Origin of the sequence: Pseudomonas sp. B21-059 (assembly GCF_026016285.1) — a bacterium.
GTDB classification, from domain to species: domain Bacteria; phylum Pseudomonadota; class Gammaproteobacteria; order Pseudomonadales; family Pseudomonadaceae; genus Aquipseudomonas; species Aquipseudomonas danubii.
On the sequence record NZ_CP087201.1, the window covers coordinates 3,840,337 to 3,949,216 of the forward strand.

General features: G+C 60.6%; 124 protein-coding genes, 1 tRNA gene and 6 pseudogenes (2 of these 131 running past the window's edge). 72 read left to right on the forward strand and 59 right to left on the reverse strand.

Annotated elements, in window-relative coordinates; translation table 11 throughout:
* The 3 genes from LOY69_RS16840 to LOY69_RS16850 form a co-directional block, all read left to right on the forward strand.
* Positions 1-727: the 3' portion of a sugar kinase gene (locus tag LOY69_RS16840; protein ID WP_253085807.1), read on the forward strand. It extends 236 nt beyond the left edge of the window; only the last 727 of its 963 coding nucleotides appear in the window; its start codon lies off the left edge, out of view; its stop codon occupies positions 725-727.
* A gap of 71 nt (positions 728-798) precedes the next feature.
* Positions 799-2,094, forward strand: a complete 1,296-nt coding sequence (locus LOY69_RS16845) for an MFS transporter (RefSeq protein WP_102863305.1) — start codon at positions 799-801, stop codon at positions 2,092-2,094.
* A gap of 19 nt (positions 2,095-2,113) precedes the next feature.
* Positions 2,114-3,109 carry a 2-hydroxyacid dehydrogenase gene (locus LOY69_RS16850; RefSeq protein ID WP_102882647.1) on the forward strand — a complete coding sequence of 332 codons (996 nt, stop codon included), beginning with the start codon at positions 2,114-2,116 and terminating at the stop codon, positions 3,107-3,109.
* A gap of 90 nt (positions 3,110-3,199) precedes the next feature.
* On the opposite strand, the gene LOY69_RS16855 is transcribed toward LOY69_RS16850, so the two are convergent.
* The 3 genes and pseudogenes from LOY69_RS16855 to LOY69_RS30595 all read right to left on the reverse strand — a co-directional run.
* Positions 3,200-4,399 (reverse strand): pyridoxal phosphate-dependent aminotransferase, encoded by a 1,200-nt coding sequence (locus LOY69_RS16855; RefSeq protein WP_213665293.1) that lies wholly within the window; start codon positions 4,397-4,399, stop codon positions 3,200-3,202.
* 85 nt (positions 4,400-4,484) lie between these two features.
* Complete coding sequence (locus LOY69_RS30590; RefSeq protein WP_372820920.1) at positions 4,485-5,348, reverse strand: methyl-accepting chemotaxis protein; 864 nt, start codon at positions 5,346-5,348, stop codon at positions 4,485-4,487.
* A 42-nt stretch (positions 5,349-5,390) separates the two neighbouring features.
* Positions 5,391-6,146 (reverse strand): annotated as a pseudogene (locus LOY69_RS30595) (MCP four helix bundle domain-containing protein); the annotation flags it as partial.
* A 343-nt stretch (positions 6,147-6,489) separates the two neighbouring features.
* On the opposite strand from LOY69_RS30595, the gene hpaB reads away from it, so the two are divergent.
* The 7 genes from hpaB (at position 6,490) to LOY69_RS16895 (ending at position 13,959) form a co-directional block, all read left to right on the forward strand.
* The gene (gene hpaB, locus LOY69_RS16865) at positions 6,490-8,052 is read left to right on the forward strand and encodes a 4-hydroxyphenylacetate 3-monooxygenase, oxygenase component (RefSeq protein ID WP_102882644.1); all 1,563 of its coding nucleotides are present in this window, start codon (positions 6,490-6,492) and stop codon (positions 8,050-8,052) included.
* A 154-nt stretch (positions 8,053-8,206) separates the two neighbouring features.
* Positions 8,207-8,719, forward strand: coding sequence for a 4-hydroxyphenylacetate 3-monooxygenase, reductase component (gene hpaC / locus LOY69_RS16870; RefSeq protein ID WP_102882643.1), 513 nt, complete (start codon positions 8,207-8,209; stop codon positions 8,717-8,719).
* A gap of 202 nt (positions 8,720-8,921) precedes the next feature.
* On the forward strand, positions 8,922-9,899 hold the full coding sequence (locus LOY69_RS16875) for a helix-turn-helix transcriptional regulator (protein ID WP_213665295.1): 978 nt from the start codon (positions 8,922-8,924) through the stop codon (positions 9,897-9,899).
* 136 nt (positions 9,900-10,035) lie between these two features.
* Positions 10,036-10,908, forward strand: a complete 873-nt coding sequence (locus LOY69_RS16880; RefSeq protein ID WP_265073261.1) for a transporter — start codon at positions 10,036-10,038, stop codon at positions 10,906-10,908.
* Positions 10,909-10,932: 24 nt separating this feature from the next.
* Positions 10,933-12,123: an MFS transporter gene (locus LOY69_RS16885; protein ID WP_102882640.1), complete on the forward strand. Its 1,191-nt coding sequence runs from the start codon at positions 10,933-10,935 to the stop codon at positions 12,121-12,123.
* 62 nt (positions 12,124-12,185) lie between these two features.
* Positions 12,186-13,307, forward strand: a complete 1,122-nt coding sequence (locus LOY69_RS16890; RefSeq protein WP_181430885.1) for a class II histone deacetylase — start codon at positions 12,186-12,188, stop codon at positions 13,305-13,307.
* Between the two features lie 391 nt (positions 13,308-13,698).
* On the forward strand, positions 13,699-13,959 hold the full coding sequence (locus tag LOY69_RS16895) for a hypothetical protein (protein WP_110652631.1): 261 nt from the start codon (positions 13,699-13,701) through the stop codon (positions 13,957-13,959).
* Between the two features lie 22 nt (positions 13,960-13,981).
* Here LOY69_RS16895 and LOY69_RS16900 read toward each other — a convergent pair whose 3' ends face one another.
* A complete protein-coding gene (locus tag LOY69_RS16900; RefSeq protein ID WP_123394264.1) occupies positions 13,982-14,950 on the reverse strand; it encodes a helix-turn-helix domain-containing protein in 969 nt (322 codons plus the stop codon).
* A 307-nt stretch (positions 14,951-15,257) separates the two neighbouring features.
* Between LOY69_RS16900 and LOY69_RS16905 the strand changes: the two genes are divergently transcribed.
* From LOY69_RS16905 to LOY69_RS16925, 5 genes are read left to right on the forward strand one after another with little or no spacing between them, the layout of a single operon-like run.
* Positions 15,258-15,791, forward strand: coding sequence for a 2,4'-dihydroxyacetophenone dioxygenase family protein (locus tag LOY69_RS16905; protein WP_110596623.1), 534 nt, complete (start codon positions 15,258-15,260; stop codon positions 15,789-15,791).
* A gap of 33 nt (positions 15,792-15,824) precedes the next feature.
* Positions 15,825-17,090: an MFS transporter gene (locus LOY69_RS16910; RefSeq protein ID WP_265073262.1), complete on the forward strand. Its 1,266-nt coding sequence runs from the start codon at positions 15,825-15,827 to the stop codon at positions 17,088-17,090.
* Positions 17,087-18,151, forward strand: a complete 1,065-nt coding sequence (locus LOY69_RS16915; protein ID WP_265073263.1) for a 2,3-butanediol dehydrogenase — start codon at positions 17,087-17,089, stop codon at positions 18,149-18,151. Before LOY69_RS16910 ends, LOY69_RS16915 begins: the two co-directional genes overlap by 4 nt.
* 51 nt (positions 18,152-18,202) lie before the next feature.
* The gene (locus LOY69_RS16920; protein WP_265073264.1) at positions 18,203-19,504 is read left to right on the forward strand and encodes a carbohydrate porin; all 1,302 of its coding nucleotides are present in this window, start codon (positions 18,203-18,205) and stop codon (positions 19,502-19,504) included.
* 35 nt (positions 19,505-19,539) lie between these two features.
* Entirely contained in the window at positions 19,540-21,201 is a 1,662-nt protein-coding gene (locus LOY69_RS16925) for a GMC family oxidoreductase (protein WP_265073265.1), read from the forward strand.
* A gap of 8 nt (positions 21,202-21,209) precedes the next feature.
* Here LOY69_RS16925 and hpaA read toward each other — a convergent pair whose 3' ends face one another.
* On the reverse strand, positions 21,210-22,142 hold the full coding sequence (gene hpaA / locus LOY69_RS16930; protein WP_170004698.1) for a 4-hydroxyphenylacetate catabolism regulatory protein HpaA: 933 nt from the start codon (positions 22,140-22,142) through the stop codon (positions 21,210-21,212).
* Positions 22,143-22,350: 208 nt separating this feature from the next.
* Here hpaA and LOY69_RS16935 point away from each other — a divergent pair, with 208 nt between their 5' ends.
* The 8 genes from LOY69_RS16935 to hpaI all read left to right on the forward strand — a co-directional run bounded on the left by LOY69_RS16935 (position 22,351) and on the right by hpaI (position 29,799).
* On the forward strand, positions 22,351-23,010 hold the full coding sequence (locus LOY69_RS16935) for a fumarylacetoacetate hydrolase family protein (protein WP_265073266.1): 660 nt from the start codon (positions 22,351-22,353) through the stop codon (positions 23,008-23,010).
* A 9-nt stretch (positions 23,011-23,019) separates the two neighbouring features.
* Positions 23,020-23,820, forward strand: coding sequence for a fumarylacetoacetate hydrolase family protein (locus tag LOY69_RS16940; RefSeq protein ID WP_265073267.1), 801 nt, complete (start codon positions 23,020-23,022; stop codon positions 23,818-23,820).
* Positions 23,821-25,281 carry a 5-carboxymethyl-2-hydroxymuconate semialdehyde dehydrogenase gene (gene hpaE / locus LOY69_RS16945; protein ID WP_102882628.1) on the forward strand — a complete coding sequence of 487 codons (1,461 nt, stop codon included), beginning with the start codon at positions 23,821-23,823 and terminating at the stop codon, positions 25,279-25,281.
* A gap of 54 nt (positions 25,282-25,335) precedes the next feature.
* Positions 25,336-26,187, forward strand: coding sequence for a 3,4-dihydroxyphenylacetate 2,3-dioxygenase (gene hpaD / locus LOY69_RS16950; protein WP_265073268.1), 852 nt, complete (start codon positions 25,336-25,338; stop codon positions 26,185-26,187).
* A 135-nt stretch (positions 26,188-26,322) separates the two neighbouring features.
* Entirely contained in the window at positions 26,323-26,712 is a 390-nt protein-coding gene (locus LOY69_RS16955; protein ID WP_265073269.1) for a 5-carboxymethyl-2-hydroxymuconate Delta-isomerase, read from the forward strand.
* 162 nt (positions 26,713-26,874) lie between these two features.
* Positions 26,875-28,182 (forward strand): MFS transporter, encoded by a 1,308-nt coding sequence (locus LOY69_RS16960; protein ID WP_265073270.1) that lies wholly within the window; start codon positions 26,875-26,877, stop codon positions 28,180-28,182.
* 2 nt (positions 28,183-28,184) lie between these two features.
* Positions 28,185-28,988, forward strand: coding sequence for a 2-oxo-hept-4-ene-1,7-dioate hydratase (gene hpaH, locus LOY69_RS16965; RefSeq protein WP_102863279.1), 804 nt, complete (start codon positions 28,185-28,187; stop codon positions 28,986-28,988).
* A gap of 10 nt (positions 28,989-28,998) precedes the next feature.
* Entirely contained in the window at positions 28,999-29,799 is an 801-nt protein-coding gene (gene hpaI, locus LOY69_RS16970; protein WP_265073271.1) for a 4-hydroxy-2-oxoheptanedioate aldolase, read from the forward strand.
* A gap of 488 nt (positions 29,800-30,287) precedes the next feature.
* On the opposite strand, the gene LOY69_RS16975 is transcribed toward hpaI, so the two are convergent.
* Together LOY69_RS16975 and LOY69_RS16980 are read right to left on the reverse strand one after the other, a co-directional pair.
* Complete coding sequence (locus tag LOY69_RS16975; RefSeq protein WP_123394276.1) at positions 30,288-31,430, reverse strand: glycerate kinase; 1,143 nt, start codon at positions 31,428-31,430, stop codon at positions 30,288-30,290.
* Between the two features lie 417 nt (positions 31,431-31,847).
* Positions 31,848-32,978: a sugar diacid recognition domain-containing protein gene (locus LOY69_RS16980; protein WP_110596611.1), complete on the reverse strand. Its 1,131-nt coding sequence runs from the start codon at positions 32,976-32,978 to the stop codon at positions 31,848-31,850.
* Between the two features lie 155 nt (positions 32,979-33,133).
* On the opposite strand from LOY69_RS16980, the gene LOY69_RS16985 reads away from it, so the two are divergent.
* Positions 33,134-34,444 carry an MFS transporter gene (locus LOY69_RS16985; protein ID WP_170003966.1) on the forward strand — a complete coding sequence of 437 codons (1,311 nt, stop codon included), beginning with the start codon at positions 33,134-33,136 and terminating at the stop codon, positions 34,442-34,444.
* 77 nt (positions 34,445-34,521) lie between these two features.
* Here the strand turns inward: LOY69_RS16985 and LOY69_RS16990 are convergent, their stop codons facing one another.
* Positions 34,522-34,932: a hypothetical protein gene (locus tag LOY69_RS16990; protein ID WP_265073272.1), complete on the reverse strand. Its 411-nt coding sequence runs from the start codon at positions 34,930-34,932 to the stop codon at positions 34,522-34,524.
* Positions 34,929-35,666 (reverse strand): SDR family oxidoreductase, encoded by a 738-nt coding sequence (locus LOY69_RS16995; RefSeq protein WP_265073273.1) that lies wholly within the window; start codon positions 35,664-35,666, stop codon positions 34,929-34,931. The genes LOY69_RS16990 and LOY69_RS16995 overlap by 4 nt, the downstream gene beginning before the upstream one ends.
* A 100-nt stretch (positions 35,667-35,766) precedes the next feature.
* On the opposite strand from LOY69_RS16995, the gene LOY69_RS17000 reads away from it, so the two are divergent.
* The 3 genes from LOY69_RS17000 to rarD all read left to right on the forward strand — a co-directional run bounded on the left by LOY69_RS17000 (position 35,767) and on the right by rarD (position 38,984).
* Positions 35,767-36,666 (forward strand): LysR family transcriptional regulator, encoded by a 900-nt coding sequence (locus LOY69_RS17000; RefSeq protein WP_102882619.1) that lies wholly within the window; start codon positions 35,767-35,769, stop codon positions 36,664-36,666.
* A 221-nt stretch (positions 36,667-36,887) separates the two neighbouring features.
* The gene (locus LOY69_RS17005) at positions 36,888-37,901 is read left to right on the forward strand and encodes an aldo/keto reductase (protein WP_110596607.1); all 1,014 of its coding nucleotides are present in this window, start codon (positions 36,888-36,890) and stop codon (positions 37,899-37,901) included.
* Positions 37,902-38,102: 201 nt separating this feature from the next.
* Positions 38,103-38,984, forward strand: a complete 882-nt coding sequence (gene rarD, locus LOY69_RS17010) for an EamA family transporter RarD (protein ID WP_102882617.1) — start codon at positions 38,103-38,105, stop codon at positions 38,982-38,984.
* Between the two features lie 51 nt (positions 38,985-39,035).
* On the opposite strand, the gene hpaR is transcribed toward rarD, so the two are convergent.
* The 3 genes from hpaR to LOY69_RS17025 form a co-directional block, all read right to left on the reverse strand.
* Positions 39,036-39,458: a homoprotocatechuate degradation operon regulator HpaR gene (gene hpaR, locus LOY69_RS17015; RefSeq protein WP_102863268.1), complete on the reverse strand. Its 423-nt coding sequence runs from the start codon at positions 39,456-39,458 to the stop codon at positions 39,036-39,038.
* Positions 39,459-39,587: 129 nt separating this feature from the next.
* The gene (hppD, locus tag LOY69_RS17020; RefSeq protein ID WP_102882616.1) at positions 39,588-40,664 is read right to left on the reverse strand and encodes a 4-hydroxyphenylpyruvate dioxygenase; all 1,077 of its coding nucleotides are present in this window, start codon (positions 40,662-40,664) and stop codon (positions 39,588-39,590) included.
* A gap of 251 nt (positions 40,665-40,915) precedes the next feature.
* Positions 40,916-41,872: a DMT family transporter gene (locus LOY69_RS17025; RefSeq protein ID WP_265074906.1), complete on the reverse strand. Its 957-nt coding sequence runs from the start codon at positions 41,870-41,872 to the stop codon at positions 40,916-40,918.
* A gap of 85 nt (positions 41,873-41,957) precedes the next feature.
* Here LOY69_RS17025 and LOY69_RS17030 point away from each other — a divergent pair, with 85 nt between their 5' ends.
* The 3 genes from LOY69_RS17030 to LOY69_RS17040 all read left to right on the forward strand — a co-directional run bounded on the left by LOY69_RS17030 (position 41,958) and on the right by LOY69_RS17040 (position 45,082).
* Positions 41,958-42,851, forward strand: coding sequence for a LysR family transcriptional regulator (locus LOY69_RS17030; protein WP_265073274.1), 894 nt, complete (start codon positions 41,958-41,960; stop codon positions 42,849-42,851).
* An 81-nt stretch (positions 42,852-42,932) separates the two neighbouring features.
* Positions 42,933-44,471 (forward strand): EAL domain-containing protein, encoded by a 1,539-nt coding sequence (locus tag LOY69_RS17035; RefSeq protein WP_265073275.1) that lies wholly within the window; start codon positions 42,933-42,935, stop codon positions 44,469-44,471.
* 245 nt (positions 44,472-44,716) lie between these two features.
* Positions 44,717-45,082 (forward strand): histone-like nucleoid-structuring protein, MvaT/MvaU family, encoded by a 366-nt coding sequence (locus LOY69_RS17040; protein ID WP_102863264.1) that lies wholly within the window; start codon positions 44,717-44,719, stop codon positions 45,080-45,082.
* Between the two features lie 232 nt (positions 45,083-45,314).
* Here LOY69_RS17040 and LOY69_RS17045 read toward each other — a convergent pair whose 3' ends face one another.
* Entirely contained in the window at positions 45,315-45,842 is a 528-nt protein-coding gene (locus LOY69_RS17045) for a DUF4946 domain-containing protein (RefSeq protein ID WP_102882614.1), read from the reverse strand.
* 199 nt (positions 45,843-46,041) lie between these two features.
* Here LOY69_RS17045 and gloA point away from each other — a divergent pair, with 199 nt between their 5' ends.
* The gene (gene gloA, locus LOY69_RS17050; protein WP_265073276.1) at positions 46,042-46,563 is read left to right on the forward strand and encodes a lactoylglutathione lyase; all 522 of its coding nucleotides are present in this window, start codon (positions 46,042-46,044) and stop codon (positions 46,561-46,563) included.
* A 172-nt stretch (positions 46,564-46,735) separates the two neighbouring features.
* Here gloA and ahpF read toward each other — a convergent pair whose 3' ends face one another.
* The 3 genes from ahpF to LOY69_RS17065 form a co-directional block, all read right to left on the reverse strand.
* Positions 46,736-48,301, reverse strand: a complete 1,566-nt coding sequence (ahpF, locus tag LOY69_RS17055; protein ID WP_265073277.1) for an alkyl hydroperoxide reductase subunit F — start codon at positions 48,299-48,301, stop codon at positions 46,736-46,738.
* A 133-nt stretch (positions 48,302-48,434) separates the two neighbouring features.
* Complete coding sequence (gene ahpC / locus LOY69_RS17060; RefSeq protein WP_011061677.1) at positions 48,435-48,998, reverse strand: alkyl hydroperoxide reductase subunit C; 564 nt, start codon at positions 48,996-48,998, stop codon at positions 48,435-48,437.
* Positions 48,999-49,149: 151 nt separating this feature from the next.
* A complete protein-coding gene (locus LOY69_RS17065; protein WP_102882611.1) occupies positions 49,150-50,088 on the reverse strand; it encodes a site-specific integrase in 939 nt (312 codons plus the stop codon).
* Positions 50,089-50,268: 180 nt separating this feature from the next.
* Here LOY69_RS17065 and LOY69_RS17070 point away from each other — a divergent pair, with 180 nt between their 5' ends.
* Positions 50,269-51,276: a DNA-binding protein gene (locus tag LOY69_RS17070; RefSeq protein ID WP_265073278.1), complete on the forward strand. Its 1,008-nt coding sequence runs from the start codon at positions 50,269-50,271 to the stop codon at positions 51,274-51,276.
* Here the strand turns inward: LOY69_RS17070 and gorA are convergent, their stop codons facing one another.
* Positions 51,277-52,635, reverse strand: a complete 1,359-nt coding sequence (gene gorA / locus LOY69_RS17075; protein WP_102882609.1) for a glutathione-disulfide reductase — start codon at positions 52,633-52,635, stop codon at positions 51,277-51,279.
* Between the two features lie 130 nt (positions 52,636-52,765).
* Complete coding sequence (galU, locus tag LOY69_RS17080; protein WP_007935647.1) at positions 52,766-53,605, reverse strand: UTP--glucose-1-phosphate uridylyltransferase GalU; 840 nt, start codon at positions 53,603-53,605, stop codon at positions 52,766-52,768.
* A gap of 463 nt (positions 53,606-54,068) precedes the next feature.
* On the opposite strand from galU, the gene LOY69_RS17085 reads away from it, so the two are divergent.
* Positions 54,069-54,350 (forward strand): hypothetical protein, encoded by a 282-nt coding sequence (locus LOY69_RS17085; protein ID WP_102882608.1) that lies wholly within the window; start codon positions 54,069-54,071, stop codon positions 54,348-54,350.
* Between the two features lie 15 nt (positions 54,351-54,365).
* On the opposite strand, the gene LOY69_RS17090 is transcribed toward LOY69_RS17085, so the two are convergent.
* The 4 genes from LOY69_RS17090 to LOY69_RS17105 form a co-directional block, all read right to left on the reverse strand.
* Complete coding sequence (locus LOY69_RS17090; RefSeq protein ID WP_102863256.1) at positions 54,366-54,596, reverse strand: hypothetical protein; 231 nt, start codon at positions 54,594-54,596, stop codon at positions 54,366-54,368.
* Between the two features lie 69 nt (positions 54,597-54,665).
* Entirely contained in the window at positions 54,666-55,517 is an 852-nt protein-coding gene (locus LOY69_RS17095) for a c-type cytochrome (protein WP_413787147.1), read from the reverse strand.
* Positions 55,518-55,582: 65 nt separating this feature from the next.
* Complete coding sequence (locus LOY69_RS17100) at positions 55,583-56,233, reverse strand: c-type cytochrome (protein ID WP_265073280.1); 651 nt, start codon at positions 56,231-56,233, stop codon at positions 55,583-55,585.
* Between the two features lie 157 nt (positions 56,234-56,390).
* Positions 56,391-56,741 (reverse strand): hypothetical protein, encoded by a 351-nt coding sequence (locus LOY69_RS17105; protein WP_102863253.1) that lies wholly within the window; start codon positions 56,739-56,741, stop codon positions 56,391-56,393.
* Positions 56,742-56,950: 209 nt separating this feature from the next.
* Between LOY69_RS17105 and LOY69_RS17110 the strand changes: the two genes are divergently transcribed.
* The 9 genes from LOY69_RS17110 (at position 56,951) to modC (ending at position 64,084) form a co-directional block, all read left to right on the forward strand.
* A complete protein-coding gene (locus LOY69_RS17110) occupies positions 56,951-57,253 on the forward strand; it encodes a DUF1883 domain-containing protein (protein WP_011061687.1) in 303 nt (100 codons plus the stop codon).
* A 32-nt stretch (positions 57,254-57,285) separates the two neighbouring features.
* Complete coding sequence (locus LOY69_RS17115; protein WP_162884057.1) at positions 57,286-57,456, forward strand: hypothetical protein; 171 nt, start codon at positions 57,286-57,288, stop codon at positions 57,454-57,456.
* Positions 57,457-57,559: 103 nt separating this feature from the next.
* Entirely contained in the window at positions 57,560-58,276 is a 717-nt protein-coding gene (locus LOY69_RS17120) for a 2OG-Fe(II) oxygenase (protein ID WP_110596602.1), read from the forward strand.
* The gene (alkB, locus tag LOY69_RS17125) at positions 58,266-58,946 is read left to right on the forward strand and encodes a DNA oxidative demethylase AlkB (RefSeq protein ID WP_265073281.1); all 681 of its coding nucleotides are present in this window, start codon (positions 58,266-58,268) and stop codon (positions 58,944-58,946) included. Before LOY69_RS17120 ends, alkB begins: the two co-directional genes overlap by 11 nt.
* 85 nt (positions 58,947-59,031) lie before the next feature.
* On the forward strand, positions 59,032-60,105 hold the full coding sequence (gene ada, locus LOY69_RS17130) for a bifunctional DNA-binding transcriptional regulator/O6-methylguanine-DNA methyltransferase Ada (protein WP_110596600.1): 1,074 nt from the start codon (positions 59,032-59,034) through the stop codon (positions 60,103-60,105).
* A 167-nt stretch (positions 60,106-60,272) separates the two neighbouring features.
* Positions 60,273-61,337: an NAD(P)H-dependent flavin oxidoreductase gene (locus LOY69_RS17135; RefSeq protein ID WP_265073282.1), complete on the forward strand. Its 1,065-nt coding sequence runs from the start codon at positions 60,273-60,275 to the stop codon at positions 61,335-61,337.
* Positions 61,338-61,548: 211 nt separating this feature from the next.
* The gene (gene modA, locus LOY69_RS17140; RefSeq protein WP_123394285.1) at positions 61,549-62,316 is read left to right on the forward strand and encodes a molybdate ABC transporter substrate-binding protein; all 768 of its coding nucleotides are present in this window, start codon (positions 61,549-61,551) and stop codon (positions 62,314-62,316) included.
* On the forward strand, positions 62,317-62,997 hold the full coding sequence (gene modB, locus LOY69_RS17145) for a molybdate ABC transporter permease subunit (protein WP_102863247.1): 681 nt from the start codon (positions 62,317-62,319) through the stop codon (positions 62,995-62,997). It begins immediately after the preceding gene.
* 4 nt (positions 62,998-63,001) lie between these two features.
* Entirely contained in the window at positions 63,002-64,084 is a 1,083-nt protein-coding gene (modC, locus tag LOY69_RS17150; RefSeq protein WP_102882598.1) for a molybdenum ABC transporter ATP-binding protein, read from the forward strand.
* Between the two features lie 195 nt (positions 64,085-64,279).
* Here the strand turns inward: modC and LOY69_RS17155 are convergent, their stop codons facing one another.
* Entirely contained in the window at positions 64,280-65,035 is a 756-nt protein-coding gene (locus LOY69_RS17155) for a carbonic anhydrase (RefSeq protein WP_102882654.1), read from the reverse strand.
* Between the two features lie 404 nt (positions 65,036-65,439).
* On the opposite strand from LOY69_RS17155, the gene LOY69_RS17160 reads away from it, so the two are divergent.
* A complete protein-coding gene (locus LOY69_RS17160) occupies positions 65,440-67,080 on the forward strand; it encodes an ABC-F family ATP-binding cassette domain-containing protein (RefSeq protein WP_265073283.1) in 1,641 nt (546 codons plus the stop codon).
* A gap of 88 nt (positions 67,081-67,168) precedes the next feature.
* Complete coding sequence (locus LOY69_RS17165) at positions 67,169-67,471, forward strand: VOC family protein (RefSeq protein WP_213665319.1); 303 nt, start codon at positions 67,169-67,171, stop codon at positions 67,469-67,471.
* Positions 67,472-67,520: 49 nt separating this feature from the next.
* Here LOY69_RS17165 and LOY69_RS17170 read toward each other — a convergent pair whose 3' ends face one another.
* The 4 genes from LOY69_RS17170 to LOY69_RS17185 form a co-directional block, all read right to left on the reverse strand.
* Positions 67,521-67,841, reverse strand: a complete 321-nt coding sequence (locus tag LOY69_RS17170; protein ID WP_102863244.1) for a YbjQ family protein — start codon at positions 67,839-67,841, stop codon at positions 67,521-67,523.
* Positions 67,842-67,985: 144 nt separating this feature from the next.
* Positions 67,986-68,144: a hypothetical protein gene (locus LOY69_RS17175; RefSeq protein WP_162884058.1), complete on the reverse strand. Its 159-nt coding sequence runs from the start codon at positions 68,142-68,144 to the stop codon at positions 67,986-67,988.
* 227 nt (positions 68,145-68,371) lie between these two features.
* A complete protein-coding gene (locus tag LOY69_RS17180) occupies positions 68,372-68,764 on the reverse strand; it encodes an MliC family protein (protein ID WP_102882596.1) in 393 nt (130 codons plus the stop codon).
* On the reverse strand, positions 68,761-69,393 hold the full coding sequence (locus tag LOY69_RS17185; RefSeq protein WP_213665320.1) for a GNAT family N-acetyltransferase: 633 nt from the start codon (positions 69,391-69,393) through the stop codon (positions 68,761-68,763). The genes LOY69_RS17180 and LOY69_RS17185 overlap by 4 nt, the downstream gene beginning before the upstream one ends.
* A 203-nt stretch (positions 69,394-69,596) precedes the next feature.
* Between LOY69_RS17185 and LOY69_RS17190 the strand changes: the two genes are divergently transcribed.
* Both LOY69_RS17190 and mddA read left to right on the forward strand, forming a co-directional pair.
* A complete protein-coding gene (locus tag LOY69_RS17190) occupies positions 69,597-70,169 on the forward strand; it encodes a hypothetical protein (RefSeq protein ID WP_265073284.1) in 573 nt (190 codons plus the stop codon).
* Between the two features lie 59 nt (positions 70,170-70,228).
* Complete coding sequence (mddA, locus tag LOY69_RS17195) at positions 70,229-71,002, forward strand: methanethiol S-methyltransferase (RefSeq protein ID WP_265073285.1); 774 nt, start codon at positions 70,229-70,231, stop codon at positions 71,000-71,002.
* A 132-nt stretch (positions 71,003-71,134) separates the two neighbouring features.
* Here the strand turns inward: mddA and LOY69_RS17200 are convergent, their stop codons facing one another.
* From LOY69_RS17200 to LOY69_RS17210, 3 genes are all read right to left on the reverse strand, one after another.
* On the reverse strand, positions 71,135-71,866 hold the full coding sequence (locus LOY69_RS17200) for a transporter substrate-binding domain-containing protein (RefSeq protein WP_265073286.1): 732 nt from the start codon (positions 71,864-71,866) through the stop codon (positions 71,135-71,137).
* A 493-nt stretch (positions 71,867-72,359) separates the two neighbouring features.
* Positions 72,360-72,497: a PA0050 family protein gene (locus LOY69_RS17205; protein WP_240322014.1), complete on the reverse strand. Its 138-nt coding sequence runs from the start codon at positions 72,495-72,497 to the stop codon at positions 72,360-72,362.
* A 63-nt stretch (positions 72,498-72,560) separates the two neighbouring features.
* Positions 72,561-72,701, reverse strand: a complete 141-nt coding sequence (locus LOY69_RS17210) for a PA0050 family protein (protein WP_003083582.1) — start codon at positions 72,699-72,701, stop codon at positions 72,561-72,563.
* Between the two features lie 174 nt (positions 72,702-72,875).
* Here LOY69_RS17210 and LOY69_RS17215 point away from each other — a divergent pair, with 174 nt between their 5' ends.
* Positions 72,876-73,346 carry a GNAT family N-acetyltransferase gene (locus LOY69_RS17215; RefSeq protein WP_170004001.1) on the forward strand — a complete coding sequence of 157 codons (471 nt, stop codon included), beginning with the start codon at positions 72,876-72,878 and terminating at the stop codon, positions 73,344-73,346.
* Between the two features lie 280 nt (positions 73,347-73,626).
* Here LOY69_RS17215 and LOY69_RS17220 read toward each other — a convergent pair whose 3' ends face one another.
* The 7 genes and pseudogenes from LOY69_RS17220 to LOY69_RS17250 all read right to left on the reverse strand — a co-directional run bounded on the left by LOY69_RS17220 (position 73,627) and on the right by LOY69_RS17250 (position 78,049).
* Positions 73,627-74,010, reverse strand: a complete 384-nt coding sequence (locus tag LOY69_RS17220) for a cytochrome c (RefSeq protein WP_265073287.1) — start codon at positions 74,008-74,010, stop codon at positions 73,627-73,629.
* Positions 74,011-74,449: 439 nt separating this feature from the next.
* Positions 74,450-74,857, reverse strand: coding sequence for an acyl-CoA thioesterase (locus LOY69_RS17225; protein WP_102882589.1), 408 nt, complete (start codon positions 74,855-74,857; stop codon positions 74,450-74,452).
* A 316-nt stretch (positions 74,858-75,173) separates the two neighbouring features.
* Entirely contained in the window at positions 75,174-75,368 is a 195-nt protein-coding gene (locus LOY69_RS17230) for a hypothetical protein (protein ID WP_110596589.1), read from the reverse strand.
* Positions 75,365-75,925 carry a glycoside hydrolase family 19 protein gene (locus tag LOY69_RS17235; protein WP_265073288.1) on the reverse strand — a complete coding sequence of 187 codons (561 nt, stop codon included), beginning with the start codon at positions 75,923-75,925 and terminating at the stop codon, positions 75,365-75,367. The genes LOY69_RS17230 and LOY69_RS17235 overlap by 4 nt, the downstream gene beginning before the upstream one ends.
* Before the next feature lie 275 nt (positions 75,926-76,200).
* Positions 76,201-76,620, reverse strand: a pseudogene (locus tag LOY69_RS17240) (DUF4055 domain-containing protein); the annotation flags it as partial.
* 621 nt (positions 76,621-77,241) lie between these two features.
* Positions 77,242-77,502 (reverse strand): annotated as a pseudogene (locus LOY69_RS17245) (putative metallopeptidase); the annotation flags it as partial.
* Between the two features lie 4 nt (positions 77,503-77,506).
* Positions 77,507-78,049: an NADPH-dependent FMN reductase gene (locus LOY69_RS17250; protein ID WP_110596587.1), complete on the reverse strand. Its 543-nt coding sequence runs from the start codon at positions 78,047-78,049 to the stop codon at positions 77,507-77,509.
* A 454-nt stretch (positions 78,050-78,503) separates the two neighbouring features.
* Between LOY69_RS17250 and LOY69_RS17255 the strand changes: the two genes are divergently transcribed.
* Entirely contained in the window at positions 78,504-78,710 is a 207-nt protein-coding gene (locus LOY69_RS17255) for a DUF6434 domain-containing protein (RefSeq protein ID WP_110596586.1), read from the forward strand.
* Positions 78,711-78,742: 32 nt separating this feature from the next.
* On the opposite strand, the gene LOY69_RS17260 is transcribed toward LOY69_RS17255, so the two are convergent.
* The 7 genes and pseudogenes from LOY69_RS17260 to LOY69_RS17290 all read right to left on the reverse strand — a co-directional run bounded on the left by LOY69_RS17260 (position 78,743) and on the right by LOY69_RS17290 (position 82,548).
* Positions 78,743-79,093: a hypothetical protein gene (locus LOY69_RS17260; RefSeq protein ID WP_262379748.1), complete on the reverse strand. Its 351-nt coding sequence runs from the start codon at positions 79,091-79,093 to the stop codon at positions 78,743-78,745.
* The gene (locus LOY69_RS17265; protein ID WP_110596584.1) at positions 79,090-79,419 is read right to left on the reverse strand and encodes an MFS transporter; all 330 of its coding nucleotides are present in this window, start codon (positions 79,417-79,419) and stop codon (positions 79,090-79,092) included. Before LOY69_RS17265 ends, LOY69_RS17260 begins: the two co-directional genes overlap by 4 nt.
* Before the next feature lie 127 nt (positions 79,420-79,546).
* Positions 79,547-79,867 (reverse strand): hypothetical protein, encoded by a 321-nt coding sequence (locus LOY69_RS17270; protein WP_041117060.1) that lies wholly within the window; start codon positions 79,865-79,867, stop codon positions 79,547-79,549.
* 131 nt (positions 79,868-79,998) lie between these two features.
* Positions 79,999-80,640, reverse strand: a complete 642-nt coding sequence (locus LOY69_RS17275) for a hypothetical protein (protein WP_110596583.1) — start codon at positions 80,638-80,640, stop codon at positions 79,999-80,001.
* A gap of 632 nt (positions 80,641-81,272) precedes the next feature.
* Positions 81,273-81,413: pseudogene (locus tag LOY69_RS17280) on the reverse strand (phage replication protein); the annotation flags it as partial.
* Between the two features lie 320 nt (positions 81,414-81,733).
* Complete coding sequence (locus LOY69_RS17285) at positions 81,734-82,273, reverse strand: hypothetical protein (RefSeq protein ID WP_265073289.1); 540 nt, start codon at positions 82,271-82,273, stop codon at positions 81,734-81,736.
* A 53-nt stretch (positions 82,274-82,326) separates the two neighbouring features.
* A complete protein-coding gene (locus LOY69_RS17290) occupies positions 82,327-82,548 on the reverse strand; it encodes a transcriptional regulator (RefSeq protein WP_265073290.1) in 222 nt (73 codons plus the stop codon).
* Between the two features lie 93 nt (positions 82,549-82,641).
* On the opposite strand from LOY69_RS17290, the gene LOY69_RS17295 reads away from it, so the two are divergent.
* From LOY69_RS17295 to LOY69_RS17320, 6 genes are all read left to right on the forward strand, one after another.
* Positions 82,642-83,403 (forward strand): helix-turn-helix transcriptional regulator, encoded by a 762-nt coding sequence (locus LOY69_RS17295; RefSeq protein ID WP_213665326.1) that lies wholly within the window; start codon positions 82,642-82,644, stop codon positions 83,401-83,403.
* A gap of 25 nt (positions 83,404-83,428) precedes the next feature.
* A complete protein-coding gene (locus LOY69_RS17300; RefSeq protein WP_110596581.1) occupies positions 83,429-83,638 on the forward strand; it encodes a hypothetical protein in 210 nt (69 codons plus the stop codon).
* A gap of 119 nt (positions 83,639-83,757) precedes the next feature.
* Positions 83,758-84,402 carry an NAD-dependent DNA ligase gene (locus LOY69_RS17305; protein WP_110596580.1) on the forward strand — a complete coding sequence of 215 codons (645 nt, stop codon included), beginning with the start codon at positions 83,758-83,760 and terminating at the stop codon, positions 84,400-84,402.
* A gap of 213 nt (positions 84,403-84,615) precedes the next feature.
* Positions 84,616-84,771 (forward strand): hypothetical protein, encoded by a 156-nt coding sequence (locus LOY69_RS17310; RefSeq protein ID WP_181433946.1) that lies wholly within the window; start codon positions 84,616-84,618, stop codon positions 84,769-84,771.
* Between the two features lie 3 nt (positions 84,772-84,774).
* Positions 84,775-85,158 (forward strand): hypothetical protein, encoded by a 384-nt coding sequence (locus LOY69_RS17315; protein WP_110652666.1) that lies wholly within the window; start codon positions 84,775-84,777, stop codon positions 85,156-85,158.
* Positions 85,159-85,515: 357 nt separating this feature from the next.
* Positions 85,516-85,779, forward strand: coding sequence for a hypothetical protein (locus tag LOY69_RS17320; RefSeq protein WP_265073291.1), 264 nt, complete (start codon positions 85,516-85,518; stop codon positions 85,777-85,779).
* Positions 85,780-85,827: 48 nt separating this feature from the next.
* Here LOY69_RS17320 and LOY69_RS17325 read toward each other — a convergent pair whose 3' ends face one another.
* The gene (locus LOY69_RS17325; protein WP_265073292.1) at positions 85,828-86,076 is read right to left on the reverse strand and encodes a hypothetical protein; all 249 of its coding nucleotides are present in this window, start codon (positions 86,074-86,076) and stop codon (positions 85,828-85,830) included.
* A gap of 173 nt (positions 86,077-86,249) precedes the next feature.
* Between LOY69_RS17325 and LOY69_RS17330 the strand changes: the two genes are divergently transcribed.
* Positions 86,250-86,483: a hypothetical protein gene (locus LOY69_RS17330; RefSeq protein WP_265073293.1), complete on the forward strand. Its 234-nt coding sequence runs from the start codon at positions 86,250-86,252 to the stop codon at positions 86,481-86,483.
* A gap of 126 nt (positions 86,484-86,609) precedes the next feature.
* Here the strand turns inward: LOY69_RS17330 and LOY69_RS17335 are convergent, their stop codons facing one another.
* Positions 86,610-86,927, reverse strand: coding sequence for a hypothetical protein (locus LOY69_RS17335; protein ID WP_265073294.1), 318 nt, complete (start codon positions 86,925-86,927; stop codon positions 86,610-86,612).
* A 70-nt stretch (positions 86,928-86,997) separates the two neighbouring features.
* Here LOY69_RS17335 and LOY69_RS17340 point away from each other — a divergent pair, with 70 nt between their 5' ends.
* A complete protein-coding gene (locus tag LOY69_RS17340; protein WP_265074907.1) occupies positions 86,998-87,993 on the forward strand; it encodes a tyrosine-type recombinase/integrase in 996 nt (331 codons plus the stop codon).
* A gap of 80 nt (positions 87,994-88,073) precedes the next feature.
* On the opposite strand, the gene LOY69_RS17345 is transcribed toward LOY69_RS17340, so the two are convergent.
* The 3 genes from LOY69_RS17345 to LOY69_RS17355 all read right to left on the reverse strand — a co-directional run bounded on the left by LOY69_RS17345 (position 88,074) and on the right by LOY69_RS17355 (position 89,278).
* Positions 88,074-88,160: transfer RNA gene (locus LOY69_RS17345), tRNA-Leu, on the reverse strand.
* A gap of 367 nt (positions 88,161-88,527) precedes the next feature.
* Positions 88,528-88,734 (reverse strand): hypothetical protein, encoded by a 207-nt coding sequence (locus LOY69_RS17350; RefSeq protein WP_102882582.1) that lies wholly within the window; start codon positions 88,732-88,734, stop codon positions 88,528-88,530.
* A gap of 280 nt (positions 88,735-89,014) precedes the next feature.
* Complete coding sequence (locus LOY69_RS17355) at positions 89,015-89,278, reverse strand: DUF1652 domain-containing protein (RefSeq protein ID WP_102863157.1); 264 nt, start codon at positions 89,276-89,278, stop codon at positions 89,015-89,017.
* 368 nt (positions 89,279-89,646) lie between these two features.
* Between LOY69_RS17355 and LOY69_RS17360 the strand changes: the two genes are divergently transcribed.
* The gene (locus tag LOY69_RS17360; protein ID WP_110652714.1) at positions 89,647-90,135 is read left to right on the forward strand and encodes an AAA family ATPase; all 489 of its coding nucleotides are present in this window, start codon (positions 89,647-89,649) and stop codon (positions 90,133-90,135) included.
* A gap of 588 nt (positions 90,136-90,723) precedes the next feature.
* On the opposite strand, the gene LOY69_RS17365 is transcribed toward LOY69_RS17360, so the two are convergent.
* Positions 90,724-91,332, reverse strand: coding sequence for an NAD(P)H-dependent oxidoreductase (locus LOY69_RS17365; RefSeq protein ID WP_213665387.1), 609 nt, complete (start codon positions 91,330-91,332; stop codon positions 90,724-90,726).
* A gap of 93 nt (positions 91,333-91,425) precedes the next feature.
* Between LOY69_RS17365 and LOY69_RS17370 the strand changes: the two genes are divergently transcribed.
* The 4 genes from LOY69_RS17370 (at position 91,426) to LOY69_RS17385 (ending at position 94,562) form a co-directional block, all read left to right on the forward strand.
* Positions 91,426-92,058, forward strand: a complete 633-nt coding sequence (locus tag LOY69_RS17370) for a TetR/AcrR family transcriptional regulator (RefSeq protein ID WP_102882579.1) — start codon at positions 91,426-91,428, stop codon at positions 92,056-92,058.
* A 56-nt stretch (positions 92,059-92,114) separates the two neighbouring features.
* Positions 92,115-92,648, forward strand: a complete 534-nt coding sequence (locus LOY69_RS17375; protein ID WP_265073295.1) for a hypothetical protein — start codon at positions 92,115-92,117, stop codon at positions 92,646-92,648.
* A 105-nt stretch (positions 92,649-92,753) separates the two neighbouring features.
* Positions 92,754-93,467, forward strand: a complete 714-nt coding sequence (locus LOY69_RS17380) for an HAD family hydrolase (RefSeq protein ID WP_265073296.1) — start codon at positions 92,754-92,756, stop codon at positions 93,465-93,467.
* 306 nt (positions 93,468-93,773) lie between these two features.
* Complete coding sequence (locus tag LOY69_RS17385; RefSeq protein WP_134929254.1) at positions 93,774-94,562, forward strand: hypothetical protein; 789 nt, start codon at positions 93,774-93,776, stop codon at positions 94,560-94,562.
* Here LOY69_RS17385 and LOY69_RS17390 read toward each other — a convergent pair.
* Positions 94,549-95,034 (reverse strand): winged helix-turn-helix transcriptional regulator, encoded by a 486-nt coding sequence (locus LOY69_RS17390; protein ID WP_102882575.1) that lies wholly within the window; start codon positions 95,032-95,034, stop codon positions 94,549-94,551. The two genes, LOY69_RS17385 and LOY69_RS17390, sit on opposite strands and share 14 nt — an antisense overlap.
* Positions 95,035-95,149: 115 nt before the next feature.
* Between LOY69_RS17390 and fabF the strand changes: the two genes are divergently transcribed.
* Entirely contained in the window at positions 95,150-96,418 is a 1,269-nt protein-coding gene (gene fabF / locus LOY69_RS17395) for a beta-ketoacyl-ACP synthase II (protein ID WP_102882574.1), read from the forward strand.
* A 70-nt stretch (positions 96,419-96,488) separates the two neighbouring features.
* Here fabF and LOY69_RS17400 read toward each other — a convergent pair whose 3' ends face one another.
* The 3 genes from LOY69_RS17400 to LOY69_RS17410 all read right to left on the reverse strand — a co-directional run bounded on the left by LOY69_RS17400 (position 96,489) and on the right by LOY69_RS17410 (position 97,876).
* Positions 96,489-96,941, reverse strand: a complete 453-nt coding sequence (locus LOY69_RS17400) for an anti-virulence regulator CigR family protein (protein WP_102882573.1) — start codon at positions 96,939-96,941, stop codon at positions 96,489-96,491.
* Positions 96,942-97,063: 122 nt separating this feature from the next.
* Positions 97,064-97,297, reverse strand: a complete 234-nt coding sequence (locus tag LOY69_RS17405) for a YceK/YidQ family lipoprotein (RefSeq protein ID WP_102882572.1) — start codon at positions 97,295-97,297, stop codon at positions 97,064-97,066.
* A 75-nt stretch (positions 97,298-97,372) separates the two neighbouring features.
* Entirely contained in the window at positions 97,373-97,876 is a 504-nt protein-coding gene (locus LOY69_RS17410) for a hypothetical protein (protein ID WP_102863146.1), read from the reverse strand.
* A gap of 199 nt (positions 97,877-98,075) precedes the next feature.
* Here LOY69_RS17410 and LOY69_RS17415 point away from each other — a divergent pair, with 199 nt between their 5' ends.
* Together LOY69_RS17415 and LOY69_RS17420 are read left to right on the forward strand one after the other, a co-directional pair.
* Positions 98,076-98,321 (forward strand): hypothetical protein, encoded by a 246-nt coding sequence (locus LOY69_RS17415; protein ID WP_102882571.1) that lies wholly within the window; start codon positions 98,076-98,078, stop codon positions 98,319-98,321.
* A 172-nt stretch (positions 98,322-98,493) separates the two neighbouring features.
* Positions 98,494-98,643 carry a hypothetical protein gene (locus tag LOY69_RS17420; RefSeq protein ID WP_170003584.1) on the forward strand — a complete coding sequence of 50 codons (150 nt, stop codon included), beginning with the start codon at positions 98,494-98,496 and terminating at the stop codon, positions 98,641-98,643.
* A 142-nt stretch (positions 98,644-98,785) separates the two neighbouring features.
* Here the strand turns inward: LOY69_RS17420 and LOY69_RS17425 are convergent, their stop codons facing one another.
* Complete coding sequence (locus LOY69_RS17425) at positions 98,786-99,265, reverse strand: hypothetical protein (protein WP_213665394.1); 480 nt, start codon at positions 99,263-99,265, stop codon at positions 98,786-98,788.
* A 162-nt stretch (positions 99,266-99,427) separates the two neighbouring features.
* On the opposite strand from LOY69_RS17425, the gene LOY69_RS17430 reads away from it, so the two are divergent.
* Genes LOY69_RS17430 through LOY69_RS17440 form a run of 3 tightly spaced genes read left to right on the forward strand, consistent with a single transcriptional unit; the run spans position 99,428 to position 101,466 of the window.
* A complete protein-coding gene (locus tag LOY69_RS17430; RefSeq protein WP_265073297.1) occupies positions 99,428-99,988 on the forward strand; it encodes a hypothetical protein in 561 nt (186 codons plus the stop codon).
* Between the two features lie 11 nt (positions 99,989-99,999).
* Positions 100,000-100,386, forward strand: coding sequence for a hypothetical protein (locus LOY69_RS17435; RefSeq protein ID WP_102863142.1), 387 nt, complete (start codon positions 100,000-100,002; stop codon positions 100,384-100,386).
* 36 nt (positions 100,387-100,422) lie between these two features.
* On the forward strand, positions 100,423-101,466 hold the full coding sequence (locus tag LOY69_RS17440; RefSeq protein ID WP_265073298.1) for a hypothetical protein: 1,044 nt from the start codon (positions 100,423-100,425) through the stop codon (positions 101,464-101,466).
* Positions 101,467-101,546: 80 nt separating this feature from the next.
* Here LOY69_RS17440 and LOY69_RS17445 read toward each other — a convergent pair.
* The 3 genes and pseudogenes from LOY69_RS17445 to LOY69_RS17455 all read right to left on the reverse strand — a co-directional run.
* A pseudogene (locus tag LOY69_RS17445) lies at positions 101,547-101,771 on the reverse strand (IS5/IS1182 family transposase); the annotation flags it as partial.
* Positions 101,772-101,858: 87 nt separating this feature from the next.
* A complete protein-coding gene (locus LOY69_RS17450; protein ID WP_265073299.1) occupies positions 101,859-102,440 on the reverse strand; it encodes a VOC family protein in 582 nt (193 codons plus the stop codon).
* A gap of 16 nt (positions 102,441-102,456) precedes the next feature.
* Positions 102,457-102,816, reverse strand: coding sequence for a hypothetical protein (locus LOY69_RS17455; RefSeq protein WP_110596559.1), 360 nt, complete (start codon positions 102,814-102,816; stop codon positions 102,457-102,459).
* A 264-nt stretch (positions 102,817-103,080) separates the two neighbouring features.
* Between LOY69_RS17455 and LOY69_RS17460 the strand changes: the two genes are divergently transcribed.
* Entirely contained in the window at positions 103,081-103,518 is a 438-nt protein-coding gene (locus LOY69_RS17460; protein WP_265073300.1) for a hypothetical protein, read from the forward strand.
* A gap of 162 nt (positions 103,519-103,680) precedes the next feature.
* On the opposite strand, the gene LOY69_RS17465 is transcribed toward LOY69_RS17460, so the two are convergent.
* Positions 103,681-104,007, reverse strand: coding sequence for a hypothetical protein (locus LOY69_RS17465; RefSeq protein ID WP_258381489.1), 327 nt, complete (start codon positions 104,005-104,007; stop codon positions 103,681-103,683).
* Between the two features lie 30 nt (positions 104,008-104,037).
* Here LOY69_RS17465 and LOY69_RS17470 point away from each other — a divergent pair, with 30 nt between their 5' ends.
* The 4 genes and pseudogenes from LOY69_RS17470 to LOY69_RS17485 all read left to right on the forward strand — a co-directional run.
* A complete protein-coding gene (locus tag LOY69_RS17470) occupies positions 104,038-104,949 on the forward strand; it encodes a bifunctional GNAT family N-acetyltransferase/nucleoside diphosphate kinase regulator (protein WP_170003596.1) in 912 nt (303 codons plus the stop codon).
* A gap of 964 nt (positions 104,950-105,913) precedes the next feature.
* The gene (locus LOY69_RS17475; protein ID WP_146036717.1) at positions 105,914-106,918 is read left to right on the forward strand and encodes a hypothetical protein; all 1,005 of its coding nucleotides are present in this window, start codon (positions 105,914-105,916) and stop codon (positions 106,916-106,918) included.
* A 711-nt stretch (positions 106,919-107,629) separates the two neighbouring features.
* A pseudogene (locus tag LOY69_RS17480) lies at positions 107,630-107,902 on the forward strand (integrase core domain-containing protein); the annotation flags it as partial.
* Between the two features lie 89 nt (positions 107,903-107,991).
* On the forward strand, positions 107,992-108,880 hold the 5' portion of the coding sequence (locus LOY69_RS17485) for a hypothetical protein (RefSeq protein ID WP_102882562.1). It continues 191 nt past the right edge of the window; only the first 889 of its 1,080 coding nucleotides appear in the window; the start codon lies at positions 107,992-107,994; the stop codon falls past the right edge of the window.

Sequence of the window (108,880 nt, forward strand, 5' to 3'; positions counted from 1 at the left end):
CTTCGTGCGCCGCGACCCGCTGCACCCTACCGGCTTTCAGCTCAAGTCCCGGGAAGAAACCGGCGACGACCCGCGGGTCGAGTATTTCCGCCGCGGCTCGGCCGCCAGCCACCTGAGCCTCGACGACCTGGCTCCGGCCCTGCTCCAGGCCCGCCATCTGCACGCCACCGGCATTCCCCCGGCCCTTTCGGACTCGGCCCGGGAACTGTCCGGCCACCTGATGCAGACCCAGCGCGCCAGCGGCCGCAGCCTGTCCTTCGACCCCAATCTGCGTCCCGGCCTGTGGCCCAGCGAGTCCCAGATGATCCGCGAGATCAACCGCCTGGCGGCCCTGGCTCACTGGGTGCTGCCGGGCCTCGGCGAGGGACGCCTGCTCACCGGGCGTGACGACCCGGCGGACATCGCCGCCTTCTACCTGGACCAGGGCGCCGAAGCGGTGGTGATCAAGCTCGGGGCCCATGGCGCCTACTACCGCACCCATCTGGACGCCGGCTTCGTCGACGGTGTGCCGGTGGCCCAGGTGGTGGACACCGTAGGTGCCGGCGATGCCTTCGCCGTGGGCCTGATCAGCGCCCTGCTGGAAAGCCTCAGCGTAAGCGAGGCGGTGCAGCGGGCCAATTGGCTGGGCAGCCGCGCAGTACAAAGCCGTGGCGACATGGAAGGCCTGCCCAGACGCCACGAACTGCCGGACCAGGCAGCGCCCCTGAAAACCGCCTGCGCCTCGTAGGAGCTGGCACCGGGAAACGAACACCCAGAACCACCTGTTGCGACAAAAACAACAAGCTCAGGAGAACTTTCATGGACACGCTCAAACTCGCCGCCCGCCGCTGGTGGTACATCATGCCCATCGTCTTCATCACCTACAGCCTGGCCTACCTGGACCGCGCCAACTACGGCTTTGCCGCCGCCTCCGGGATGGCCGACGACTTACAGATCACCCCGGGGCTGTCCTCGCTTTTGGGGGCACTGTTCTTCCTCGGCTACTTCTTCTTCCAGGTGCCGGGGGCGATCTACGCGCAAAAACGCAGCGTGAAGAAGCTGATCTTCGTCAGCCTGATCCTCTGGGGCGGCCTGGCCACCCTCACCGGGATCGTGTCCAACGCCTACACGCTGATCGCCATCCGCTTCATGCTCGGGGTGGTGGAGGCCGCGGTGATGCCGGCGATGCTGGTGTACCTGTGCCACTGGTTCACCCGGGCCGAACGCTCCCGGGCCAACACCTTCCTGATCCTCGGCAACCCGGTGACCATGCTTTGGATGTCGGTGGTCTCAGGCTATCTGGTGGAGCATTTCAGCTGGCGCTGGATGTTCATCATCGAGGGTTTGCCGGCGGTGCTCTGGGCCTTTATCTGGTGGCGCCTGGCCGATGACCGGCCCAGCCAGGCCCAGTGGCTCAGCGACCAGGAGAAGCAGGACCTGGAAAGCGCCCTGGCCGCCGAACAGCAAGGCATCAAGGCGGTGAAGAACTACGCCGAAGCCTTCCGCTCGCCCAAGGTGATCATCCTCGCCCTGCAGTTTTTCTGCTGGAGCATCGGGGTCTACGGTTTCGTCCTGTGGTTGCCTTCGATCCTCAAGCACGGCGCGCAAATGGACATGGTGGAGGCCGGCTGGCTCTCGGCCCTGCCCTATCTGGCGGCGGTGATCGCCATGCTCGGGGTGTCCTGGGGCTCGGACCGGACCCAGAAACGCAAGCGCTTCGTCTGGCCGCCGCTGCTGGTGGCCGCCATCGCCTTCTACGCCTCCTACCTGCTGGGTGCCGAACACTTCTGGTGGTCCTACGGGCTGCTGGTAATCGCCGGAGCCTGCATGTACGCGCCCTATGGGCCGTTCTTCGCCATCGTTCCGGAGATTCTCCCGGCCAACGTCGCCGGCGGCGCCATGGCGCTGATCAACAGCATGGGCGCCCTGGGTTCCTTCGGCGGCTCCTATCTGGTGGGTTACCTGAACAGCGCCACCGGCTCGCCGGGGATGTCCTACCTGCTGATGAGCGGCGCCCTGCTGCTCTCGGTGCTGCTGACCCTGCTGCTGACACCCGGCGCCGGAGCGCCTCGGGCCAAGGGCCTGCCACTGCCGCGCCGCCTGGCCCACTCCTGAACTGCCACAGAGAACCGTCATGAAAAAACACCTGGTGCTGTACAAGAAACTCTCGCCGTCGCTGATGGCCCGCCTGCAGGAACAGACCGAGGTCACCCTGATCGAGGACCTGGGCCCAACCGGCCTCAAGGCCCTGCGCCAGGCCCTGCCCAGCGCCGACGGCCTGCTCGGGGCGAGCCTGCGCCTGGACGCCGAGCTGCTGGACCTGGCGCCGCGCCTGCAAGCGGTGGCCAGTGTCTCGGTGGGGGTCGACAACTACGACATCGACTACCTGACCCAACGCGGGATTCTGCTGAGCAACACCCCGGACGTGCTCACCGAAACCACCGCCGACACCGGTTTCGCCCTGATCCTGGCCACCGCCCGGCGCGTGGTGGAACTGGCCAACATGGTTCGCGCCGGGCAATGGAACCGCAACATCGGACCGCTGCATTTCGGCAGCGACGTGCACGGCAAGACCCTGGGCATCATCGGCATGGGGCGCATTGGCGAGGCGTTGGCCCAGCGTGGGCATTTCGGCTTCGGCATGCCGCTGATCTACCACAGCAACAGCCCCAAGCCGGCGGTGGAGCAACGTTTCAATGCCCGCTACCGCAGCCTGGAGCAACTGCTGCAAGAGGCCGACTTCATCTGCCTGACCTTGCCCTTGACCGAGAAAACCCAAGGGCTGATTGGCCGTCGTGAACTGGCGCTGATGCGCCCGCAAAGCATCTTCATCAATATTTCCCGAGGCAAGGTGGTGGACGAAGCGGCCTTGATCGAAGCCTTGCAGGAACGACGGATCCGCGGCGCCGGGCTGGACGTGTTCGAGCGCGAACCGCTGGACCACCGCTCACCGCTGCTGCAATTGCCCAATGTGGTGGCCACGCCGCACATCGGTTCGGCCACCCACGAAACCCGTGAAGCCATGGCCCGCTGCGCGGTGGACAACCTGCTGGCGGCCCTGTCGGGGCAGCGCCCAGCCAATCTGGTGAACACCGCCGCCTGGACCGCTCCATCACAGCGCCAGGCCTAACCGCCGCGTGCCCCTGGCGAGCACCTCTGCAGACGCGGGCTTGCCGGCAAACGCGTTCGCCAGGGCGGTGCATGACATGCAAGCCGGCGCCTACAGGTGGAGGGTTGCGGGGCGTTGTTCGAGAATCTGCTCGGTGCAGCGGGCAATGCGCCGGCAGGCCTCGGCCAGGCGCTCGCAGTCCAGCACCAGGCCGATGCGAATGTGGCCCGCAGCGCTGGGGCCGAAGGCTTCACCGGCCAGTACCGAAACGCCATGGTCGTCCAGCAAGCGGTCGGCAAAGCGCTGGGCGTCCAGCCCGGTGCGGCGTACATCCACCATGACGAACATGCCGCCATCCGGGCAGATCGGGGTCAGCCCCGGACACTGGCCCAGCAGCGCGCACACCAGGTCCCGGCGCCGTCGGTACTCGTCGCGCATCTGTGCCAGCTCCGGCAGGTCGCTGTCCAGGGCCACCACTGCGGCGTTCTGCACAAAATCCGGCAGGCCGTACAGCATGCACAGGGCCAGGTTGCTCAGGTGCCCGGCCAGGGTCGGCGGGGCAATCACCCAGCCCACCCGCCAGCCACTCATGGCATGGGACTTGGACAGGCTGTTGATGGTGGCCGTGCGCTCGCCCATGCGCGGCAGGCTGCCGGGGCTAAAGTGCTGGCCCTCGTACAGCAGGTCGCAATAGACCTCATCGGAAATCAGCCACAAGTCGTGGGCAAAGCACAGCCGCGCCAGGGCTTGCCAGTCGTCGAGGGACAGGCTCGCGCCCGACGGGTTGTTCGGGCTGTTAAGCAACATGGCCCGGGTGCGCGGGGTGATCCGCGCCGCCATGTCCCGCGGATCGACGCGAAAGCCCTGCTCGGCCCGCACCGGCACCGGCACGATGCGGGCCCCGCAGGCGCCGAACACGCCTTCGTAGGTGACGTACATGGGCTCGGCCACCAGCACTTCGTCCCCGGGATTGAGCAGGCACTGGGCCACGGAAAACACCGCGCATTGGGCGCCCGGCAAAACCACCACATGCTCGGCGTCGACAATCTGTCCGCAGCGCTGATGATGGCGCCGGGCAATGCAGCTGCGCAGCGCCAGGTTGCCGCGCACGTCCGAATAGTGGGTATCGCCGGCCAGCAGGCTGTCGATCGCAGCCTGGACCACAGGCTTGGGGGTATCGAAATCCGGGTCGCCGATGGTCAGCAGCAACACATCCCGCCCCTGCTCGCGCAGGGCCAGGGCCCGGTAGTGGATGTTCCAGGCTGCGGAACCTTCTCCGACAATCCGTTGGGTCAGGGCTGAGTAGCGCATCGCTTTCTCCATGAAAGATGCTTCAGCCAAAACCCTAGGTGCTGGCGGGGCACTCGTCGAGCGCCCCACCCCACCGTTCGCGCCCTCAGACCACGAAGCGCGCCACCATGGCGTTGAGATCCACCGCCAGGCGCGACAGTTCATGACTGGCTGAACTGGTCTGGTTGGCCCCGGCCGCCGACTGGATCGCCAGGTCACGGATGTTCACCAGGTTGCGGTCCACCTCGCGGGACACCTGGGCCTGTTCTTCCGAGGCACTGGCGATCACCAGGTTGCGCTCGTTGATCTGATTGATGGATTCGGCGATCTGCTCCAGGGACTCGCCAGCGGCGCGGGCCAGCTCCAGGGTGCTCTGGGTCCGCCGGTTGCTCTGCTGCATGGACTCCACCGCTTCGCCGGTGCCGTTCTGGATACCGGCCACCATCTTCTCGATTTCCTGGGTCGACTGGGCGGTGCGATGGGCCAGGGCCCGCACCTCGTCGGCCACCACGGCAAAGCCACGCCCGGCCTCGCCGGCACGGGCCGCTTCGATGGCGGCGTTAAGCGCCAGCAGGTTGGTCTGCTCGGCGATGGCGCGAATCACGTCCAGCACCTTGCCGATGTCCCGGCCCTGGGTCGCCAGGCCTTCGATCATCACCGAGGTGTTTTGCACGTCATGGGCCATGGTCTGGATCGCCTCGACGGTCTGCACCACACGGTCGCGGCCTTCGCGGGCGGCCTGGGTCGACTGCTGGGACGCCTCGGAAGTGGACACTGCGTTGCGTGCCACCTCTTCCACCGCTGCGGTCATTTCGTTGACTGCGGTGGCGGCCTGCTCGATCTCGGTGTTCTGCTGCTGCACGCCGCGAGAGGCTTCCTCGGTCACTGCGCTGAGTTCTTCCGAGGCCGAAGCCAGCTGGGTCGCCGAGCCGGCGATCTGCTCGATGGTGCGGCGCAGGCTGGCCTGCATCTGCGCCAGGGCGCGCAACAGGCGTGCCGGCTCGTCCTGACCGTCGACCTCGATGGCCTGGCGCAGATTGCCGCCGGCGATCACCTCGGCGACGTTGAGGGCCTTGTTCAGGGGGGTGACGATGCTGCGGGTCAACAACAGCGCCAGCACGATGGTCAGCAATGCGGCCAGCAGCGCGACGATGACGATCCCGGCAATGGCACTGTCGTAGTGCTCGCCGGCCGCCTTGGAGGCACTCTTGGCGCCCGCGGCATTGATCGCGATGAGCTTGTTCAACTGCTCGCCCATCTGGTCGGTGCCGTCCTTGATCCGGGTGTTGATCAGGGTGCGCAGCTCTTCCAGCTTGTCCTGGCGTGACAGCTCGAGCATCTCCTTCTGCGCCTGCAGGTAATTGTCCAGGGTCGCGCTGAAGGTCTTGTACAGCGCCACTTCCTCCGGGCCCGCCGGCAACGCCGCGTAGCTGGCCTGGGCCTGCCTGGCCTTGTCCACCAGCACGCCGATGCGGGTCTGGGCTTCGGCAAGGCCGGCCGGCTCGCGGTTCACCAGCACGCGAAATGACAGAATCCGCAAGCGCAGGACGTTCTCGGTCAGGTTGCCCAGATACCCGACGCTGGGCAGCTGATTGCTTTCCATTTCCAGGGACGCGTCGCGGATGATCGACATGCGGTTCACCGCAAACACGCCCAACACCATGACCAGCAAGGCAATAAAGGCAAAACCGAGGAAAGCACGCGGGGCGATATTCAGGTTACGCAAGGACATAGGACGAGTCTCGAAGGAGAACGGGGCGGCGAGCATCCATGCCCTTGATCGGCCGACGCATCAGGACTGCATCGACGAGGGACACCACGGAAAGAGCGTCCATGGGCCTATCAGAGATATCGGCCGAACTTGAGCTTTCATCTGTCTGATTGGCAAAAATATTTCAAAATGTGCCCCCTGTTTCAGGCCTGAGACAAGACAACGCGAAGTGAATCGATAAAGCCGTGATTCGCCGCTCCAGAACAGTGCGCCGTACCCCGCCCGAGAGCGCCAACGCGCCCTATGAAAAGTGCAATTCATTCGCCGTAAAAGCCATTTTTTCAGCGCCCGCCCCTGCCCATCATGGCCCCAGTCAATAAAAACAACGCCGAGACTGGATATGAAACCTGAAGACTTTCGTGCCGCAACCCACCGCCCGCTGACCGGTGCCGAATACCTGGCCAGCCTGCGCGATGATCGTGAAATCTACATTTATGGCGACCGGGTCAAGGACGTCACCACCCACCCGGCCTTCCGCAACTCGGCGGCCTCCATGGCCCGCCTGTACGACGCCCTGCACGACCCGGCCACCCAGTCACAACTGTGCTGGGACACCGACACCGGCAACGGCGGCTACACCCACAAATTCTTTCGCTCGGCGAAAAGCCCCGATGAACTGCGCCAGCAGCGCGATGCCATCGCCGACTGGTCGCGCCTGACCTATGGCTGGATGGGCCGCAGCCCCGACTACAAGGCCGCCTTCGGCAGTGCCCTGGGGGCCAACCCGGAGTTCTACGGGCGCTTCGCCGACAACGCCCGCACCTGGTACAAGCGCATCCAGGAAGCCTGCCTGTACCTCAACCACGCCATCGTCAATCCGCCCATCGACCGCGACAAACCAGTGGATCAGGTCAAGGACGTGTTCATCTCGGTGGACGAGGAAGTCGAGGGCGGGATCATCGTCAGCGGCGCCAAGGTGGTGGCCACCAACTCGGCCCTGACCCACTACAACTTCGTCGGCCAGGGCTCGGCCCAGTTGCTGGGGGACAACACCGACTTCGCCCTGATGTTCATCGCGCCAATGAACACCCGCGGCATGAAGCTGATCTGCCGCCCTTCCTACGAATTGCAGGCCGGCATGACCGGTTCGCCCTTCGACTACCCGCTGTCCAGCCGCTTCGATGAGAACGACGCGATCCTGATCATGGACAAGGTGTTCATCCCCTGGGAGAACGTGCTGATCTACCGCGACTTCGAGCGCTGCCGCCAGTGGTTCCCGCAAGGCGGTTTCGGCCGGCTGTTCCCGATGCAGGGCTGCACCCGGCTGGCGGTCAAGCTCGATTTCATCACCGGGTTGCTGGTCAAGGCCCTGCAATGCACCGGCTCCCTGGAGTTTCGCGGGGTCCAGGCCCAGGTCGGCGAAGTGGTGGCCTGGCGCAACCTGTTCTGGTCGCTGACCGACGCCATGCACGGTAACGCCAGCGAATGGATGAACGGCGTCTACCTGCCCAGCACCCAGGCCCTGCAGGCGTACCGGGTGCTGGCGCCCCAGGCCTACACCGACATCAAGAAGATCATCGAGCAGGTGGTGGCCAGCGGCCTGATCTACCTGCCCTCCGGCTCCCGCGATCTCAAGGACCCGGTGCTCAACCAGTATCTCGGCACCTACTGCCGCGGCTCGGGGGGCATGGGCCACGAAGAGCGGATCAAGATCCTCAAGCTGCTGTGGGATGCCATCGGCACCGAGTTCGGCGGTCGCCACGAGCTGTACGAGATCAACTACGCCGGCAGCCAGGACGAAATCCGCATGCAGTGCCTGCGCCACGCCCAGGCCAGCGGCTCAATGAAGGCCATGACCGACCTGGTGGACAAGTGCCTCGGCGACTACGACCTCGATGGCTGGACCGTGCCGCACCTGAGCAACCCCGACGACATCAACATGCTGGACCGCATCCGCCAGTAGCCACGAAGCCGGCTCCTACGGAAAAGGCCAATGTCCACCTGTTGTCGTAGGAGCTGGCTTGCCAGCGAAAGCGCCCGCCAGAGCACCACAAGGTCCTCTTCGTCGGCAAGCTGGCTCCTGCAGCGCAATGCCCTGCGCCCACGAGGAATTCGTCATGTCTGTACTCGATCCCAAGCAACTCGCCTTCCGCAACGCCATGGCTCACATGACCGCTGCGGTCAACGTCATCACCAGCAACGGCCCCGCCGGCCGTTGCGGCATCACCGCCACCGCGGTCTGCTCGGTCACCGACAGCCCGCCGACCCTGATGGTCTGCGTCAACCGCAACAGTGCCCTGAACCCGGTGTTCAAGGGCAACGGCCATTTGTGCATCAACGTCCTCAGCGGCGAACACGAGGACGTGGCGCGGCATTTTGCCGGCATGACCGGGGTGGCCATGGACCAGCGCTTCGGCCTGCACCCCTGGCGCGACGGCCTGCAGGCCCTGCCGGTGCTGGACGGCGCCCTGGCCAGCCTCCAGGGACGCATCACCGAGGTCCAGGAAATCGGCACCCACTCGGTGATGCTGGTGGAACTGGATGAAATCAGCGTGCGCGAGCAAGGCGACTCGCTGGTGTATTTCAGCCGTTGCTTTCACCGTTTGCAGCACCCTTGCCCCGCCGCCTGATCCTGCCCTAGCTCCTTCCCTGCCAACGCCCGGCTGCCTCGCCGCATCCGGGCCATGGGCCACCTCCTGCATCTGTAGGATGGCGCGGTGTTGCCAAGCCATCGATACTCGCACCAGGCCCTGCCCACGTCCCCCAGGCGTAATGGTCCTCAACCCCTTCCGTGACGAAAACAATAACAACGTCGCACAGAGGTACAGACCCATGAACCGACTCGATCACGCTCCGGCCAGCCTGTTGCAGGCCTTCAGCGAGCTGACCCTGGAACTGCAACAACTGGCGCAGAACAAGGACATCGAAAACCTTCACCAGCATGCCCTGGCGCGCATCTGCAAACTCTTGCCCTTCGACAGTGCCTGGTGGGGCCGCGCCGCATTGGTCGACGGCTTGCCGGATGAACACAGTTGCTACCTGTACCGCCTGCCACCGAGCTACCTGGCGGACTGGCAATCGATCCGCCACATCGACGTCACCGTGAACCGGGTGCACGAAGTGCCGGGACGGGCGGTGATCGTCGACATGACCGATCCGCACAACGGCCCCGGGCTCAACTGGCTGGGGCGCCAGTACAACATCGGCGAGCTGCTATGCGTGGTGCACATCGATCCCCATACCCAACTGAGCAACCACCTGGCCCTGTACCGTGCCCCTGGCGCCCCGGCCTTTACCCGGGACGATTGCCATGTGCTGAACAACCTGATGCTGCACCTGGTGGCAGCGGTGTCGGCCAATCAGATCCGCACCCTGGTGGCCATGCGCGAGAAACTCACCCGCCCGCGCAATCTGGCCCTGGCCGTGTGCGACCAGCGCGGCGTGCTGCAGTGCGCCGAGCGCGGTTTTGTCGATCTGCTGCTGCATGAATGGCCGCAGTGGAACGGTCCGCAACTGCCCATGAAGCTCGATGGCAACGGTTTTGAGGGCAAGCGCCTGCAGATCGACTGCTCGGCCGTGGGCGACCTGTACCTGCTGGCGGCCCGCAGCCGCAGCCTGCTGCCCAAGCTCAGCCCCCGGGAAAACGCCGTCGCCCAGTGCTTCGGTGATGGCAAGACCTACAAGGAAGTGGCTCGGGACCTGGGCATGTCGCCCAACACCGTGCGCCATCACATCCGCGCCATCTACAGCAAGCTCGGGGTCAAGGACAAGGCGCGCATCGCCCAGTTGCTCCACGCCCCGCCCGACTGACCCCAACCCCTGACCTGCGCTGATTTGCGCCGTCGTATTTGACGGCCACGGGCAGCCTTTGCCCTTTTTTTGCCCCACTGCCGTGTGCCGGCGAGCCCTTCGCCGAACAACAACTCCAACAAGAGACGCACCGCCCATGACAAGGCTCATTACCCGCACCACCCTGGCCCTGGCTGGCACCCTGGCCAGCCTGTCGCTCAACGCCGCGGACCTCAACGCCCGGGATTTTTTCGCCGCCCCCGTGGGCACCAGCCTGGGGGTGCTGTACCTCCCGGCCACCCGCGCCGGTGACTTTCACGGCCCGGCCGACAGCACCGGCAAGGCCGAGCTGCGAGTCAATGCCATGGCCTACCGCCAGGTGTTCTTCAGCGACCTGTGCGGCACCCTGTGCACCCCGCAGTTCATCGTGCCCTTCGCCGACATCAACGCTCGCTTGCCCGGCGCCGAACGCCATACCGGGGAAAGCGGCTTCGGCGATCCCCAGGTGGGGGGCACGCTGTTTTTCATCAACCAGCCGCAAACCCGCACCTACAGCGGCCTGTTGACCCTGATCACGCTGCCGCTGGGCGAGTACCACAGCCGCAACCCGGACGTCTCCCCGGGGGCCAATCGCTGGGGCGCGACCTTTGTCTACAACTACACCCAGGGCCTGGGGGAAAAATGGGTGCTGGAGGCCAACCTCGAAGCCCAGTTGTACGGCACCAACGACGACTATTTCGGCAGCGACCTGAAGCAGGACCCGCTCTATCGCCTGCAAGCCTTCGCCTCCTACGACTTCACCCCTGCGACCTACGGCGCCCTGCGCCTGATCCACGCCGATGGCGGCGAACTGCGGATCAACGACCGACGGATCAACGACACCCACAAGCGCTACACCCAGGCCGGATTCGAGGTCGGGCACTGGCTGGACAAGCGCAACCAGCTGATGTTCAGCCTGTCGCAGAACGTCGCCACCGATAACGGTTTTGCCGGCACCGACGCCTTGCTGCGCCTGGTCCACGTGTTCTGAACCCCTTGCCTTTGGAGCCTGTCCATGAACACCCAGAACGCCGTTTTGAGCGCCACCGCGCCAGCTACTCGCCAACCCCTGGGGCTGCTGGCCGCCATAGTGCTGTTCGCCGCCATCACTCCCGCCGTACTGCTGATGGCCCCGGCCATTGCCGCCCAACTGGCCAGCCAGTGGCACTTGAGCCCCACACAGATCGGCGACCTGTTCTCCGCCGAGCTGGGGGCCATGAGCCTGGCCACGTTGCCGGCCATCTGGTGGCTGAAACACATCGACTGGCGGCGCGCCGCACTGTGCAGCGCCGTGCTGTTCATCGTTGCCAACCTGCTGTCGATGCTGGCCCACGACTATTCATTGTTGCTGATGGCGCGCTTTGGCAGCGCACTGGCGGGCGGCTCGCTGATGATCATCTGCCTGGCCAGCGCCGCCGCCAGCCCCAGTCCCAGCCGCGCCTACGGCTTCTGGGTGATGGGCCAGCTGGTGCTGGGCGCGGTCGGCCTGAGCCTGTTGCCCATGCTCTTCCAACGCTTCGGCCTGGGCGCCTGCTACCTGATCCTGGCGCTGCTGATGACCCTGTGCCTGCCCCTGGCCCGTTGCTTTCCAGCAGGCGCTGCGCGCCCGGCCGCCGACGCCGCGCAAGCCCCAGCGATCTCCTGGCTCAAGGCGAGCCTGGGAATACTCGGCATCCTCACCTTCTACATCAGCCTCAGCGGGGTCTGGACCTTCATCGGCGCCATCGGCAGCCAGTCCGGCCTCTCGGCGCAGACCAACGGCGACATCCTGGCCATCGCCACCTTGATGGGCATCGTCGGCGCGTTGTGCGCCACCCTGTTCGGCGACCGCCTGCCCCGCAGCGCCCTGCTCCTGCTGGGCTACGGCCTGATGGCGGGCTCGGTGCTGGCGCTTCTGGGCCAGCCGCAGCTGGCGCGCTTCGCGCTGGCGGCGCTGGTGTTCAAGTTCACCTGGACCTTCATCCTGCCGCTGATCCTGGCGCGCATGGCCGAGATGGATCGCAGCGGGCGGTTGATGAACGCCTCCAATCTGGTGATCAGCGCCGGCCTGGCCATAGGCCCGACCCTCGCCGGGCGCCTGATCGAAAGCAGCGGCGGCTTCCAGGGCCTGTTGCTGGGGGGTGCCGTCATCACTTTGCTGTCCCTGGCGCTGGTACTCAGTTGCCGGCCCGCCCTCCAGGCCCCTTCCCAGCCCCAGGGGCGATGACTGCCAGCGGGCAGCGCCAGCGCGTCCTTGAACAACACTTTCCTTGAAAAATGGATATCACCATGACCTGTAGAACGGCTTTTTTCTTCGATGAACGCTGCCTGTGGCACAGCGGCAGCCCCCACGTCCTGACGCTCCCGGTAGGCGGCTGGGTCCAGCCGCCGTCTGCCGCCGGGCATGCTGAATCACCGGAAACCAAGCGCCGGCTGAAAAGCCTGATGGATGTCTCCGGCCTGACCCGACAGTTGCATCTGCGCAGTGCCCCTGCGGCCACCGAGGACGATCTGCTACGGGTCCACAGTGCCGCCTACCTGCAACGTTTCAAGGCCTTGAGCGATGCCGGCGGTGGTCAGCTGGGCGACGAGGCGCCTGTGGGGCCCGGCAGCTATGAAATCGCCAAGCTGTCCGCCGGGCTGGCCCTGGCCGCCGTGGACGCCGTGCTCAGCGGTGAAGCCGACAACGCCTACTCGCTGTCCCGTCCACCGGGACACCACTGCACCCGCGATCAGGCCATGGGCTTCTGCTTCCTGGCCAACATCGCCATTGCCATCGAGGCCGCCAAGGTCCGCCATGGCCTGGGCAAGGTAGCGGTCATCGACTGGGACGTGCACCATGGCAACGGCACCCAGTCGATCTACGAAGAGCGGGCCGACGTGTTGACCCTGTCCCTGCATCAGGACGGCTGCTTTCCACCGGGTTACGGCGGTGAGCAAGACCATGGCCGCGGCGCAGGCCTGGGTTGCAACATCAACGTCCCGCTGCTGCCCGGTGGTGGCCATGATGCCTACCTGTACGCCATGCAGCGCATCGTGGTGCCGGCCCTGGAACGCTTCGAACCCGAGCTGATCATCGTCGCCTGCGGCTATGACGCCAACGCCGTGGACCCATTGGCGCGGATGCTGCTGCACAGCGACTCCTTCCGCGAGATGACCCAGTGCCTGCGCGACGCTGCCGAACGCCTGTGCCGGGGACGCCTGGTGCTGGTGCACGAAGGCGGCTACTCCGAGGCCTATGTGCCTTTTTGCGGGCTGGCGACCCTGGAAGCACTGTCGGGCATCCGTACCGCGGTGCAGGACCCGATGCTGGAGTTCGTGCGCCAGCAGCAGCCCAAGCAGGACTTCGCGGCCTTTCAGCGCCAGTTGCTGGACCGTCAGGCCGTGGCCATAGCGACCGCCGCTCGCTGACCCGCCCGGCGCCCTCCCAGGGCTGATGTTCAGCGGCCTGACGCCGGACATCAGCCACTGCCTGCCTTATCACCTCTCGCACGCGTTATTGCGCCACGCCAAGAGCCGCGGCCCCGCTCCTCTGCCTGCTGCCTCGCGCAGCCCTGCGACACATTCGCCCTGACGATGGCCAAAGATTTTCTATTCTCTCCTCAATAACCTGACCCACGGGTCCGTTTTTTCGCCGTTCACCCCAGGAAGAACTCTCGCGTGCCGTAGCAACGCGCCTTTGCCTTCGGGATCGGGTGTGTCGTGCGCCGGGGCCTGTCCGTCTGCTTGCCCGCTATCCCCGGTTGCCGGGATTTCCCACTGATCGGGGGCTTGCCTATCCGCTGAGACAAAGGAGATGTCCATGGACCGCAAGACCAAGCAATACCTCGACGAGATCTACTTCTGGCAGAGGGCCCGCGCCCGCCTGTTGCAGCAAGCGGCACAACTTCACGAACCTCCCCCTGGCCCAAGGGAAACCACCGTAGCCGATACCGCCAAGGAACCGCTGGACGATCTGTTGCACAGCTGCGGCCTGGCCGCACTGCGTCGCGGTTCCGAACAGGCTGCGCCACCCGGGCACGGGGCCGCCGGGAGCACGCCGCCGACGGAACCGGCGGACTGAAGCACCGCGGGCAATGCCCTGGCTATAACAGCTCCAGGGCCCGGGCCTCACTGGGTGTCTGCTGATAACGGGCCTTGAACGCCCGAGCAAAATGCGCCTGGCTGACAAAGCCATGACGGTAGGCGATTTCACTGATGTCCAGGCTTGCCCCCTGGCTGCTGCAAAGCAGCTGGCGGGCCTGCTGCAGGCGTTTTTCCAGGATGAAGCGGCTGGGCACGGTGTTCTCCATGGCGAACAGCCGGGCCAGGTGCCGGGTGGAAATGCCGGTCTGGGCCGCGACCCGTTCGCAGCTCAGGGACGGGTCCCCCAACTGTTCATGGATGCACTGTTTGGCCGCCAGCAGGTAGGAAGCACTCAGGGCATTGATGGGCCGTTCTCCAATCTGCCCGGCGATGATGCTGGCCAGCAGTTCGAAGGCCTGCTCCTGGTAGGCCTCGGCCTCGCCACACAGCGGCTGCTGGAAAAACGTCCGGGTGCGCTCGCCAAGGGTGCGCAACAGCAAGCGCTGGACTCCGCTGTGCACGCTGATCTTCAGCGTCCGGTCGAAACGCTTCAGGCAGCGCTCGGCAAACTGCTCCTGGGGAATGTCGAAAATGAACTGGCGCATCGCCCCGCAGAAGCCGAACAGGTAAGGCTTGTCGGTGCGGTAGACCACCAGCTCCCCCGGTTCCAGTACCTGGCAGGCGCCGTCCTGATAGAAGAACGAACCGCTGCCGGTGACCAGGGACACGAAGATCGAATCCTTGGGTACACCGCGGATCATCGACGTGTCGCGTTCCACCACGTGTTCATTGCCCACGATGCGCGCCAGGCGCATGGCACCCAACTGCAGGTTGTCCTGGCGGGCGGTGAAACCGTCGTCGGCGTAGGAGTTGCACTTGAGCCCCACCAGGGTGCTGGCGTTGTAGTCCTCCCAGAAGCTCAGGCGGTGATCCGGGTCGACCGCCTGGGTGCTGGCGTGCCGGGTTTCGAGCAAGGCGCATGGAGACATTGTTGTTCTTCTCATGGGCGGCTGGATATTCCCCGGACGGCAAGGCCGTGTCCGGGCACCTGGGGCCGCATGATCTGCGGGCTGCGGCCATTCATTAACATCTGAACTATATAGCCTGTCAACTTGAAACGCAGTGAGAGCCGTTCGCCGGAACCGCCTCGTCACCTCGCTATTTTCGGTAGGAAAAATCCCCGTCCGAAACAGACAACAAATCGGTCCGATTCAATCAAACCGGCGTCCAGCCGTGGGCCTAAAGTCGCCTCAGTCATCCCCATGACGCCCCCTATAACAACAATCGAGGTCGACCATGCCTGAAGCCGCCACCCGTGAGTTCTGGAAAGACCTGCAGCCCATCGCCCACTGTTTCAAACCCGACGCCAAGCCCGAGGTCTACCTGCCGAATGCCGCCAGCGACGACCTGAGCCTGTACGTGCCCTTCACCGAAACCGTGTCTTCGCGACCGCTGTGGATTTCCCCCAGCGAGAACCGCTGGTGCGACATTCTCATGGCCCGCAGCGCCGGGCTGGTCAACCGCCACTACCACCCCCACGAAGTCTTCGCCTACACCCTGTCCGGCAAGTGGGGCTACCTGGAGCATGAGTGGACAGCCACCGCTGGCGACTTCGTCTACGAAACCCCGGGCGAAGGCCACACCCTGGTGGCCTACGAGCACGAGCAGCCGATGCGGGTGTTCTTCATCGTCAAGGGCCCGCTGATCTGGCTCGACGAACAGGGCGAGCCCGACGGCTACTTCGACGTGCACTCCTACATCGCCCTGTGCCGCGAACACTACGAAAAGATCGGCCTGGGCGCGGCCCATATCGACACCCTGTTCCGCTGATCGACGTAGCTCACGCCTCCTCGGAGAACCACCATGGCTTATAAAAACAACAAAGCCGGTTACGAGAACACCTTGCTGGGGGTGCTGTTCCTGACCTTCGGCTTCGTCTTTTTCGATCGTCTGGCGCTGTCCTTCCTGTTCCCTTTCATGGCCGACGAACTGCAATTGAGCAACCGCCACCTGGGCATGCTGTCGTCGGTGCTGGCCCTGGCCTGGGCGGTGTCCGGCGCCCTGGTGGGCGCCTGGTCGGACCGCCGTGGCATGCGCAAGCCGCTGCTGATTGTCGCGGTGATCCTGTTTTCCCTGTGCTCGGCCCTTTCCGGGCTGGTCACCGGTTTCCTCAGCCTGCTGCTGTTTCGCGCCATCATGGGGCTGGCCGAAGGGCCAATCCTGCCGCTCTCGCAATCCTTGATGGTGGAGGCTTCGTCGCCCCAGCGCCGGGGCCTGAACATGGGCCTGCTGCAAGGCTCGGCCGCCGGTTTGCTGGGGGCGGTGATCGGACCACCGGTGCTGATCGCCCTGGCCGAAGCCTATGGCTGGCGCCATGCCTTTATCATCTCGCTGGTACCCGGCCTGCTGATCGCCCTGCTGATCTGGCGCTATGTGCACCCGGACCCGCCACGGAGCGAGCCCCGGACAAACGCCGCACCGAGCAACGGCGGCGGACATCGGCTGGCCTTGCTGAAAAGCCGCAACATCGTGCTCTGCACCCTGATCAGCTGTGTGTTCCTGACCTGGTTCATCATTCTGATTTCCTTCACCCCGACCTTTCTGGTCAAGGTCCGCGACTACAGCCCGGCCAGCATGGGCACGGTGATGAGCTGCCTGGGCGGCGCCTGGGTGCTCTGGGGCTTCGGCGTGCCAGCGATCTCCGACCGCATCGGTCGACGCCCGACCCTGGTGCTGTTCTCGCTGATCGCCGCCTGCTGCCCCATGGCCCTGCTCTACGCGTCTTCGCCCTGGATGCTCGGCGTACTGATGCTGCTGACCTACACCGGCCTGGGCTGCTTCACCCTGTTCATGGCCACCATTCCGGCAGAGACCGTGCCCCGTGAAGTCATGGCCACGGCCCTGGGCATGATCATGGGCATCGGTGAACTGGTGGGCGGCTTCGTCGCCCCGACCATCGCCGGGTTCGCCGCCGACCGCTTCGGCCTGTCCATCGTCATGTGGATGTCCTGTGGCGGCGCCTTGCTGGCAGCGGTACTGGCGCTGTTTCTCAAGGAAACCGCCCCAGCGGTGCTGGCCCGTCAACAGCGCCAGCACGCCTCCTCTGTCCTGCAAGGAAACCAGCCATGAACGCACTGCGTTGGCATGCCGCCCGAGACCTGCGCCTGAGCCAGGTGCAACCGCGCCAGCCCGGCCCCGGGGAAGTCCTGCTGCAGGTGGCCTACTGCGGTATCTGTGGCAGTGACCTGCATGAGTACGCCGATGGGCCGCACTCGATTCCCCAGCACGCGGCCCATCCGCTGTCCGGCTGCCGGGCGCCACTGACTCTGGGCCATGAGTTCTGCGGCCAGGTGGTGGCCCTGGGCCCCGGCGTCGACCCGAGCCTGCTGGGGCAACGGGTGGCCGTGGAGCCGGAGTATCGCTGCGGTGAATGCCAGTACTGCCGCATGGGCCAGTACAACCTCTGTGAATCCATGGGTTTTATCGGCCTGATGGGCGACGGCGGCTTTGCCGAACAGGCGCTGGTGCCCGCCTACATGCTGCACCGGCTGCCAGAGCGCGTCAGCTTCAAGCAGGCCGCCGTGCTGGAGCCGGCGGCGGTGGCCTACCACGCCCTGAACCAGAGCAGCCTGCTGGCCGGCGACAGTTGCGTGGTGTTCGGGCTGGGCCCCATCGGCCTGCTGCTGGTCCTGCTGGCCCGGCTGCGGGGCGTGGAACGCATCTACGCCGTGGACCTGGACCCCGAGCGCCGGCGCCTGGCCCTGGAACTCGGCGCTAGCGCCGCCCTGGACGGCGCCGACCCACAGTTGCAGGAGCGCCTGCGGCAACTGAGCGACGGCGGCCTCGACACAGCCTTTGAGGCCGCCGGCACCCAGCAGACCCTGAGCCATGCCCTGCACTGCCTGCGCAAGGGCGGTGAAGCCGTGCTGGTGGGCCTGATGGGCGAAGTGCAGGTCGACGCCTTCCACCTAGTGAACAACGAACTGCGCCTGCTCAGCAGCGTCGGCTACCGCCATGTGTATCCCGAGTTGATCGAGCTGCTGGCCAGCGGACGCCTGGACCTGTCGCGGGTGGTGACCCGCTGCCTGGCCCTGGAGCAGGCCGTGGAACAGGGCTTCGAGGCGCTGTTGCAGGACAAAAGCCAGATCAAGGTGCTGGTCAACCCGACACCGGCCCTGGCCGAGGCCTGACCCCTCGCTTTCAACACTCAAGACAAAAACAACAAGAAACGAGTACCCGACATGAATGCTTCCTATGCGCTGTGCCCGCTGCTGGCAGCCCTGCTGCTGCCCCTTGATGGCTTCGCCGATGCCCCGGCTGCGCCCCGCAGCGGGCCGCTGTCCGGCCTGGGCGATTACCTGGCCGACCAGGGCATTACGCCCCATGTGCAGTTCCTCAGCCTGGCCATGAAGAACCTCGACACCGGCCCGCGGCCCCACAGTTTTGGCAACAGCGGCGACCTGTTCGTGGGCGCCGATATCGACCTGGGGACCTTCGCCGGGCTCGACGGCGCGGCGCTGCACTTCGAGCAGACCCTGTTCATCCTCGATCACCAGACCGGCGTGCCCACCTCACGCAACTGGCAAGGCGCCGCCGGCAGCTACTTTGGCGGCGCGCCGATCCACAACGACCTCACCAGCAACCAGTTGAGCCTGCTGACCTACCAGCAGACCTGGCTCGATGGCCGGGTCGACCTGAGCCTGGGGCGGACCAACGCCCGGCGCTACTTCTACATCTACAACTGCGAAAGCACCATCACCTGCAACGACCCGATCATCGACTCTTCCACCGGCATCCTGCCGCCGCCCTACGGCAGTTGGGGCGGCTACCTGAAGTACCAGCTGACGCCCCAGTGGTACGTGCACGGCGGCGCCTTCGAATCCAACCCGGTGGACTACCTGAAGGAGCGCAAGGGCCTGGACCTCAGCACCGACGACGCCAGCGGCACCAGCCTGCTGCTGGGCATCGGCAGCCAGAACCGCGATGCCTACAGCTCCCACTACGAACTCAACGGTTTCTACAACACCTCCAAGCAGGTGGACCCGCTGACCGGGGCCATGGCGTTCGGCAGCGGCGGCGCCTTCTTCAAGTTCCAGCAGTCGCTGTGGCGCGCCGACGCCGGATCGGGCAGCGCGCCCCAGGCCCTGCTGTTGTTCGGCTCGCTGTCGGCGGCGGCCGATGACAAGCAGCCCTTCAGCCACTTCGCCGAAGCCGGGCTGACCTATCTGGCGCCCTTCGACCGGCCCCGGGACAAGCTCAACCTCAAGGCCAGCTACCTGCGCCTCAACGATCACCAGCTGCGCTTCCAGCAACAGGCACGGACCGCCAACGGCGGCGACCCGCGCCAGGGCGAGCGCAATGTCTATGCCCTGGAAGCCAACGCCCACATCGCCCTGACCCGGCAACTGGCCCTGGAACCCAGCGTCCAGTACCTGATCAACCCGGACAATTTCTACAACCCCGAGGCCCGCGAGCTGAGCGGCAACGGCTTTGTCGTCGGCCTGCAAGTGACCCTCGACGTCGGCTCGCTGCTGGGGCTGTGAGATGGATTTTTGTGACTGCCCAAGAGGTATCCCCCATGACTGAACACACCACGCAAACCTTCGACTACATAGTGGTCGGCGCCGGCTCCGCCGGTTGCGTGCTGGCCAACCGTCTGTCCGCCGACCCCAAGCTCAAGGTGTGCCTGATCGAGGCCGGGCCCAGCGACCGCACCCTGCTGCCCGCCGCCTATGTGCGCACCCCGGCAGGGATCATCCGCCTGATCGCCAACCCGCGCTGGAACTGGATGCATCAATTCAGCCCCCAGGCCGGCAGCGGCGAGGTGCCCATCCCCTGCCCCCGCGGCCGGGTCTGGGGCGGCTCCAGCGCCATCAACGGCATGATCTACATCCGTGGTCACCGGCAGGACTTCGACCGCTGGGCCGCCGCCGGCAACCAGGGCTGGAGCCACGACGAGCTGCTGCCCTATTTCAAGCGTTCGGAGCATTTCGAACCCGGCGACTCGCCCTGGCATGGCCAGCACGGCGAGCTCAACGTGGCCGAGCAGCGCAGCCCGAGCCCGGTCAATCAGGTGTTCTATGAGGCGGCCACGGAGCTGGGCTGGAGCTACAACCCGGACTTCAACGGCCCGGAACAGGAAGGTTTCGGGCCCTTCCATGTCACCCAGATCAACGGCGAGCGTTGCAGCGCCGCCCGGGCCTTTCTGCACCCGATCCTGCAGCGGCCGAACCTGACCGTGCTGAGCAGCACCCTGACCCACCGGGTGCTGCTGCAAGGCACTCGCGCCAGCGGCGTGGAGATCAGCCACAACGGCCAGGTCCGCCAGTTGCAGGCGCGTCGGGAGGTGATCCTCTGCGCCGGGGCAATCAACTCGCCGCAGTTGCTGCTGCTCTCCGGCATCGGCCCGGCGGAGGAACTGAAAGCCCACGGCATCCTGCCGCGCCACCCGTTGCCGGGGGTCGGCCTGAACCTGCAGGACCACCAGGACATCGTGCTGATGTACCGCAGCGACCCCGAACTGGGCTACGGTCTTTCGCCCAAGGGCCTGCTGCCCCTGGCCCGTTCGCCCTGGCAGTACCTGACCCGGCGCCAGGGACCGCTGACCTCCAACACCGTCGAGTCCGGAGCATTTCTGCGCCTTACGCCCGAGGACCCGGTGCCGGAGCTGGGGTTGATCGTCGCCCCGGCCCTGAAGAACCAGCCGCAGCGCCTGATTCCCGTGGGCCATGGCATCAGCCTGCACGTGGCGGTGATGCACCCGCAAAGCCGTGGCCGGGTGCGCCTGAACTCCGCCGACCCGCACGACAAACCGCTGATCGAGGCCAACTTCCTCAGCCACCCGGAGGACCTGCGCAAGCTGGTGGCCGGCTTGCGCCTGGTGCGCCAGCTGGCGGCGACCCGGGCCTTCTCCCAACGCTTGCGAGGCGAGCTGGTGCCCGGCCCGCAGGTACAGAGCCAGGAGCAGATCGAGCAGTGGATTCGTCAGCACCTGGGCACGGTGTTCCACCCGGTGGGCAGCTGCAAGATGGGCCACGACGAGTTGGCAGTGGTGGACGACCAACTGCGGGTCCACGGCCTCCAGGGGCTGCGGGTGGCGGACGCCTCGATCATGCCGAGCCTGATCACCGGCAACACCAACGCGGCAGCGATCATGATCGGCGAAAAGGCCGCGGACCTATTGCTGGGTACGGCACCCGCGCAACCGCGCAGCATGCCTCAAGGCGCAACATGCACTTGAGCCGGGGCTCAGGGGCGCTTCGGCGTCTCGGCCGCAGGCGGGTTGGTCTGCCCCTGGCGCGCCCGGTACTCCCCCGGCGCGAGCTTGGCGTAACGCTGGAAAAACCGGCTGAAATAGGCCGGGTCCTTGAAGCCCAGCTGGTAGCAGATTTCATTCACCGAACTGGCAGTGAACAGCAGCAAGCGCTTGGATTCCTGCATCAGGCGTTCGTACACCAGGCGCTTGGACGGCAGGTCGGCGATGCGTCGGCAGACGTCGTTGAGCCGCGCTTCGGTGACCCCCAAGGCGCTGGCGTAGCGCGCCAGGGGCCAGTGCTCCAGGTAGCGGGCCTCGATCAACTCGTTGAAGCGATGGAAGATCTGCAAGTCTTCATGCCGTGCCGGACGGGCCTTGAGGGAATTGGCCGAAAGCCTGAGCAGGCTGATCATCAGCAACCGGGTCAGGGCTTCCAGGGCCGGCTCGCGCCCAGCCCCCTGCCCGCCGATTTCCTGCTGCAACGCCTGGAACAGGGACTCCAGGCGCTGTACTTCATTGGCAAACTCCGGCCCCAGGCGCGCCAGTGCCACGCACACCGGCGGTACCTGGGGCGCGGGGGCCAGCGTCGGATCGGCACCGATCAACTCCCACACCAGTTGCTGGCGCACGGTGAGCACGTGGCCCTCGCTGTCGGCTTCGGTGACGAAGGCATGGGGAATGGTCGGCGGAGTGAGGAAGAACATCGGTCCCGACTCCAGGTATTGCTGGTCGTCGAGGTAGACCCGCACCGCGCCGCTTTGCACGTAATGCACCTGGAAGAAGCGGTCGTGGCGATGCACGGGCATGTTGCGCCCGAAGAAGCCGGCGAGGTTGCTGAGCTTGTCGTAATGCACCTGGGCATCGGCGTAGCGCTGATCGTAGACCTGGCCGATGTTGATGTTGGGAATGGGTTGACGTGGGTTCATGGCACCCTTCTGTTTTTTATTTTTCAGCACGCAGAGCGTTGGCATCCTGCGCGATTCGCGGCTTGCCCGCCAGGGCAAGACGCAATCGTTCAGGCTGGCGCTTGACGATCATTAACATATTAAATATAACGTTAATACATTAACGAATTCACCCCGCGAGCGGCAAGCGCCACTACGGGCCCCGACACCAGGAACCAGGAGACGCTCGATGAGCCGTGCACTGAACGATCACGCCGGCGGCACCCTGTTCGGCGTTGCGCTGAACTACCAGGGGTTGCTGCACAGCCATCTGCAAAGCTTCACCCAGCCGCCCTACCAGAAGCCTCCGGTGAAGCCGGTGCTGTTCATCAAGACCCCCAACACCCGCAACAGCCATGAAGCGCCCGTGGTGTTCCCCAAGGACGTCGAACGCCTGCAACCGGGCCCGGCCCTGGGGGTGGTGATCGGCAAGCGCGCCAGCCGGGTGAGCCTGGAAAACGCCCTGGAACATGTGGCCGGCTACACCATCGTCAACGAGTTCAGCCTGCCGGAAGACAGCTACTACCGCCCGGCAGTCAAGGCCAAATGCCGCGACGGCTTCTGCGCCATCGGCCCGCAGCTGGTGCCGGCCGCCCAGATCAGCGATCCCCACGACCTGAGCCTGGAGCTGTTCGTCAACGGCGAGCGGGTGCAGCACAACAGCACCGCCAATCTGGTGCGCAACATCCCCCAGCTGATTGCCGAGATCAGCGAATTCATGACCCTGCATGCCGGAGACGTGCTGATCACCGGCACTCCCGAGGGCCGGGTCGATGTGCGCCCCGGCGACCGGGTCGAAGTACAGATCAGCGGCCTGGGCCGTCTGGCCAACAGCATCGTTGCCGAATAAGGAACCGACATGAAACACGCGCGCATCCGCTATCAGGGCCAGGTCCACGACGCTCGGGTCACCGGCCCCAATACCCTGCAACTGGAAGACGGCCGGACCCTGGCCGAGGATCAGGTGCAGTGGCTGCCCCCGGCCACCGGGACCATGTTCGCCCTGGGCCTGAACTACGCCGACCACGCCGCCGAACTGGCCTTCAAGCCGCCCGCCGAGCCCTTGGTGTTCATCAAGTCCCCTGGCACCTACACCGGACACAACCAGGTGACCTGGCGCCCGGACAACGTCGCCTACATGCACTACGAGTGCGAGCTGGTGGCGGTGATCGGCAAGACTGCGCGCAACGTCAAGCGCGAGGACGCCCTGGACTACCTGGCCGGCTACACCCTGTGCAACGACTACGCGATCCGCGATTACCTGGAGAACTACTACCGGCCCAACCTGCGGGTGAAGAACCGCGACGCCACCACCCCGGTCGGCCCGTGGATCATCGACGCCGCCGAAGTGCCGGAGCCCAACAAGCTGACCCTGCGCACCTGGGTCAACGGCGAGCTGCGCCAGCAAGGCAGCACCGCCGACATGATCTTCGACATCCCCTACCTGATCGAATACCTGTCCGGCTTCATGACCCTGCAACCGGGGGACATGATCGCCACCGGCACCCCCGAAGGCCTCAGCGATGTAGTGCCCGGCGATGAGGTGGTGGTGGAAATCGAAGGTGTCGGCCGGCTGGTCAACCGCATCGTCAGCGAAAGCGAATTCTTCGCCCATCACGCCCACCCAGAGCCCACCGCCGTGGCCAAGGAGCACGCATAAATGATCAAACACTGGATCAACGGCCGCGAAGTCGAAAGCCGTGAAGTGTTCACCAACTACAACCCCGCCACCGGTGAAGCCATTGGCGAGGTGGCCAGCGGCGGCGCCGAGGAAATCGCCCAGGCGGTAGCGGCGGCCAAGGACGCCTTTCCGAAATGGGCCAATACCCCGGCCAAGGAGCGCGCCCGGCTGATGCGCCGCCTGGGTGCGCTGATCGAGGAGAACGTGCCGCACCTGGCGGAGCTGGAAACCCTGGACACCGGGTTGCCGATCCACCAGACCCGCAACGTGCTGATTCCCCGGGCCTCGCACAACTTCGATTTCTTCGCCGAGGTCTGCACCCGCATGGATGGCCACAGCTATCCGGTGGACGACCAGATGCTCAACTACACCCTGTACCAGCCGGTGGGCGTGTGCGCCCTGGTGTCGCCATGGAACGTGCCGTTCATGACCGCCACCTGGAAGACCGCGCCGTGCCTGGCCCTGGGCAATACCGCGGTGCTGAAGATGAGCGAACTGTCGCCACTGACCGCCAATGAGCTGGGCCGGCTGGCGCTGGAAGCCGGGATTCCCGCCGGGGTACTGAACATCGTCCAGGGCTACGGCGCCACTGCCGGCGACGCCCTGGTGCGCCACCCGGACGTGCGGGCAATCTCCTTCACCGGCGGCACCGCCACCGGCAAGAAGATCATGCAGACCGCCGGCCTGAAGAAGTACTCCATGGAACTGGGGGGCAAGTCGCCGGTGCTGATCTTCGAGGACGCTGATCTGGAGCGGGCCCTGGACGCCGCGCTGTTCACCATCTTTTCCCTGAACGGCGAGCGCTGCACCGCCGGTAGCCGGATCTTCATCCAGGAAAGCGTCTACCCGCAGTTCGTCAAGGAGTTCGCCGCCCGAGCCAAGCGCCTGATCGTCGGTGACCCGCAGGACCCCAAGACCCAGGTCGGCTCGATGATCACCCAGGCCCACTACGACAAGGTCACCGGCTACATCCGCATCGGCCTGGAAGAAGGCGCGACCTTGCTGGCCGGCGGCCTGGAACGCCCGGCCAACCTGCCGGCACACCTGGCTCGCGGGCAGTTCATCCAGCCCACGGTGTTCGCCGACGTGGACAACCGGATGCGCATCGCCCAGGAAGAGATCTTCGGCCCGGTGGTGTGCCTGATCCCGTTCAAGGACGAGGCCCAGGCCCTGCAACTGGCCAACGACACCGAGTACGGCCTGGCTTCCTACATCTGGACCCAGGACATCGGCAAGGCCCATCGCCTGGCCCGGGGCATCGAGGCCGGCATGGTGTTCATCAACAGCCAGAACGTCCGCGACCTGCGCCAGCCGTTTGGTGGCGTCAAGGGCTCGGGCACCGGCCGCGAAGGCGGCGAATACAGCTTCGAAGTGTTTGCCGAGATCAAGAACGTCTGCCTCTCCATGGGCAGCCATCACATCCCGCGCTGGGGCGTGTAAGGTTTACAACCGTCCCGGATCACGCCAACAAGAAGATGTTTCAGGAGAAGCACCATGGGCGAAGTCGTCATGGCCGCCAAGGTCTGCCACGTTCCATCGATGTACCTGTCCGAACTGCCGGGCAAGCACCACGGCTGCCGTGAGGCGGCCATTGCCGGGCACAAGGAAATTGCTCGCCGCGCCCGGGCGCTGGGGGCCGACACCGCGGTGGTGTTCGATGTGCACTGGCTGGTCAACAGCGGTTACCACATCAACTGTGGTGAAGCCTTCAACGGCACCTACACCAGCAACGAGCTGCCGCACTTCATCAAGAACATGACCTACGACTACCAGGGCTGCCCGGAGCTGGGGGAACTGATCGCCGCCGAGGCCAACGCCGCCGACGTGCGCACCCTGGCCCACAACATCCCCAGCCTGGAGCTGGAGTACGGGACCCTGGTGCCCATGCGCTACATGCACATGGATGTACCCGCCGCCGAGCATTTCAAGGTGGTGTCCATCGCCGCCTGGTGCGCTTGGCACAAACTGGAGGACAGCTTCACCTTCGGCGCCGCGGTACGCCGCGCCATCGAGAAGAGCGACCGTAAGGTCCTGGTGCTGGCCTCCGGCTCCCTGTCCCACCGTTTCTCCAACGACCGCGAAGCCGAAGCCAACATCCACAACTGGACCCGGGAATTCGACAAGCAGGTGGACCAGCGGGTGGTGGAACTGTGGCAGCAAGGTCGCTTTCGCGAGTTCTGCGCCATGCTCCCGGACTACGCCAGCAGCTGCCACGGCGAGGGCGGCATGCACGACACGGCAATGCTCCTGGGGCTGCTGGGCGGGCCGGAACACCAGCGCCCGGCGGAGATCATCACGCCGCTGTTCGGCAGCTCCGGCACCGGCCAGATCAACGCCATCTTCTAGAAGCAGCGGCAAGTTCCAGCCACTCGCTGCAAGACACAATCGAAAGCAGTGCCAAGCCACCAGCCTCAAGTCACAGGAGTCCGCTCTTGTGGCTTGCAGCTTGACGCTTGCCGCTGCCTCCCAAGGAGGCTTCCCGTGCCGCATTTCATCGCTGAGTACACCGACAACATCGAACAGGCCGCCGATCTGCCGGGGCTGTTCAGCAAGGTTCATGACTACCTGGGCGCCACGGGCGTGTTCCCCCTTGGGGGCATTCGCAGCCGCGGCGTGCGCCTGGACACTTGGCGCATGGCCGACGGCAAGCACGACTACGCCTTTGTTCATATGCGCCTGCAAGTAGGGGCCGGGCGCGACCTGGCGACCCGGCGCCAAGTGGCCGAGGGCCTGTTCGACATCATCAAGGCGCACTTTGCCGAGCTACAGGCCCAGCGCTTGCTGGCCCTGTCGTTCGAGATGAGCGAGCTGGATGCCGAGCTGAACTTCAAGCACAACAACGTGCATGAGTTTCTGCGCGGACAGGCCTGAGCATTGTGCCGGCCCTTTCGCCGGCAAGCCGGCTCCTACACAACGCCCATGCCACCCGTAGGAGCTGGCTTGCCAGCGAACAGGCCCGCAAGCCAGGCGCCAGCCCCGAGGCAGACTTCGCTGGCAAGCCGACCCACACAAGAACAATAACGAGATCTCCCCATGTCCCATCCCGCAATCGCCGAGGCTCCTGTGGCCGAGGTCAACGACTGCTATCGCAAGATCACCTGGCGGCTGATGCCGCTGTTGTTCGTCTGCTACATCTTCGCCCACCTGGACCGCATCAATATCGGCTTCGCCAAGTTGCAGATGACCCAGGACCTGGGCTTCAGCGACAGCGTCTACGGCCTCGGCGCCGGGCTGTTCTTCGTGGCCTACGCGCTGTTCGGGGTGCCCAGCAACCTGGCCCTGGAGCGGGTCGGGCCACGGCGCTGGATCGCCTTGCTGATGCTGGTCTGGGGCCTGCTGTCCAGTGCCCTGATGCTGGTGGACAGCGCCTGGGGCTTCTATGTGCTGCGCTTTCTGCTGGGGGTCGCCGAGGCGGGGTTCTTCCCTGGCATCCTGGTGCTGCTCAACCGCTGGTTCCCGGCCAGCCGCCGCGGTCAGGTGACCGCGCTGTTCGCCATTGCCGTGCCCATGGCCGGGGTGATTGGCGGGCCCCTGTCGGGGTGGATTCTGGAAAGCTTCCACGACGTCGGCGGCCTGCGCGGCTGGCAGTGGATGTTCCTCATTGAAGGCTTGCCCGTGGTGTTGCTGGGTCTAGTGGTGCTCAAGGCCCTGCCGGAAAGCATCGAGCAGGTGGACTGGCTGACCCCGGCGCAGAAAGCCCAGCTGTTGCAGGCCCTGCAACAGGAAGAACAGCGCAAGTCCATCAACCGCTTCAGCGACATCCTCACGGAGCGCCATGTCTGGCTGCTGGTGTGCATCTACTTCGCGGTGATGCTGGCGGTGAACACCATCGCCTTCTGGATGCCGACCCTGATCCACCACGCCGGCATCGCCCGGGACAGCAACGTCGGCCTGCTCAGCGCCCTGCCCTATCTGGCCGGTTGCCTGTTCATGCTCGGCGTTGGCCGTTCCTCGGACCGCCTGCGCGAACGCCGCTGGCATTTGGCAATACCGCTATTGATGTCCAGCCTCGGCCTGACCCTCACCGGGCTGGCCCCGGGCGACCCCTGGCTGGTGATGTTCGGCCTGCTGGTGGCGGGCATGGGCGCCAGCGCGGCGCTGCCGATGTTCTGGCAGTTGCCACCGGCCTTTCTCGCCAGCAGCACCCAGGCCGCGGGCATTGCCCTGATCAGTTCCTTCGGCAGTGTGGCCGCCTTCCTCGCGCCCTACCTGATTGGCGTGGTGCGCGACGCCACCCAAAGCGCCAGCCTCGCCCTCTATGCCCTGGCCCTGCTGATCGCCCTGGGCGCCTGGCTGGTGCTGCGGGTGCCTGCCCATATCGTCAACCCTCGGGAGAAATAACCATGCTCAGCCCTTCGGATATCCAAGAAGCCGCCGCGCGCCTCAACGCTGCCGAACGCAGCCGCGAGCAGATCGGCCAGTTGTCCCTGCAATACCCCGACATCAGCATCGAGGATGCCTACGCCATCCAGCGCAGCTGGGTGGAGCAGAAGATCCGCGACGGCCGCAAGCTGGTGGGCCACAAGATCGGCCTGACGTCCCGGGCGATGCAGGTATCGTCCAACATCACCGAGCCGGATTTCGGCGCCTTGCTGGACGACATGCTGTTCGATGAAGGCACGGACATTCCCTTTCAGCGCTTTATTGTGCCCCGGGTCGAGGTGGAGCTGGCGTTCATCCTCGGCAAACCCTTGAAAGGCCCCCACTGCACGCTGTTCGATGTGCTGGACGCCACCGACTGGGTGATCCCGGCCCTGGAGATCATCGACGCGCGCATCCAGCAAGTGGACCCGCAGACCCAGGCCACCCGCAAGGTGTTCGACACCATCTCCGATAACGCCGCCAACGCCGGGGTGGTAATGGGTGGCCGCGCCGTGCGCCCCGGGGATGTGGACTTGCGCAAGGTGCCGGCGGTGCTCTACCGCAATGGCGTGATCGAGGAGTCCGGGGTCTCTGCCGCGGTACTCAACCACCCGGCCAAGGGCGTGGCCTGGCTGGCCAACAAGCTCGCGGCCTACGACGTCGGCCTGGAAGCCGGGCAGATCATTCTCGGCGGCTCCTTCACGCGCCCGGTGGCCGCCCGTCCCGGGGATGTCTTCCACGTGGACTACGATCAGTTGGGCAGCATCGCCTGCCGCTTTGTCTGAGGAGACCACCATGGACATGCCGATAAACCTGTTCAAACAACGCCTGCAACACAGCGAACCACAGATCGGCCTGTGGCTGGGGTTGGCCGACGGCTACTGCGCCGAGCTGGCGGCCAACGCCGGTTTCGACTGGCTGTTGCTGGACGGCGAACACGCGCCCAACGATCTGCGCAGCCTGCTGGCGCAATTGCAGGCCATCGCGCCCTATGCAGCCCAGGGCATCATCCGCCCACCCATCGGCGATACCGCGCTGATCAAGCAATTGCTGGACATCGGCGCCCAGACCCTGCTGATTCCCATGGTGGAAAGCGCCGAACAGGCACGTCAGCTGGTGCGCGCCATGCACTATCCGCCGCTGGGGGTGCGCGGGGTCGGCAGCGCCCTGGCCCGGGCATCGCGCTGGAACAGCATCGCCGGCTACCTGGATCAGGCGGACGAGCAGATGTGCCTGCTGGTGCAGATCGAGAACCTCGAAGGCCTGCGCAACCTGGATGAGATTCTCGCGGTGGACGGAGTCGACGGCGTGTTTATCGGCCCGGCGGATCTGTCGGCGGCCATGGGCCAGCGGGGCAACCCCGGGCACCCCGAGGTGGTGGCCGCGATTGAAGACGCCATCGTGCGAATTCGTCAGGCGGGCAAGGCCGCGGGGATTCTCAGTGCCGATCAGCGTCTGGCACGGCGTTGCATCGAACTGGGGGCCAACTTCGTGGCCGTGGGGGTGGACACCACAGTGCTGATGAAAGGCCTGCAGAGCCTGGTCGGCCAGTACAAGACCCTGGACGCCCCCACGAGCGAAGGCGGGGTCTACTGACGAACGCTGGCTGGCAGCCTCTTCGCTGGCCAGCCAGCTCACTGGGAACACCCCGCCCCCCTGCTTCAGGCCGGCCGCAAGGCCGCCGTCTGGCTCTTGATCTTGATCTTGATCTTGATCTGAACGCCCCGTTAACCACGATGGCCGAACGCAGGCATTGAGCCGTGGGTAACCCGGCAAGGATGCCGGGTTAGCGGCCACCCGGCCATGGATGGCCGGTGGCGGCGGCCCACGGATCAATGCCGGAGTTCGGGCATGCCGAGCCTAGGCGAGGCACCGAGTGGAGGGGCAAAGCCCTTTGGTTACTTTGGGGCCCCAAAGTGACTCGCCGTAAGGGCGAAACCGCCAGCCGCCGCCCCCGCAGAAATGGATATGCCCCCCAAACCGCCACCGTGAGAGCGACACCCTAAGCAGCCATTACCGCAGCAGCGGATATGCCCACCACCGGCCCTAATTAACGAACTTCGCTGACCAGCTCCAGCGAGTGTCTAGCGGGCGTTGCGGGCCAGGCGCCAGACGCGGGCGATGTCGGCGGCGCGTTCGCGCAGCAGGCGCGGGGCCTCGCGGCAGGCCTGTTCCAGGCTCATGGGACCGCTGGTCAGGGCGAAGGCTGCGTCCACACCGTGGGCGTACATCTGCTGGTAACCCTCGCCCAGGGTGCCGGCAATCACGATCACCGGAACGCCCTGCTCCCGGGCAATACGTGCGACGCCAAAGGGGGTCTTGCCGCGCAGGGTCTGGGCGTCGAAACGCCCTTCGCCGGTAATCACCAGATCGGCACCCTGCATGGCCTGCTCCAGGCCCACCAGCTCCGCCACCACTTCCACCCCCGGGCGAAATTGCGCGCCGAGGAACGCCTTGGCGGCAAACCCCAGGCCGCCCGCCGCGCCGCTGCCGGGTTCGTCACGCAGGTCCTTGGGCAATACCTGGGCACACAGGTCGGCGAAGTGCCCCAAGGCACGGTCCAGCGCTTGCACCTGTTGCGGCGAAGCACCTTTCTGCGGGCCGAAGATCGCCGAGGCACCGTGCTCGCCACACAGCGGGTTGTTGACGTCGGCGGCGATTTCAAAACGCACCTGGGCCAGACGCGGGTCCATGCCATCGAGCTCAATACCGGCCAGATCAGCCAGGGCCAGACCACCCCGGGGCAGTACCTGGCCCTGGCGATCCAGCAATTTGAGACCCAGGGCTTGCAGGGCACCGGCGCCACCGTCGTTGGTGGCGCTGCCGCCGATGGCCAGGATGATGCGCTGGGCCCCGGCCTCCAGCGCGGCCAGGATCAGTTCCCCCGTCCCGAAGGTGCTGCTGTTGCAGGCATCGCGCTGGTCCAGCGCCAGTAATTGCAGGCCGCTGGCCTCGGCCATTTCAATGATTGCCGTGTGGCTCTGGGGCAGCCAGCCCCAGCGGGCTTCGACCGTCGCCCCCAGCGGCCCCTGGACCCGATGGCTGCGCAGTTGCCCGTCACAAGCGGCGAGAATCGACTCCACCGTGCCCTCGCCGCCGTCGGCCATCGGGCATTGACGTAGCTCGGCGTCGGGCCAGACCTCGGCCAGCCCCAGGGCAATGGCCTGGGCCACGCCTTCGGCACTCAGGCTGTCCTTGAACGAGTCGGGGGCGATGATGATCTTCATGGGGTGTTCTCCGGTTCTTGTGCCGCCATGCTGCCACTTGGCGCAGGCGCTGGCCCCGGTCCGCTGCACAAGTCCGGGGGCGCTTTATTGTTCATTGCTACAACGGCGCAACCTCGCCTAGCGTTGAAACCGCTGCCGCAGACTGCGAACGGGCGCGGAGAGCTCGCGAGGGGCTTGAAGGCGATGCAGGTTTGACGGGAGATTGCCAAGCAAGGCCCTGCGGGCCTTTGCGCAGCCTCGCCATGGCTCGGCAGCGGCTACACCAGTTAAATCCTCCTGGACTCTGTAGCCGCTGCCGCAGGCTGCGAACGGGCGCGGAGCGCTCGCGAGGGTTTTGAAGGCGATACAGGTTTGACGGGAGATTGCCAGGCAAGGCCCTGCGGGCCTTTGCGCAGCCTCGCCATGGCTCGGCAGCGGCTACAGGGGATTGTGTTGAGCGGTGTTGGGGGGCAGCAATTGCACCCCCAGGTACAGGGCCAGCATGCCGTCCAGGCGCAAGGGGTCGACGCCGCTGAGTTCGGCAATCCGCTCCATGCGGTAGCGCAGGCTGTTGCGGTGAATGCCCAAGGCGTCGGCGCAGGCCTGGCTCTGGCCATCGTGGTCGCACCAGCTGCGCAAGGTCGCCAGCAACTGGCCGTTGCTGTCCTTGGCCAGCACCTTGCGCAACGGTGTCAGCAACTCGTCCAGGGCGTCGTCGTTGCGGTGGCGCCAGAGCATCACCGGCAGGCGGTAGCGGTTGAGGGTCAGCAGGCGCGAGTCCGGCAGCAGGTCGCGGCCGTAGGCCAGCAGGTCACCGACCCGACGATAGCAACGGCGCAATCCGGCCAGGCCCTCAGCCTGCCCGCCCACGGCAACCCGCAGGATGTTCCAGCCCTGGCCGTCGAGTTTTTCCAGCAGGCGCGGGTTGTCCAGGCTGAAGTTCGCCGGGCGACACCAGAGCAGGGAGGTCTTTGACGAACTGACGCACCAGCTGTCCGGGTAGCGGCTCATCAGCCAGGTGCTGAGGGTCTCGACGCCCTGCCCCACGGGCTGCTCCGGCGCCAGTTCGAACAGGTAAGGGGTGCGCGCCAATTGCGGCTTGAGGCCCATCTGCCGGGCTTCATCCACCAGCCGTGGCGAGTCGCCGCTGTCGCTCAACAGCAGGGCCAGCAGATCGTCACAACGCTGGCGCCGCCATTGCTGTTCGGCCTGCTGGTGGCGCTGGCTCACCAGCATCTCGGCGGTCATGCGCACCAGTTCGGCGTAGGTGCGCAGCAAGGCCGGATCGCCGGTGATGCCCAGCACGCCGATCAGCCGCTGGTCGTGCAGCAATGGCAGGTTGATCCCCGGCTGCACCCCCTTGAGCTGGCGCGCGGTGGGCTCGTCGATCTCCACCACCCGGCCGTTGGCCAGCACCAGTTGCGCGCCTTCGTGGCGGGTGTTGATGCGCTCCGGCTCGCCGCTGCCCAGGATCAAGCCCTGGCTGTCCATGACGTTGACGTTGTAGGGCAGGATGGCCATCGTGCGGTCGACGATGTCCTGCGCCAGGTCATGATCGAGTTCGAACATAGAGGGAAGGTCCTTGGACGTTGTTCAGTGGCACAGGGTCGGCGGCCAATCGCTGTGCGCCGGCACAAAGACAGCGACCTCGGTGTGACTGAGACTCTCGGGGCGGTCAACGTTACCCTTGCACCGCAAAAAATCATAATAAAGAGAGACACTCCATGTCACAGAGCGCCGCTGCCCCACTGGCCCAGGCTGACGACAAGCACGCCGTCTACAAGCGCATCACCCTGCGCCTGATCCCCTTCATCTTCGTTTGCTATCTGTTCAACTACCTCGACCGGGTCAACGTTGGCTTCGCCAAGTTGCAGATGCTCGATGCCCTGAAATTCAGTGAAACGGTCTACGGCCTGGGCGCCGGGATCTTCTTTATCGGTTACGTGCTGTGCGGCGTACCGAGCAACCTGGCGCTGAACCGGTTCGGCCCACGGCGCTGGATCGCGCTGATGATGATCACCTGGGGCACCCTGTCCACCTGCCTGCTGTTCGTCACCACGCCGACCCAGTTCTATACCTTGCGCCTGTTCACCGGAGCCGCCGAAGCCGGCTTCTTCCCCGGGGTGGTGCTGTACCTTTCGCAGTGGTTCCCGACCTTCCGCCGGGGCCGGATCATGGCCCTGTTCATGTCGGCGATCCCGGTCTCAGGGTTGTTGGGCAGCCCGTTTTCCGGCTGGATTCTCAATCACTTCGCGGCCGGACAAGGCGGCCTCGCCGGCTGGCAGTGGATGTTCCTGCTGCAGGGCGTTCCCACGGTGGTACTCGGCGCCCTGGCGTTCTTCCTGCTCAGCGACAGCTTCGCCCACGCCAAGTGGCTGACGCCGGCTGAACGCGCGGTGCTGGAGGCCGACCAGGCCGCGGACGCCGCCAACCAGCCGAAAACCGCCAGCGATTCCCTGGCGGCCGTGTTCAAGAATCCGGCGATCTGGGCCTTCGGCCTGATCTATTTCTGCATACAGAGCGGGGTCTACGCGATCAACTTCTGGCTGCCGTCGATCATCAAGAACCTGGGCTTTGCCGACAATCTGGTGATCGGCTGGCTGAGTGCGATTCCCTACCTGCTGGCGGCGGTGTTCATGCTGCTGGTGGGCCGTTCGGCGGACCTGCGCAAGGAGCGCCGCTGGCACCTTGTGGTGCCGATGCTGATGGGCGCCGTGGGCCTGCTGATCGCGGTGAACTTCGCCAGCACCCCGGCCCTGGCCATCCTCGGCCTGACCCTCGCCACCATGGGCGCCCTCACCGGCCTGCCGATGTTCTGGCCGGTGCCCACCGCCCTGCTCAGTGCCGGAGCCGCGGCCGGTGGCCTGGCGCTGATCAACTCCATGGGCCAGATGGCCGGCTTCCTCAGCCCCTACCTGGTCGGTTGGGTCAAGGACAGCACCGGCTCCACCGATGCCGCGCTGTACCTGCTGGCCGGGGTGATTGTCGGCGGTAGCCTGCTGGCGCTGCGCATGACCCGCACCCTGAACCGCTGAACCCCGGCAACACACCGCCCAACAACGAAAAAAGCCCGTTCGAGCCTCTGCTCCAACGGGCTTTTTCATGGCCGGCCTCAGCTCGGGGCGCCACCGCGCCGGGCGTAGTCGTGGCTGATGCTCAACTCCCCCGCCGCCGGGGCATCCAGCTCCAGCACCAGGCCGCCGGGCAGACGGACAAAGATCTGCCAGATGCCGTCTTCCGGGACCTGCGCCACCTGATGCTCCAGGCCACTGGCTTGCACCCGCTGCAACACGGCTTCGGCCGCCTCCTGGGTGCTGAAGGCGATGTGACTCAGTTGCGGCTCTGGGCTATCGGCCTGTTCGATGACGTGGACCAGCGCCTGCCGGTCCTGATACAGCCAGCGTCCGGGAAAGGGAAACGGTGGACGCCGTCCCGCTTGCAGGCCCAACAGATCGGCGAATGCCTGCTGCAACGCCTGGCCCTGGGCACAGTTGAACGCCAGGTGATCGAAGCGCCAGCTCATAGCAGGCCACCGCCATCGACGTCGATCAGGCTGCCGCTGATAAAGCCGTTCTCCATGGCCAGGATAAAGGCCGCGGCGATGTCATCCGGCTGGCCGACACGGCCCACCGGCAGGCTGGCGGCGGTGCGCGCAAACATCGCCTGACGCGCCTCCTCGGGCATCCCGGCATAGGCTTCGGTGGCAGTGACCCCAGGGCTGATGACATTCACCCGGCGTGGCGCCAGCTCCTTGGCCAGGTGCTTGCCCAGGGCTTCGAGGGCGGCATTGAGGGTGGTCTTGAGCACTTGTCCGGGGACCATTTTGCGTGACAGCAAACCTGAGGTCAGGCCGATGCTGCCTTGAGCCGCCAGATGGGGCAGCGCCGCCTGGACCGCGCGCCACACGCCCCAGAACTTCACCTCGAACGCCCGCTGGGCATCCAGCAGATCGGTGTCGGCCAGGGGCTTGGCGGTGATCGCCGGACCGGCACTGATCACCAGATGGTCAAAGGCGCCCACGGCGCTGAACAGATCACCGAGGCTGGCGGCGTCGGTGATGTCCACGGCGAGGCTGCGGGCCGACGCCGATGCCGGTAACTGCGCCTGCTGCCGTTGCAAGGCTTCGAGGCTGCGCCCGGCGAGCACCACCTTGGCCCCGCGTGCGGCCGCCTGACGGGCCACGGCAGCACCGATGCCGCTGCCGGCGCCAATCACCACCACGGTCTTGTGCTGCAAGCTTGGATTGGAAAGAGTCATTGCGATCACCTGGGTCATGTAAAGGTGATTGCATCTTCACAGCTTGCCAATCGAGGAAAAATCCCGCTAAAACGCAAAGATCTTTAAAGGATTTTTACTAATGAGCTCAATCCTCGACCTGGAAATTTTCGTGCGCACGGCCGATTCCGGGAGCATTTCCGCCGCCGCCCGCTCCCTGGGCATGACGGCCGCTGCGGCCAGCATCGCCCTCAAGCGCCTGGAAACCCGCCTGGGCAGCCGCCTGCTGGCGCGCTCCACCCGCAGCATGCGCCTGACCGAAGAGGGGCGCCGCTACCTGGAAAGCGTGCGTCTGGCCCTGGCCAACCTGGAGGACGGTGAACAGGCGCTCAAGCAGCAGAGCCAGGGCCTGGCCGGTGTGCTGCAACTGTCGGCGCCCTCGGATTTCGGACGCAACGCGCTGCTGCCCTGGCTTGACGAATTCAAGGCCGAGCACCCGCAACTGCGCCTGCAACTGCGGCTCAACGATCGCCATGCCGACCTGTTCCGCGACACCGTGGATGTGGCCCTGCGCTTTGGCGTGCCGGCGGACTCGAGCCTGGTGGCCCTGCCGATCCTCCCCGAACATCGTCGCCTGGTGTGCGCTAGCCCGGCTTACCTGGCCCGTTGCGGCACCCCGCAGTCCCCCGAAGACCTGTCGCACCACAGTGCCCTGCTCTACCTGCGTAACGGCCAGCCCTATGACAGCTGGCGCTTCAGCCGTGGCGACGAGACGCGCGAGGTGCCCGTGCGCGGCGACTACCTGTGCGACGACGGCGAAGTGGCCCGGCGCTGGGCCCTGGCCGGCCACGGCATCGTCTACAAGGCCCGGCTGGACGTGGCCGAGGACATTCGCGCCGGGCGCCTGGTGCCGCTGCTCGGCGACTGGCAAGGGGAACTGGCGCCGTTCAATCTGCTGTGTCCACATCGCCTGCAGGTTTCCGAGCGGGTGCGCCTGCTGCACAGCTTTGTGTTGCAGCGCTGTCGGGCGCTGTGCCCCTGACCAGCACCGGCCCGGGGCAACTGGCCGCTGCGCGGTTCGCCGGCAAGCCGGCTCCTGCGCAAAGTCCTTGCAGGCGATCTCACGGACCTCTTTGCCGAAAAGCCGGCCCCGGCGAGGAGGCGCCATTCAGGCATTGCGCTAGCCCGGCGTTGTGGTATTTGATGATCGCCCCCCATGGCCGGAGATGCCCCGGCCACCCTTCTAGCACAAGGATTTCGCCCATGAGCTATCGCACCCTCGGCCACTCCGGTCTCAAGGTTTCCAGCCTGACCCTGGGCACCATGATGTTCGGCGAGCAGACCAGCACCGAAGACTCGCTGCGCATCATCGACAAGGCTTGGGACCAGGGGATCAACTTCATCGACACCGCGGACGTCTACACCCAGGGCCGCTCCGAGGAAATCGTCGGTGAAGCCATCGCCCGCCACCGCCATGAGTGGGTGCTGGCGTCCAAGGTGGGGTTCGGCCCGGTGGACGGCCTGCCCAACCGCAGCGGCCTGAGCCGCAAGCACATCTTCAACGGCATCGAGGCCAGCCTGACCCGCCTGGGCACCGATTACCTGGACATCTACTACCTGCACCGCGAGGACCACAACACCCCGCTGGAGGTGAGCCTCTCGGCCATCGGCGACCTGCTGCGCCAGGGCAAAATCCGCTACTGGGGCCTGTCCAACTACCGCGGCTGGCGGATTGCCGAGGCCATTCGCGTGGCCGACCAGTTGGGTGTGGACCGCCCGGTCATCAGCCAGCCGCTGTACAACATCGTCAACCGCCAGGCCGAGGCCGAGCAGATCACCGCGGCCAAGGCCTATGGCCTCGGCGTGGTGCCTTACAGCCCCCTGGCCCGTGGCGTGCTCAGCGGCAAGTACGCGCCGGACGTGGCCCCGGACAGCGGCAGCCGCGCCGGACGCCAGGACAAGCGCATCCTGGAAACCGAGTGGCGGGTGGAATCCCTGCGCATCGCCCAGCAGATCCAGGCATACACCCAGGGCCGCGGGGTCGGCATCGTCGAGTTCGCCATCGCCTGGGTGCTGAACAACCAGGCAGTGAGTTCGGCGATTGTCGGCCCGCGCACCGAAGCCCAGTGGGACGCTTACACCCGGGCCCTTCAGGTGAAGATCAGCCCTGAGGACGAAGCCTTCATCGACGCCCTGGTGACCCCGGGGCACGCCTCGACCCCGGGCTTCAACGATGTGAGTCATTTCGTCTCCGGTCGTTTTCCGCACCTGGGCTGAACGCTGCCGGTGGCGGCGCAAAGGCGCGCGCCACCGGCCTTGGGCTCAGCAGGCTCGGCGGCACTGTGGCCATAAACGAGAAAAAATCCCGCCGCGATGGCGCAATCAGAGCAAAAAACTCGCGCCTGACCCTCTATATTCCCCCTCGCTTCTCCCCCCTATTTCTATGTGTCCCGAGCGTTCGGGTATTACGAGGACAGTGTGTCTAAAGGAATTGCGTTATCGGTCCTGGCGTCGGTGCTGTTTGCCGTCATGTATTTCTACACCTCCCTGCTGACGCCCCTGACCGGGGTGGAGATTTTCGGCTGGCGGATGCTGCTGACCCTGCCCTGCATGACCCTGTTCATGATCTTCAGCGGCGAGTGGCACCGGGTCGGCCAAGTGCTGCGTCAGGTGGCAAGCAAACCGCTGCTGAGCTTGGTGCTGCTGCTGTCGTCGGCCCTGGTGGGGGTGCAGCTCTGGCTGTTCATGTGGGCGCCACTCAACGGCTACAGCCTGGATGTGTCACTGGGGTACTTCCTGCTGCCGCTGACCATGGTCCTGACCGGACGCATCGTGTATGGCGAGCGTCTGTCGCGCCTGCAGAAAGTGGCCACGCTGCTGGCCTGCCTCGGGGTGCTCAACGAGCTGTATCAAGTGGGCAGTTTTTCCTGGGCGACCCTGGTGGTGGCCGTGGGCTACCCGGTGTATTTCGTCCTGCGGCGTCGCCTGGGCACCGATCATCTGGGTGGCCTGTGGCTGGACATGGCGCTATTGATCCCGGTGGCACTGTGGTTTGTGCAAGGCGGCGAACAGGGATTTGCCGTGGTGGACAGCCATCCCGGCCTATACCTGCTGATTCCTCTGCTGGGGGTGATCAGCGCCTCGGCGCTGGCGTGCTACGTCATCGCCAGTCGCTTGCTGGCCTTCAGCCTGTTCGGCCTGCTCAGTTATGTAGAGCCGGTGTTGCTGCTGTTTGTCGCCCTGCTGCTCGGGGAAAGCATCAAGGCCGGGGAATGGCTGACATACATCCCGGTCTGGCTGGCGGTGCTGGTGCTGGTGCTCGAAGGGGTCAGGCACCTGCTGCGCCAGCGCCGCAACTGATCGACGCGCCCGGATGGGCCTGGGCAGGCCAGGTTCGGGCGCCGCTGGGGATCAGGGCTTGATCTGCTTGAGCTCATTGAGCAGGGCCAACAAGGCTTGCATCTTGTCCTCGCCAAATTGCTGCTGGATTTTCTGGTAGTTGATTTCCATGTCGCCGCTCATGGACTCGAAACAGGCCTGGCCCTTATCGGTCAGGGTGATGAACAGGCGGCGCTGGTCTTCCGGGGATTTGCGGCGGCTGACGTACTCGTCACGCTCCAGGCGGGTCAGCACGCCGGTCATGCTCGGCGGCAGGATGCAGGCCATCTTTGCCAGTTGGTGGCTCTCCAGCTCACCGTTCTGGCGCAGGATGCGGATGACCCGCCATTGCTGCTCGGTCAAGTCGTGCTGGTTCAGCGAGGGGCGGAAAAAGGCCATGGCGGCCTCACGGGCCTGCAACAGGGTCAAGGTCAGGGACGGTCTGGGTGTGTTCATCGAGGCATCGGTCAAGGGCTGGGAAACAAAGGCGGAAACATTAACACATTCACTATCGCCAACCGACAGGCAATATAAAGCCCGATCAGGCAAGACCTGATCGGGCTCTGTGTTCAAGCCTGCCGAGGGTTACTCGGTGGCCAGTACCCCACGACGCACCTGGTCGCGTTCGATCGATTCGAACAGTGCCTTGAAGTTGCCCTCGCCGAAACCATCGTCGCCTTTACGCTGGATGAATTCGAAGAATACCGGCCCCATCAGGGTTTCCGAGAAGATCTGCAGCAGCAGGCGCTTGTCGCCAGCTTCCGAAGAGCCGTCCAGCAGGATGCCGCGGGACTGCAACTCGTTGACCGGCTCGCCGTGGTTCGGCAGGCGGCCTTCGAGCATCTCGTAGTAGGTTTCCGGCGGCGCGGTCATGAAGCGCATGCCGATCTTCTTCAGCGCGTCCCAGGTCTTCACCAAATCGTCGGTGAGGAAGGCCACGTGCTGGATGCCCTCGCCGTTGAACTGCATCAGGAACTCTTCGATCTGCCCGGCGCCCTTGGACGATTCCTCGTTCAGCGGGATGCGGATCATGCCATCCGGAGCGGTCATGGCCTTGGAGGTCAGGCCGGTGTATTCGCCCTTGATGTCGAAGTAACGGATCTCGCGGAAGTTGAACAGCTTCTCGTAGAAGCCGGCCCAATAGGCCATGCGCCCGCGATACACGTTGTGGGTCAGGTGGTCGATGATCTTCAGGCCGGCACCCGGTGGGTTGCGGTCCACGCCTTCGAGGAACACGAAGTCGATGTCATAGATCGAGCTGCCTTCACCGAAACGGTCGATCAGGTACAACGGCGCGCCGCCGATGCCCTTGATTGCCGGCAGGTTCAACTCCATCGGCCCGGTTTCAATGTGGATCGGCTGGGCGCCCAGTTCCAGGGCGCGCTTGTAGGCCTTTTGCGAATCCTTGACCCGGAACGCCATGCCGCATACCGACGGGCCGTGTTCAGCGGCGAAGTACGAGGCGACGCTGTGGGGTTCGTTGTTGAGGATCAGGTTGATCGCACCCTGGCGGTACAGATGCACGTCTTTTGAACGATGGGTCGCGACTTTGGTGAAACCCATGATCTCGAAGATCGGTTCGAGGGTATTGGGGGTAGGCGATGCGAATTCGATGAATTCAAAGCCCATCAGGCCCATTGGGTTTTCGAAGATATCTGCCATGGTTGGCGCCTCATCATATTTTTAGAATTAACGGATCGTTAGTTGCTATCAATGCTGAGGAAAGAAGGCGGTGCGCAGGAGATGCCCCGCACGCTGCGGGCGAGGAAGTCACCGTAGATCAGTTGAAACCCGAGAATCTTCATTTCGACCCTGTCTTACAGGCTGGGGGACGAGGCTTCTGCTGCCAGAAGACTTTATTATTGTATGCGTAACCGGATTCTACACAGCGTAAAAGCCTTTGTCCGCATTCTCTATAAAATCGCCTTTTTCGCCTGGCCCGCAAGGGGTTTGTTGCACTGGTAGATGCCGCCGAGAATCAACACCCCGCCCAATCCCATCACCAGGCTCAGTTGCTCTCCCAGCAACAGTGCGCCCAGCAGCACTGCCGTCAGCGGGTTGAGGGCAATGAACACTCCGGAGCGGGTGGCACCAATGCGTCGCAGGCCGTCGTAGTACCAGATGTAGGCCAGCGCGGACCCCAGGACGCCCAGGTACAGCAGGCTCAAGCCCTGGCTCAGGTCCAGGCGGGCAATGGCGTGCAGGTCGAACTCGCCCCGGGCCAGGGTTGCAACCCACAGCATCAGGGTTCCCATCAGGATCGAATAGGTAACGGTCTGCAACGGGCCAAGGTGCTGATTGAGGCCTTTGGAAAACAGCGAGTACACCCCCCAACCCAGGACGCAGCCGAGTATCAGCAGGTCGCCATACCAGCCCCCTGCCCCGGCAGCCAGGGCCGAAGGATCGCGACTGCAGATCACCAGGGCCGCGCCACTCAGGCACGACAGGATGCCCAACAACTTGCGCCGGCTCAGGCGCTCCTTGAACAGTGCCCAGGACGCCAGGGCAATCACCGCAGGATTGAGCGCCACGATCAAGGACGCCCGCGAGGCGTTGACCTGTTGCAAGCCGAGGAAGAAGCACAGGTTGTAGAAGAAGATGCCGAAGAACCCCAGGAGCGCCAGTTGGCCGAGCTGCTTGAGGCTGGGTCGGGCCAGGGCAATGCGCGCCACCGCCATGAAGCCAAGCAGGGCCAGGCTGGCGAGCAAGAAGCGCAGACTGGCAGCCAGCCAGGGCGAAAGCCCACCGGCCAGGTAACGCCCGGCGACGAAGGTGCCGCCCCAGATCATGGTCACTGCCGCCAGTTTGCAATAGACCGCCAGGTCCCCGTGATCGGCCGCCAGGGGGCCGCTAATACCGCTTTCATTCATGTTCATGCTGCTCGGTGGCTGTGGATTTGTGCTGTGAGATCATTCTTTGTCTAATAGCCCATCATCGTAAAATGAGCTTTTACTCATGACCCTGACCCAATTGGAGATCTTCTCCCGGGTGGCCGAACTGGCGGGTTTTACCAGCGCCGCCACGCGCCTGGGCATCACCCAGTCGGCCGTGTCCCACGCCATCAAGTCCCTGGAACAGGAACTGGGGGTCGAACTGTTCCGCCGCCATCAGGCCCAAGTCGAACTCACCGATATTGGTGGCCAACTGTTGCTGCGGGCCCGGGCCATGCTGGGGCTGGCGGCGGCCTTGGAACAGGAGGCCGCCGATGCTCGGGGCATGAAGCGCGGCACCTTGCGCATCGGCTCCTTTGGCCCCACTTCCTCCATGCGCCTGTTGCCATCCATCCTCGAGGAGTACCGGCGCGAGCATCCGGGAATCGAGGTGCATATCGACGAGGGGCCGGATCGCCAGGTGCTGCAATGGCTGGAGGAGCGACGGGTCGACGTGGGCTTCGTGGTGTTGCCCGAGGAGCGTTTCGACACCTTCGCCCTGATCGAGGACCAGTTGATGGCGCTGATTCCCGCAGGCCATGCCCTGGCCCGGGAGCAAGAGATCCGCCTCGAACAGCTGTGTCACGATCCCTTCGTGCTGACCGAAGCCGGCTCGGCCGAGCTGGTTACGCGCTTGTTCATCGGCGCCGGCCTGAGCCCCAACATCCGCTACCGCAGTTCGCAACTGCTCAGCACCCTGGAAACCGTGGCCCGGGGTGAAGCCTTGAGCATTCTGGCCGAGCTGTCCTTGCCCCCGACTGCGGACGCCCGCTATGGGAGCAAGCCTCTGTCGCCGCCGGTGCGGCGCCAAGTGGGGATCGCCGTGCTCGATCGGCGCCAGGCATCGCCGGCGACACTGGCCTTCATCCAGCATGCGCAACGTCTGTATCGTCATCCAAAGCCGTCTATCCTGCGATGATCCAGACAACGTCAGGAGGCTGCCGCCCCCGCTGCGGCAGCCAGACGCTGGCCCGCCCCTCCTCCGCCACAGGTTCGATCCATGCCCCTGACCGCCAAAGGTCCGCTCAAGCGTTCTACCCGCAGACTCTGGACAGTGTTGGCGATTGTGCTTCCCATCGGACTGGGGGCCGTCATTTTCTACGCCCAGGCCGAACGAGCGCTGGTGCGCAGCAGCCTGGAAACCGCCGAGGAAGCCATCCGCCAGTTCGACCTGATGCTGGACAACACCGATATTGCCGCCAGGGCCCTGCTGCCCCAGGCAGGCCTGGAGTGCGACGAGGTGCGGCAACTGGCCCTGAGGGACCAAGTGACTCGCCGACCATTCGTGCGCTCGACCAACCTGGTGTGGCGCAACAACAACTATTGCAGTTCATTGCTGGGCAGCTATTCGGTGCCCCTCGATCCCCGGGATTACGTTGACGGCCGGCTCTGGCTCATGAGTGGCAATCCCGTCACCCCCAACACCGCGCTGCTGGTCTACCGCTTGAGTGAGGGCGAGCGCTCGGCCCTGGCGACCATCGACGGTTATCACCTGACCAACGCCCTGCGCCTGATCAGCCGCTTCGCCCATTTGCGGCTGCAGGTGGGCGAGCATTGGCTGTCCAGTGATGGCGGGGTCCACGACGGCGCACCGCCACTGGCAGCAGTGGCCCCCCAGCATCTGAGTTCATCGCGTTATCCCTACAGCGTCAGTACAGGATTTCCCGAGGGGGACATCTGGAAATACATGAAAAGCCAGTACCCGGCGTTGTTCAGCCTGCTGGTCTTTCTCGGTGCCGGCGCTGGTGTCCTGGCCCACTGGTTACAGAAGCGCTCCGCCTCTCCCAGCCATGAATTGCGCCGGGCACTGGAAGCCCGGGAGTTCATTCCATACTTTCAGCCGGTGGTGCGCGGTGACACGCTGCAATGGGCCGGCATTGAAGTGCTGATGCGCTGGCAACATCCGCGAGAGGGACTCGTGCGTCCGGACCTGTTCATCCCTTTCGCCGAACATTCGGGGCTGATCGTGCCCATGACCCGTTCGCTGATGCAGCAGACGATGCAGGTGCTGGCTCCCCACGCCGCCGGCTTCACCGATGGTTTTCATATCGGCATCAACATCACTGCCAGTCACTGCCATGACTTGCAGTTGCTGGAGGACTGCCGGGAGTTTCTCGCCGCCTTCCCTCCCGGCAAGGTGATCCTGGTGCTGGAGTTGACCGAACGCGAACTGATCGTGCCCACGGCCACCACCCAGCAGCTGTTTGCCGCTCTGCATGAACTCGGGGTAATGATCGCCATCGACGACTTCGGCACCGGGCATTCCAGCCTGGGTTATCTGCGTCAGTTCAATGTCGATTACTTGAAGATCGATCAAAGCTTTGTCGCCATGATCGGTGCCGACGCACTGTCGCTGCATATACTCGACAGCATTATTCAACTCTCGGCCAAACTCGATCTGGGCATCGTCGCCGAAGGTATTGAAACTGCCGAGCAGCGGGATTACCTGGCGGCTCAAGGCGTGGATTTCCTGCAGGGTTATTTATTTGGGCGCCCCATGCCCAGTGCAGAATTTGTTGCGGCCCTGGCGCGCCATTAAATAGCCATGTCAGAACATTAAGTGCTCGACTACGGTAACTCGGGATACGCACCAATTTGATTCAATTGGCAAATACAGGCTTGAACAAGAACAACCTGATTTACTCTCGCGCCATTAACTACTACAATTTTTCCCGCCTGTACAAGATTCACAGGTAGGCCACTTAATCGAGCCTTAACCGGCTTATGGCTTATAGCTTTGTTTGTGGTTTGTATCAGCCAAAATAGACTATTGGAGTGAAGATATTGTCCAGACTTGCTGAATTTCGTGCTGCAGAAAAAGCACTTCAAGAACAGCTCGCGCAGCTTGAATCCCTGAAGAACGACGCCGGCCTCAAAAAGGAAATCGAGTTCGAAGAGAAACTTCAGGCCCTGATGAAATCCTACGACAAGAGTTTGCGTGACATCATCGCAATCCTTGATCCCAACCTGGGCAAAAGCGGCCTGCCACAAGCCAACGCCCCTAAACAGCGCCGCGCACGCGTGGTGAAGGTCTATCAGAACCCGCACACCGGTGAACTGATTGAAACCAAGGGCGGCAATCATCGCGGCCTGAAAGCCTGGAAAGAACAGTACGGTGCTGCCACTGTGGATTCCTGGCTGCGCGCTTGAACAAAGCCGCCACCTGAAAAAGGCCCTGCATATGCAGGGCCTTTTACATTGATAAGAATATTCTTATTACGACTTGAATCTAAGGGAAGATCCAGCCCAACTGATGGCAATCAGCCATCCCGCGATAGGCCTTGCTATAAAGCCAGACCCCAAAGCAACTACTCGCTTAATGCCTTTCTCGAAAACGAACTCGCTACACGCGAAAAGCAAACCGACTGTTTCAGATTTTTCCTTAAAGTTTGAGGCTATTTCGTACAGCCAGTATCTGATCCTGACTATCGGCATAAGCCGCCGCCTGACCGGCGTATGAAAGTACATAAGCCTTATCCTCATCCAGTGCCGCCACCAGTGTTTGCGACAACACATGTCGCCCATTCTGGGTAATGGTACAAGTGGTCTCCAGAGCGTCCAGACGACTCAACTGCGCAGCATGAATCTTGTTACAGACACTCTGATATCCACTGCGGGCAAAGTCCTTCTGCACTGACTTGCGCATCTCTAGCAATACCCCTTGAAGATTGACTACATGCCCACGTTCCACCTGGGTCATGGTCAACTCCATGACCAGTTGCGGATTGCCCGCGGCATCGTTCTTCACCGCCCGCTGCCGGGAAACCTGGGCAGCCTGATCCGCCTCCTGGACCGGCACTGGCTCCACAGTCCAGCCCTCGGGCCAGGCCACCTCCGGTTGCGCCTGGACAACGCCCGCAAACATCAACAGCAAAACGGCCACAGCCTGGGTTCTAAGCGACTCGATCATGGATTGGCACACTAAAGAAACTGGCCTTGAAGTCTGAGCCCGGCGCCAGGAATGGGCAATAGATCAGGAGCTTTGGGTTTGGCGCCATCCTGTCCAGTTGCGTATCATTGCCCGCTTCCAAGGATGTCCGAACCATTGCCAGACAAGGACTTCCCCGCCCTCGCGGGCAGCCTTTGCCGCACTTTCTTCTGGAGGGCCCATGAGCCTCAACGAACTCAACACTTTCCCTGGCGTGACCGCCCAACCGGACGCAGCCACTGCTCGTTTCGTCTTCAACCACACCATGCTGCGGGTCAAGGACATCACTCGCTCCCTGGACTTCTACACTCGGGTCCTGGGCTTTTCCCTGGTGGAAAAACGTGATTTCCCCGAAGCCGAATTCAGCCTGTACTTCCTCGCACTGGTGGACAAGGCACAGATTCCGGCCGACGCTGCCGCCCGTACCGAATGGATGAAGTCGATCCCCGGAATTCTCGAACTGACCCACAACCACGGCACCGAGAACGATCCGGATTTCGCCTACCACAACGGCAACACCGACCCGCGTGGCTTCGGCCATATCTGCATCTCGGTGCCGGATATTGTCGCCGCCTGCGAACGTTTCGAGACCCTGGGCTGCGACTTCCAGAAGCGCCTGAATGACGGCCGTATGAAGAGCCTGGCCTTCATCAAGGACCCGGATGGCTACTGGGTCGAGATCATTCAGCCAGCGCCGCTGTAACCCGGCGCAGGTGCAGAGCTGGCCTGCGTAGGAACTGGATTGCCAGCGAACGCATCCGCAAGGACTGCGCCAGGCCCAACAACCTCTTCACTGGCAAACCGGCGCCGACCCAGGCAGCCATAAAAAAACCCCATGAGCCAGGCTCATGGGGTTTTGTTTGTTCAGCGGCCGATCAAGCCGGTGCTGATGTGCGGATCAAGTGATCGAATGCACTGAGGGAAGCCTTGGCGCCCTCGCCCACCGCAATCACGATCTGCTTGTAGGGCACTGTGGTCACGTCTCCGGCAGCAAATACGCCGGGCAGCGAAGTCTCGCCACGGGCATCGACGATGATCTCGCCACGAGGCGACAGTTCTACCGAGCCCTTGAGCCAGTCGGTGTTGGGCAACAGGCCGATCTGCACAAAGATGCCTTCCAGGTCCACCGTGTGGAATTCACCCGAATCGCGATCCTTGTAGGCCAGGCCGGTGACCTTCTGCCCATCACCCTTCACTTCACTGGTCAGGGCACTGGTGATGACCTTGACGTTGGGCAGGCTGTACAGCTTGCGCTGCAACACGGCGTCGGCCCGCAGCTTGCTGTCGAACTCCAGCAAGGTGACGTGGCTGACGATACCCGCCAGGTCGATAGCCGCTTCGACGCCGGAGTTACCGCCACCAATCACCGCCACCCGTTTGCCTTTGAACAGCGGACCATCGCAGTGCGGGCAGAAACACACGCCCTTGGCCTTGTACTCCTGCTCACCCGGCACACCCATTTCACGCCAGCGGGCACCTGTCGCCAGGATCACCGACTTGGCCTTCAGGCTTGCGCCGCTTTCAAACTGAATCTCATGCAGGCCGCCCACTTCCTTGGCCGGCACCAGGGCACTGGCTCGCTGCAGGTTCATGATGTCGACGTCGTATTGCTTGACGTGCTCTTCCAGTGCCGCGGCCAGTTTTGGCCCTTCGGTCTCTTTCACCGAAACAAAGTTCTCGATGGCCATGGTATCCAGTACCTGGCCGCCGAAGCGCTCGGCCGCGACCCCGGTACGAATGCCTTTACGAGCGGCGTAGATGGCTGCCGAAGCACCGGCTGGACCGCCGCCGACCACCAGCACATCAAAGGCCTCTTTGGCGTTGAGCTTCTGCGCTTGCTTCTCTACCGCACCGCTGTCGAGCTTGGCGAGGATCTCTTCCAACCCCATGCGGCCCTGGCCGAAGTTCACGCCATTGAGGTAGACACTGGGCACCGCCATGACCTTGCGCTCATCGACTTCGGCCTGGAACAGCGCGCCGTCGATCGCCACATGACGGATGTTCGGGTTGAGCACCGCCATCAGGTTCAAGGCCTGGACCACGTCCGGGCAGTTCTGACAGGACAGCGAGAAGTAGGTTTCGAAGTTGAACTCGCCTTTGAGCGAGCGAACCTGCTCGATCACTTCAGCACTGGCTTTCGACGGATGGCCGCCCACTTGCAGCAGGGCCAGCACCAGGGAAGTGAATTCGTGGCCCATGGGAATGCCGGCGAAACGCAGGCTGATATCGCCTCCTGGGCGATTCAACGTGAACGACGGCTTGCGCCCATCGGTACCGTTGTCGAGCAACGTAATCTGGTTGGAAAGACTGACAATGTCTTTGAGTAACGCGAGCATTTCCTGGGATTTCGCACCGTCGTCGAGGGAGGCGACGATCTCGATCGGCTGGGTGACCCGTTCCAGGTATGACTTCAACTGAGCTTTAAGATTGGCGTCCAACATACGGGCGATTTCCATGTTCTGAATAAAGAGATGGTTCGGTAAAAAAAAACGCCCGAGCGAATCTCGCCCGGGCGTTTTGGGGGCGGTGCAGCTGACTTAAGTGCGGATCACCGCCCTTGGGTAATGCATGGACTTAGATCTTGCCAACCAGGTCCAGGGACGGAGCCAGAGTGGCCTCGCCTTCTTTCCACTTGGCTGGGCAGACTTCGCCTGGGTGAGCGGCAACGTACTGAGCGGCCTTGATCTTGCGCAGCAGCTCGGAAGCGTCACGGCCTACGCCGCCATCGTTGATTTCAACGATCTTGATCTGGCCTTCCGGGTTGATCACGAAGGTGCCGCGGTCAGCCAGACCGGCTTCTTCGATCAGCACGTCGAAGTTGCGGGAGATGGCCAGGGTCGGGTCACCGATCATGGTGTACTGGATCTTGCCGATGGCTGGCGAAGTGTTGTGCCAGGCAGCGTGAGCAAAGTGGGTGTCGGTGGAAACGCTGTAGATCTCAACGCCCAGCTTCTGGAATTCGGCGTAGTTGTCGGCCAGGTCTTCCAGCTCGGTTGGGCAAACGAAGGTGAAGTCAGCCGGGTAGAAGAACACGACAGACCATTTGCCTTTCAGATCAGCGTCCGACACTTCGACGAATGCGCCGTTTTTGAATGCGGTAGCTTTGAACGGTTTAACTTGGCTGTTGATGATAGGCATCGTTGACTCTCCATCAGTGGTTGAAAACATTGGGTGAAAACTTGATGGGGAGAATCCTAACCAATGACTTGCCGCTTGGCTCATTGGCAAACCTGATGCTATCGATTGGCTTTGACTATCAGCCGACAGTATTAATAGAAGAAACCTTTGACTACCGACGGACCGGCTGCGGGTCAATCAACGCCATGCCCATGAACGGGCTGGCCTCCACGTAGCGCATGGCGGACTTCAGGTCCTTCCAGCCCACATAGCTCATCAGGGACTTCAGGTCCCACCCGCTGCGATGGGCCCAGGTGGCAAAACCACGGCGCAACGAATGGCTGGTGTAATGCTCGGCATCAATGCCGGCGCGCTCCAGGGCCTGGCGCAGCAATGGAATCACGCTATTGGCGTGCAACCCCTGTTCGCTCAGGTGACCCCAGCGGTCGATGCTGCGAAACACCGGACCGCGCACCAGTGCGGCGCTGTTGATCCAGTCGACATAGGCCTGCACCGGGCATAAGCGCTGCAGCGCCGGCGTGTGAAAAGTGCGCCCCAGGTTGTCGCGATCACCCTTGCTGCGCGGCAGATAGAGGCTGATGCCGGAACCGGCCACAGCCTGCACATGCTCGATCTGCAAGCGGCACAGTTCGTCACTGCGAAAACCCCGCCAGAACCCCAGCAGGATCAGCGCCCGGTCGCGGCGTGCTCGCAACAGGTCGGCCTGACGGCCTTCGGCGGCAGCGGCTGCGCCCTCCTCGTCAAGCCAGCCAATCACCTGCTCCAGGTGTCGTAACTGCAAGGGCTCGGCTTGTTTCTCACGCACTGGATGCAATGCACGAATGCCCTTGAACACTTGGCGTACCACTGGCGCCTTGGTCGGATCGGCAAAGCCCTGGCTGTTGTGCCATTGAGCCAGGGCAGAAAGGCGCAACTTCAGGGTGTTGATCGACAACTCCCCGGCGTAGGCCGCGAGATAACGGGCCACGCTCTCCGCCGTCGTCGGCAGGAACCCGCCCCACTGCACCTCGAAATGCTCAATCGCTGCCCGATAACTGCGACGGGTGTTATCGCGGGTAGCGGCTTGCAGGTAACGATCCAGTTCACTCATGACAATTCAACCCCGGCAGATGTACGGCCATAAAAGACAAAGAAGCGCCGCATGCCCCGTGACACTGGGTAATACTACAATATCCCAGGTCATATTTTCTCTATCTAGCAGCTTCATCCATCTGTACAATCACTATCAATTACATACCATGTATCACAGTATCAAATCGTTGGAGGAGCCATGGCTCGCGGAGGCATAAACAAGGCGGTGGTGAAGAAAGCGCGTCAGGCGATTCTTGCCCGCGGCGAACACCCCAGCATCGATGCAGTACGCATAGAAATGGGCAATACCGGTTCGAAAACCACCATCCACCGCTATTTGAAGGAGCTGGATGACGGCACCAGCCGCCGAGATGCGGGCCCGATGCCGCTGGATGAAGAGTTGAGCGAACTGGTGGGACGACTGGCTCAACGCCTGCAGGAGCAGGCCCAGGAACCTCTGGAACAGGCCCTCGCCCACTCCGAACAACAGAAGCAGGCCTTCGAGCAGCAATTGGAGCAAGCGCGGCAGACCCAAGAGCAACTGCAACAGCAGCTACAGATCCAGGCCAGCGCCCTGGCCGGGGAAAGTGCCGCCCTGCAAGACACCCGCTCCATGCTGCAGAGCGAACAGACCCGCAACGCCGAACTCAATCAGGCCTTGAAGGATTGCCATCTGCGCCTGGAAGACAAGGAGCAACAGATCCGCTCCCTGGAAGAAAAGCACCTGCATGCCCGGGACGCCCTGGAGCACTATCGCGCCGCCAGCAAGGAACAACGCGAACAGGAACAGCGTCGCCACGAAGGCCAGATCCAACAGGTGCAAATGGAGCTGCGCCAGGCTCAGCAGAGCGCACTGGTACGCCAGGACGAAATCACCCAACTGCATCGTGACAATGAACGTCTGCTCAGCGAGCAGCGAGTCACCCACAAGGAGCTTAAGCTGGCCCAGGACGCCGCGAGCAAGAGCACCGTATCGCAGGCACTGCTCAGCGAGCAGCTGGCGCGCCAGGACAGCGCCGTCACCCTGCTCCAGGAACGCTTGCGCGTAGCCTCGGAGGAGATTCAGGCACTCAAGGAAAGAGCCGACAACCAGGCTCGATTGAGCAAGGAGATGGAGTTGCGCGCCGCCAAGGCCGAGGCCGGCCTTGAGGCGCTGCGCCTGGCTGCGGCAACCAAGGCGCAGCCAGACACGCCTGCAGACGCGTGATCAGTCCGCGACAGGGGTACGCAGGGTAACGAACTCTTCGGCAGCCGTCGGATGCACGCCGATGGTTTCGTCGAAGTCGCGCTTGGTGGCTCCCGCCTTCAGGGCAATCGCCAGGCCCTGGACGATTTCCCCGGCATCAGGTCCAACCATGTGGCACCCCAGCACCCTGTCGCTCTCGGCATCCACCACCAGCTTCATCAGGGTGCGCTCCTGGCAGTCAGTCAGGGTCAGCTTCATCGGCCGGAAACGGCTTTCGAAGATCTGCACCTTGTGCCCCGCCTCGCGCGCCTGCTCTTCGGTCAAGCCAACAGTGCCGATATTCGGCAAGCTGAAGACCGCCGTCGGAATCATCCGATAATCCACCGGGCGATACTGTTCCGGCTTGAACAGACGCCGAGCCACAGCCATGCCTTCGGCCAAGGCCACAGGTGTCAGTTGCACGCGACCAATTACATCGCCAATGGCCAGGATCGACGGCTCGCTGCTCTGGTACTGGTCGTCGACCTCGATAAAGCCGCGCTTATCGAGTTTGACACCGGTATTCTCCAGCCCCAGGTTGTCGAGCATCGGCCGACGCCCAGTGGCGTAGAACACGCAATCTGTTGCTAGCTTGCGACCGTCCTTGAGGGTGACCTCCAGACTGCCATCGGCCTGCTTGTCGATGCGTTCGATATCCGCATTGAATTGCAGCCCCAGGCCGCGCTTGGTCAGCTCTTCCTGCAAGTGCTTGCGCACCGCGCCATCAAAGCCACGCAGGAACAGATCACCGCGATACAGCAACTGGGTATCGGCACCCAGGCCGTGGAAGATCCCGGCAAACTCCACCGCAATGTAACCACCGCCCACCACCAGGACACGCTTTGGCAAAGCCTTGAGGAAAAACGCCTCATTGGAACTGATGGCATGCTCGCGGCCGGGAATATCCGGAATCTGCGGCCAGCCGCCTGTGGCAATCAGGATGTGCCTGGCACTGTAGCGCTGCCCATTGACCTCCACCTGATGAGGGTCGATCAACTTGGCATGGCCTTCGTGCAGGGTCACGCCACTGTTGACCAGCAGATTACGGTAGATGCCATTAAGGCGATTGATTTCGCGATCCTTGTTGGCGATCAGGGTCGCCCAATCAAAGTTCGCCTCGCCCAGTGACCAGCCAAAACCCGAGGCCTGCTCGAAGTCTTCGGCGAAGTGGGCTCCGTACACCAGGAGTTTTTTGGGTACGCAGCCGACGTTGACACAGGTACCGCCCAGATAGCGGCTCTCGGCCACCGCGACTTTCGCCCCGAAACCCGCAGCAAAGCGTGCGCAACGTACACCGCCGGAACCGGCACCAATTACATAAAGATCAAAATCGTAGGCCATTTCACTCTCCCAGGCAGGCTGACAGCATAACCGCAGATGGCGATCGGGTCAGCGCCTGGCTTTACATAAGGGCGGGCAATGAAAAAGCCACCCGAAGGTGGCTTTTTCCGACAACCCCGCGAGGCGACTATCAGTACGCCTTGCCGGTCTTGTAGAAGTTCTCGAAGCAGAAGTTGGTCGCGTCGATGTAACCCTCGGCGCCACCGCAGTCAAAACGCGTGCCCTTGAACTTGTAGGCCATTACACAACCGTTCTGCGCCTGCTTCATCAGGGCGTCGGTGATCTGGATTTCACCCCCCTTGCCCGGCTCGGTCTGCTCGATCAGATCGAAGATGTCCGGCGTCAGGATGTAACGACCGATGATCGCCAGGTTCGACGGAGCGTCTTCCGGCTTTGGCTTCTCGACCATGCTGTGAACGCGATAAATGTCGTCGCGAATCATCTCGCCGGCGATCACGCCGTACTTGTTGGTTTCCTGCGGGTCGACTTCCTGGATGGCCACGATCGAGCAGCGGAACTGCTTGTACAGCTTGACCATCTGGGTCAGTACGCCGTCGCCTTCAAGATTGACGCACAGGTCGTCCGCCAGTACCACGGCGAAGGGTTCATCACCGATCAGCGGGCGACCGGTCAGAATCGCGTGGCCCAGGCCTTTCATTTCGGTCTGGCGAGTGTAGGAGAACGAGCACTCATCCAGCAGTTTGCGGATACCAACCAGGTACTTTTCCTTATCGGTGCCCTTGATCTGGTTTTCCAACTCGTAACTGATGTCGAAGTGGTCTTCGAGGGCGCGTTTGCCACGGCCGGTCACGATGGAGATTTCAGTCAGTCCAGCATCCAGCGCTTCTTCAACGCCGTACTGGATCAGTGGCTTGTTCACCACCGGCAGCATTTCTTTAGGCATGGCTTTAGTCGCTGGCAGGAAGCGAGTACCGTAACCGGCTGCTGGGAACAAGCATTTCTTGATCATATGAGTCCTTAAAAAGGCTGTGCGTACGAGTTTCGGCGCAGTCTAATCAGGCCGCGTGCACCTTACAATGCCCCGCGCTGGCTAACCGCTGCCATCATAGAGAAATAAAGCGCCAGATAGTTCCGCAGCATCCTCCAGATAGCGCACGGCGTAAACCTTCATCACCTCACAGGGCTTGTAAACCGCCGCCTGGAGCCTTGGCCAGCCAGATCGAGTGCTTCCCATGCGAGCCCGCAAAGGCACAGACAATTGCATTGTCCACGCAACACTGATGGCACCGTCGACGGCGGCGAAATAACCCTTGGATTCCCGACACAAGAGCTGCCATATCCAGATGCGGCACTTTTCGGCAATGCCTGCGGACTAAGGTGATGCGCTGTACCGAAATGGCCATTAGCTATAGCATCGCCACATCGATACCCGCCTATCAATACATCCCCATCCCAGACGACGAAATCCCCCCATGAACAGACTTCTCGCAGTCACCGCTGTACTGGCTCTGACCGGATGCGCCACGGCTTCCAACACCTATCTGACCAATGGCGAACAAGGCCTGAGCATCGACTGCTCCGGGGAAGCCGGCTCCTGGGCCAGCTGCTATGAAAAAGCCGAAGCGTCCTGCGCCGGCACGGGCTATCAGATCGTCAGCACCGAAGGCACACCCGCCCCCAAGGAAAGCGACAAGACCCTGGGAGTCGACGTTGGCAACTACAAAAGCCGCAGCGTGGTAGTCGTCTGCAAGTAGCGGGCAAGCACCCCACTACATGTGAATCTCGGCAAACTTGATGCCCAGGCCGCGAATGGTTTCGATCAGATCGTCAAGACGGGAAAAGGATTCCACCTCGTCGCTCTCATCCACCAGAAAGTAGCTGCGTCCGGCACTCTTCTTGAAAAACACAATCCATTCCCCGGAGTTGGCCGGGTTCTGAATCACATGAGTGGCAGAGATCAAGCCCTCTGCATGCTTTTCCCTGACGTGTTCCCGCTTCATGCTTTCTCCCAAAAAGACGATGCCGCCAAGGCTTGAACCCGGGCGGCATCGTTGACGATAGGAGATAGTTTATCGGATGCCCTGGCCTATCAGCACGCCCTCTACTGTCTGACCGTACAAATTTACCCCGTCATTGGCGTGAAACTTGATTCGGGTCTTCTCGATGGAGCCCTCCACCAGACGCGGGTCCTGGGGCCGCTCGTGGCTGTTGACGAAGGCCGCCACATCCCAGGCCTGCTGGTCGCTCAGGCTGCCGCCCTTGCCTAGGGGCATGTTGTGCTTGATAAAGGACGCCGCCGTATTGATCCGATGCATCCCCGCGCCCCAGTTGTAGGAATCCTTGCCCCAGAGCGGCGGCATCACATAGTCCGCACCAGCCTTCTGGCCCTGACCTTGCTCGCCATGGCAGACCGCGCATTGCGCCTGATACACCGCCGCGCCCTGCTTCAGGTCATAGCCCTTGGCAGGCTGGGCCACATCCGGATACCCCCTTCCAGGCAGCTCCACGCCCAGGGGCGCCTTGCTCGCCAGCCAGTACGCATAGACCGACAGCGCAGTAATCTCCGGACTGTCCGCCGCCGGCGGCTTGCCACCATTCATGCTGAACTGGAAGCAGCCCTGCAAGCGTTCGGCAAAGGTGTTCACCTTGTCGTTCTTCTTGCGGTAGGCGGGATACATCGGATAGGCGCCCCAAAGCGGCGCGGAGTTGGCCAGGCGGCCCTGGTCAAGGTGACAGTTGCTGCAATTGAGCCCGTTGCCCACGTACTGCGGCGCCAGGCGCTTGGTGTCGACAAACAAGGCATGACCTTCGCGCACCAGCTTGCCGTAGGCATTGTCCGGTAACTCGCTCTCGGCCGGCGGCTGGAAGTACTGGGTATGAGCGGAAGCGTTTGGCGCCGGTATCTGCGACTGATCCTCCATGGCGATGGAGGCGGCCTGAACTTGAACGGCAAGCAACGCCATCAACGGCCCGGCAATCAATAGTTTCATGGCCGCGCCTCCTGAGGTTGCAAGCTGGCAAAGTAGTCCGCCACTGCGGTGACTTCTTCGGCACTCAAGGACTTGGCGACATGCCCCATCAGGTCATTGGGGTCGTTGTGCCGACTGCCATCGCGCCAGGCATTGAGTTGCGCCACCAGGTAGCCTGCCGGCTGTCCGGCCAGGGGCGGAAAAGCCACACCGACACCGACACCGCCAGGCCCGTGACAACTGACGCATTCGGGAACCTGCCGCTCCCAGGCGCCCCGCAAGGCCAGGCGCTCACCGACACCGCTGGCGGCCTGGCTACGGCCGATCGCTTGGGTTTTCGGCCCGGGCATGGCTGCGAGGGTACCGGTCACGGCGGTGATTTCATCTTCGCTCAACGCCTCGGCCAGAGGCTGCATGACCGGACTGCTGCGTGCACCGCTGCGAAAGTCGTGCAACTGCTTGGCCAGATAGCCCGCCGGCAAGCCGGCAAGACGCGGGAACCCGGCGGGGGCCAGGCCCATCGCGTCCGCTCCATGACAGGCCAGACAAGCTGTTGCCCCTGGCTGGGTGCCGCCTTGGGTGAAGACTTTCTGCCCATCCACGGCGTGGGCAGATTGTGCAATCAGTAGCATCAGGCCACTCAATAGCATTCGATCCAGTGGGATCATATGGACTCCATTATTCTAGTTATATGCTTAGACCCAGCGGGCATAAGCACACAAATAGTAGGGCAATCGATCCATAGCGACAATGCGAAATTGGTGCGGGTATCTGATGCTGCTCACGAGAGCCGTTTCGGGCCCTGGCGCGGCCCTGGGCTTGGGGTCAGCCGGAGATGCAGGCCTCCCCCGCCTTGCGCACATCCTGTGGCCGCAGGGGGTTGTTGGACATTTGCTCGTGCAGCTTGATGCTGCTGCCGCCGGAACGCTCATCGATGTAGAACACCGCCGCCGGAGCCGCCGACAGGCTCTGCGGGACGATCACCCGGTAACCTTCCTTGCGCGGCTCAACCTGCAGTGCGCCACGGCTGCCGGAAAGTTTCCCGGACAGGCAATTGGCGTACTCCTGGGGCTTCTTGCCAGAGATGACACTCAGGGTCGGCGGCGTCTGGTTGATATCCGAGACGGAGGCACAACCGCTGATGGCCATGGCCAGAACCCACACCCAGCGCTTCATATAAAATCTCCAATAAAAATCCATCCGACAGCACAGGCGCTGCTTTTCTCCAGAGGCACGGCTTTATCGCCGATAAAAATCCAAATAACTGTTTTAAATTGTCAAAGCCCGAGGCCGGGGCCGAATAATAACCCTTTGGGCCTGATAAACTGCGCCATCGCCCACGCCAACGTTTTGTTTTTGTAGATATAGCCCTTCTGGAGGCGCCCATGAAATTCATCCACCAGCGCGAGCACCTGAACGAAGACGATATCGTCGTCATCGAATGCTCCCAGGTCTGCAACATTCGCCTGATGAGCGACGCCAACTTCCGCAGCTTCAAGAATGGCGGTCGTCACACCTATCACGGCGGAGCCTTCGACAAGTTCCCCGCCAAGATCACCGCCCCCAGCACCGGCTTCTGGAACATCACCATCGACACCGTCAACCGGCGCCCCATCAGCGTGACCCGCAAGCCGAACCTGACTCACTCGATCCGCATCATTCGTCGCTCCAGCTCGAAACTGCGCTAAGCCCCAACCTCCTCGCTACAACAGGTAACCCCGTGCCTCAGACCACCAAATACGTCATCAAATACAAGCTCAATGGTGAGCGCCGCTTCGAATTTGCCCAGCTTGAAAACGGTACCCAGGAAGAGGCCCGGGCCGCCCTGGAAGCCCTGCATGGCCAGTCTGACGACGTCATCAGCGACGTCAGTGTCAGCAAGGCCTTGTAGGCCGTCTTTGCCCAAGACCGATTCAAGCGCAAGCAGCGGAGTGTGCATGGGGTGCCTGAGCCCCAGACTGGAGGAAATCTCTTGCACCCAGGACACTCCCGCCATGCCTGTTTCCTCGCTCCAGGATCGCCTGCGACAACTGGACTGGGCCCGTATTGAGCAGGCCCTCGACGAGGACGGCTGCGCCCGCCTCGAAGGCCTGCTGACGGCCGGCCAATGCCAGTCCCTCAGGGACCTGTACAAACACCCTGCGCTGTTTCGCTCGAAAGTGATAATGGCCCGCCATGGATTCGGCCGTGGCCAGTACCAGTACTTCCGTTACCCCTTGCCGGAGCCGGTTGCCGAGTTGCGCCAGCAGCTGTATCCGTATCTGGTGGACCAGGCCAATCGTTGGAACCAGAGCCTGAATATCGACATCCGCTACCCGGCAGAACATTCGGCATTCATCCAGCGTTGCCAGAGCGCGGGACAACAGCGCCCCACTGCGCTGTTGCTGCAGTACGGCCCCGAGGACTACAACTGCCTGCATCAGGATCTGTATGGCGAGCACGTATTTCCCTTGCAAGCGGCCTTCCTCCTGTCCCAGCCTGGAACGGAGTTCACCGGCGGCGAACTGGTACTCACCGAGCAGCGTCCGCGTATGCAGTCACGGCCACAGGTCATTGGTCTGAAGCAAGGTGATGGGGTGATATTCGCCGTGCATCATCGGCCGGTAAAAGGTTCCCGCGGGTACTATCGAGTCACCCTGCGCCATGGTGTCAGTCGCGTGCACAGCGGCCAGCGCCACACCCTTGGAGTGATTTTTCACGATGCCTTGTAGCCATGAGCCGCCCGGCAACCTCGGGCTTTTCGATGAAAGCGATCTGCAACAGCCGGCACGCATCGAGGTGCTTGGCCCCCAGTCACGCGTCCTGCGCGGCTTCGCCCTGCCGCGGATCGAAGGGCTACTGCCACAACTTGAGGAAGTGCTGGCCGCGGCGCCGTTTCGCCACATGATCACACCCGGCGGCTTTACCATGTCCGTCGGCTTGAGCAGTTGCGGTCAGTTGGGCTGGACCAGCGACAGCAACGGCTATCGCTACAGCCCCATTGATCCGCAAAGCCTGCGTCCCTGGCCGGCAATGCCCGAGGTGTTCCGCCAGTTGGCGCAGACGGCAGCCGAAACCGCCGGCTTCAAAGGCTTCAACCCCGACTCGTGCCTGATCAACTGCTACCGGCCCGGCGCGAAGATGTCCCTGCACCAGGACAAGAACGAACGCGACTTCAGCGCCCCCATCGTCTCCCTGTCCCTGGGTCTGCCGGCAATGTTCCTTTTCGGCGGCCAGCAGCGCAAAGACAAAAGCCAGCGGGTGCCATTGCTGCACGGCGATGTGGTGGTCTGGGGCGGCGTCGATCGCCTGCGCTATCACGGGGTGCTGCCCCTCAAGGACGGCAGCCATCCCCTGCTCGGCCAGCAACGGATCAACCTGACCTTTCGCCGTGCCGGTTAAGAGGTAGAGTTCAACCGCAAGCCCCGGAGTGCCGATCAGGCACCGGGCCGTTAATCTGGCCGCCACTCCGCGCCGAGCACCGACCATGAATGCCCTGACACGCAAACAACAGATTGAACAGGACCCACGCTGGCAAGCCGTGCTCAAACGCGACGCCCGCGCCGATGCGACGTTCGTCTATGCCGTCCGGACCACCGGGGTGTACTGCCGCCCCAGCAGCCTGTCGCGCCTGCCAAAGGCGGAAAACGTCGAGTTCTTCGACAGCGCCCAAGAGGCCGAGGCGGCGGGTTATCGCCCGAGCAAGCGTCAGGCCAGCGACCAGACCCAGGTCGCCGCGCACCATGCGGCACTGGTGGCCGCGGCTTGTCGGCAGATCGAGGCCGCCGAGTCGGCCCCCAGCCTGGAGCAACTGGCGCAGCATGCGGGCGTCAGCAGCTACCACTTTCACCGGGTATTCAAGGCCGCCACCGGACTTACACCGCGGGGCTACGCCAATGCGCAACGCTCGCGCAAAGTCCGCAGCCATCTGCAAAGCGGGCACACGGTGACCACCGCCCTGTACGACGCCGGCTTCAACTCCAACAGCCGTTTCTATGAAGCTGCAGATCAGTTGCTGGGCATGAAACCCAGTGACTACCGCGCCGGCGGGCCCAACACCGATATCCGCTTCGCCGTGGGCCAGTGCTCCCTGGGCGCGATCCTGGTGGCCCAGAGTCACCGGGGCGTCTGCGCCATCCTCCTCGGGGACGACCCCACCCCGTTGGTGGAGGAACTGCAGGACAAGTTTCCCCGCGCCAACCTGATCGGTGCCGACGCAGATTTCGAACGCCTGGTCGCCCAGGTCGTGGGCTTTGTCGAGGCGCCGGCCATCGGCCTGGACCTGCCCCTGGACCTGCGCGGCACCGCCTTCCAGGAACGAGTGTGGCAGGCCCTGCAAAGCATTCCCGTCGGCAGCACCGCCAGCTACGCCGAGATCGCCCAGCGCATCGGTGCCCCCAAGGCCATGCGCGCAGTGGCCCAGGCCTGCGCGGCCAACACCCTGGCGGTGGCGATCCCCTGCCACCGGGTGGTGCGTAGCGACGGCAATCTTTCCGGCTACCGCTGGGGCGTGGAGCGCAAGCGTCAGTTGCTGGAGCGCGAAACGCTGTCCGAGGCCTGAGTCCCGATGGAGATCGCCAGCGAATCGGCGCTGGTATAGACCTCAAAGTCCGTGGCAAATGCCCGATCTTGAGCGCCCCCGGGAAAAGTCAGCTGGCCGAGGACGCCCCTCTCCTGCTAAAAACCACCGGCTGCCTCGTCCAATCCTGCCGCCGGAGAATCATGCACATGAGCCAATGGACCGATAGTCGCCTCCTCGATCTGCTGGGCATCGACCTGCCCATCATTCAAGCCCCCATGGCGGGCGCCAACGACTCCGCCATGGTGATTGCCGTGTCCCGGGCTGGCGGTCTGGGCTCGTTGCCATGCGCCATGCTCACCCCGGAACAGATCCGCCAGGAAGTGCAGGTCATTCGCTCGGCCACTCGGCAGCCGCTGAACCTGAACTTCTTCTGCCATCAGGCACAGGCCGTGGACAGCGCGCAGGAGAGCCGCTGGAAGAACGCCCTGCAACCCTACTACCGGGAACTGGGCGCCGACTTCGATGCACCGACGCCGGTCAGCAATCGGGCGCCCTTCGACGAAGCGGGTTGCCAGTTGGTGGAAGAGCTGCGGCCCGAGGTGGTGAGTTTTCACTTCGGATTGCCGGAGCCGGCGCTGCTGGCCCGGGTCAAGGCCACCGGGGCCAGGGTGCTCTCTTCGGCCAGCACCGTGGACGAAGCCCTATGGCTCGAAGCGCGTGGCTGCGACGCGGTGATTGCCATGGGCTACGAAGCCGGTGGCCACCGGGCAATCTTCCTCAGCGACGACCTCAACACCCAGGTGGGCACCATGGCCTTGGTGCCGCAGATCGTCGATGCACTGAAGGTACCGGTGCTCGCCGCCGGTGGCATCGGCGACGCCCGGGGCATTGTCGCGGCCCTGGCTCTGGGCGCGTCGGCGGTCCAGCTGGGCACTGCCTACCTGTTCACTCCGGAAGCCAACATCAGCGCCGCCCATCACCGGGCGCTGCGCACCGCCAAGGAAAGCCAGACCGCACTGACCAACCTGTTCACCGGCCGCCCCGCTAGAGGCATCGTTAACCGGGTGATGCGCGAAATCGGCCCCATCAGTTCCCTGGCGCCAGCGTTTCCCCGCGCCGGCGGAGCCTTGCTGCCGCTGAAGGCCAAGGACGATGCCGACTTCGCCAATCTCTGGTCCGGCCAGGCCCTGCGCCTGGGCGTGGAGCTGCCAGCCTACGAGCTGACCCTGCGCCTGGCCGAACAGGCCCTGGTGCAGCTCAAGCGGCGCTGACCGTCCGGCGCCGCGACCACGGTCGCGGTGCTGGTTACCGCACCGGTTAATGTGCCGGTTGCAGCCCTTTGCCAGCGAGGCCTGCGGCACAGTTCCGCTGATCGAGAATTCGCTATATATTTCGCTATACAGCGACACTCGCTGCCCTGGGTGCAGATTCCCTCCGAGCATTCGCTGCCCAACGCGCCCTTCTCTCCAATGGAGCTGTTCGATGAACCTTCGTGCTTCAGGTTTTGCCCCGACTTGCCTCGCTAGCCTGCTCGCCCTCTTCGCCTTCGGCTCGGCCCAGGCCGCTGAAGTCCAGGTGGCGGTCGCTGCCAACTTCACCGCACCGATCCAGGCCATCGCCGCCGACTTCGAAAAAGACACGGGCCACAAGCTGGTGGCCGCCTACGGTGCCACCGGGCAGTTCTACGCCCAGATCAAGAACGGCGCGCCTTTCGAGGTCTTCCTCTCTGCCGACGACAGCACCCCGCAGAAGCTCGAAAGCGAGGGCGATATCGTCAAGGGCTCGCGCTTCACCTACGCCATCGGCACCCTGGCCCTGTGGTCGGCCAAGGACGGCTACGTCGACAGCCAAGGCCAGGTACTCAAGGACAATCAGTACCAGCACCTGTCCATTGCCAACCCCAAGGCGGCGCCTTACGGCCTGGCCGCGACCCAGGTGCTGGCCAAGCTGGGCCTGACCGACAAGGTCAAGGCCAAGATCGTCGAGGGCCAGAACATCACCCAGGCCTATCAGTTCGTCTCCACCGGCAACGCCGAACTGGGCTTTGTCGCCTTGTCGCAGATCTATAAAGACGGCAAAGTCACCAGCGGCTCAGCCTGGATAGTCCCGGCCCAGATGCATGATCCGATCAAGCAGGATGCGGTGATCCTCAACAAGGGCAAGGACAACCCGGCCGCCAAGGCGCTGGTTGACTACCTCAAGGGACCCAAAGCCGCCGCCGTCATCAAATCCTACGGTTATCAACTGTAAATGAGCCTTTCGAGTGCCGATTTTTCCGCCATCTGGCTGACCCTTAAACTGGCGTCCCTGACGACCCTCATCCTGCTGGTCATCGGTACTCCGATTGCGTTGTGGCTGTCGCGCACCCGCTCCTGGTTGCGCGGGCCGATCGGCGCCGTGGTGGCACTGCCCCTGGTATTGCCACCTACGGTGATAGGTTTCTATCTGCTGCTGGCCCTCGGGCCCAACGGCTTCTTCGGCCAGTTCACCCAGTCCCTGGGGCTGGGCACCCTGACCTTCAGTTTCAGCGGCCTGGTGCTGGGCTCGGTGATCTATTCCATGCCCTTTGTGGTGCAACCGCTGCAAAACGCCTTTTCTGCCATTGGCAGCCGCCCTCTGGAAGTGGCCGCCACCCTGCGCGCCAATCCCTGGGACACTTTCTTCTCGGTGATCCTGCCCCTGGCCCGGCCGGGCTTCATCACCGCCTCGATTCTCGGCTTTGCCCACACCGTCGGCGAGTTCGGCGTGGTGCTGATGATCGGCGGCAACATCCCTGACAAGACCCGGGTGGTCTCGGTGCAGATCTACGATCACGTCGAGGCCATGGAATACGCCCAGGCCCACTGGCTGGCCGGAGCCATGCTGGTGTTCTCGTTCCTGGTGCTGCTGGCGCTGTACTCCAGCCGCAAGACCCGTGCTGGCTGGAGCTGAGTCGATGAGCATTCACGTCAAGCTGAACCTGGACTACCACGACTTTGCCCTGGACCTCGACCTGCAACTGCCGGGGCGCGGCGTCACCGCGCTCTATGGCCATTCGGGCTCGGGCAAGACCACTTGCCTGCGCTGCATTGCCGGCCTGGAAAAGGCCGGACGTGGGCGGATCCAGATCAACGATGAAATCTGGCAGGACAGCCAGCGCAAGCTGTTCGTCCCGCCCCACAAGCGCTCCTTGGGTTATGTATTCCAGGAGGCCAGCCTGTTTCCCCACCTGTCGGTCCAGGCCAACCTGGAGTTCGGCCTGCGCCGCATTCCCCGGCAGCAGCGCCGGGTGGACATGGCCCAGGCCACCGAGTTGCTGGGCATCGGCCACCTGCTCCAGCGCCACCCGCAGAACCTCTCGGGCGGCGAACGCCAGCGCATCGGCATCGCTCGAGCCCTGCTCACCAGCCCACGGCTGCTGCTGATGGACGAACCCCTGGCGGCCCTGGACTCGAAACGCAAAGGTGAAATCCTGCCCTATCTGGAGCGGCTGCACGACGAGCTGGATATCCCGGTGCTGTACGTCAGCCACTCCCAGGATGAAGTGGCGCGGCTGGCCGACCATATCGTGCTGCTCAGCGACGGCCGCGCCCTGGCCAGCGGTCCCATCGGGCAAACCCTGGCACGACTGGATCTGCCCCTGGCTCTGGGGGATGACGCCGGGGTCGTGGTGGAAGGCCGGGTCAGCGACTATGACGCGACCTACCAACTGCTGACCCTGCAACTGCCCGACAGTCAATTACAGGTGCGCGTGGCCCACCAGCCTCTGGCGCTGGGCAAATCCCTGCGCTTCAAGGTCCAGGCCCGGGACGTCAGCCTGAGCCTGCAGGCCAGCGAACACAGCAGCATTCTCAATCGCCTGCCGGTGACCGTCAGCGACGAGATTCCCGCAGATAACGCCGCCCACGTCCTGGTACGCCTGGACGCGGCCGGCACCCCGCTGCTGGCCCGCATCACCCGCTACTCCCGGGATCAGCTCGACCTGCACCCCGGCCAACAACTCTGGGCGCAGATCAAGGCGGTGGCGGTACTGGCATGACACCGGGCAAGCCAGCCCTCTGGCATGCGCGCCGAACCGGCACCGATCGCCTGAGCTTCACGTTGAAACGCGCCTGGGTATAAAAAAGAGGTCATTACACTAGAACGAGTTCGATTACTTCATCGTAGTTGCCCGGGACTCTCGATCCATCGAGCAACTACGACAAATGACGACACTGTTTCAGAGGGAAATAGTTCAGGTAGTAAATTCAACCACTCCGCCGTTCAAGTGATACATGGCACCGACTATTTTTATTTTCCCTTCTTTTTCCAACTGGCTCAGTATGGAACTTTCCTGGCGAATTTCATTGATGGTGTTCTGCACGTTGGTCTTGGCCACTGCATCCACAAACTCATCGTTCTTACTGCTGCGTTCTCCAGCGTACTTAGTTGCACCGATGGCCGGTTTGATCTTGTTCAGCAGCCCGGTCAGGCTACCCAATTCGACATTGTCGATAGCACCTTTGATGGCGCCACATGCGGTATGCCCCATCACCAGAATGACTTTGGCCCCGGCGGCCGCACAGGCGAACTCCAGACTGCCGATCAGGTCACTGTTGGCGACATTCCCGGCGATACGGGCATTGAAGGTATCGCCAATCCCGGCATCCAGAATGATCTCCGCCGGCGCCCGTGAATCAATGCAACTGAGGATCACCGCCGCCGGAAACTGCCCACTCGCACTGGCTCTTTTCTGTGCCAGATAGTCGTGTTGATCCATTTTTCCGTTGCGAAAGCGCAGGTTGCCTTCCTTCATACCGGCAATGACTTGATCCGGCGTCATGTTATCGCGCTCTTCCTTGCTCAAGGACGCGGCATAGGAAAAACTTGATATACCCAGCCCCGCCCCTGTGACAATACTGACAGCAGTCAAACCCAGCGCTGTTTTCAACACCGTACGTCTACTACTGGACGAGCATTCTTCACAATTATTAGTAACGTTGTTTTGCATGTCAGTTACCTCGAACAATAAATTCCGGGGATTCACCACCTGAATTAAAGTTCGCACCTCAAACTTAGTCAACCCAACAAAACCCGAACAACCCAAAGATCAAAAAACTGCAATTAAAACAATAACAACAAAGAATAAAAAAACTTTCACATTGATAATTCCCAGTCTCGCTCCAGGGCTGAGGAGCCTTCTGCGGGACCTGAAGCAAACGGCGCAATCCATATGAAAGTTCCCGTCGGCGAATCAGCGGGCTTGTCAGCCAGATAATTCCGCGGTTAGGCTACGCACCTTCTTTCCCGTCCCTGGACGATTGCCGACGTGAACAACTAAGCCTTCCCAAAATGTCTTCGCAATGAGCCCTGCAAGTGCTCATTGGCCTGCTAACACATTTTCCGGAGGTGCTGATGACTCACGTCACCCGGCTGCCTGCGCTGGTCTCACTGAACCAGCTGACTTATCAATTCGCCAATGGCGAAACCTTGCTCGATGCCCTGACCCTCAGCTTCGATCGCCTGCCCACGGCCATAGTCGGGCGGAATGGCATGGGTAAATCCCTGTTGCTGCGCCTGATCGCCGGAGAACTGCAGCCCTCTTCCGGCAGCCTCAATTGCGCCGCCAGCCTCGCCTATGTCCCCCAGGACCCGCTGCCTGCTCCGCAGCAGACGGTGGCCCAAGTCGCAGGCGTCGCTGAAACCCTGCGGGCCCTGCAGCGCCTGGCAGCCGGTAACGCCGACCCGGAGGACCTGCTGCGGGTGGATGACCGCTGGGACCTGGCCGAGCGCCTGCGTCAGGCTCTGGATGAGGCCGGCTTGCAACACCTGGAACCGGATCATCCGGCAGCGAACCTGAGCGGCGGGCAACTGGCCCGAGTGGTGCTGGTCGGTGCTCTGCTCAGCGACGCCGAGCTGCTGTTGCTCGACGAGCCCAGCAACCACCTGGACCGTGCCGGACGCCGCTGGCTGATGGAGCAACTGCGCCACTGGCGCGGCGGCTTGATCCTGGTCAGCCATGACCGCCAGCTGCTGATGCAGGTACAACGCATCGTTGAGCTCAGTCCCCAGGGAGCCCAGGTCTACGGCGGCAACTACGCGCTGTACCAGGCTCAGCGTCAGGCCCATGACGATGCCGCCCAGGCGGCACTGGAACACGCCCGCACCCAGCGCAGCCGTGAACACAAGCGTCTGCAACGCGAGCACGACACCATCCAGCGCCACGCCGCTACATCGCGTAAATACGCCAAGACCGCCAACATCTCCAGCTTCGAGCGAGCCAAGATACTGGGCGCCGCCCGGGACATCATGGGCCAGGTGCGTCACAACCATCAGGGGCACAAGAGCGCCCTTGATGAGCAAGTACGCAGTGCCTATGCCCGGGTTGCCGCGCAACAACCGACCCTGCTGACCCTGCCCGATACCACCCTGCAGGCAGGCCAGCCAGTGCTCAACCTGCAGCAGGCGCAATTGCCCTGGCTAGACCGCCGGTCGCCGGCGTCCTGTCTCACCTGCAACGTCAGCGGACCGGCGCGCATTGCCCTGGTCGGCCCCAACGGTTGTGGTAAATCCACATTGCTGAAGATGCTCGCCGGTCAATTGCAACCCCTGAGCGGCGACTGCCGGGTGACGGTGAACAGCGCCTATTTGGACCAGCACCTGCTGCAACTGGCCCCCGGCACCTCATTGCTGGAGCAACTGGCCAAGGCCGCTACACCACTGGAGGAAAGTGCCTTGCGCACCTGCCTGGCACGCCTGCAACTGGATGCTCGGCGGGTGCAGCAACCCTGCGCCCTGTTGAGCGGCGGAGAGCGACTGAAAGCGGCGTTGGCGCTGGCATTGTGGGGGGGCAGCCCGGCGCGCTTGCTGCTGCTCGACGAGCCAACCAATCACCTGGACCTGGAATCGGTACAGGCCTTTGAACAAGCCCTGCGGGACTACCCCGGGGCACTGGTAGTGGCGTCCCACGATCAGGACTTCCTCCAGGCCCTGGCACCGACCCATGAGCTGCAATGGTCCCCACGGGGCTGGGAGTTACTGGAGCGTCGCCAATAACACAGTGCCTTACCGCAAAAAACCGCGGACAGGCGCGTGCCCATGCTAGGTTCACGTCCTCTTATCCATAGACAAGGAGCGTCACGCCATGCAGTTCGGCTACACCATCATCTATGTGCCCAAGGTCGAAGATTCCCTGGCCTTCGCCGATCACGACCTGGCAGAACTGAACTTCAAGGCCGGCCACGTCGCCGCCCATTCCTCGCCGCAACCCCTGGGCATGGAACTGGGACTGGTGACCGACGACGTCCATGCAGCCCATGCCCGAGCCCTGGAACAGGGCGCACAGGAACTTGCGGCCCCCAGCAGCAAACCCTGGGGGCAGACGGTGTCCTACGTGCGTTGTCCGGATGGCACCCTGGTGGAGCTCTGCACCCCAGTGGGTGCTTGAGTCCAGGGAGGACGGGAGGAAGTCGGGCAGCAGGAAGTCGGGCAGAACGTTACTTGAGCTTGACGGCGGTCCCGGTGGCAAACACCACCACCATGCCGCCACGCCCTGAAGGCATGCTGATCTCGAAATCCACGCCGACCACTGCGTCGGCGTTGAACTGACGGGCCCGCTCCTTGATTTCACTGGTGGCCTGGATCCGCGCTTCCTTCAAGGCGCGCTCCAAGGTCTGAGAGCGACCACCAAAGAAGTCGCGCATGCCGGCAAAGAGATCGCGGACCACGTTGATACCCTGGACGGATTCAGCACTGACGATATCCAGATACGCGGCAATTTCCCGACCTTCGATATGGGCGGTGGTGGTGACAATCATGTATTTCTCCCTTGAACAGACATTCCGTCCCGAATTCCCGGGACATTAAGGCTGGCGATGGTATCAGAGCGACGGTGAGGGTCGGTCATGGGCAACAATGGCGTCGCCACACACAACAGCCCCGCTCTGGAGCGGGGCTTGGGATCAGGGCTTCAAGGGCCGTTCTTCGTCCAGTTCCGACAGGCTCTTGCCATCGTCCGGGTGTTTCCAGGTTTGCGGTGGCGGCTCCTTGTGTTCGACCTGGTACTGCGCCGCCTCGTCACTGCGCTCCTGCTCATAAGGGCGTTGCTGTTGTGTTGCCATGCCCACCTCTCTTCCTGAAGGGATTTTTAACTCGCCATTTCAGGTTAGAACAGATCCGGCAACGGCTCGTTTTTGCCGACAAAACACACCCTGAGCAAGATGAAACTTCTTTCACCCAGACGCTAACTCCGTCTGCGTATAGTTGCTTCGCTCATTCAAGCAACTACAGTTCGCCCGCGCGCTCGCGCGGGCTTTTTTTTGCCTCAAGCCCCTCTGCGGGGGAGCTGTTACTGCGGATCAATCTCCTGGCAGTCCTTGAGCAGTTGCTGCTCCTTGGCGGTGTGATCTGCCTCCAGGAACGACAACACGCCCAGCTTGCCCTTGGTGTGCCAGCGAAAGCTGTTCTGTTCGTCGTCTGCCACATACAGCGCGCCGGAAGCCGAGCGAGCAATGTGCATGGGAATCAATTGGTCCTTGTAGTAGAGCGTGGCAAACGAGGTGCCATTGTCGATATTCAGATAGGCCGCATCGATGCGGACATTACCCTCGCACTGATAGCGCGCCACCTGGCTCTGATAGGTCGGCTCAGGGGCGGGCGCCTGCGCCTGGGCAGCCTCGGTCAAAATCGGCAGGGCCGAAGCCAGAGCTGCGGCGCAGAGCGTTGCGAGACGAGTTTTCACGGTATTTCCCCCGATTGGTCAAAGATGCCCCATGGGACTGGTGACAGCGATTTTAGTTCATGCCCGAGAGGCTTCACCCTGCGCTGCGAACCGTTCCAGGACAGCGGCTTGATCATGATGCGCACCCGGTGCCGTAACTGGCCTAGCTCGATCCCATCGCGGGTACGAGCCTCAACATAGCCACAGGCTCTCCAGAAGCCCTCGGCCCGCACGTTCGCGAACACCACGCTCAGGCGCAGCCAGCGCGCGCCCATTCCGGCCGCCCAGTCTTCAAGCTCGCGATGCAGCTGCCGGGCAATGCCCCGGCCCCGCAGCGAACTGGCCACCATGAACAGACCCACGTGCCAGACCCCGGGCGCCAGCAGATCGCTGACGATACTGACCATGGCCACCAGGGCACCTGTCCCGTCGAAGTAACCGATCTTCCACTTGCGAGTGAAGGACCAGCCCTCTGGCAAGCGGTCATCGATTTCATCGCGGGCTTCGTCCGGCTGCGGTGCACAGCCGTGAACAATGTGGAAGTAGTCCGGATTCTCAACGAAGAACGCCTGCAACCGCTCGACATCCACCAAGGTGATCTCCCTGACTAACAGTCCAGTGGATGAATGAGGCAATGGTCCTTGTTGCATGGGGTAACGCTCCGAAAGGGCCACAAGACCCGAGCATGAAAAGGCGATCCTAGCGCTCCCTGTGCAACCGGGGGCATGGCTAATTTGTTGAAAAAATGTGTAAGGCACTCTGCCAGACCAAGACTCAGGCAGGCGCCAGGACTTATCATCGACGCCCCTCGCCAGCGGCTCAGCCCGGCCCCACCCAGCAGCGGATTCCAACCATGTCCACCCCTCTGTCTTCGCCGGGCTACCAGCGTTTGCTGGCCCTACAGCAACGCATCCATGACTTCACCCGGGACCAGGCAACCGAGCGCGACGACCACCCAGAAGACCTGACGGGGCCGCTGTGGGTCAGTGACTACAACTACCTGGCCCTGGCCCCGATACGTGGTGGCCTGCATCTGGAGTTTCATGGCGAGCTGTGGGAAGAGCCCTTTGCCTGGACCCTGGAATGCCTCGCCGACCAGGCAGTGGCCGACACCCTCAGTTCCCTGGCCTTTTCCGGCCCGGACCAAGGGGCAAACGGCACCCGCGAATGGGAGTTCACGCCCTTGTTGGACAGCGACGTGAACTTTCCCATTCTCAGGTCGCTGTCGGTTCGCCCCAGCGAGCCCCAGGATCACAATGCCTCGCTGATCCAGAAAGCCGGCATGCTGATGGAGGAAGCAGGAGAGAAAGCATTTTGCCCGGCAAGTATTTCCCTGGCGGCATCTAGTGCAGCCGGATCCGGGACAACGCTGAAACAGCCAAGGAACAGCAAGCGACAATCAGTGCTAGGTTTAAGCGTCGATTAATTGAGTTTCCACTTTGGGCGCAAGTTTGCAGTCTCCGCCATGACCGAAAGGAATCGTTCATGAACGCGGACTACAAACCGAAAAAAACAACCGGAAACACTGCCAAAAACCTGCTTTATCTGCTCTACAGCATCTGCAGCTACGTGATTTTTCTCCTGACCTTCCTCTACTTGATTGGTTTTCTCGGTTCGTTGTTGGTACCAAAAAACATTGACTCAGGGGTATATCGCCATGGGCTGGTTGCAACAGTTATAGATATCGCCCTTATCACCCTGTTCGCGGTCCAGCACAGCGTCATGGCCCGCGAAGGCTTCAAGAAAAAAATAACCAGGATCATTCCCGCCCCCATAGAGCGAGCGACTTATGTTCTATGCAGCAGCCTGATGCTGATCCTCTTGTTCATCCTGTGGCAACCCATCCCGGCCAAGGTATGGAGCGCTCAGTCCGAGGTGCTCAGGGCGTTGTTGAACGGCTTGTACTGGGCGGGATGGGGACTCGCATTACTGACGACGTTTCTGATCAGTCATTTGGAGTTGTTTGGTTTGAAACAGGCTTTCCGTGGTTTCTACAAAACTCAGCCCGAGCCCCTGAACTTCATTACGCCTTGTCTCTACAAAGTTGTTCGCCACCCCATGTACCTGGGTTTTCTCATCGCCTTCTGGGCAACGCCTGAGATGACTATCGGACACCTCGTGTTCGCACTGACCTGCACCGCTTACATATTCGTGGGAACCCATCTCGAAGAGAAAGACATGGCCAGAGTCTTTGGCAAGCAGTACCTGGCTTATAAACAGCAGGTTGGCATGCTGCTGCCTTCACGCAAAAAGCCCTGAGTTGCGAAGAAGGTTGAACGCTCTTGAAATCCTGATTGGGAGGACGTCTCCAACAGTCACTCCCCTCCCCCACAGGTCCTGCAAGAGAAACGCACCTGCCGTCGACATGGATCTGATATGACCAATACGCCGCTATTGAAGAGGCGCGACAGTCACATCGGCCTGCCCGCTCCGGGCCAGTGCGGCCTTGACGAATCCTTCGGCCTTCTTGCGCTTGATGAAGTCCCTGACATAGGTCGCGCCTGCTTCCCGCTGCCGCGGCACTGCCATGGCCTGACGAATAGCCGTAAACGCACCCTCCAGTACACGATAACCCGCAGTGTTTGCCGCCATCTGTTCCAGGGGTTGGCGCACGCCGGCCGCCGCATCCAGATGCTGGTGAAGATAAAGATCGATCGCACCCGCCGAGGTTTCCGCCCGTTCAAGCTGAGCATGTTTCAACGTACGCGACAGAAACAGGTCATAGGCCGCGCCTTTGCCCACTGCCAACCGCAGGCCTGGCTGGTCGAGATCCTCGACCGCCTGGAAAGGTGAATCCGCCGCCACCAGATAGGTGCCCTCAATGATGACGTATGGCTCGCTGAAGGCGATCTGCTCCTCACGCACCGGCTCGATAGCCAGAAAAGCGACATCCCAGACGCCCTCCTCCAGCGCCGCAAAGACCTTGCCGGCAGCATCGAAAGTGGCGCACTGCAAACTTACGCCGAGTTCTTCAGCCAGAGCTTCTGCCAAGGCGACCGACACACCTTGCGGCGAACCATCGCTACCTTTTTGCGCCAGGACTGGGTTGCCAAAGTTAATCGCGGCCCGCAGCACGCCTTGCGGTGCCAGGTCGTCCAGGACCGCGCGGTTGATAGCACTCATGTTTTGCTCCGTGAATGAGGTTCAGTGAAAAGCAGGACCGATTTAGCCGATACAACTACCTGATGAGCTCTGACTAGCGCGTAACTGTCAACGCACTCACACAGCAGCCACCTCAATCCTTCTGCCGTTGCGACCAACCGATAATCATAAAGACGCTCCCGGGTATCCAAAAACCGGGGTTCGAGGTTCCCATCCCTACAGCAAGCAAGGTCATGCCAACTACGAACAATGGCTGCCGGAACACATTTTCCATAACAAAAGAACCTCCTGAAAAAACCAGCCTCATTTAATCAGAAACTCTCCGTTTAAGTGCAGTCAACACCACATACCGTCTACCGCGCTCGGTTGGAGCGCCTGCCGATGTTTTCTCAAGGCAATAAAGAACCCGCTCAGGGCGGGTTCTAAGGGAGCCGCTTAAAAGCCTGCTCGGGAGTGGACAGTACCAGCTTCAGAAAGCAGGTCCGGATTCAACCGGACCTGCCAGATGACCTGCCTAAGGGCATTCACAGGTAGACGGACCAAACACCGGGCCACTGCACGGGTCCTTGGATGGGCCAAATACCGGGCACGCGGCCTGGGCAGTCAGGGAAAAACCACAAAGCAGCAGTACAGCCAACATGACTTTCTTCATTTGTAACCTCCTGGTCAGTAGACGAGCAATCCATGCCCCCCCTGTCGAGGGCACAAGCCAATATCAGGGACATTCGCAAACCGTAGGCCCTAGAACCGGTCCCGCACAGGGATCTTCCCCAGGCCCCAGTACGGCGCAATCCGCCTGCGCCGTCAGTGAGAACATCCACAACAGCAGCGAAGCCGCCAACATTTTCCTTTTCAATGTGATCTCCTTGATCGAAACAATGATAACTATCCGTGTTCGCCCCTGTAGCCAGGCCATTACCCGCTGAAGGCTCAAACACCCGTCCCTCACGCACCTACCGCCAGATCGGTCCGCGAGCACGCCAAAGGACCCGAAACAGAAAAGACCAGTCACGTCGGTTGCGCCAGTGCGGTGTATTGTCGCGCCAGAGGCGAAGCGGATCCGAAGTCATCATTCCTATCGGATAGGCTAAGACCTTGTCCAACGCGCTATCAGGAGTCCGTTTTTCACCATTGGTTTAACGAGGCACTTGCTTCAAAAGGCGCGCTTATCGTTATCGATCGCAGCCATAACCAAGTGATTGGCTCCTCTCGCTATTACGAATTCGATGAGAAGAAACGAGAAGTGACGATCGGGTACACCTTCCTGGCTCGTGATCGTTGGGGAGGCGAAACCAATAGAGAGTTGAAACATTTAATGCTGCCCCATGCATTTCAATGGGTGGACACTGTTTGGTTTCACGTTGACAGCCAGAACGTTCGCTCTCAACGCGCCATGGAAAAAATCGGCGGGCGCCTCTCCCATCGCGCCATCAGACAACTCACTGATCGCACTCAAGAGTACCTGCTCTACAAAATAGAGAAGCCGAGTCGCTTTGATTAATACAAAAGCCCGGCATTTGGCCGGGCTTTGCATTTCACATACAGGAGCATTCAGCTATGCACCACCAATACACTTCCTGTCTATTTCAAGCTCACCGCGAACCTGGACTTCTCGCAAACCAATCTCGGTTGCTCGTGAGCCCTTGACTCCAGCAGAGCACTCACCATAGATCTGTGAGCCTTGCACACCCGAGTATCTCATGCACTTGTACATGATCAGTCACTGGCAATGAAGGATGCCGCGCCCCCTTAGAGCTCTGTACCCGCGCCTCCTCTAAAAATCATCGGCTTTTTAAAATCACACCACTCATATATTGATTTAAATCGCGAAAATCATTAACCCGCCAAGAGAATGGCGATAGCTTTACACCATTCTCCCGTAAAGTTCTTGGAATCAAGTCGCCATTGGGTCGCAGTATTACTGATGAAACAATAACGCCTGGATAATCATTTAGGCGCTTTTTAAATGCGGATGTCGTTAGATCAGGCGTGGGCGGATTGCTTTTATTTGCCAATGGCCCCGTCCCCTTGATATCTGCTCCGTGACACATAGCGCATCGCTGCAGATAGAGATTTTTTCCATTGGCATTATCCGCGAAGGATAGGGATGCTTGAATCAACGACATAACCCCTAGCGAAACGATGAGCACTACTTTTGCTTTCATTTTTTATGTGGCCTTATTGGACAAACAAGATCTGAATCGCAGGAAAACCCCGGTCATACCTCTACAACACTCAACTCTCTCGAGAACATCTAGACCGAGATTATTCATTAGCAAGGTGCTTACCCCCCGAGAAGTAAACTTCAGACCAAACGGTATTTCGCTTGACATGCCCGACCACTAGCCTGATATCAGCTCGTTGATTTAACAGAACTGATCCTAATGACCGTGATTAGAAGCCCGCCATTCTCCTTCGAGACGCTCTTGCGTGCAACGATCGTCCAGAAAGGCTAATGAACAATCCCCTCTAGAACTGGCCGACGGCATCAGCAGCACGCAATTCAGTGGTGACGCGCTGCACGCCAGGAAACTGGGTGAGCTGGAAAAAGGTTAAGCCCGCACGCGCCACGCCCAGTCTGTCTCGTCCAATCGACTATAACGCTCATGGCTGGAGTAACGCCCGCAGTTGCAAAGGAACCTCAATAACTTCTCTGGTAATCGGTGAGACGCAAACGTGTGTAAGGCTAGAAGTAAATGCCATAACATCTGGTGTCAAACTGCCCTCGACTAAAAATGTGAACGAGTGAAGCCCAACACTGGAAACACTTACCTTAATTGAAAGCTCGTCATCCCAAGTGACCGGATGAAGAAACTCTAGCGAGAAGGCCCTTGCTGGAGGCAGTAAATTAAAACCTAGCAGCGTTCTTAATCCGGGACCGGACAGCCAAACTGTAAGTGCATCATGAACGGCCTCAACCACAAAGTACGAAAACCTAGGTGTATAGACAATCCCCTCCGGATCACAGTCGCCGAACAATACCTTCCTCTTGATAATCACTGAGTTCGGCACAAGATCAATCCTTAATATTGAGTGACGAAGTTATAACAACCAACTCGCAGCTGCTGTTTGCCCAAGGACACGATACCTCCCTCCCTTCTCCACTGCATAGACGGTATAGCGGCCAAGGACGAAGTCATTTCTGAAAAAAGTCGTGATGCAGCAATCCCCAGAAGCCGCGAGCATCGAGACCGTGGCCGGCTGGGTCGCCGCCGATGGACGTGTCTGGGGTAACAATGAGCATATACCGCGCTGGTGCGGCGCTACGTGACTTCAGCAAGCGTCAGCTCAAGGGAATGCTCCACTTTGAAGGTGTCGTGCGTGGCCGTCAGACTGTTAAGCAAGGAAAGACCAGGGCCCAAGCCTGTTTGTCGCCGGCGTCACGGGCATTCCAGCGCGCTTGCCACTCTTTGTCCTTTGCCAACAGGCCTTGGTTGTATGAGTCCGTCAGCGCCCAACCTGCCAGGGCAAGCAGTAGCAGCACCAGAGCGACCCCGCCAACCTTTATCGCCAGGGCGTTCATACCAGCACCTTCAGCGCCAGGTCATACAGCTCCTTGCGATCTGCAGCGCCATTTGGAATCCGCCCTGGCTGCCCGGTGTTGATGATGCTGCCAATGTCTGGAAAGCGGCCGGCGTCGGCGAGCTCGTTGAGCCCATGCTGCGCCCACCACCACGCGGCAGACTGAGCGGCCTGCTCTGGTTGCTCAAGCAGTTCGGGCTGGATTTCAAGCGGCAGGCCCAGGCCTTCACCGGCTGCGCGGTAGTTGCTGCGGCCGGTGAGTTGAATCAGCCCGCGCCCGCGGTAACGGAAACCATCGCCAGAGGCCTCCGGGCCATTGCCCATATGCCCGCCGTAAACAGCATCGCCGAAGTGCTCCGGCTTGCCGCCCAGTTCATCCGCCCGCAGCACCAACGAGCGCCACCGGCTGCCAACAGCGGAGGCCTGGCCTATCTGGCGGATACGGTCGGCGCGGTAGTTGAGGTTTTCCACAAGGTTGCACAGTTGGCCCGACTCATGACCGACCTGCGCCAGAAACGCAGCCTGACGCAGGCGGGAATCGATCTTCCAGCGGGCCATGGCGCGGTTGAGCGTAGGAACAAAAACGCCCGCGACTGGGCGGGCGCATTCGAACGCTGTAGTTACAGCTGTGGATTGAACGGGTATGGGTATTCAGCAGTGTCTATGTACGAACAAGAAGGCATGCGATCTGAAAGCAGCGACATGAACCCCTGGGGGGGGGCGTGCTGTAAACACCGTCATATGTGGTCTCCGGCGAGTTCCACATGCAGTGCACAATTGACCCTTGCTGGCCGTAGCAGCCCTCATGTACAGCACCTCTGAAGACAGTGCTACTGGTCCGTGCGTTCAGGAGCGATCAGCCCCTGCTTACGCAGGTAGACCCGCAGATCAGCCTTCGCGAATCCGCCGTTCTGCCAGAGCCCGACGAGCGTGGTGATCATCTGCAGATCAGCTGTCAGCTCCACGAACTCTTGGTTGACCTGGTAGGCGACCTTCTTGTCAGTGATGCCCATGTACGCGCAGCACCACATGAGCGCCCTGGTGTAGGCCTCGCTGGCGTTGGCCACACACCCGGCAAGGACCGAAGTCGATGCAGACTGATCGCCGCGGGCCTCGGTTGCCGTTTTGGATGACAGAGACGCCACGACCATGCGAGCACCCAACTCGATCATCATCTGGTTCTTGTCGGCCATGGCCTCCTTGACCAGCGTATTGGGCAAGGGCTGCGCATATGTAATCCGCCCGCTTGAAGGAGACGTCGTTGCTCATCGGGCGTATCCCATTTTGATAGAGGTGACGATCGCTTTGATCGGATAACGCTTGGCAATGAAGTAGCCAGCAGCATCGTTCATGTGGTCGTGCCCCTTCTTCGGATCTTTGTCAGGCTCGCCCTTGTCGTTGTAGGTCTGCCGCTCGAGGCAGAGAGTGAGCTGAGGGCACTGGTCGATATTGACCATCAAGCCGGCACAGCGAATCAGGTGCCCGCTCTTGAGCGTGATCAGCATGCCCGACTCGTTCGGCTTGTACTCACGCCACTCACGGGGGATAGCCTGCTTGAGCCGACGCCAGAAGACCCGGCGAGCCTGTTTCTGTGTTGGGGCGGCGTACCATATTTCATCCTCGACGCTTTCGCCCCACTCCGCAGCCAGGCGGGCCGCGCGGCGCATCTCTGCCTTGCCGAGGAAGGTCTTACCAAATCGGCGACCACACACGGCATCGCGGAACCACGCACTACGCTGGAAGCCCCACACGTAAATGTTCGCCTGTTTTGGCGTCAGCCTTACCGGCGCTTCATAGGTGCGGGGTAGCGGGGACATTCTCGTCTGGCTCCAGCTTGTACTCAGCAACGGCGTACTGTTGGTCTGCCTGGGAACCCAACCGCCGGCGCGGAACGCTACCTGCTCGGCCTGGCCAAGAACTATCCGCCCCTGCTTCTCGAAGCTCGACGATGCCCACATAACCCGGATGTCTGCATCCAGTAGGTGGGTATGGTCTTCGTTGTGGATGCTGCCGATGTGGGCGAGGATCTCGGTTTGGATCCACTCCCACACTTCAAGGGCTGGGGCCAAGCGGATACCGAGGTCGGACAGATTGGTTAGCTCAAGCAGTGAGAGGGTAGGCACAGGCCTGTTCATTCGCTCACCTTCGCGATTCCGACATGACCTCAATGTGGCTCTTGAATGCAACCAATGCTGAGACGATCTGCTTACTGATCTCTAGGTTCTCTGCGATGCCCGCCTCATCCATTCCTTTAGCGAGCAGATTCACAGTTATCGACGCAGGCTCGACAACTATTGCGGACATGGTGTTCAGCACCAACCGAAGCGCCGCTTGGGCATGACTCGCACGAGGTGAAGCGTTAAACAGTGCAACCGGCTTATCAGGAAATTCATGGCTGGCCACAAGCCAATCTAAGGCGTTCTTGAAAGAACCAGGTATTCCACGAGCATACTCAGGGCACGAAATAAGGATGCCATCTACCTTACCCACCAAAGCCCGTAACTCTGCGACGATCTGCGGCGGATCATCAGCCAGGTCCGGATCGAAGTGCGGTAATTGACCGACCGCCAGATAGTGCTTGATCGACACCCCCTCAGGGCTCAGCACCTCAGCCGCACGTAGCAGTGCGGAGTTAGAAGATGCTGCGCGAATGCTTCCGGACACCGCTAACAGTTGGACCATTTGTAAACATTCCATTCCCGTGAGATAGCACAGTGTCGCATACGTGAATCAGGACGATCTCAGACATGACTGGAGCCCTGTCCGGGAGGCTCGTTCGGTCACCTCCCAGTCGGGTTGCTTGGTTGTCATTAAATTGCCTCTGAATTGTGGGATAGCCCAACATCGATAAACTGCATTGAGTTGAGTTATTCCAGTTCTGTTGATCTAGATACTGGGTATCGAGTTCTTAAATCACAGGAAATCGATAATGCAGCGCTCGACTAAAGCAATCATCCTCATCGCCCTACTAATGCTCCCCACTACCACTCACCATGATCTGGGTCTGTGTGTGGACGTGCCCATGCAGCATAGAAGTTACCTCTCGCGATATCCGCACCACAAAATGGCGCATCCGTGATTTGTGGTGCGGGCGCTGTTAAGCTCGCGACTTATGCCGCCATCCAAGGAAAAGGAAATGAGCTTCGACTGGCACGCAGGGCCAATTACCCGTAACACGCCGCTGGACAAGAACTATCGAAATACGCAAAAGGTGCGACAGTTCCTGACTGGAGAGTGCGGCGACGCATTCAAATTCAATCGCACCTTCATGGCTTGGATCAAAAGCGGCGAGCCAGTGACGATGGGCGATGTAGCAGATGAGTGGATACGTACCCGAGGCTGACCATGGGAAGGTCCGTTTGAGGGCGTCATCAGCTAACGTGAACGACGCCGCTCAACACCATCTGGCCCATACCGGTAATCCTTCAAACAGTGCTCGCAGTTCAGAGCCCGGCACAGCCAGACCTTCACCCTCTGCCAGTACGTGACCATGAAGACGTGCCGAACGCCGGCCAAGGCCAGGGAGGCGTATAAGGTCGCCTCGGCCACCGACTGGGACATGATCAGCCTATCGTTGCGTACCAGGAGCGCGTAGCCGCTCAGCGCGATAGTCGCGTAGATCAACTTCCCTAGCACCCCGTCGCGGACCTTCCCACTCAAGCAGCACCAAGTCGCCCATAGCGCGATCAGGCCAGCCGACCACGTTGCAACGTGTTCCAGGATCATGTGCCACCTCCCCCAAACTTCGAACGAATGAACGCCCAAAGGTCAGCAGCTTTGATTGCTCGGGTAATGGCAGCGATCAACGAGCCGCCGAAGGTGCCGAGCAGAAAACCGATACCGGCAACGCTGCGGGGCTCAACCACTCCCAGGTAAGCGCTTACCAGTCCAGTCAAATAATGGGCGCAAACAGCACCCGAGAAAATGAAGACGGCCCAGGCTTTTCGGTCCACTAGGTCATCGCGGTGCCACCAGCTCGCGGCGAACGCACCAACCAATCCCGCGGTAAACCGCGTATCAAGCCTGTCGAGCAGGCGGTACAGAAACTCCATGCGCTCGACTCCGTGGGCATGATTCGAGAAAAAAGGGGGGCATCGGAAGCTCAATGGGATTGAGCATTTCATGCTTTTTTTGCAGGAAGCAGAACGTCCGGCACAAAAGCCGGACGCTCATGAACGCTTACAGGTTGTCGTAGGTCATCCATACGCTGGAGTTGTCATTCCCAGGGGCCCAGAAAATACCAAGCCCAGCCGGAACCACCAGCTCATAAGGAAGAGTGTCGAAGTTGGAACCGGACGACGCCGCAAAAATTGCAGGGTAGCTATCCATTCGATGGCTGAGAGGCGGCTTCACGGTATCCGCATACAAACGGCCACCGCATGCTGAGACCGTACGAATGACGATGCCAGTAGTGTTTGCCGCAGGCTCTACAAGAGCATTGACGTATTGCCTGTAACCTACTTGGTTGATGAACTTGCTACCCACAGTAACTTGAGTCATGAGATATACCTTTTGAGTGAAATGAGTGGTGCGGATAGTGCCGCTTTCATGTCGCTCAAAGGCGATGGCTTGAAGCTCTTGGCTTTCAGTCAGTTGGCGACTACAGCCTGATACGGCTGAGCACCATCTGTTTATCTGGTGATGAGCATGTCGATGGTGCTGGTGTCGCAGACGTAGTTGGCCTTCTTGTCGAGGACCACGTAGAGAGCAGAACCTTTGGTGACAGGCACTTTGCTGGCCGAAAAGACAGCACCGTTACCTCTGCCCAAGCTACCGGACTGAAGAACCGTATCCCCCTGATTCAAAGACCAGGCAACGCCATCACCACAACTATTGTGAATACTGCTTACTCGCCCGAGAATATTGACCTCGCCCACCACAGGACTGGTCCAACGGATGACGGTCTGGCTGCTCTGGCCTGGGTGAAATGCCACGTCACCAGCTGCAATGGTAAAGCTGCCGTTTGCCGTGTAGGTGTAAGGTTTCAGGTGAACCGACACATGTGCCCCAGATACTTGATCCATCCAGCATGTAGCCGGGAGGTTGCTGCATGAGTCGGCTTTGAAGTACGGCAGCGGGACGTAGTTTTCGGCCTTGTTCACACCAGACGAGTTCTGCATAAACGACCAAGGAGAACCTTGTGGGGCACTCTCCTTTGCCAGAATTACATCCCTTGCCAAGTTCCAGGACATTGCTGTGTCAGCAAAGGCACTCATGCTGGCACCAAAAAGCGCCAACAAACCGAGCAGGGAAACACTGATAATCTTTTTCATTTGGATTGCCCTATTGAGTCGAATGATTTGTCGCGGATGATTCCGCTTTCATGTCGCTCAAGGGCGATAGCTCGAGGCTCAAAGCCTTCACTCGGTCACATGCAGATCAGCACCTTCATAAAGCTGATACTCGCATCCTATGTACTCGAGGAGTGGAGTGACTATCTCAACAAAACACTGTCTATTCAACCAGTATTTTACGAGATACGTTTCATCCCTATAAATCTCATTCTTTCGATAAAATTCCCGGCGTCGACACCTCAGCGCATCGATCTCGCAACTCCAGTCTCGCGCCACACTGTAAGCGTTGATGGAGCAGAGTGCGCGGGCTGCCTGTGTTGATTCCGTACGTCACACTATCCGGCTATCGACGTCCAGGCTATCCCGAGGACTGTCCTGGCTACAGGTGAAATCGGAGCAATAAAAAACCCGGCGCAGTGGCCGGGTTCAGGGTTTTGTGTGCGTTTCGCGTTACTTCAGCAGGACTGCGTTCAGCAGGTGCTTCATGTTCATCACCGGGTGGTGCAGGTAGTGCCCGAACTTCTGCACCTGGAACGGCAGCGTGTCGATGGCGCGCAGTACCTTGCCGATCGTGGCCAGGTGCGCAGAGCGCGCAGTGGACCGACCTAAACCATGGCGTAGTTCGCCCAGGTCTTGAAGGTTTTGCAGGCCTGGTCTTTCGGGCCCGGCATGTCGGCGGGAACTTCGATTCGGGGCACCTCAATGCGATCAAGTACCACCAACCCGCCGGATGCGGCCGGCTCGCCAGAGCTGGGCGGCAAAGTATCTGCCGTAATCTCTGGGGTAATCTCTGTAATAGCCTGCGGCTTTCTAGCACGCTTGCTTGCAGGCTTGCTGCATCCTTGTTTGCAGGATTCCTGCAAACTGGATTGCGGGTTTTCCGCAGACAAGTTTGCGCGAATGGCGTCGATGTTGACCCGGTAAAACAGACGGCACGGGACGCCCTTTTTCATCTCCTGCAGCGCCCCTACCTTGACCAACTTCTTGCGCGCACTCTCCTGGTCCGAACGCGTCACCCCCGTGTCGGCCTCCCACTCCTCCATGGTTTTGTAGAACCAGCCGTCCTTACGCCCTAACTCCTCTGCCGCGCTTCAACCTGCCGACATTCCCTGGCGAACGCCGGTAGGTGCGGTATGTCCTCTTCACTCATGATCTGGTCATCGAAAACTTCGCTGCTGGTATCGATCACGTCACCCAGCGCACTAACCAACGCGCCGAAGCTTTTATTGGCCCACTGCTCGCTCTGCATTTGGCGGGCGCCGATCAAGCCGTGGCGGCAGGCCAGTTCGTTGATGCAGTAATCGCGGAACTTCGGCTCCAACGCGTTGACCCACGGTTCCTCCAACCAGGACGGAATCTCCTGATCACCAGACAGCCAGCGGCCGGTGGCCTTCACGAACTCGCTTACGTCGTCTAGGCGAACGAGCTCCTCGAAGTCCGGGACCTTGGTCTGAACGATCTTCGCGGCGGGAACTCGCAGGCAAATCTCCCGGCTCAATGCTTGGGCGAAATCGTCCTGGCTCAAGCTGATGCGGGCGATCTGGTTTTGAGCGTGGGCGACCAGAACCTGATCACGGGTTTGTAAGGCATGTCTGGAACTGGACGTTTCCATGGAGCTCGCTCTCTTCTAATCTGGATTTACTGAGTAGGCTGATGGGCAGTCGCTCAGGCGACCATCTCGCCCCAGGAAAACGAGGGACAAAGCTGCTCCCTCTTAACTTCACCGCATGTGAGCGCTTCGATCTGAAGCGCCCTTGCTACCGGAACAGGCCGATCCCCCGAACACCACTGGCTAACAGTTGGGGTTCGAACATCAAGACGGCTGGCCAGCGCTATTTGGCTGCCCAAAATCCCGGCTGCCTTCCGAACCGCTTCTGCTGGTGTCATGGATTTTCTCCGGTTTGTCACGCGCTAAAAAAGGCATTAGCTAACCATAAAAAGCCATTGCCTACTCAACAACCGACTAGGCTTAATTAGGCAATGCTTACAGGAATAGAATTAGGCGCAGCCATCGAGCAAGCTCGGGTCGCCAAAGGCGTTACAAAGAAAAAGCTCGCCGAAGATTTCGGCGTGGCGGGCCCCTCTGTCCAAGGCTGGGTAAAGACGGGGCGAATCGACAAATCTAAGCTCATGGAGCTGATTGCTTATTTCTCGGATGTCGTTACGCCTGCGCACTGGGGGTTGAGTGAGCGGATGGGGGATATTCTGAGCGTCGCTGAAGCTCCAGTGACCAACGACTCCTCACGAAAGGCAGGCGTCAAGCTCTCCAACATCGAGACCTGGGATGACGCAACCCCGCTCCATGACGATGAGGTCTACGTCCCTTTCCTGCGGGAAGTGGAACTGGCGGCTGGCTCTGGACGGTTTGTGATCGAAGAAAGTGACACCGCCAAGCTGCGCTTCTTCAAGAGCGATCTGCGCCGTAATAATGTGCAGTTCAGCAACGCAAAGTGTGTGATCGCCCGCGGCAACAGTATGTTCCCCGTGCTACGTGATGGCGCTACAGTCGGCGTGAACACCGGCAAGAACTCGTTTGGCGATATCGTCGACGGTGACCTCTACGCGATCAACCACAACGGCCAGCTACGCGTGAAGCAGGTCTACCGCCTGCCTACTGGTTTGCGTCTGCGAAGCTTCAATCGTGACGAGCATCCGGATGAGGACTACACCTTCGCCGAAGCCCAGGAGCAACAAATTTCGATCCTGGGCCATGTGTTCTGGTGGGGGATGTTTGCTCGCTGACCCTCAAGCTCCACGGAAGTGTTGAATGCCAAAGAAACAACCATCGCACAGCAAAGCAGCAACTGCTGCTGATATCGAGCGATCCATCCAGGCCCTCAACAGAATGGCCGAGAGGCTTTGGGGTGAAGGTAGGGAGGTCGAAGCGAAAGCCCTCCTGGACGCACTGGATGGATTAAACAGGGCCTTGGATCGAATCAGGATCGGCGAAAGTCGCAAGGTTAGGACGCTTCATTAAGGAGCGCGGCTCAACACAGTTAAAAGCATTGAGGCTTACAGATTCCCCCTGCTGAACGGAATCGTCTGTCGTTGCAGGGATTTATAGTCGCTATCGCGCATCATCTAAAAGGAACTGAGATGACTGACATTCACAGTGAATTCGAGCGGAGCAAGTATTTCCATAGCTCCAGGATAGATAGACGCTCAGCTGACGCTCTCGTTGGCTTGGCAGCAGGCCTCGCCGCCGACGGTGTCGTGTCTACCGCCGAAGGCTTATTCCTCAAGGACTGGCTTGAAACGAATCTCACTCACCTTGATGATCCTGTCATCAACCTGCTGTATTCGCGGCTCTCTAACATGCTCTTGGATGGGGTGCTAGACCCAGAGGAGTCCCTTGAGCTTATCGGCTTGCTGCAGAGCTTTTCGGGCCTGAGTGCCGAAAAGCCAAAGGCTAGCGATCAAACCTTCAGCACGCCCAACGACCTTCCCTTCAATCGTCCAGAACCAGATCTCACTTGGGACGGCAGATTGTTCGTTTTCACTGGAATCATGGCCTACGGACCTCGAAAAGACTGCCAGGCCTTAGTAGAAGAGCGTGGCGGCATCATCGGTGGAGGGGTAAGTAAAAAAACTCACTACCTAGTGGTTGGCAGCATTGGAAATGACCAATGGCGCCACAGTTCCTATGGGACAAAAATAATGAAGGCGGTGGAGTTGAGAGAGACTGGAACACCTATCGCCATCATCGGCGAGCAGCAATGGCAGCGCGCGCTTTTTGGGTGAGTTGATGAGGTAGGGCTAATTCCTGATGGAGTTTCTAGAGTTCTTGGGAAATCTTTGCAGCTCACTCTGCAATTACCAACCCTATCAAAAACCTCGCCGCGTCTTCACACGTGGGTTTTTAGCTTTCTGTGTGATGGTTGTCGTGCTTGAGCTGATGACGTTGAGCCATTTTTATGGGCAACCTGGCTGGTGCTTGGGGCTGTGTAGAGAAATTTGAGCAAGCGCGTGGTTTGGTGGGGCGGGTTGCTGCAGGCCGGCGCGGATGAGCAAGGCACCAACGATCTGATGAAGATCGCCCTCTCCTTCCAGGAAACCGAGGTCACGCTGGCGGTGATATCATCGCGACACCTTGATTTAGACGGAGCTTGATCAGTGTCTCTCATAAAAAAGCTTGGGGCTTTCCTGGTCCTGTTGATCATCTGTGGCTTCCTGGCAAGAGCATGGAGCGAACACAACGATTTTGAAACAACCAGCGAGAAGCTGGTCCGCCAGCTTGGCACCTCAATAGTCCTGAACCTTGGAAAGCTGAATACATCCTGCATGGCAAATGCACGAATAGACTCGGTATCCATTGATAGCGATTGGCTGCTAGCGAAAAAGGGTACAGCAACTCTTTACATCTCAGGAAACAATGGCGCTGCGGTCGCTATCTCCTACAAGGCAGAAACCTCGAATGGGAAGGTATTTTTGCAGCCACAAGACACGTCAGCAACTCCGCTTTCTGTCATTCAATTCGGATTGAAAGGCTGCAGTTAAGAATTTTCAGAAATGCAAAGCCCGCCTAGCGCGGGCTTTTTCATGCCTAATCGAAAATAGCTATGCATTAACTAACCACATAAAATTAGCCTATGACTAATACTTCTTCCAAGCCAACGCAATACCGGCCCAGCAGCGAAAGCCGCGCCGCTCTTTAACAACCTCTGCCGTTAACGATTATCCGGCGATTCGCTGGGAGGTCAGCCCCCGGCCACACCTGTGGGGTGAGAGAAAGTCAGGTGAACAAAATCGTGCTGCCACTAACGGCGACCGGCGATCCGATAGCCCCGAAAGGCTACCAACGCGCAGAACTGCGACGGCGGACGAGGTGTTGAGCCGAGCGCGCCGGTTGCGGTTGTGCCCGACGGCTACCGCATCATGCCCCGCCACCTTACAGCGGAGAACGGCGCCAAGGCCCTGCTACTTGGGGAGTTCAAGCTTCGAGTTATCACAGAATGCCCTGAATGCTGCGAGCTGGAGGAACCCACAGAGGGCTGCGACATCTGCAACGCTGAAGGCGAGTACGGGCAAAAACACACCATCCCGTGGGACCAAATCAAGTTCATCTACAGAAAGGCGGTAGAGGGCCTGGCCGTGAAAGCTGAACCAGCCAAATCCTGACAGGAGTACATTTGTACTCCACTCATAAAAATCGAACTCTCATCTAACTCAGCCGCTGAAAAATCGAATGACGGGAGCTAGAAAGCTGATCTTGTCCACAGATTTTACAAAGCGGTCAAAGGCCTTTTCGCTAAGGATGAACGCGGGTATGAAAAAGATGCCCGAAACCACAACAGTCAATAAAAATCCAACCCAATCAGTACTAACAAGGACGGCGATCGCTACGCCCAGCATCAATAGCCCCCCTGTAAAGAACAGCCGCCGAGCAAATTTTTGATTTGGATATTGATTGAACATGATGAGGCCACCCTTGCCGCTTTCAATTACAGTAGTTCCAGGGTGGATTTTTGTCGAAGCATGCCCTCTTTCACCACCCCTTAATTCCCCTTAGCAGCGGCTGCCCACCCCTCCCCAGCAGTAACCCCTCCCCCACATTTAATTCAGCCGCTATAGCGGCCAAGGACGAAGTCATGCCTGAAGAAAGAACGGTAACCATCCCGGCCCGGGAGCAGCACGCGGGCCAAGCCTCAATCACCGTGACGCTCCCATGGATTTACCAGCAGTGCGACGGCCCGCGCGGCGAACCCTACTCAGCCATCAGTTGGGACGGCAGCCATCAGCTGGCCGTTCACAGCTGGATCAACCCTTGCGGGCATGTCGAGAAATACAGCCAAGTCCGCCGCGATCTGGAGGTGCAGCCATGACCCTCCCCGCCCTGCTCTACCTCGCCTGGAACATCTACACGGGGCCAAGGCCATAAATGACGTTGCCGAACCTGCGCGGCCTAGACCAAATCCAGCGTTACCCATAACCGTAAATGCACTTTTGGTTCATTGCCCGAGGTTAGGCTGGACGGGAATCAGATCCTGAACTTCTGCGCAAGAGTAGGTGTTGGAATAGTCGAAGAATTTCGGCCTTAATTCGGAGCCGTAGCTCATACATTGGAACGCAGACGAGCCTTTTTGCAAGATTAGAAAGTGAACCGTGCCGACTCTTGCTGGCGACTGGTAGGCGGCTTTGATCTCATAGCCACTGCTTAACAGATCGGTCACCTTTTGAGTTTCTGCCAAGGCCAATGTGCTAGTGACTAGTAGGCCCAGCAGCGAGATGCTCAGGGCATTTTTTGCAATACGATTCGTCCTTGGCATGAATCCGTCATCCGTGAAGGGAAAATGCCAAGTTACCTAAATTCAACAAAACCGTCACGGCCCAAGCCAGCTGAGTCGTAAAACAAGGAAGCGCGGCAAGTTGGTGTGTTTCACTTACGAACTGGGTGGCAAGCCGCGCAAAGAGATTTACCTGGGAAAGGACTACGGGGTTGCAATCATGGAGTACGCACGCCTCGAGCGAGATCGGACTTCAGCAGCGGCCGTAGCAAAGGTCATTACCTTTCGATATATGGCAGAAAAATATCTAGTGGAGATTGTTCCGACAAAGGGCGTAAACACCCAAAAGGATAACCTCAGAGAGATGAAAAACCTTCTCGCCTTCTTCGATGATCCACCAGGCCCACTCGATAACATCGAGCCGATACACATTAGGCAGTATCTGACCAGGCGTGAATCGGCGCCTGTACGCGCCAATCGGGAGAAGGCTCTATTTAGTGCGATCTGGAACTATGCCCGTAACAAGGGCTATACAGCTCTCGCCAACCCCTGCACAGGGATCAAGGGTAACAAGGAGACGGGGCGAGACAACTACGTTGAAGACGAACTATTCCAGAGGGTTTACGAAAAAGCTGATGCCGGGCTCCAGGACGCAATGGACCTCTTCTATCTGACCGGTCAGCGCATTGCCGACACATTGAAAATGGATGAACGCGATATTCGCGATGGCCGCTTAGCTGTTCAGCAAGGAAAGATCAAAGCAAAGCGCCGCATCGAAATCACTGGCGAACTGAAGATTGTTCTTGATCGAATAATGGCGAGGAAGGACTCCCACCAATTCCGCTCGACGCGGCTGATCGTTTTGGAAGATGGCACACCATTGACGGTGGCCATGCTACGAAGAAGATTCGACCTTGCTCGAGAGGCGGCCGGGGTTAAAAAGGCTGATTTTCAAATGAGGGATCTGCGCGCAAAAGCAGGCACGGACAAGTTCGAAGCTAGCGGAGATATTCTGCAGGCACGCGACCAGCTTGGGCACACAACTGTCGTCATGACCGAGCATTACATTCGCAATCTGATAGGTAAGAAGGTCTCGCCTACAAAGTGAATTGCGGAGCAGTATTTGAAATTGCGGAGCAGTTCAGGATAAGGCTCACTCAAAAAAACCGTGCAAGCCCTTGAAATAGATGGTGCCCGAAGCCGGAATCGAACCGGCACGCCCTTACGAGCGGGGGATTTTAAGTCCCATGCGTCTACCAGTTTCGCCATTCGGGCGGTAGCGCGATCACGCGGCACTGGAACAGTCAATCGGCATCAGGCCGGCCAGTGCTTAAAGCAGGGTGTGGAATATATACATCCAGTCCTTGTGAAGCAAGGTCGAAGCAGGCAAAAAAACCTCTCCCTTCACTCTGAGTCCTGTGTAAAAAAACCCAGTAAATCAGCAGCCTACAGCGGCGGTCTGATCATCCTGGATAGGGTCACCAAACATCGCGTCGACTTGTTAAACGGCGCCAAGACTAACACGGAGAATTTATCCAACCAACTGATTTATAAAGACTTATCACCAACCACAAGCTCATTCGAGAGGGGCGCCAGTCAAACCATGCAATGCGTTCAGCGCGAAGCGGGCCCTTGGCAGGTCTCAAGCTTCAGCCAGAAAATTCAACGATAGTTTGAGTTTAAGCGGGTCGTCCTGGGGGGCGGTCAACTCGGTTTCCAGGTGAGTCGAAAACGCCTGTTCCACTGGCGCCTCGGGGCCCTTGACCTGGGTCACTGTGCGGTTGTTTTCCAGCACCTTTGACAGTTGTGCGTAGGTGTAATTGGCGGGAGGCGTATTGCCTATGTTCATGTAGGTCTTCCTTGATATCGAGTCAATCCGCAAGGACAGATCGAAGAGTCAAAAGTCATGGCATGCCGCGTCCCGGTTCATTGACCAGATACTGACGCTGCAATGGGATACTACAGACTCTGGGCTGGAAATAAGCACATCGATAGCCAACGGAGTTCGCCCAGTACACATGACCTCGCCATCCATGAACCGGTAAAGAGTCATAGATACCGGGCGAACGCCACAAAACTATGCGTTCAGAATGACATGTTCAACTGTCACCAATGACAACCGGGGGATGTTAACCAGCGTAGTTGGTAAAACCACCGGCAAAGCCTCTGCGCCCTGCCCGGAGCTCAGTACGCAACTCGCCGATCAGGTTGGAGATGTCGCGCACACTGGTGAGTTCGGCAGTCGAGACTCCGGTTAACAATAAATCCACCCGGCCTGAATCGGCATCGTAGATCTTGATCGTCAGGGAGCCGCTGGGATGCACGCTGCAGACGCAGGAAAGCGGGAGAAAGCCGGACTCCAAGATGTGACAAAGCTCGCTGGTGGAGAGCATGGCTTATCGCCTGTGTGGAATTTTGTGGATTTTTCCCATTCAGAATAGGTCAGCACCTGATCCTTTGTATCGAAAAAACACACAACAAATGCTAACTACCTCTCAGTTCTACTGCGCAGTTTCTGCGCCAGGCCACGCTCTGATCGCCTGGGCCTACCTGCTTCTCCAGCGTTATTCTGCGCTGTGCTTTTTTCCGTCAGTTGTGTAAGTTTCAAGCCTATGAACCTGAATCTTCAGTCCCGCCCCGCCGCGATTATGACCGCCTGCACCAGCAAGGTGGGCTAGCGGTCGTTCAACCCCTAATCAACCCGCCTCAGAGGCGGGTTTTATCACCCGTCTTCTGAAGCGCAACCCCCCAGGAGACAAGCATGAGCCACTCATCCCCTGCTGTTCTACACCTGCTGTGCGGCAAGATCGCCTCGGGTAAATCCACACTGGCCAAGCGACTGGCCCAGGCTCCCGGCAGCGTGTTGATCTGTGAGGACCAATGGCTGGCGCAGTTGTATCCGGGCCTTATTCATTCAGTTGCTGACTATGCGCTGCATGCCCAGCGCCTGAAAAACGCATTGGAGCCTTTGCTGATCAGTCTGTTGCGTGGTGGCAACAATGTCGTGCTGGACTTCCCCGCCAATACCTTGGCCCAACGCGCCTGGTTGCGAGCCTTGGCAGATCAAGCACAGGTCGAGCATCGACTGCACCTGTTGAATGTCGATGAGGATGTCTGCCTGACAAGACTGCGGGAACGTAACAGCCTGGGAGACCACCCCTTTAGTACCAGCAAGGAACAATTCGAGCTGATCTGCCGTTACTTCGAGCTTCCACAGACGGAAGAAGGACTGCACATCCTGGAGTACTGAATTGCGGGATTGTCGCCCGCGATGCCGGGCCGGCTTCTGAAGCTTGCGTAGGAAGGGTGCGTCGAGAAAGGCGGCGGAGACAAATTTCAGGCAAAAAAAAGCCCAAGTAGCTGATGGACACTTGGGGCTAAAAATGCATAAACCGTGGTAGGTGAACGCGGGGCTATAGTAACGGAACAGTACATTCTGTAACAAGATATTTTGAAGAAAAAAACGCAAATAAAATCACCTAAGTCATTAAATATCCACACTTTTTTTGAGTATTTGAGTTTCATGTCACGCCTTCTCGCACCTTTTTAGGCGCCAAGATGATGCGCCTGAATTGCCCATCACCGCAGTGCGAGAGCCCGTCCACCGTTAAACGAAAATGCGCTGAAAATTCACAGAATCGCAACAGACAGACAACGTTGCTCACCTTAAATTGCCGGCACTTGCCTGAATGGAATGTGTGGGTATGAATGACTTTCTCGACGCTCTGCCCCTGATGCTGTGCCTGTCCACCTTTGCCTGGTGTTGCTGGGGCTAGGCTTTGTACGAAAAGCCTTGATACTCGGTGAGGCTGCGTTGAAAACGGTTCCAGCCCCCTTCTCACGCCGACTCGACGACTGCGCTGGTACTGAACAGTGCCTGCCCTAGCGCTCGTGCCCGCTCCAGGCAAGGCGCCACATCGCCACTCTCCGAGTCAAACATCAGTTGCGAGGTCAGCACCCTGGCGCCGCAGTAGTCGAAGATTCCATGGTCGATCTGGGTCTGCATCGCGCCGAGATAACCATGTCGCTCATAAGTGCCAACGTCGGCCCCGGCAACGCCTATCAGGTGCACGCTCAGACGCCCTAGCTTCTTCTCCAGCTTGGCGTCCGCGCGAAAATCGAAGGCCCAGCCATTGGAGAACACGCGATCAATCCAGCCCTTGAGCAGCGCCGGCATGGACCACCAATAAACCGGGTAGACCAGCACCAGAGCATCGGCGCGGTCGATCCGTGCCTGTTCGGCGAGCACATCGGCGGGAGGAAGCACCTGGGTACGATGCACAGCAATATCGGCAGCACCGAAGCGTGGTTCGAACCCTTCAGCCCAGAGATCGGCAATCTCGAATGAATGCCCGGAACCGCGCCCCACCCCCTCGGCAATCTGCGCCGCGAGGCTATGGGTGAGAGACTTGGGATCATGATGGGCGACAACAATAAGTGCATGCATGGCGAGTACTCCTGCGGACGGATTGCGCTGGGGGATTGAGCTTTATATACTTTTAGTAAGTTACTGCCGATAAGTTACTTTTGGTATATAGACATGTCAAGCAGTCAGAAAACCGATTCCACTTCATCGCCGCGACGGCGCCTGTCGCGGGAGCAACGCCTGCAACAACTGATGGCCGTAGCCTGGCAGATTGTCCGTGAGCACGGCACCGAGGCGCTCACCCTGGGATATCTGGCGGAACAGGCCGGCGTCACCAAGCCGGTGGTCTACGACCATTTCGGCACTCGAGCGGTGCTCCTGGCGGCGCTGTATCAGGACTTCGACCAGCGCCAGACACTGCTGATGGAACAGGCCCTGCAAACCAGCGAACCGACCCTTGCCGCCCGCGCAGCGGTCATTGCCACGTCCTACGTCGACTGCGTGTTGTTGCAGGGTCGCGAAATCCCCGGGGTGATTGCCGCCCTGGCCAGTTCGCCGGAGCTTGAGATCATCAAGCGCGACTACCAGGCAATATTCCTAGAGAAATGCCGTCATGCTCTGGAACCCTTCGCCGCCGGAGCCGTGATCGCAAGGGCCGGGCTGCGCGCCATGCTGGGTGCGGCCGAAGCGGTTTCCCACGCGGCGGCGCTGGGAGAAATCACCCCCGCACAAGCCCAGGAAGAACTCTGCGCCACCATCGTGGCCATGGTTGAAAGAGCACGCGCCAGCACCTCTGCAACCCAATGAGCCACTGCCCGGATATCAATGACCGGCCCCAGCGCCAGTCCTGCAAGGGAAAAGCAATGTTGCTGACACGATTGGAACCGCTGGATCAATTGCTGGAACGCTATCGCCAAGAGTTGGGCAAGGACTTCACCGGCTATCGCAACCATGTGTACCGGGTCATCAACTTCTGCAACCTGCTCATCAATGCCGATGCCCAGCAGTTGCAGAAACTGGCCATAGCCGGCGCCTTCCACGACCTGGGCATCTGGACCGCCAAGACGTTCGACTACCTACCGCCATCGCTGCGCCTGGCTGAAAACCATCTGGATGAAATAGACAGGTCCGAGTGGAAAGCCGAAGTGCTGGCAATGATCGAACAGCACCACAAGATCACCGCCGCCCCACACCCAGGCAGCCTGGTGGAAAGTTTTCGCCGAGCCGACTGGATAGATGTGTCGCTGGGAATGTTGAGTTTCGGCCTCTCGCGAGACGATCGCCGCCGGGTACTTTCAGCCTTTCCTGATGCCGGCTTTCATCTGCGCCTGGCTCAGCTGTCTTTCAAGCAACTGCTGATCCGCCCGTGGAAACCTTTGCCCATGCTGCGCCTCTGATCCTCCGGCTATCCGGCCCGCGGCTAAAGGCTGGAGCGCGTAAACTGCATCCATTACTGGCAATACCGGCCGCGAATCAAGCGGCTGCAACCACCGAGAACAGCTATGTCGCCCCACCCTAAGACCCTGCCGCCCCTGAGCGCTGAGGCTGAAACACAGCCGCTACCCCCGGACACCGTTGGACTCAACGCCGATGCCAACCCAGTGCTTTCGGTATTCGACTTCGACGGAACCCTCACTCGCCACGACAGTTTTGTGCCCTTTCTGAAGTTTGCCTTCGGGCAACGCGGGTTCAACCAACGGATACTCAAGCTGGCGCTACCCAGTCTGGGCTACCTGACTCGTCGCGTTGACCGCGACCGACTCAAGGCGCAATTGATCAGCACCTTTCTCAAGGGCATCGAGGCGGCGTGGCTCCAGCAACAGGCCGAAGCCTTCTGTCTGAAATCCTGGACCCGACTGATGCGCCCGAGTGGGCTGCAAGCCGTAGCCGGGGAACTGCGTTCCGGAGCGCTGGTGACCCTGTGCTCGGCGTCGCCGGCCCTGGTGCTGCAGCCTTTCGCCACACGCTTGGGCATCAGGCTGATCGGAACCGAACTGGAGGTGGTCGATGGCGTGCTGACCGGCCGCATCGCCGGCCACAATTGCCGTTGCGAAAACAAGGTACTGCGCCTGGAAAGTGTCTACGGCCCATTGAACCAATATCGACTCAGGGCCTGGGGCGATACCCGGGGTGACCGCGAGCTCCTGGCGGCGGCACAGGACGCCCACTGGCGACACTTCCACCCGGCCTGGCGCCGCGGGCTTGGGGCTCGCTGACACCCGCCGCCCCCTACAAAACACCCGACCAACGGCAAACGGCCAGGAAAAAGATTCGCTATACCCAACAGCAGGCGCCCCAGCGGCCATGAGCCGGAGGGCGCCCGCGACGTCAAGCAGCCTGGGGACAAGAGCGGCCTCGCAGACCAAGGAAAAACAGCCGCCTACACAAGGAGAGGGCCTGCCACGATGAAAAACAATGGCTATCTGCTGCGTACGCTGGCCGTGTTGCTCGCGACCGGCGCACCCGCCGCCCTACTTCTGAGTCACCCCAGCCCTCCCCCATACCTGACAGTTGCACCTGCTTTGGACTGGCCACGCCTGGGCGCCTGGGCCAGTTGCCTGGCCGGCCTGTTCGTCTTGTTCGTCCTCGCCGGTCTACGAATTCGCGGCCGGGTGCTTGGGGTGCTGATTGACGAGCGCAATCGGTATTCGCTGTCACGCCTGCAAATGACCCTGTGGACACTGCTGGTACTGGCCACTCTGTATACGGTGTACATCGGCAACATTGTCCGGGGAAACGCCACTACAGCGCTGATGGTGGACTTGGACTACAACCTGATCGCGTTGATGGGCTTCAGCCTGGCCAGCTTCGTCACAGCCCCCATGGCCTTGAACCGCAAGGCCGAGCAGCCTGCAGACACCAGCGCTCTGGCAACCACCGGCCAGCAGTTGCTCGACAGCCAGAGCCTGGTCGCTCTGCCGTCGGCCAAGGGCCAGGTGCTGATGAAGAGTGACCCGAAGGATGCGCGATTGGCCGACCTGATTCGCGGCGAGGACGTGAGCAATGGCGTCATCGTCGACCTGCCACGCCTGCAGATGCTGCTGATCACCATGGTGGTGGTGTTTGTCTATGGCGCCGCCGTCGGCCATAGCCTGGGCTCAGGCAGTTGGGTGCTGGAGGTGTTGCCGAAACTGCATAACACACTGCTGTTGCTGGCCCTGATCAGCCACAGCGGCTACGTGGTGGGCAAATTGATCCCCAGTAACCTCAATCCTTCCGTCCTTCTCCCGGGACCCACCGTCCAGAGCGAGCCGCCCGGCAGCGCAGCCGCTCCACGGAGCCAGCCCCAAACCGGACTCACTCCACCATAGCCATCAGTCGCTGACGCATGCCGACGCTGGCAGCAGGTCCCGCCTGTACCGTGCACGCCTGCAACGGCACCAGATGACCATCGGCAACATCCACCATCACTGGCTGCACAGGTCGTCCGCTCTCACGCTCGACCAGTTGCACGCTTTCGCCCTCGGGCGCGTAGTGGCGATTGCCCCAAGCTACAAAGGCCATGAGTACGACACGGAAATCCTCGCCCTTGGCTGTAGGCACATATTGATAGCGCAAGGGGCGCTCGCTGTAGGCCTGGCGCTCCAACAGCCCCGCCTCCACCAGTGAGTTCAAGCGTCGGGTCAGCATGTTCGGGGCGATCTCCAGGCTGCGGGAGAATTCGTCGAAGCGCCTCAGGCCATGCAGCGCGTCGCGCATGATCAAGATGCTCCACCATTCGCCGACTCGCTCCAGGCTGCGGGCAATGGGACATTCAGCGTCGATCAGACTTTTTCGTTGCATGGCTGGCTCCTGCGATGCACCTCAGTATTTGTGGATTCGGATGTTACTTTCATGATGATAGTATCGTCCACGTTTCGTTGTTCCCCACGCAAACCAACTAAGGAGCAGGACCCGCATGAGTAAACGCATCGTAGTCACCGGTATGGGCGCAATCACTCCACTGGGTTGTGGGGTCGAGCAGGTCTGGCAGCGCCTGCTGGCGGGACAATCCGGAATCCGTCAATTGCCCGAAGAGTTTATCCAGGATCTGCCCACCACCATTGGCGGCCAGGTGCCCGGCGCGCTCGAGGATCCCCAGGCAGGCTTCGACCCGGACCGGCTGCTGGCCCCCAAGGAACAGCGCAAGATGGACCGTTTCATCCTCTTCGCCCTGGCAGCGGCCGAAGAAGCCCTGGCCCAGGCCAACTGGAAACCCGATAGTCCCCAGGCCCAGGAACGTACAGCCACCATCATTGCCTCTGGTGTAGGCGGCTTCCCGGCCATCGCCGATGCCGTGCGAACCACCGACAGCAAGGGCCCGCGGCGCCTGTCGCCGTTCACCATTCCGTCATTCCTGAGCAATATGGCGGCAGGTCACGTTTCGATCCGCCACGGCCTCAAGGGCCCACTGGGAGCGCCAGTCACTGCCTGTGCTGCCGGAGTCCAGGCCATTGGCGACGCCGCGCGGATGATCCGCGCCGGTGAAATCGACATCGCTGTCTGTGGTGGAGCTGAGGCGGCGATCCATCGGGTCAGCCTGGGTGGCTTCGCCGCAGCCCGCGCGCTGTCCAGCGAGTACAACGACACCCCGGAACGGGCTTCACGCCCCTTCGATCAGGCACGGGATGGCTTTGTCATGGGTGAAGGCGCCGGACTGCTGGTCATCGAAGAGCTGGAACATGCCCTGGCTCGGGGCGCACAGCCCATTGCGGAGCTGGTGGGCTATGGCACCAGCGCCGACGCCTACCACATGACCGCGGGTCCGGAAGATGGCGACGGCGCCCGGCGTGCCATGCAGCAAGCCTTGCGCCAGGCCGGCGTGCAAGCCTCTCAGGTCCAGCACCTGAATGCCCATGCCACCTCCACGCCAGTGGGCGACAAGGGCGAACTGGCTGCCATCAGGACTGTATTCGGCACCGGCAGCGGCCTGGCCATCAGCGCCACCAAGTCCGCCACCGGGCATCTGCTGGGTGCCGCCGGCGGCATCGAGGCGATCTTTGCCATCCTCGCCCTGCGTGACCAGATCGCGCCCGCAACCCTCAACCTGGACAACCCGGACAGCGCCGCCGAGGGCCTTGATCTGGTGCGCAACCAGGCACGCAAAATGGCCATGGAATACGCACTGTCCAATGGTTTCGGCTTTGGTGGGGTCAATGCCAGCGTGCTGTTCAAGCGCTGGCAATAACGCTTCGAGAAGACGGACTCGATGTTGAGATTTCAGCCACGACAGGCTGAAACCTCAACAGGCCCGCCAATCAGTTGAGGACGTCATTGAGCACTTCGTAGATGATCCCGCTGGCGATAGCCACCAGAATCAGGTCGGTTCCGGCCTGCCGCCATTCATAACCGTCATAGCGAGGAAGCTGCCCCAATAGCCGGTGGTCCAGCTTCTTGGCAATTCCCGGGGGCAGAGGTTTGCCCCGAGCCAGGTTTTTCTGAATGCCTGGAGGCAGTGCCGGTCCCGGGCTCCAGTAGTCACGGTGCCCACCCAATATGCCCAGGACACTGCCGCGATCGACACTGGGGCCATGACTCCAGTCATCGGCGCCTGACTTCTTCCCCTTGCCATGCCCCCCCTGGTCACCCTGAGAACTGTGTTTGGAATGCCCCTGCCCCTTGCCATTTCCGGGGTCGGCCAATGCCAGAGGGGAAGCGCCAGCCAGGAGCACGCCGGCAAGAACAGCGATCAACGAGCGAGACTTGAGCATGTCGGTTCTCTTTAGGAAGCCAAGGTCACACTTAACTGTAGACGGTCGTCTCTGTCAGTGATCGAAGGTCAGACACATAGAGGCCGCCATGAGTGAGCGGCAGGTCATCGGCCAGCTCAAGATCAAAGCGTGCAGCTGTACTGATACTCGAAGGGAAACATCAACGTATCCACCACGCCGGAGAATGGAGCATCCAACGCCAGAAAAGGCCAGAGCACACCGTTGTTCTCCTTAGCCAATGCCCAATCCATGCGCACGCCGATATAGGGGCAACTCATGGGAGTAGTGCGAGTCATCAGGGCCGTGCATCCACTCAAGACAAAGATCAACACCAGCAACAACAGACTTCGCAACACATAACTTCCTTATTACGTTCATGACATGAGCGCTATGGACTCGGCAGCCGAGCCCAGGACGGCGGTTGCTGGCTATCAGGCCTTGTAGTCGCAATGAATCTGCAGGCTTTCCGTGTGATTGCGATGAATCTCGAAACCGTGACGCTTCAACAGGTTCTTGACCTCATCAACGACAGCCGAGTACCGCCCTTGCAACTGTTGCTGGCGCGCCGGCGGGGTAAACACCCCCAGTGGCAAAAAGCGCAGGCGCTTGCCATTGAAGACAATGGACACATCGATATGAGTGCCATCCACATCATGGCCATTGGAACCGAAGATATCCTCCAGCTCCTCTTTACGCCCCGGATAACACAGGCAGAACAACCTGATCCCCAGCCAGCGTGACAGCGTCCTGAAAAACCCCAGGTAACTGCTCTTGCGCTCGTAGCCCCGGGTCACCAGCAACTGCACCGAACGCGGCAGGCTGGACTGGACCTTGAGCAGTTGCACAAAGACTTCGCGCTCCATCAACACCTTTGCGGACGGCCAGCGCGGCCCTACCCTCAAGCCCTGGTTGTCGCCCTTTTTCAATATCAGCATGCAGATTGCCTCTGGTGCTTTTTTCGCGGGCAACAATGGTACACAGGGCTGCCACAGGCGTGCTGAAAATTCAGAAGCGCAAACGCCTATCAGCCCGCGACACCGCCCATCTTCTCCCGATGACAGCGCACCTGCCGTTTAGTTAAAATAATCATGGCTCATAGCCACTACTCATAAGCACAGTGACCATAGGGGCTGTATGTACGACTTAACGAATCTGGTCATTGTCGATAACCGCTTTGGATTGAATGTCCTGCAAGTCACCGCAGACCTGGTGGCCGGCGCCCTGGATGAACTCCTGGCCAACTGCGCAGGCGGCGCCAACATCACCCAAAAGCTGGATTACTCGATTCTGACGATCTATCAGGACAAACTCGCCGCGGCCATTCGCGACATGGGCCTTCCACCCCTGTCCCTACCCTCTCCTGCCGATAGCCTTTGCTGAATAGAGCAACTTGCCACCCCGTGGCAAGTTGAGCCCGGGGCCGAATCACCGCCAATGGCCGAGCTTGCATCGCCCCTAGTGGAGCACGCGCAAAATCGGTCACCTGGAACCTTTTCCCACAATGAGGATCAGTGCTGGGCATTTCCCTATCAAACAGTGAGCGAGTGCCAGCATGGCCCTGAGAAAAACCGTCCTCTACATTGCCTTGGTGTCCGTCGGCTTCTTTGCCGGGTACGCGGCAAAACCAACAACTGGACTGCAGGTCACGGCGGGACAACTGATAAGTTGCGGCAAAAGCACCATGCCGACCATTGAGATGTGATGGTCAGGCAACTCAGCACTCAGTGACACAACGCCCAATACTCAGCAATACCGCGTCTTTCCAGAACCACAGTTTCCAGCATCAGGCCGCCGAAAACGAAAAAGCCCGGCAAGAGAACCGGGCCATAAGCAATCGTGAAGACTCATTTGGAGGACATGAACAACCAAGCGACCACAGCTGCGCCGGCCGCCATATAGGTACCGACCGTCTTGGTCTTCTCCCAACCATCCTTCTCGGCCCAGGACTTGCCTGGCTCAGGCGAACCTTGCGGTTCTTTGTGCTGGGTCTGCTTAGGTGTGATCGAAGCAACAAGCTGCTTCAGATAAGCGACTACTTGCGCCCCGCCCTTGCTGAAGTCTTCAAGATCCACCTCGACAACACGCTCATGAACCGCCTTGTTGCGCACGCTCGCAATCCAGCGGATCTTTTTCGCCATTGGCGGGCTGATCATTCCCTCAATGGAACTCAGTTTTTCATGCAGACCTCGGCCTGATGCCCCCAGCTGCAGGAGCAACGATTCGACCTCTGTCGAGATATCCAGTATCTGGCCCCGCATCCCGCTCTCCCTTTTCAGTGGCGGCACTTTAACACCGCACCTGTGCATGCCCAAGGTTCTGATCATGCAGACGACCGCCACTCACAGGTTTCGTTGACCCGATCGATAACGGCAATGCGCCATTAGCACATCCGCCCTAATCGACCGCTACTGCCGGCCAGACCTATATTCCTTCTTCTGGACGGTCCCATGCGGCCACGGACAAGCCCCACCAAGGAAGGAAATATCATGGCGATTCCATTCCCCCGCGCCAGATGGTTGCCGCTATCACTCATCCTGCTGTGTACCAGCTGCACGGCACTCGCCACGCCTCAAGGTGAATACTGGATCGTTTACGGCAAGGGCGAGCGTTACCACAACGAGGTATTCGTCGCCGATGCCGCCGGCATCCTGCAAAAGCCCCAGGGGGTGCAGTCGGCCATGATCATGCAGATCTTCGAAGACCCGGCGATGCCCGTGCTGGCGGCCTACGAGATCCAGTACAAGTGCAAGGAGCGCAAAGTGCGCTTCGACAGCGCCCGCGCCATGCGCCGCTTCGACCACGCCATGAAGGACGTGACCACTGCGCAGGGCTGGATCGCCCCGAAAGACTACTGGCTGCAGCGCACCTTCGCCTTCGTCTGCGCTGCAGGCAACCGCGAGAACAACCAGATGCTGCCAATGGGCAAAATGGCCGCCGGCCGCATGGTCGAGACCGTCCAGGCCATGTTCCAGCAACTGTACGGCATCCAGGCCAACAGCGAGGCCGTGCAGAGCCTGGACGCAATGCTCGGCAACAGCGCGCAATGAAGGAGGCCGTCATGACCCGGCACCTACTTGCCCTCGGCCTGCTGTTGCCTTTGCTGAGCGGCTGCATTCCCACCCTCCCGGAATACAGGGCCGGCCAGCAATGGAAGGGACGCGATGCCAAGGAAGCCATCGACTTCTTCGGCCCGCCCGGACGCATGCAGCCCTCGCCCGACCGCAGCGAAGTGCAAATGCAGTGGTACCGCGACACTTCCTACGTGAAAAAGGAAGTGGTCGGCAGCTCCAGTGAGATGCAGGGCGGCGTGATGGTCCACACTAACTACTGGGACGATGTCACTCACACGAGCGGCTGCACCCTCTCCATGACTGTCGACAAGGCCAGACAGATCAAGGACTTCTCCATTCGTGGCCGCTGCACGGGCGTGGCCTTGGCGCCTTAGTGGCTGGCCCGACATAGATAGTTCAAGGACTGATACATGAGACTGTTCCGACTGCGTTTTGCCCTTCCCACGGCGTTGCTTCTCTCCCTATCTCTCTCCGGCTGCGTCTCCGATCTCGATTCGGGTGCCTACGGCAGCATGGACGATCCGCGCTACGCGCAGCTGTTGGACCAAGTGGACGCAGCACTCAAGGCGAACATGGCGGTAGTGCTGGTGGCGGACGTGATGCCGCACAAGTCGCTGAGCGATGCGCTGACCATGACGCAATGGACGCCAACGGTGATCTGGGAATACGAGAAAGATCCGAAGGTGACCTTCGGCCGCAAGTTCCAGACCAACGCGCTGCAGAGACCGCCTGGCGAAACCTACCTGTTCAAGGCCTTCGAGGTGCATATCCTGCCACCCGGCAAATACTTGCTGACCGGCGGCGATGACTACCAGCTCCGCGGTTTGCTTGACCAGGTCGGCGCCCGCAGCGGTCCACCCGGTTCGGGCCGTGGCGCCAGCGGGACCGCCTACCTGTCCCCCGAACTGTATCGCGAGTACTACAGGGAAGAGGTCTGGAAGGACGCTACCTATGGCAGCGAGACCAAGACCGAGCGTGTCTGTACCGCTGTAGTCAGGGCCTCGGGTGCCTGCGTGAGCTGGGGTGAACAGCAATATACCCAGACGACGGCGGGCTCCCCGGCCGGTTATTACCAACAGACCGACTCTCGCGACATTCCCGCGATCAAGGTCCAGGCGCGCCTGCCGGTCGACAAGGCGCTCGCCAGTTTCACCATCCAGGGCGGGCAATTGCTGCTGGCCCCGCGCATGCATCTGAAGACCCCTGGCTACAAGTACCAGCAGTCGAAGTGCCGAGCGATCGATCCGAAAAAAATCGAGTGTCCGCTCGACAACCTGACCGTCTACACCTGGCCGGCACCCATGAGCTTTTCGCAGCACCTCATCGAGCAGCGCAACCTGAGCGAGAAGCACCGGCAACTGCTGTCCAGGCTCCAGCCCATGCAGATCACGCCGCTGGGCAAACAAGGCATGGAAGATCCCATCTGGGGTGTGCCGTTGTCGCTGTCCAAGTAAGGCAAGTCCGGAGGTATGCGGGGCAGGATTTTGATTGCGGAACTGATTTCTTAGGGGCTTCCAATGCTCAAAAGGGGTCAGTCATGAACGGCTGCTTTCAGCTCCGGCGATTCGTTGAGCTGAACTTCAATTGCTTGAAGCTCTTTCATTTGCGTCTTCAACTTGGCGATTTTCTCTTCCAGCCGCACGGCGTTGGGCTCGGAGACTGTTGGTTCCTGCCGATCGGCAGCATCAAGTGCCGTCAGGTAACGGTTGATGCTCGATTCAATTTCTTCCGTTCGCCGCTTCAGTTTGGCCTGGTGAAATTGCGTTGAGCCTCTCGCTCCAGGCGCCGGGGTTCTCGACAATGTTTTGTTCACGATTTCAGGCCAAAAATAGATCCTACACTTGACCTACTCCGGATCGTGACAACAGACGCAAAGCTTGTTTCCTTCAGGGTCTCGAAAATACGCCCCATAAAAATTCGGGTGGTATTCGGGTCGCAAGCCCGGAGCGCCTTCACATGTTCCATCCAATGCCAACGCCAGGGCATGGGCGTTGTCTACGATCTGTCGATTAGGTGCCAGCAGAGCAATCATTTGCCCATTGCCTAGCGCCGCAGATTCGCCGTCGAACGGCTTGCCCACTACGAAAAGAGGGCGTGCAGTGTCGGGGTGTTTCCAGCCCGCCCATGGGCGTTCAAGGTCTGTGAACTTGAGCTCAAGTCCGAGCATCTGCATGACTCCTTGATAAAACACAAGTGCTCGATTGAAGTCATTCACTCCGATGAATACATGTGAAATCATTTTTTGTCCTAATAAGAGGAAGCCTTCTCGCACCATACCAAGAATTTCCAGGCTGTTTTCAACTCCTCTCCTGAAACATACTCCGTCGGTCTTGGAAGCTGTTTTTACATACTCTGGGCCAGGAGCGGTCACTGCATAAACTTCGCGCTCGCGAACCGGCAAACCAACCGGAACGCCTGCGTTGTCCACGCTCCTGAAAAAAGACTCAGTTGCCCAAACACTTTAACAACAGGGCCAACACCCAGTCTTCTTGCGAAGCCAATGCCGCGCTGATCTCCTCGCATCTCCCATTCAGAGACAGCAGGTCGCCAGCCAGTACTTCTCCACTGGACATGCACATATCCAAAGCAATACTAAAAAACCCGCTACTTACCTGCTTGCTCTCAAAAACAAGCTCAACCTCTTTAGGGAAGATCGTCACGTAGACGAAGAGTATTTCATCCGCGTATGTGTAGTGGCCATGATTCCTTTTGAGTAAAACACTCTGACTTTTCGAAGCCCTCTCATAAACATTATCTAGAAACCTTTGAAGGATGAACAAAAGTTCTGGCTTTTCAGTGCTCATTGGATTCCCTTGCGAGCAATAGACTTCAACACGCCATTCTAACCAACATCGACGGTGCACGAGCTGCACGATGCGCAGGGGCGATTCAGTTTGGCGTATGGATTGCTCATTTTTGCCCCACAACCTCACCTCCCTAGCCAACAACCAGTTCGCCAAATGCAACCAGGGTTGCAAAAATAGGGATTCGAACCCCTTCCCGAATCTGCTCAAGCCGCTTTAGGCCGATTGCTGCTGCGCGATGAGAGTAAAAGATGGAGCTGTATAATGATTGATCGCCTGGAGGTTCAAGAGTTTGATTGCCTTGAGGAGGCGTTACTTGAAGCGAGCGTGTCTTTCGGCGAAATGACACGTCAGTACGCTCGCTATTTGCTCAGCCTGATTGACGGTGGTGTACTTGCTACCATTTCTGATTCTAAGTTGAAGGTGCTGATTCCATATATCGAAGAAAGTATCCTGCGAGAGCGTATAGAAAGCGATGGAGATCTCCGGAGAAAGCTTGCACTAGAACTCTGGGCGGTAGAGAAACAGCAACGTCAATCAGATGAAAACTTTGCGTTTCTCATACGCTGTGTTCTTTTTTGCTTTGAAACTGAAGAGCACTGGATAGATCGGCCAGGCCGGGCATCTCCAGGCGCACATCGGCGGTGCTGCGCTGAAACGCAGCCAGGCGTAACTGATAGCGGCTTACGTCGCCACGGGTGATGGTGACGGAGCCAAGGGCTTTGCCGCTCGAGGCTTGGCCCGGCCTACCGAGGCTGCACCAAAAGTTTGCCTTCGATACTTGGCTGATGACCCTCCTGAACTGGACATTCCCCTTCCCTCCCTTGATAGAAAACTCCACTCAAAGATCATAATTGAAATGAACTACGCGGCCTCTCGACGAACCTCCAGAGCACCGTCCATCCAAGCCATGCAGGCCTTCCAGAGCTGACGAGTCCTCTCTTCGCCGAACTTCATTTTCTTGCCGACTTCCACCAGAAAGGTGTCTCGGCTGGTGTGGTACCGCATCAAGGGGCAGAACGATACAGAGCTGATCATTCTGAATGTAGTCGGCTTCATCGAGGCTTGAGCGCTTGACTGGCTCGTGCTCGGCAAAACGATGATTTCCTCGAACTCGCCGGGATATTCGCCATTACTCGCGGTATATCTTAGAATGGCAGGCTGCCGACGAACCGTAATGACCATAGCCATCGAGGGCTTCCATTAATAAGTGTGGTTAAGATGAACAAGCCTTTCATTTCGCTGTGCCCTGAAATTACTCGGGCGCACGCGCTGACGTTGATGGATTGGTTGGAGGATGAGCGCGTTACCTGCTATCTGAGCGATTCACGCGATGTCTCTCGCTCCATCGAGCAAGTCATCGATCGAACTCAATTGCCGATCCTGACCCATCTGTTCAACCGGGGCGGCCGATTTTTCATGGCCTATGACCGGCATGACGCGCCGGTGGGCTTTGTCCGCCTGATCAAGACCGGCTCCAATTGCGAGATAGTTCTGGTCATCGGAGACAGCGACAAATGGGGCCGAAACCTTGGCGCTCGCACCATCCGCGAAGGCATGAAACTGGCCTTCCTCGACATGCGGGCCGAGAAGCTCATCGCCAAGATCCACCCGGATAACACGCGCTCGCTGAAAGCCTTTCAGCGCAGCGGCTTTCTGCTTGAAAGCGAAACGCCGACATTGAAATCATTTTCCATGACGGCCGGGCGCTATCTCCAGTTATTGCGCGAAGGTACCGTTTCCGACGCCACTGAGATCTACATCACCGAAATTGACAAGGCCAGGCTCGAGAGCCTGATCGCGCTCGAGCAAGGCCCGGCCGTTTTTGAACTCGAACATGAGCTTGAGCGAGCCATTGTCGTCAAGCCGCAGCAGGTTGCACGCAATGTGGTCACGATGAACTCCAAGGCCTTGCTGCAACTGGACGACGAAGAGATCGAAGTGGCCTTGGTCTACCCGGAAGACGCGGACAGCAACGCAGGGAAGCATTCAGTGTATTCCGATATAGGCGCCGCCATCCTTGGCTATCAGGAGGGGGACACCATCGACTGGCGGATTTCTGATCGGACCCGCCGAATTGAGATCAGGAAAGTGCTTTACCAGCCGGAGGCTGCGGGCGATTTCCACCTATAGTTGCGTCTTTCCCTCGGTGTTCACCCATCAGAGGCGAGGACTCCCCAAAGGACGGCGCCTCGCTTTCTGTGCCTGAGCGGCTCGTTGTAGGGTCAAGGGTGGACGCGGAGCCAGTTGCGAAAGCAGGAGTCGGCAGAACGGATCTAGCCGGCTCCGGCGACAACTTTAATTCTCTAGATCCACGGTTTCCCGTAATCCCCCAATCCAAATCAAATTGCCACCACCGGTCACGGAGGGCGGCGCCTGCAGCATTGAAGAGCAAATAGGAAACTGACTAATTTATTGCTTGCGGCCTCCTCCCAAGACCGAAAGCACCGCCGCCGACAGTGATCACACTGCGACCTTTCTTCTTTTTCTTTTTTGGGCTGAATAAGAGTCGCAGGCATCTGGCTCTGGCGGCACCAGCCAGGTCACAAACCCTCATGCCTTCAGGGCCTTTGCATGTGTCGAGATGTTTGCGTAAGCGCTTAAAATTCTCGATCTAGGCGATGCAAGCCGGTTTCTCGGACACTTGAAACAGGAGACTACGAAGAAGATTTACGTTCGCGTCCGAGACATCGCGAACCCGACGAAATAGGAAAGTTTTGGTACGCCAGCACTTTCAAGCGGGCAATAAAGAACCCCGTAGACGTTAATCTACGGGGTTTTCAAGGGTGGAGGCCGAAGTCGGAGTCGAACCGGCGTAGGCGAATTTGCAATCCGCAAAAAAGGCTTAGTAGATCAACTGGTTAACATGGTTCTCGTTCCGCAAACTACTGATTTTTAACGACCTGCAGACCACATCCTTCAAGGGTCCAGTTTTGAATTGCGGAACGGTTTTTGCCTCATTCTCAGCCCCTCTCTCCTCAACTGGCACCATGCCGTACAAGACATTGAGCTGCTTTCGGAGAGTGCTTGGAATGACGTTTGGTTTTTGTCATCCTACATGATGGCAATTTGCCGCAAGCCATCGACAAGGACCGCAATGAGCTATATCACCCGCATCTGTCAAAACGACTCCAATTGGCAGTACCCCACAAGGACTGCAGCTGAAGCATCAAATACCTTTTCTTCCCAGCACGGCTATGGCCATGAGGAATGGCTCTTTCGATTCGAATGGCAAATTGGCGGCTGGCAATATGGCTTTCTTCAAGGAGTAAACAGGGGCTGGGAATCACGGCTCGCACGTGGTGAGCGTGCCGGTGATGTTGTGCTCTTCACCCTTACTCCTGATGGGCGCCGTTATGTGGCCCGTATTCGCCATATCGAATTCCTAGATGACACTCAAAGTATCGCGGCCTTGGATCATTACAAGCGGCTTGGATGGTATGACCGCATGCTGGAGGAAATAGATGCTGTAAATGGCGATAGAAGTGGCTTAGGGAACGGTGAGTGGGCGCCTTACGTGTTGAATGTTCGTTTTCGCCCAGAAGACGTTGAGTGGTACCCGCCAAACACGTTTGCTGAGGCTGGTGACCCCGTACAGCACTACAACCGCTATCAGCTCATTGAGCTTGATCACGAGGCCTCCCTGCCAGAAACGGTGAATACACACCGCCCGGCTCGAAAAGGACAGAATCTTCCTCCCATACAAGACAGCTATTTCAGGAGTGGCGGCTCGGGACGGGAATGCTCACCGGAGCATGGAATAATGCAGGCTGCTCTGCATGAGGAACTGAAGATCGAATATCCAGAGGCGAATATCCTCTTTGAGGAAAATTTTGTAGATGTCACCGTAACAACGGAAATGGAGAAAATCCTCTTCGAGATTAAGTCAGATTTCTGTACCCGTAGGGTTCTGCGCTTGGCGATTGGTCAGCTACTCGAATACGCATACTACTGGGACAATCTGCCAGCAAAAGCAGTTAGGCTAGTTGCGGTTGGTCGGACTGCGTTGAGCCCTGAGGACGAGAGATACCTCATATACCTAAAGGTAAAATTGAATCTTCCAATTGAGTATCGCCAGGTCAAGCTTCCATCCGAGGCATAAGAGCATCTCTAAATCAGTGCCGATTTTAGTAACCTATCGGCACTGATTTAGACGCTTCCGCTTTCCGATGATGGATCAGGCATACCAAATTTAAAATTACTTATATTTCATATATTTATAATAAAAATAATCCTTGCTGTAGCAAAACTTAAGCAGGGAAGCAGCAAAGAACGCCATTCCGATCAGAGTCTGTCCGATCAAAGAAACTCCAGAGAGGATAGGCATCCACCCCCTCCTTACTACCGTATTTAAAGGCCGGTATCGGCCAAAAGCGGACCGCAGACGCGGTTCTGGTTCAGCCCGATAGTCAAGGCTCACAGCATACGACTGCATATCTAAAGTCATTCTGGCTTATTGCTTACACCTATATCCCTATAGGCCCCCTCTCATTTTCCGTGAACACCGCGAAATCAAAAGGGTCGTGGCTATCCCCGGCTTTTTTGTCGCCATACTATGTCGGGATTAATCGAAAATCACGTCGTAGAGTGAACAATGCCCAAGGCGATAGTGATCGAGGATCAGCAGCTGGAGCATGCGGTGAAGGTCGCCAGGGTCAGTAGTCCCGAGAATGGCACCCGAGACGCGGCCTTGCTGTTGACGTGTTTCGGCACCGGCATGACGGTTACAGAGATTTGCCGCCTGCGGGTGAGCGACTACCTGGACGAGGCGGGCGGCATTCGGGTTGATTCCAACGTCCGCGCCGAGGTGGCCTACACCGCCGAACAGACGCGCCTGTTTGCTCGACAGATCGGTTTGCAGCCAGTGACCACGCCGGTGCGCAGCCCGCAGAGCAATGGCATGGCCGAGAGCTTCGTGAAGACGATCAAGCGGGATTACGTCGCGCACATGCCCAAGCCGGATCGAGAAACGGCGCTGCGTAACCTGGCAATTGAATTTGAGCATTACAATGAGCAGCATCCGCACAGCGCATTGAACTATCGCTCGCCGAGGGAGTTCAGGCGCTTGGCAGCTGCATCAGTTTAACGGGGAGTTGGTGTCCGGTTTTGTAGGGGCAAGTCCAATTTGTATATGTACTATCCTAGGGAATCCATCAAACTAGGAAGCAATATCCCATGTCACAGTACTCCGTCTATTTGAGCGGTAACAAACGTATTGTTGATGCCCTCCCCACAGACTACCTTTCCGTGCTTCGAAACAAGATCGGGGCGGCGGCGGATGATTACAACTTCATATATTACAATGGGTTCACTGAACAAAAAACCATCCTGAACGATCGCTCCGTAGAGGCCCGCAAGCCCATTTCAAGCATTGCCTTTCCCGACCCCACGACAAACACCAACACCATCGTGCAAATGGCTTTGGTGGCCGGAAACAAGACCGACCTTTTTGGCACCCAGACGGATTGGCTCTACAACCGGAACGCCGGGGTTCGGATCACTCTGAATAAGAGTGACAGCAAGGCCATAACCGCCAACCAGGGAAAATTCGATCCCATCATGCTGAGGGATGTTCAACCGACCAACGAGCAGAGCAACGCCTTCTACGATCGGGTTGTCATCTGCGAGAAAGGCTCAGTGGTGAACTTCGAAATCAGTTCCTGGGGCGCGGCTGGCTTTGGTTATTCGGTGAGCAGCGAAAAGGACACTATCTGCAGTTCCCTCTACAATACATATGGGGACAACCCCAACCATCAATCCTTCAGTACCCTGAGACGCTATCAAAGCTCTAATAATTCTATCCAAATTGAAAGTACGGCATCACTCAACATACCAACACAGGAAGTTGTGTATTACCAAAAAATTACGGTGAAAACATGGCGTCTTACTAGTTATAAAAAAAATGGCAAAACCTACACCAGTAACATGGAAGCGCCCGCGCCCACCGCCCCCCGATCGATGGCTTTTCAGGGCGCGAGCCTAAATCTCAAGAGCGTGGCGGCGAACGAGCGATTCACTCCAGGAGACCCGTCCGGGGATATCTACGTACCGGGCGATTCCATCG

Coding starts and splice junctions, on each gene's coding strand:
- LOY69_RS16940 (WP_265073267.1), top strand. CDS start 23,020: ATGAAACACGCGCGCATCCGCTATCAGGGCCAGGTCCACGACGCTCGG.
- LOY69_RS16975 (WP_123394276.1), bottom strand. CDS start 31,430: ATGAAGATCATCATCGCCCCCGACTCGTTCAAGGACAGCCTGAGTGCC.
- LOY69_RS16850 (WP_102882647.1), top strand. CDS start 2,114: ATGAAAAAACACCTGGTGCTGTACAAGAAACTCTCGCCGTCGCTGATG.
- LOY69_RS17335 (WP_265073294.1), bottom strand. CDS start 86,927: ATGCCAAGGACGAATCGTATTGCAAAAAATGCCCTGAGCATCTCGCTG.
- LOY69_RS16905 (WP_110596623.1), top strand. CDS start 15,258: ATGCCTGAAGCCGCCACCCGTGAGTTCTGGAAAGACCTGCAGCCCATC.
- ahpC (WP_011061677.1), bottom strand. CDS start 48,998: ATGCCTATCATCAACAGCCAAGTTAAACCGTTCAAAGCTACCGCATTC.
- LOY69_RS17465 (WP_258381489.1), bottom strand. CDS start 104,007: ATGGCTATGGTCATTACGGTTCGTCGGCAGCCTGCCATTCTAAGATAT.
- LOY69_RS17460 (WP_265073300.1), top strand. CDS start 103,081: ATGATTGATCGCCTGGAGGTTCAAGAGTTTGATTGCCTTGAGGAGGCG.
- LOY69_RS16895 (WP_110652631.1), top strand. CDS start 13,699: ATGGACCGCAAGACCAAGCAATACCTCGACGAGATCTACTTCTGGCAG.
- LOY69_RS17305 (WP_110596580.1), top strand. CDS start 83,758: ATGACTGACATTCACAGTGAATTCGAGCGGAGCAAGTATTTCCATAGC.
- LOY69_RS17330 (WP_265073293.1), top strand. CDS start 86,250: ATGCCTGAAGAAAGAACGGTAACCATCCCGGCCCGGGAGCAGCACGCG.
- LOY69_RS16995 (WP_265073273.1), bottom strand. CDS start 35,666: ATGACTCTTTCCAATCCAAGCTTGCAGCACAAGACCGTGGTGGTGATT.
- LOY69_RS17160 (WP_265073283.1), top strand. CDS start 65,440: ATGACTCACGTCACCCGGCTGCCTGCGCTGGTCTCACTGAACCAGCTG.
- LOY69_RS16875 (WP_213665295.1), top strand. CDS start 8,922: ATGAACCGACTCGATCACGCTCCGGCCAGCCTGTTGCAGGCCTTCAGC.
- LOY69_RS17295 (WP_213665326.1), top strand. CDS start 82,642: ATGCTTACAGGAATAGAATTAGGCGCAGCCATCGAGCAAGCTCGGGTC.
- LOY69_RS17400 (WP_102882573.1), bottom strand. CDS start 96,941: ATGCTCAAGTCTCGCTCGTTGATCGCTGTTCTTGCCGGCGTGCTCCTG.
- LOY69_RS16890 (WP_181430885.1), top strand. CDS start 12,186: ATGACCTGTAGAACGGCTTTTTTCTTCGATGAACGCTGCCTGTGGCAC.
- LOY69_RS17235 (WP_265073288.1), bottom strand. CDS start 75,925: ATGGCCCGCTGGAAGATCGATTCCCGCCTGCGTCAGGCTGCGTTTCTG.
- LOY69_RS16910 (WP_265073262.1), top strand. CDS start 15,825: ATGGCTTATAAAAACAACAAAGCCGGTTACGAGAACACCTTGCTGGGG.
- LOY69_RS17265 (WP_110596584.1), bottom strand. CDS start 79,419: ATGGAGTTTCTGTACCGCCTGCTCGACAGGCTTGATACGCGGTTTACC.
- LOY69_RS17025 (WP_265074906.1), bottom strand. CDS start 41,872: ATGAATGAAAGCGGTATTAGCGGCCCCCTGGCGGCCGATCACGGGGAC.
- LOY69_RS16915 (WP_265073263.1), top strand. CDS start 17,087: ATGAACGCACTGCGTTGGCATGCCGCCCGAGACCTGCGCCTGAGCCAG.
- LOY69_RS17135 (WP_265073282.1), top strand. CDS start 60,273: ATGAGCCAATGGACCGATAGTCGCCTCCTCGATCTGCTGGGCATCGAC.
- LOY69_RS17190 (WP_265073284.1), top strand. CDS start 69,597: ATGTCCACCCCTCTGTCTTCGCCGGGCTACCAGCGTTTGCTGGCCCTA.
- LOY69_RS17120 (WP_110596602.1), top strand. CDS start 57,560: ATGCCTGTTTCCTCGCTCCAGGATCGCCTGCGACAACTGGACTGGGCC.
- hppD (WP_102882616.1), bottom strand. CDS start 40,664: ATGGCAGATATCTTCGAAAACCCAATGGGCCTGATGGGCTTTGAATTC.
- LOY69_RS16980 (WP_110596611.1), bottom strand. CDS start 32,978: ATGTTCGAACTCGATCATGACCTGGCGCAGGACATCGTCGACCGCACG.
- LOY69_RS17030 (WP_265073274.1), top strand. CDS start 41,958: ATGACCCTGACCCAATTGGAGATCTTCTCCCGGGTGGCCGAACTGGCG.
- modA (WP_123394285.1), top strand. CDS start 61,549: ATGAACCTTCGTGCTTCAGGTTTTGCCCCGACTTGCCTCGCTAGCCTG.
- LOY69_RS17410 (WP_102863146.1), bottom strand. CDS start 97,876: ATGCTGATATTGAAAAAGGGCGACAACCAGGGCTTGAGGGTAGGGCCG.
- LOY69_RS17355 (WP_102863157.1), bottom strand. CDS start 89,278: ATGCTCTCCACCAGCGAGCTTTGTCACATCTTGGAGTCCGGCTTTCTC.
- LOY69_RS17205 (WP_240322014.1), bottom strand. CDS start 72,497: ATGAAGAAAGTCATGTTGGCTGTACTGCTGCTTTGTGGTTTTTCCCTG.
- LOY69_RS17390 (WP_102882575.1), bottom strand. CDS start 95,034: ATGCAACGAAAAAGTCTGATCGACGCTGAATGTCCCATTGCCCGCAGC.
- LOY69_RS17415 (WP_102882571.1), top strand. CDS start 98,076: ATGTACGACTTAACGAATCTGGTCATTGTCGATAACCGCTTTGGATTG.
- LOY69_RS16985 (WP_170003966.1), top strand. CDS start 33,134: ATGTCACAGAGCGCCGCTGCCCCACTGGCCCAGGCTGACGACAAGCAC.
- LOY69_RS16900 (WP_123394264.1), bottom strand. CDS start 14,950: ATGTCTCCATGCGCCTTGCTCGAAACCCGGCACGCCAGCACCCAGGCG.
- LOY69_RS17455 (WP_110596559.1), bottom strand. CDS start 102,816: ATGAGCACTGAAAAGCCAGAACTTTTGTTCATCCTTCAAAGGTTTCTA.
- LOY69_RS16990 (WP_265073272.1), bottom strand. CDS start 34,932: ATGAGCTGGCGCTTCGATCACCTGGCGTTCAACTGTGCCCAGGGCCAG.
- alkB (WP_265073281.1), top strand. CDS start 58,266: ATGCCTTGTAGCCATGAGCCGCCCGGCAACCTCGGGCTTTTCGATGAA.
- LOY69_RS17300 (WP_110596581.1), top strand. CDS start 83,429: ATGCCAAAGAAACAACCATCGCACAGCAAAGCAGCAACTGCTGCTGAT.
- LOY69_RS17250 (WP_110596587.1), bottom strand. CDS start 78,049: ATGGTCCAACTGTTAGCGGTGTCCGGAAGCATTCGCGCAGCATCTTCT.
- LOY69_RS17260 (WP_262379748.1), bottom strand. CDS start 79,093: ATGATCCTGGAACACGTTGCAACGTGGTCGGCTGGCCTGATCGCGCTA.
- LOY69_RS17165 (WP_213665319.1), top strand. CDS start 67,169: ATGCAGTTCGGCTACACCATCATCTATGTGCCCAAGGTCGAAGATTCC.
- mddA (WP_265073285.1), top strand. CDS start 70,229: ATGAACGCGGACTACAAACCGAAAAAAACAACCGGAAACACTGCCAAA.
- LOY69_RS17200 (WP_265073286.1), bottom strand. CDS start 71,866: ATGAGTGCTATCAACCGCGCGGTCCTGGACGACCTGGCACCGCAAGGC.
- LOY69_RS17100 (WP_265073280.1), bottom strand. CDS start 56,233: ATGATCCCACTGGATCGAATGCTATTGAGTGGCCTGATGCTACTGATT.
- LOY69_RS17360 (WP_110652714.1), top strand. CDS start 89,647: ATGAGCCACTCATCCCCTGCTGTTCTACACCTGCTGTGCGGCAAGATC.
- LOY69_RS17005 (WP_110596607.1), top strand. CDS start 36,888: ATGAGCTATCGCACCCTCGGCCACTCCGGTCTCAAGGTTTCCAGCCTG.
- LOY69_RS17185 (WP_213665320.1), bottom strand. CDS start 69,393: ATGCAACAAGGACCATTGCCTCATTCATCCACTGGACTGTTAGTCAGG.
- fabF (WP_102882574.1), top strand. CDS start 95,150: ATGAGTAAACGCATCGTAGTCACCGGTATGGGCGCAATCACTCCACTG.
- LOY69_RS17380 (WP_265073296.1), top strand. CDS start 92,754: ATGTCGCCCCACCCTAAGACCCTGCCGCCCCTGAGCGCTGAGGCTGAA.
- ada (WP_110596600.1), top strand. CDS start 59,032: ATGAATGCCCTGACACGCAAACAACAGATTGAACAGGACCCACGCTGG.
- LOY69_RS17290 (WP_265073290.1), bottom strand. CDS start 82,548: ATGACACCAGCAGAAGCGGTTCGGAAGGCAGCCGGGATTTTGGGCAGC.
- gorA (WP_102882609.1), bottom strand. CDS start 52,635: ATGGCCTACGATTTTGATCTTTATGTAATTGGTGCCGGTTCCGGCGGT.
- LOY69_RS16845 (WP_102863305.1), top strand. CDS start 799: ATGGACACGCTCAAACTCGCCGCCCGCCGCTGGTGGTACATCATGCCC.
- LOY69_RS17090 (WP_102863256.1), bottom strand. CDS start 54,596: ATGAAGCGGGAACACGTCAGGGAAAAGCATGCAGAGGGCTTGATCTCT.
- LOY69_RS17095 (WP_413787147.1), bottom strand. CDS start 55,517: ATGGAGGATCAGTCGCAGATACCGGCGCCAAACGCTTCCGCTCATACC.
- gloA (WP_265073276.1), top strand. CDS start 46,042: ATGAGCCTCAACGAACTCAACACTTTCCCTGGCGTGACCGCCCAACCG.
- modC (WP_102882598.1), top strand. CDS start 63,002: ATGAGCATTCACGTCAAGCTGAACCTGGACTACCACGACTTTGCCCTG.
- LOY69_RS17275 (WP_110596583.1), bottom strand. CDS start 80,640: ATGAAAAAGATTATCAGTGTTTCCCTGCTCGGTTTGTTGGCGCTTTTT.
- hpaI (WP_265073271.1), top strand. CDS start 28,999: ATGGACATGCCGATAAACCTGTTCAAACAACGCCTGCAACACAGCGAA.
- hpaR (WP_102863268.1), bottom strand. CDS start 39,458: ATGAACACACCCAGACCGTCCCTGACCTTGACCCTGTTGCAGGCCCGT.
- LOY69_RS17170 (WP_102863244.1), bottom strand. CDS start 67,841: ATGATTGTCACCACCACCGCCCATATCGAAGGTCGGGAAATTGCCGCG.
- modB (WP_102863247.1), top strand. CDS start 62,317: ATGAGCCTTTCGAGTGCCGATTTTTCCGCCATCTGGCTGACCCTTAAA.
- LOY69_RS17470 (WP_170003596.1), top strand. CDS start 104,038: ATGAACAAGCCTTTCATTTCGCTGTGCCCTGAAATTACTCGGGCGCAC.
- LOY69_RS17325 (WP_265073292.1), bottom strand. CDS start 86,076: ATGTTCAATCAATATCCAAATCAAAAATTTGCTCGGCGGCTGTTCTTT.
- LOY69_RS17110 (WP_011061687.1), top strand. CDS start 56,951: ATGAAATTCATCCACCAGCGCGAGCACCTGAACGAAGACGATATCGTC.
- LOY69_RS17270 (WP_041117060.1), bottom strand. CDS start 79,867: ATGACTCAAGTTACTGTGGGTAGCAAGTTCATCAACCAAGTAGGTTAC.
- LOY69_RS17175 (WP_162884058.1), bottom strand. CDS start 68,144: ATGGCAACACAACAGCAACGCCCTTATGAGCAGGAGCGCAGTGACGAG.
- LOY69_RS17425 (WP_213665394.1), bottom strand. CDS start 99,265: ATGATCAGAACCTTGGGCATGCACAGGTGCGGTGTTAAAGTGCCGCCA.
- LOY69_RS17255 (WP_110596586.1), top strand. CDS start 78,504: ATGAGCTTCGACTGGCACGCAGGGCCAATTACCCGTAACACGCCGCTG.
- LOY69_RS17065 (WP_102882611.1), bottom strand. CDS start 50,088: ATGAGTGAACTGGATCGTTACCTGCAAGCCGCTACCCGCGATAACACC.
- LOY69_RS17045 (WP_102882614.1), bottom strand. CDS start 45,842: ATGATCGAGTCGCTTAGAACCCAGGCTGTGGCCGTTTTGCTGTTGATG.
- hpaC (WP_102882643.1), top strand. CDS start 8,207: ATGTCTGTACTCGATCCCAAGCAACTCGCCTTCCGCAACGCCATGGCT.
- LOY69_RS17220 (WP_265073287.1), bottom strand. CDS start 74,010: ATGAAAGCAAAAGTAGTGCTCATCGTTTCGCTAGGGGTTATGTCGTTG.
- LOY69_RS17365 (WP_213665387.1), bottom strand. CDS start 91,332: ATGCATGCACTTATTGTTGTCGCCCATCATGATCCCAAGTCTCTCACC.
- LOY69_RS17085 (WP_102882608.1), top strand. CDS start 54,069: ATGAACAGACTTCTCGCAGTCACCGCTGTACTGGCTCTGACCGGATGC.
- LOY69_RS17420 (WP_170003584.1), top strand. CDS start 98,494: ATGGCCCTGAGAAAAACCGTCCTCTACATTGCCTTGGTGTCCGTCGGC.
- LOY69_RS17035 (WP_265073275.1), top strand. CDS start 42,933: ATGCCCCTGACCGCCAAAGGTCCGCTCAAGCGTTCTACCCGCAGACTC.
- hpaD (WP_265073268.1), top strand. CDS start 25,336: ATGGGCGAAGTCGTCATGGCCGCCAAGGTCTGCCACGTTCCATCGATG.
- LOY69_RS17155 (WP_102882654.1), bottom strand. CDS start 65,035: ATGCAAAACAACGTTACTAATAATTGTGAAGAATGCTCGTCCAGTAGT.
- LOY69_RS17440 (WP_265073298.1), top strand. CDS start 100,423: ATGAGACTGTTCCGACTGCGTTTTGCCCTTCCCACGGCGTTGCTTCTC.
- LOY69_RS17370 (WP_102882579.1), top strand. CDS start 91,426: ATGTCAAGCAGTCAGAAAACCGATTCCACTTCATCGCCGCGACGGCGC.
- LOY69_RS17475 (WP_146036717.1), top strand. CDS start 105,914: ATGAGCTATATCACCCGCATCTGTCAAAACGACTCCAATTGGCAGTAC.
- LOY69_RS17435 (WP_102863142.1), top strand. CDS start 100,000: ATGACCCGGCACCTACTTGCCCTCGGCCTGCTGTTGCCTTTGCTGAGC.
- galU (WP_007935647.1), bottom strand. CDS start 53,605: ATGATCAAGAAATGCTTGTTCCCAGCAGCCGGTTACGGTACTCGCTTC.
- LOY69_RS16920 (WP_265073264.1), top strand. CDS start 18,203: ATGAATGCTTCCTATGCGCTGTGCCCGCTGCTGGCAGCCCTGCTGCTG.
- LOY69_RS17000 (WP_102882619.1), top strand. CDS start 35,767: ATGAGCTCAATCCTCGACCTGGAAATTTTCGTGCGCACGGCCGATTCC.
- LOY69_RS16925 (WP_265073265.1), top strand. CDS start 19,540: ATGACTGAACACACCACGCAAACCTTCGACTACATAGTGGTCGGCGCC.
- hpaE (WP_102882628.1), top strand. CDS start 23,821: ATGATCAAACACTGGATCAACGGCCGCGAAGTCGAAAGCCGTGAAGTG.
- LOY69_RS16885 (WP_102882640.1), top strand. CDS start 10,933: ATGAACACCCAGAACGCCGTTTTGAGCGCCACCGCGCCAGCTACTCGC.
- LOY69_RS16880 (WP_265073261.1), top strand. CDS start 10,036: ATGACAAGGCTCATTACCCGCACCACCCTGGCCCTGGCTGGCACCCTG.
- LOY69_RS17070 (WP_265073278.1), top strand. CDS start 50,269: ATGGCTCGCGGAGGCATAAACAAGGCGGTGGTGAAGAAAGCGCGTCAG.
- LOY69_RS17430 (WP_265073297.1), top strand. CDS start 99,428: ATGGCGATTCCATTCCCCCGCGCCAGATGGTTGCCGCTATCACTCATC.
- LOY69_RS16855 (WP_213665293.1), bottom strand. CDS start 4,399: ATGCGCTACTCAGCCCTGACCCAACGGATTGTCGGAGAAGGTTCCGCA.
- LOY69_RS17285 (WP_265073289.1), bottom strand. CDS start 82,273: ATGGAAACGTCCAGTTCCAGACATGCCTTACAAACCCGTGATCAGGTT.
- LOY69_RS16960 (WP_265073270.1), top strand. CDS start 26,875: ATGTCCCATCCCGCAATCGCCGAGGCTCCTGTGGCCGAGGTCAACGAC.
- LOY69_RS16935 (WP_265073266.1), top strand. CDS start 22,351: ATGAGCCGTGCACTGAACGATCACGCCGGCGGCACCCTGTTCGGCGTT.
- LOY69_RS17105 (WP_102863253.1), bottom strand. CDS start 56,741: ATGAAGCGCTGGGTGTGGGTTCTGGCCATGGCCATCAGCGGTTGTGCC.
- LOY69_RS17230 (WP_110596589.1), bottom strand. CDS start 75,368: ATGAACGCCCTGGCGATAAAGGTTGGCGGGGTCGCTCTGGTGCTGCTA.
- hpaA (WP_170004698.1), bottom strand. CDS start 22,142: ATGAACCCACGTCAACCCATTCCCAACATCAACATCGGCCAGGTCTAC.
- LOY69_RS17350 (WP_102882582.1), bottom strand. CDS start 88,734: ATGAACATAGGCAATACGCCTCCCGCCAATTACACCTACGCACAACTG.
- LOY69_RS17375 (WP_265073295.1), top strand. CDS start 92,115: ATGTTGCTGACACGATTGGAACCGCTGGATCAATTGCTGGAACGCTAT.
- hpaH (WP_102863279.1), top strand. CDS start 28,185: ATGCTCAGCCCTTCGGATATCCAAGAAGCCGCCGCGCGCCTCAACGCT.
- ahpF (WP_265073277.1), bottom strand. CDS start 48,301: ATGTTGGACGCCAATCTTAAAGCTCAGTTGAAGTCATACCTGGAACGG.
- LOY69_RS30590 (WP_372820920.1), bottom strand. CDS start 5,348: ATGCAGGCCAGCCTGCGCCGCACCATCGAGCAGATCGCCGGCTCGGCG.
- hpaB (WP_102882644.1), top strand. CDS start 6,490: ATGAAACCTGAAGACTTTCGTGCCGCAACCCACCGCCCGCTGACCGGT.